This is a genomic window from Lentzea sp. NPDC058436, assembly GCF_042721515.1.
GTDB lineage: Bacteria > Actinomycetota > Actinomycetes > Mycobacteriales > Pseudonocardiaceae > Lentzea.
Map to the genome: position 1 here is coordinate 57,672 of NZ_JBHXLF010000002.1, position 115,343 is coordinate 173,014.

94 protein-coding genes, 2 tRNA genes and 3 pseudogenes (2 of these 99 cut by a window edge) are annotated in these 115,343 nt (G+C 70.1%); 43 read left to right on the forward strand and 56 right to left on the reverse strand.

The window, feature by feature from the left end; all coding sequences use genetic code 11:
- The 4 genes in view from ACFWN2_RS07755 to ACFWN2_RS07770 are tightly spaced (at most 27 nt apart) and all read right to left on the reverse strand, a layout consistent with a single transcriptional unit that may run on beyond the window.
- A protein-coding gene (locus ACFWN2_RS07755; RefSeq protein ID WP_382425686.1) for an FAD-dependent oxidoreductase crosses the window boundary here: on the reverse strand, positions 1-522 show its beginning. Its footprint begins 828 nt before the window's first position; the window shows 522 of its 1,350 coding nt (coding positions 1-522); the start codon lies at positions 520-522; its stop codon lies beyond the left edge, outside the window.
- Positions 519-701, reverse strand: a complete 183-nt coding sequence (locus ACFWN2_RS07760; RefSeq protein ID WP_382425687.1) for a 2Fe-2S iron-sulfur cluster-binding protein — start codon at positions 699-701, stop codon at positions 519-521. The genes ACFWN2_RS07755 and ACFWN2_RS07760 overlap by 4 nt, the downstream gene beginning before the upstream one ends.
- Positions 698-1,777: an NAD(P)/FAD-dependent oxidoreductase gene (locus ACFWN2_RS07765; RefSeq protein WP_382425688.1), complete on the reverse strand. Its 1,080-nt coding sequence runs from the start codon at positions 1,775-1,777 to the stop codon at positions 698-700. Before ACFWN2_RS07765 ends, ACFWN2_RS07760 begins: the two co-directional genes overlap by 4 nt.
- Positions 1,778-1,804: 27 nt before the next feature.
- Entirely contained in the window at positions 1,805-2,350 is a 546-nt protein-coding gene (locus tag ACFWN2_RS07770) for a helix-turn-helix domain-containing protein (RefSeq protein ID WP_382425689.1), read from the reverse strand.
- Positions 2,351-2,380: 30 nt separating this feature from the next.
- Between ACFWN2_RS07770 and ACFWN2_RS07775 the strand changes: the two genes are divergently transcribed.
- The 3 genes from ACFWN2_RS07775 to ACFWN2_RS07785 are packed head-to-tail and all read left to right on the forward strand — an operon-like array spanning position 2,381 to position 4,493.
- Entirely contained in the window at positions 2,381-2,767 is a 387-nt protein-coding gene (locus ACFWN2_RS07775; RefSeq protein WP_382425690.1) for a hypothetical protein, read from the forward strand.
- 19 nt (positions 2,768-2,786) lie between these two features.
- Complete coding sequence (locus ACFWN2_RS07780; protein WP_382425692.1) at positions 2,787-3,605, forward strand: hypothetical protein; 819 nt, start codon at positions 2,787-2,789, stop codon at positions 3,603-3,605.
- A 57-nt stretch (positions 3,606-3,662) separates the two neighbouring features.
- Entirely contained in the window at positions 3,663-4,493 is an 831-nt protein-coding gene (locus ACFWN2_RS07785; RefSeq protein WP_382425693.1) for an oxygenase MpaB family protein, read from the forward strand.
- On the opposite strand, the gene ACFWN2_RS07790 is transcribed toward ACFWN2_RS07785, so the two are convergent.
- A complete protein-coding gene (locus ACFWN2_RS07790; RefSeq protein ID WP_382425694.1) occupies positions 4,483-5,247 on the reverse strand; it encodes an alpha/beta fold hydrolase in 765 nt (254 codons plus the stop codon). The two genes, ACFWN2_RS07785 and ACFWN2_RS07790, sit on opposite strands and share 11 nt — an antisense overlap.
- Before the next feature lie 261 nt (positions 5,248-5,508).
- Between ACFWN2_RS07790 and ACFWN2_RS07795 the strand changes: the two genes are divergently transcribed.
- Positions 5,509-7,005: a chitinase gene (locus ACFWN2_RS07795; protein WP_382425695.1), complete on the forward strand. Its 1,497-nt coding sequence runs from the start codon at positions 5,509-5,511 to the stop codon at positions 7,003-7,005.
- Between the two features lie 40 nt (positions 7,006-7,045).
- Here the strand turns inward: ACFWN2_RS07795 and ACFWN2_RS07800 are convergent, their stop codons facing one another.
- Entirely contained in the window at positions 7,046-7,687 is a 642-nt protein-coding gene (locus tag ACFWN2_RS07800; RefSeq protein WP_382425696.1) for a transcriptional regulator, read from the reverse strand.
- Between the two features lie 69 nt (positions 7,688-7,756).
- On the opposite strand from ACFWN2_RS07800, the gene ACFWN2_RS07805 reads away from it, so the two are divergent.
- A complete protein-coding gene (locus tag ACFWN2_RS07805; RefSeq protein WP_382425698.1) occupies positions 7,757-8,083 on the forward strand; it encodes a DUF6204 family protein in 327 nt (108 codons plus the stop codon).
- 56 nt (positions 8,084-8,139) lie between these two features.
- On the opposite strand, the gene ACFWN2_RS07810 is transcribed toward ACFWN2_RS07805, so the two are convergent.
- Positions 8,140-10,269 (reverse strand): RICIN domain-containing protein, encoded by a 2,130-nt coding sequence (locus tag ACFWN2_RS07810; protein WP_382425699.1) that lies wholly within the window; start codon positions 10,267-10,269, stop codon positions 8,140-8,142.
- Positions 10,270-10,375: 106 nt separating this feature from the next.
- Here ACFWN2_RS07810 and ACFWN2_RS07815 point away from each other — a divergent pair, with 106 nt between their 5' ends.
- Together ACFWN2_RS07815 and ACFWN2_RS07820 are read left to right on the forward strand one after the other, a co-directional pair.
- Positions 10,376-10,873: a helix-turn-helix domain-containing protein gene (locus tag ACFWN2_RS07815; protein WP_382425700.1), complete on the forward strand. Its 498-nt coding sequence runs from the start codon at positions 10,376-10,378 to the stop codon at positions 10,871-10,873.
- Positions 10,866-11,438: an SRPBCC domain-containing protein gene (locus tag ACFWN2_RS07820; protein ID WP_382425701.1), complete on the forward strand. Its 573-nt coding sequence runs from the start codon at positions 10,866-10,868 to the stop codon at positions 11,436-11,438. The genes ACFWN2_RS07815 and ACFWN2_RS07820 overlap by 8 nt, the downstream gene beginning before the upstream one ends.
- Here the strand turns inward: ACFWN2_RS07820 and ACFWN2_RS07825 are convergent.
- From ACFWN2_RS07825 to ACFWN2_RS07845, 5 genes are read right to left on the reverse strand one after another with little or no spacing between them, the layout of a single operon-like run.
- Entirely contained in the window at positions 11,411-12,613 is a 1,203-nt protein-coding gene (locus ACFWN2_RS07825; RefSeq protein WP_382425702.1) for an FAD-binding protein, read from the reverse strand. The genes ACFWN2_RS07820 and ACFWN2_RS07825 overlap by 28 nt on opposite strands.
- Entirely contained in the window at positions 12,610-14,139 is a 1,530-nt protein-coding gene (locus ACFWN2_RS07830; RefSeq protein ID WP_382425703.1) for an ABC transporter ATP-binding protein, read from the reverse strand. The genes ACFWN2_RS07825 and ACFWN2_RS07830 overlap by 4 nt, the downstream gene beginning before the upstream one ends.
- Positions 14,136-15,806, reverse strand: a complete 1,671-nt coding sequence (locus ACFWN2_RS07835) for an ABC transporter substrate-binding protein (RefSeq protein WP_382425704.1) — start codon at positions 15,804-15,806, stop codon at positions 14,136-14,138. The genes ACFWN2_RS07830 and ACFWN2_RS07835 overlap by 4 nt, the downstream gene beginning before the upstream one ends.
- A 14-nt stretch (positions 15,807-15,820) precedes the next feature.
- Complete coding sequence (locus ACFWN2_RS07840; RefSeq protein WP_382425705.1) at positions 15,821-16,807, reverse strand: ABC transporter permease; 987 nt, start codon at positions 16,805-16,807, stop codon at positions 15,821-15,823.
- The gene (locus tag ACFWN2_RS07845) at positions 16,804-17,715 is read right to left on the reverse strand and encodes an ABC transporter permease (protein ID WP_382425706.1); all 912 of its coding nucleotides are present in this window, start codon (positions 17,713-17,715) and stop codon (positions 16,804-16,806) included. The genes ACFWN2_RS07840 and ACFWN2_RS07845 overlap by 4 nt, the downstream gene beginning before the upstream one ends.
- Positions 17,716-17,872: 157 nt before the next feature.
- Here ACFWN2_RS07845 and ACFWN2_RS07850 point away from each other — a divergent pair, with 157 nt between their 5' ends.
- Entirely contained in the window at positions 17,873-18,841 is a 969-nt protein-coding gene (locus ACFWN2_RS07850; protein WP_382425707.1) for a methyltransferase, read from the forward strand.
- Here ACFWN2_RS07850 and ACFWN2_RS07855 read toward each other — a convergent pair.
- Both ACFWN2_RS07855 and ACFWN2_RS07860 read right to left on the reverse strand, forming a co-directional pair.
- Positions 18,831-19,613, reverse strand: coding sequence for a siderophore-interacting protein (locus tag ACFWN2_RS07855; protein ID WP_382425708.1), 783 nt, complete (start codon positions 19,611-19,613; stop codon positions 18,831-18,833). The genes ACFWN2_RS07850 and ACFWN2_RS07855 overlap by 11 nt on opposite strands.
- On the reverse strand, positions 19,610-21,868 hold the full coding sequence (locus ACFWN2_RS07860) for an ATP-binding cassette domain-containing protein (protein ID WP_382425709.1): 2,259 nt from the start codon (positions 21,866-21,868) through the stop codon (positions 19,610-19,612). Before ACFWN2_RS07860 ends, ACFWN2_RS07855 begins: the two co-directional genes overlap by 4 nt.
- A 78-nt stretch (positions 21,869-21,946) precedes the next feature.
- On the opposite strand from ACFWN2_RS07860, the gene ACFWN2_RS07865 reads away from it, so the two are divergent.
- The 4 genes from ACFWN2_RS07865 (at position 21,947) to ACFWN2_RS07880 (ending at position 25,830) form a co-directional block, all read left to right on the forward strand.
- Positions 21,947-22,720, forward strand: a complete 774-nt coding sequence (locus ACFWN2_RS07865; protein ID WP_382425710.1) for a TetR/AcrR family transcriptional regulator — start codon at positions 21,947-21,949, stop codon at positions 22,718-22,720.
- Positions 22,721-22,766: 46 nt separating this feature from the next.
- The gene (locus ACFWN2_RS07870; protein ID WP_382425711.1) at positions 22,767-23,129 is read left to right on the forward strand and encodes a hypothetical protein; all 363 of its coding nucleotides are present in this window, start codon (positions 22,767-22,769) and stop codon (positions 23,127-23,129) included.
- A 45-nt stretch (positions 23,130-23,174) separates the two neighbouring features.
- Positions 23,175-24,209, forward strand: a complete 1,035-nt coding sequence (locus ACFWN2_RS07875; protein ID WP_382425712.1) for a hypothetical protein — start codon at positions 23,175-23,177, stop codon at positions 24,207-24,209.
- Between the two features lie 73 nt (positions 24,210-24,282).
- A complete protein-coding gene (locus tag ACFWN2_RS07880) occupies positions 24,283-25,830 on the forward strand; it encodes a PQQ-binding-like beta-propeller repeat protein (protein WP_382425713.1) in 1,548 nt (515 codons plus the stop codon).
- On the opposite strand, the gene ACFWN2_RS07885 is transcribed toward ACFWN2_RS07880, so the two are convergent.
- Positions 25,813-28,416 carry a BTAD domain-containing putative transcriptional regulator gene (locus ACFWN2_RS07885; RefSeq protein ID WP_382425714.1) on the reverse strand — a complete coding sequence of 868 codons (2,604 nt, stop codon included), beginning with the start codon at positions 28,414-28,416 and terminating at the stop codon, positions 25,813-25,815. The two genes, ACFWN2_RS07880 and ACFWN2_RS07885, sit on opposite strands and share 18 nt — an antisense overlap.
- 30 nt (positions 28,417-28,446) lie before the next feature.
- A complete protein-coding gene (locus ACFWN2_RS07890) occupies positions 28,447-29,523 on the reverse strand; it encodes an epoxide hydrolase family protein (RefSeq protein ID WP_382425715.1) in 1,077 nt (358 codons plus the stop codon).
- Between the two features lie 43 nt (positions 29,524-29,566).
- On the opposite strand from ACFWN2_RS07890, the gene ACFWN2_RS07895 reads away from it, so the two are divergent.
- Together ACFWN2_RS07895 and ACFWN2_RS07900 are read left to right on the forward strand one after the other, a co-directional pair.
- Positions 29,567-30,505: a helix-turn-helix transcriptional regulator gene (locus tag ACFWN2_RS07895; protein ID WP_382425716.1), complete on the forward strand. Its 939-nt coding sequence runs from the start codon at positions 29,567-29,569 to the stop codon at positions 30,503-30,505.
- 70 nt (positions 30,506-30,575) lie between these two features.
- Positions 30,576-31,220, forward strand: coding sequence for a PP2C family protein-serine/threonine phosphatase (locus ACFWN2_RS07900; protein WP_382425718.1), 645 nt, complete (start codon positions 30,576-30,578; stop codon positions 31,218-31,220).
- Positions 31,221-31,230: 10 nt separating this feature from the next.
- Here the strand turns inward: ACFWN2_RS07900 and ACFWN2_RS07905 are convergent.
- Positions 31,231-32,016: pseudogene (locus ACFWN2_RS07905) on the reverse strand (Ku protein); the annotation flags it as partial.
- A gap of 53 nt (positions 32,017-32,069) precedes the next feature.
- Here ACFWN2_RS07905 and ACFWN2_RS07910 point away from each other — a divergent pair.
- The gene (locus ACFWN2_RS07910) at positions 32,070-32,561 is read left to right on the forward strand and encodes a metallophosphoesterase family protein (protein WP_382425719.1); all 492 of its coding nucleotides are present in this window, start codon (positions 32,070-32,072) and stop codon (positions 32,559-32,561) included.
- Here ACFWN2_RS07910 and ACFWN2_RS07915 read toward each other — a convergent pair.
- The 4 genes from ACFWN2_RS07915 to ACFWN2_RS07930 all read right to left on the reverse strand — a co-directional run bounded on the left by ACFWN2_RS07915 (position 32,483) and on the right by ACFWN2_RS07930 (position 39,449).
- Positions 32,483-33,244, reverse strand: coding sequence for an esterase/lipase family protein (locus ACFWN2_RS07915; RefSeq protein ID WP_382425720.1), 762 nt, complete (start codon positions 33,242-33,244; stop codon positions 32,483-32,485). The two genes, ACFWN2_RS07910 and ACFWN2_RS07915, sit on opposite strands and share 79 nt — an antisense overlap.
- A gap of 77 nt (positions 33,245-33,321) precedes the next feature.
- Complete coding sequence (locus ACFWN2_RS07920) at positions 33,322-36,192, reverse strand: discoidin domain-containing protein (RefSeq protein WP_382425721.1); 2,871 nt, start codon at positions 36,190-36,192, stop codon at positions 33,322-33,324.
- On the reverse strand, positions 36,186-38,735 hold the full coding sequence (locus ACFWN2_RS07925) for a glycoside hydrolase family 97 catalytic domain-containing protein (protein WP_382425722.1): 2,550 nt from the start codon (positions 38,733-38,735) through the stop codon (positions 36,186-36,188). Before ACFWN2_RS07925 ends, ACFWN2_RS07920 begins: the two co-directional genes overlap by 7 nt.
- 99 nt (positions 38,736-38,834) lie before the next feature.
- The gene (locus ACFWN2_RS07930; RefSeq protein WP_382425724.1) at positions 38,835-39,449 is read right to left on the reverse strand and encodes a hypothetical protein; all 615 of its coding nucleotides are present in this window, start codon (positions 39,447-39,449) and stop codon (positions 38,835-38,837) included.
- Between the two features lie 19 nt (positions 39,450-39,468).
- Here ACFWN2_RS07930 and ACFWN2_RS07935 point away from each other — a divergent pair, with 19 nt between their 5' ends.
- Positions 39,469-39,627 carry a hypothetical protein gene (locus tag ACFWN2_RS07935; protein WP_177229625.1) on the forward strand — a complete coding sequence of 53 codons (159 nt, stop codon included), beginning with the start codon at positions 39,469-39,471 and terminating at the stop codon, positions 39,625-39,627.
- Here the strand turns inward: ACFWN2_RS07935 and ACFWN2_RS07940 are convergent.
- Positions 39,578-40,945 (reverse strand): MFS transporter, encoded by a 1,368-nt coding sequence (locus ACFWN2_RS07940; RefSeq protein WP_382425725.1) that lies wholly within the window; start codon positions 40,943-40,945, stop codon positions 39,578-39,580. The genes ACFWN2_RS07935 and ACFWN2_RS07940 overlap by 50 nt on opposite strands.
- An 83-nt stretch (positions 40,946-41,028) precedes the next feature.
- Between ACFWN2_RS07940 and ACFWN2_RS07945 the strand changes: the two genes are divergently transcribed.
- The 3 genes from ACFWN2_RS07945 (at position 41,029) to ACFWN2_RS07955 (ending at position 43,870) form a co-directional block, all read left to right on the forward strand.
- Positions 41,029-41,586, forward strand: a complete 558-nt coding sequence (locus tag ACFWN2_RS07945; RefSeq protein WP_382425726.1) for a TetR/AcrR family transcriptional regulator — start codon at positions 41,029-41,031, stop codon at positions 41,584-41,586.
- A gap of 156 nt (positions 41,587-41,742) precedes the next feature.
- Positions 41,743-42,603: an ArsR/SmtB family transcription factor gene (locus tag ACFWN2_RS07950; RefSeq protein ID WP_382425727.1), complete on the forward strand. Its 861-nt coding sequence runs from the start codon at positions 41,743-41,745 to the stop codon at positions 42,601-42,603.
- A gap of 10 nt (positions 42,604-42,613) precedes the next feature.
- A complete protein-coding gene (locus ACFWN2_RS07955) occupies positions 42,614-43,870 on the forward strand; it encodes a tetratricopeptide repeat protein (RefSeq protein ID WP_382425729.1) in 1,257 nt (418 codons plus the stop codon).
- A gap of 285 nt (positions 43,871-44,155) precedes the next feature.
- Here ACFWN2_RS07955 and ACFWN2_RS07960 read toward each other — a convergent pair whose 3' ends face one another.
- The 9 genes and pseudogenes from ACFWN2_RS07960 to ACFWN2_RS08000 form a co-directional block, all read right to left on the reverse strand.
- Complete coding sequence (locus ACFWN2_RS07960) at positions 44,156-45,961, reverse strand: SWIM zinc finger family protein (RefSeq protein WP_382425731.1); 1,806 nt, start codon at positions 45,959-45,961, stop codon at positions 44,156-44,158.
- Positions 45,958-47,061, reverse strand: coding sequence for a VWA domain-containing protein (locus tag ACFWN2_RS07965; protein WP_382425733.1), 1,104 nt, complete (start codon positions 47,059-47,061; stop codon positions 45,958-45,960). The genes ACFWN2_RS07960 and ACFWN2_RS07965 overlap by 4 nt, the downstream gene beginning before the upstream one ends.
- Positions 47,058-49,304 (reverse strand): DUF5682 family protein, encoded by a 2,247-nt coding sequence (locus ACFWN2_RS07970; RefSeq protein WP_382425734.1) that lies wholly within the window; start codon positions 49,302-49,304, stop codon positions 47,058-47,060. The genes ACFWN2_RS07965 and ACFWN2_RS07970 overlap by 4 nt, the downstream gene beginning before the upstream one ends.
- On the reverse strand, positions 49,262-50,332 hold the full coding sequence (locus tag ACFWN2_RS07975; protein WP_382425736.1) for an AAA family ATPase: 1,071 nt from the start codon (positions 50,330-50,332) through the stop codon (positions 49,262-49,264). Before ACFWN2_RS07975 ends, ACFWN2_RS07970 begins: the two co-directional genes overlap by 43 nt.
- On the reverse strand, positions 50,329-53,886 hold the full coding sequence (locus ACFWN2_RS07980) for a DUF4132 domain-containing protein (RefSeq protein ID WP_382425738.1): 3,558 nt from the start codon (positions 53,884-53,886) through the stop codon (positions 50,329-50,331). The genes ACFWN2_RS07975 and ACFWN2_RS07980 overlap by 4 nt, the downstream gene beginning before the upstream one ends.
- 80 nt (positions 53,887-53,966) lie before the next feature.
- Positions 53,967-57,632 (reverse strand): DUF4132 domain-containing protein, encoded by a 3,666-nt coding sequence (locus ACFWN2_RS07985; RefSeq protein WP_382425739.1) that lies wholly within the window; start codon positions 57,630-57,632, stop codon positions 53,967-53,969.
- A 76-nt stretch (positions 57,633-57,708) separates the two neighbouring features.
- The gene (locus ACFWN2_RS07990; protein ID WP_382427414.1) at positions 57,709-60,855 is read right to left on the reverse strand and encodes a DUF4132 domain-containing protein; all 3,147 of its coding nucleotides are present in this window, start codon (positions 60,853-60,855) and stop codon (positions 57,709-57,711) included.
- A gap of 330 nt (positions 60,856-61,185) precedes the next feature.
- Positions 61,186-61,374: pseudogene (locus tag ACFWN2_RS07995) on the reverse strand (WGR domain-containing protein); the annotation flags it as partial.
- Positions 61,375-61,463: 89 nt separating this feature from the next.
- On the reverse strand, positions 61,464-63,005 hold the full coding sequence (locus ACFWN2_RS08000; protein WP_382425741.1) for a glycoside hydrolase family 13 protein: 1,542 nt from the start codon (positions 63,003-63,005) through the stop codon (positions 61,464-61,466).
- A gap of 304 nt (positions 63,006-63,309) precedes the next feature.
- On the opposite strand from ACFWN2_RS08000, the gene ACFWN2_RS08005 reads away from it, so the two are divergent.
- Positions 63,310-63,382: transfer RNA gene (locus ACFWN2_RS08005), tRNA-Gln, on the forward strand.
- An 80-nt stretch (positions 63,383-63,462) separates the two neighbouring features.
- Positions 63,463-63,534, forward strand: a tRNA-Ile gene (locus tag ACFWN2_RS08010).
- On the opposite strand, the gene ACFWN2_RS08015 is transcribed toward ACFWN2_RS08010, so the two are convergent.
- Entirely contained in the window at positions 63,491-64,222 is a 732-nt protein-coding gene (locus tag ACFWN2_RS08015; protein WP_382427416.1) for an inositol monophosphatase family protein, read from the reverse strand. The genes ACFWN2_RS08010 and ACFWN2_RS08015 overlap by 44 nt on opposite strands.
- A gap of 57 nt (positions 64,223-64,279) precedes the next feature.
- On the opposite strand from ACFWN2_RS08015, the gene ACFWN2_RS08020 reads away from it, so the two are divergent.
- Positions 64,280-65,254, forward strand: coding sequence for a DUF5937 family protein (locus ACFWN2_RS08020; protein ID WP_382425742.1), 975 nt, complete (start codon positions 64,280-64,282; stop codon positions 65,252-65,254).
- On the forward strand, positions 65,251-65,991 hold the full coding sequence (locus ACFWN2_RS08025) for a DUF1684 domain-containing protein (RefSeq protein ID WP_382425743.1): 741 nt from the start codon (positions 65,251-65,253) through the stop codon (positions 65,989-65,991). The genes ACFWN2_RS08020 and ACFWN2_RS08025 overlap by 4 nt, the downstream gene beginning before the upstream one ends.
- Positions 65,992-66,040: 49 nt before the next feature.
- Here ACFWN2_RS08025 and ACFWN2_RS08030 read toward each other — a convergent pair whose 3' ends face one another.
- Both ACFWN2_RS08030 and ACFWN2_RS08035 read right to left on the reverse strand, forming a co-directional pair.
- Entirely contained in the window at positions 66,041-66,931 is an 891-nt protein-coding gene (locus ACFWN2_RS08030) for a hypothetical protein (RefSeq protein WP_382425744.1), read from the reverse strand.
- A gap of 147 nt (positions 66,932-67,078) precedes the next feature.
- Positions 67,079-68,095 carry a LacI family DNA-binding transcriptional regulator gene (locus tag ACFWN2_RS08035; RefSeq protein ID WP_382425746.1) on the reverse strand — a complete coding sequence of 339 codons (1,017 nt, stop codon included), beginning with the start codon at positions 68,093-68,095 and terminating at the stop codon, positions 67,079-67,081.
- Between the two features lie 200 nt (positions 68,096-68,295).
- Here ACFWN2_RS08035 and ACFWN2_RS08040 point away from each other — a divergent pair, with 200 nt between their 5' ends.
- Positions 68,296-70,968, forward strand: a complete 2,673-nt coding sequence (locus tag ACFWN2_RS08040) for a BTAD domain-containing putative transcriptional regulator (protein ID WP_382425747.1) — start codon at positions 68,296-68,298, stop codon at positions 70,966-70,968.
- Here ACFWN2_RS08040 and ACFWN2_RS08045 read toward each other — a convergent pair.
- Positions 70,954-71,427, reverse strand: a complete 474-nt coding sequence (locus ACFWN2_RS08045) for a hypothetical protein (protein WP_382425748.1) — start codon at positions 71,425-71,427, stop codon at positions 70,954-70,956. The genes ACFWN2_RS08040 and ACFWN2_RS08045 overlap by 15 nt on opposite strands.
- A gap of 47 nt (positions 71,428-71,474) precedes the next feature.
- Positions 71,475-72,950 (reverse strand): sigma-70 family RNA polymerase sigma factor, encoded by a 1,476-nt coding sequence (locus ACFWN2_RS08050; protein WP_382425749.1) that lies wholly within the window; start codon positions 72,948-72,950, stop codon positions 71,475-71,477.
- A 492-nt stretch (positions 72,951-73,442) separates the two neighbouring features.
- Here ACFWN2_RS08050 and ACFWN2_RS08055 point away from each other — a divergent pair, with 492 nt between their 5' ends.
- Positions 73,443-73,739 carry a YiaA/YiaB family inner membrane protein gene (locus ACFWN2_RS08055; RefSeq protein WP_382425751.1) on the forward strand — a complete coding sequence of 99 codons (297 nt, stop codon included), beginning with the start codon at positions 73,443-73,445 and terminating at the stop codon, positions 73,737-73,739.
- A gap of 3 nt (positions 73,740-73,742) precedes the next feature.
- Here ACFWN2_RS08055 and ACFWN2_RS08060 read toward each other — a convergent pair whose 3' ends face one another.
- A complete protein-coding gene (locus ACFWN2_RS08060) occupies positions 73,743-74,957 on the reverse strand; it encodes a sensor histidine kinase (protein ID WP_382425753.1) in 1,215 nt (404 codons plus the stop codon).
- On the reverse strand, positions 74,954-75,640 hold the full coding sequence (locus ACFWN2_RS08065; protein WP_382425755.1) for a response regulator transcription factor: 687 nt from the start codon (positions 75,638-75,640) through the stop codon (positions 74,954-74,956). Before ACFWN2_RS08065 ends, ACFWN2_RS08060 begins: the two co-directional genes overlap by 4 nt.
- Positions 75,641-75,773: 133 nt before the next feature.
- On the opposite strand from ACFWN2_RS08065, the gene ACFWN2_RS08070 reads away from it, so the two are divergent.
- The 4 genes from ACFWN2_RS08070 to ACFWN2_RS08085 are packed head-to-tail and all read left to right on the forward strand — an operon-like array spanning position 75,774 to position 80,455.
- Positions 75,774-76,970, forward strand: a complete 1,197-nt coding sequence (locus tag ACFWN2_RS08070; protein ID WP_382425757.1) for an ABC transporter ATP-binding protein — start codon at positions 75,774-75,776, stop codon at positions 76,968-76,970.
- A 10-nt stretch (positions 76,971-76,980) separates the two neighbouring features.
- Positions 76,981-78,261 carry an ABC transporter substrate-binding protein gene (locus ACFWN2_RS08075; protein ID WP_382425759.1) on the forward strand — a complete coding sequence of 427 codons (1,281 nt, stop codon included), beginning with the start codon at positions 76,981-76,983 and terminating at the stop codon, positions 78,259-78,261.
- Positions 78,258-79,553: an ABC transporter permease subunit gene (locus ACFWN2_RS08080; RefSeq protein ID WP_382425760.1), complete on the forward strand. Its 1,296-nt coding sequence runs from the start codon at positions 78,258-78,260 to the stop codon at positions 79,551-79,553. Before ACFWN2_RS08075 ends, ACFWN2_RS08080 begins: the two co-directional genes overlap by 4 nt.
- Entirely contained in the window at positions 79,550-80,455 is a 906-nt protein-coding gene (locus ACFWN2_RS08085; RefSeq protein ID WP_382425762.1) for a carbohydrate ABC transporter permease, read from the forward strand. The genes ACFWN2_RS08080 and ACFWN2_RS08085 overlap by 4 nt, the downstream gene beginning before the upstream one ends.
- Here ACFWN2_RS08085 and ACFWN2_RS08090 read toward each other — a convergent pair.
- The 7 genes from ACFWN2_RS08090 to ACFWN2_RS08120 form a co-directional block, all read right to left on the reverse strand.
- Positions 80,445-81,188 carry a DinB family protein gene (locus tag ACFWN2_RS08090; RefSeq protein WP_382425764.1) on the reverse strand — a complete coding sequence of 248 codons (744 nt, stop codon included), beginning with the start codon at positions 81,186-81,188 and terminating at the stop codon, positions 80,445-80,447. The two genes, ACFWN2_RS08085 and ACFWN2_RS08090, sit on opposite strands and share 11 nt — an antisense overlap.
- A 66-nt stretch (positions 81,189-81,254) precedes the next feature.
- Entirely contained in the window at positions 81,255-82,658 is a 1,404-nt protein-coding gene (gene mycP, locus ACFWN2_RS08095; protein WP_382425765.1) for a type VII secretion-associated serine protease mycosin, read from the reverse strand.
- A 90-nt stretch (positions 82,659-82,748) separates the two neighbouring features.
- Positions 82,749-83,708, reverse strand: coding sequence for a PfkB family carbohydrate kinase (locus ACFWN2_RS08100; protein ID WP_382425767.1), 960 nt, complete (start codon positions 83,706-83,708; stop codon positions 82,749-82,751).
- Positions 83,701-85,077, reverse strand: coding sequence for a purine-cytosine permease family protein (locus tag ACFWN2_RS08105; protein WP_382425769.1), 1,377 nt, complete (start codon positions 85,075-85,077; stop codon positions 83,701-83,703). Before ACFWN2_RS08105 ends, ACFWN2_RS08100 begins: the two co-directional genes overlap by 8 nt.
- A 37-nt stretch (positions 85,078-85,114) precedes the next feature.
- Entirely contained in the window at positions 85,115-86,110 is a 996-nt protein-coding gene (locus tag ACFWN2_RS08110) for an ADP-ribosylglycohydrolase family protein (protein WP_382425770.1), read from the reverse strand.
- 4 nt (positions 86,111-86,114) lie between these two features.
- Positions 86,115-86,849 carry a GntR family transcriptional regulator gene (locus ACFWN2_RS08115; protein ID WP_382425771.1) on the reverse strand — a complete coding sequence of 245 codons (735 nt, stop codon included), beginning with the start codon at positions 86,847-86,849 and terminating at the stop codon, positions 86,115-86,117.
- 51 nt (positions 86,850-86,900) lie between these two features.
- Positions 86,901-87,893 (reverse strand): ABC transporter substrate-binding protein, encoded by a 993-nt coding sequence (locus ACFWN2_RS08120; protein ID WP_382425773.1) that lies wholly within the window; start codon positions 87,891-87,893, stop codon positions 86,901-86,903.
- A 352-nt stretch (positions 87,894-88,245) separates the two neighbouring features.
- On the opposite strand from ACFWN2_RS08120, the gene ACFWN2_RS08125 reads away from it, so the two are divergent.
- Together ACFWN2_RS08125 and ACFWN2_RS08130 are read left to right on the forward strand one after the other, a co-directional pair.
- Positions 88,246-90,066, forward strand: coding sequence for a LamG-like jellyroll fold domain-containing protein (locus tag ACFWN2_RS08125; RefSeq protein WP_382425775.1), 1,821 nt, complete (start codon positions 88,246-88,248; stop codon positions 90,064-90,066).
- Between the two features lie 282 nt (positions 90,067-90,348).
- Positions 90,349-90,957, forward strand: a complete 609-nt coding sequence (locus tag ACFWN2_RS08130) for a hypothetical protein (RefSeq protein WP_382425776.1) — start codon at positions 90,349-90,351, stop codon at positions 90,955-90,957.
- Positions 90,958-91,020: 63 nt separating this feature from the next.
- On the opposite strand, the gene ACFWN2_RS08135 is transcribed toward ACFWN2_RS08130, so the two are convergent.
- Positions 91,021-93,294, reverse strand: coding sequence for a M4 family metallopeptidase (locus ACFWN2_RS08135; protein WP_382425778.1), 2,274 nt, complete (start codon positions 93,292-93,294; stop codon positions 91,021-91,023).
- Between the two features lie 321 nt (positions 93,295-93,615).
- Here ACFWN2_RS08135 and ACFWN2_RS08140 point away from each other — a divergent pair, with 321 nt between their 5' ends.
- Complete coding sequence (locus tag ACFWN2_RS08140; protein ID WP_382425779.1) at positions 93,616-96,012, forward strand: glycoside hydrolase family 32 protein; 2,397 nt, start codon at positions 93,616-93,618, stop codon at positions 96,010-96,012.
- 168 nt (positions 96,013-96,180) lie between these two features.
- Here ACFWN2_RS08140 and ACFWN2_RS08145 read toward each other — a convergent pair whose 3' ends face one another.
- Positions 96,181-98,502, reverse strand: coding sequence for an ATP-binding protein (locus ACFWN2_RS08145; RefSeq protein WP_382425780.1), 2,322 nt, complete (start codon positions 98,500-98,502; stop codon positions 96,181-96,183).
- A gap of 146 nt (positions 98,503-98,648) precedes the next feature.
- Between ACFWN2_RS08145 and ACFWN2_RS08150 the strand changes: the two genes are divergently transcribed.
- Positions 98,649-99,794 (forward strand): glycosyltransferase 87 family protein, encoded by a 1,146-nt coding sequence (locus tag ACFWN2_RS08150; protein ID WP_382425781.1) that lies wholly within the window; start codon positions 98,649-98,651, stop codon positions 99,792-99,794.
- On the opposite strand, the gene ACFWN2_RS08155 is transcribed toward ACFWN2_RS08150, so the two are convergent.
- Both ACFWN2_RS08155 and ACFWN2_RS08160 read right to left on the reverse strand, forming a co-directional pair.
- Complete coding sequence (locus tag ACFWN2_RS08155) at positions 99,727-100,251, reverse strand: DUF4232 domain-containing protein (protein WP_382425783.1); 525 nt, start codon at positions 100,249-100,251, stop codon at positions 99,727-99,729. The two genes, ACFWN2_RS08150 and ACFWN2_RS08155, sit on opposite strands and share 68 nt — an antisense overlap.
- A 22-nt stretch (positions 100,252-100,273) precedes the next feature.
- Positions 100,274-101,161: a trypsin-like serine peptidase gene (locus tag ACFWN2_RS08160; protein WP_382425784.1), complete on the reverse strand. Its 888-nt coding sequence runs from the start codon at positions 101,159-101,161 to the stop codon at positions 100,274-100,276.
- Positions 101,162-101,261: 100 nt separating this feature from the next.
- On the opposite strand from ACFWN2_RS08160, the gene ACFWN2_RS08165 reads away from it, so the two are divergent.
- Complete coding sequence (locus ACFWN2_RS08165) at positions 101,262-101,609, forward strand: hypothetical protein (RefSeq protein ID WP_382425785.1); 348 nt, start codon at positions 101,262-101,264, stop codon at positions 101,607-101,609.
- Positions 101,610-101,679: 70 nt separating this feature from the next.
- Positions 101,680-102,705: pseudogene (locus ACFWN2_RS08170) on the forward strand (glycosyltransferase 87 family protein); the annotation flags it as partial.
- Here ACFWN2_RS08170 and ACFWN2_RS08175 read toward each other — a convergent pair.
- Positions 102,705-103,799, reverse strand: a complete 1,095-nt coding sequence (locus tag ACFWN2_RS08175; protein ID WP_382425786.1) for a GTP-binding protein — start codon at positions 103,797-103,799, stop codon at positions 102,705-102,707. The pseudogene ACFWN2_RS08170 and the gene ACFWN2_RS08175 overlap by 1 nt on opposite strands.
- Positions 103,799-104,812 (reverse strand): GTP-binding protein, encoded by a 1,014-nt coding sequence (locus ACFWN2_RS08180; protein ID WP_382425788.1) that lies wholly within the window; start codon positions 104,810-104,812, stop codon positions 103,799-103,801. Before ACFWN2_RS08180 ends, ACFWN2_RS08175 begins: the two co-directional genes overlap by 1 nt.
- A gap of 72 nt (positions 104,813-104,884) precedes the next feature.
- Between ACFWN2_RS08180 and ACFWN2_RS08185 the strand changes: the two genes are divergently transcribed.
- The 5 genes from ACFWN2_RS08185 to ACFWN2_RS08205 all read left to right on the forward strand — a co-directional run bounded on the left by ACFWN2_RS08185 (position 104,885) and on the right by ACFWN2_RS08205 (position 108,806).
- Positions 104,885-105,502 (forward strand): DsbA family oxidoreductase, encoded by a 618-nt coding sequence (locus tag ACFWN2_RS08185; RefSeq protein WP_382425789.1) that lies wholly within the window; start codon positions 104,885-104,887, stop codon positions 105,500-105,502.
- Between the two features lie 27 nt (positions 105,503-105,529).
- Positions 105,530-106,441: an RNA polymerase sigma factor gene (locus ACFWN2_RS08190; RefSeq protein WP_382425791.1), complete on the forward strand. Its 912-nt coding sequence runs from the start codon at positions 105,530-105,532 to the stop codon at positions 106,439-106,441.
- Between the two features lie 88 nt (positions 106,442-106,529).
- Positions 106,530-107,690: an acyl-CoA dehydrogenase family protein gene (locus ACFWN2_RS08195; protein ID WP_382425793.1), complete on the forward strand. Its 1,161-nt coding sequence runs from the start codon at positions 106,530-106,532 to the stop codon at positions 107,688-107,690.
- A gap of 107 nt (positions 107,691-107,797) precedes the next feature.
- The gene (locus tag ACFWN2_RS08200; RefSeq protein WP_382425794.1) at positions 107,798-108,148 is read left to right on the forward strand and encodes an STAS domain-containing protein; all 351 of its coding nucleotides are present in this window, start codon (positions 107,798-107,800) and stop codon (positions 108,146-108,148) included.
- Complete coding sequence (locus ACFWN2_RS08205) at positions 108,141-108,806, forward strand: DUF1345 domain-containing protein (protein ID WP_382425795.1); 666 nt, start codon at positions 108,141-108,143, stop codon at positions 108,804-108,806. The genes ACFWN2_RS08200 and ACFWN2_RS08205 overlap by 8 nt, the downstream gene beginning before the upstream one ends.
- Here ACFWN2_RS08205 and ACFWN2_RS08210 read toward each other — a convergent pair.
- A complete protein-coding gene (locus ACFWN2_RS08210; RefSeq protein WP_382425796.1) occupies positions 108,800-109,240 on the reverse strand; it encodes a helix-turn-helix domain-containing protein in 441 nt (146 codons plus the stop codon). The two genes, ACFWN2_RS08205 and ACFWN2_RS08210, sit on opposite strands and share 7 nt — an antisense overlap.
- 66 nt (positions 109,241-109,306) lie before the next feature.
- Between ACFWN2_RS08210 and ACFWN2_RS08215 the strand changes: the two genes are divergently transcribed.
- Entirely contained in the window at positions 109,307-110,515 is a 1,209-nt protein-coding gene (locus tag ACFWN2_RS08215) for an MFS transporter (protein ID WP_382425797.1), read from the forward strand.
- A gap of 4 nt (positions 110,516-110,519) precedes the next feature.
- Positions 110,520-110,774, forward strand: a complete 255-nt coding sequence (locus ACFWN2_RS08220; protein WP_382425799.1) for a Smr/MutS family protein — start codon at positions 110,520-110,522, stop codon at positions 110,772-110,774.
- 1 nt (position 110,775) lies between these two features.
- Here ACFWN2_RS08220 and ACFWN2_RS08225 read toward each other — a convergent pair whose 3' ends face one another.
- The 4 genes from ACFWN2_RS08225 to ACFWN2_RS08240 all read right to left on the reverse strand — a co-directional run bounded on the left by ACFWN2_RS08225 (position 110,776) and on the right by ACFWN2_RS08240 (position 115,079).
- Entirely contained in the window at positions 110,776-111,546 is a 771-nt protein-coding gene (locus tag ACFWN2_RS08225) for an MHYT domain-containing protein (protein ID WP_382425800.1), read from the reverse strand.
- Positions 111,547-111,678: 132 nt separating this feature from the next.
- On the reverse strand, positions 111,679-112,710 hold the full coding sequence (locus ACFWN2_RS08230; RefSeq protein WP_382425801.1) for a B12-binding domain-containing protein: 1,032 nt from the start codon (positions 112,708-112,710) through the stop codon (positions 111,679-111,681).
- Entirely contained in the window at positions 112,707-114,092 is a 1,386-nt protein-coding gene (locus ACFWN2_RS08235; RefSeq protein ID WP_382425802.1) for a PP2C family protein-serine/threonine phosphatase, read from the reverse strand. Before ACFWN2_RS08235 ends, ACFWN2_RS08230 begins: the two co-directional genes overlap by 4 nt.
- A 156-nt stretch (positions 114,093-114,248) precedes the next feature.
- The gene (locus tag ACFWN2_RS08240; RefSeq protein WP_382425804.1) at positions 114,249-115,079 is read right to left on the reverse strand and encodes a PhzF family phenazine biosynthesis protein; all 831 of its coding nucleotides are present in this window, start codon (positions 115,077-115,079) and stop codon (positions 114,249-114,251) included.
- A 122-nt stretch (positions 115,080-115,201) separates the two neighbouring features.
- On the opposite strand from ACFWN2_RS08240, the gene ACFWN2_RS08245 reads away from it, so the two are divergent.
- Positions 115,202-115,343: the 5' portion of a PHB depolymerase family esterase gene (locus ACFWN2_RS08245; RefSeq protein ID WP_382425806.1), read on the forward strand. Its footprint extends 1,079 nt past the window's final position; only the first 142 of its 1,221 coding nucleotides appear in the window; it begins with the start codon at positions 115,202-115,204; its stop codon lies beyond the right edge, outside the window.

A 115,343-nucleotide genomic window follows, 5' to 3' on the forward strand; every position in this document is an offset into this window, starting at 1 on the left:
GACGCGTTCGGCCAGGGTGACGCCCTGTTTGGCGAGGGCCTGGGCGGCGCCGGCGGTGATGACGCCGGGGCCGTCCCAGCCGGGGAAGGGGAGGGGGCGGTCGTAGGCGCCGGTGGCGATGACCAGCGAGTCGAAGGCGAGGAGGCGTGACGAGACGAGACGGTCCGTCTCGTTTGCCGAGGGGGTTGCAGGAGCGGCGGGGGCAGGTGCGGCTGCAGCGGCGAAGGTAGGCGGGGCGGTAGGTGCGGGAACTGCGCAAGCGGCGGCGTTGGCTTCGCCCTCTCTCGCCTCGCCCTCTCCCACCGAGGGCCCCCTCAGGTGAAGCCGGTTGCCCTCCACCATCCACACCTCGGTGTCCCGCAGGTGCGTCACCCCGGGGTGCGCGAACCTCACCCGCCCCCGCAGGTACTGCCCACCCGCCTCCGGCTCCGAGTCCACCATCACCACCTCGGCCCCGGCGTCCGCCGCGGTCCGCGCGGCCGCCATCCCGGCGGGACCCGCGCCCACCACCACGACCCTCATGGCGCCGTCCTGATCACGTCGCCGTCGCGCAGCGGGTGGCGGCACGCGCGGACCTCGGGCACGCCGTTGATCTCCGCGACGCACCCGAAGCACACGCCGATGCCGCAGAAGTACCTGCCGGGCAACAACTCCGCCACGTGCGCGACCTCGCGTTGCGCGCCGTTGAACGTCACCTTCACACCATCACCTCCGGCCGGTCGACGCGGAACGGGTGCGGGTCCACCAGGGGTGTCGCGCCCGTGAGCAGGTCGGCCAGCAGGTGTCCCGTGGCCGGGGCGAGGCCCACGCCGGCGCCCTCGTGACCGGTGGCGTGCCACAGGCCCGGGGTGCGCGGGTCCTCGCCGATGATCGGCAGGTGGTCCGGGGCGTAGGGGCGGAAGCCGCCGTACGCGCGCATCACCGGCACGTTCGCCAGCATCGGGAACATCGCGATCGCCCGCTGTGCCAACGCTTTGAGCACGCGGCTCTCGATCGTCTCGTCGAAGCCCCTGCGCTGGCGGCTCGACCCGATCAGGACGGTGCCCGCCTGCGTGGACTCGACGACGCCGGACGTCTGCAGGTCGGCGTCGCCGCTCGCGACCGCGCCCACGTAGTCCGCGTCGTAGACCTTGTGGCGGATCGTGCCGGGGATCGGGGTGGTCACGAGCACCACGCCGCGGCGGGGGAGCACGTTGACGCCGAAGGTCCGGGACCACGGGCCGGTGGCGTTGACGACCGCGCCGCAGCTGATCACGCCGTCGGAGGTGGTGACGCTGCGGCCGTCCGTTGTGGACACCTCGGTGCGTCTGACTTCCGTGCCGCGCAACAGGGTTCGGGTGGCCTTGACCGGGTTGAGCTGGGCGTCCTGGAGGTAGTGGACGGCGGCGGTGATCTCCGGGTTGAGGTGCGGCTCGTGGGTCAGCGCGTCCGCGGTGCTGATCTCGCACGCGTCCACGCCCGCCGTGCGCTGGGCGGCGGCGAAGGCGTGCAAGGGGGTCACGGCGCCGGGAGTGGTGGCGACGACGAGGCCGCCCTTCTCCTCCCACTCGGCGTCCTCGGCCAGAGCGGGCCAGAGGGTGCGACTCGCCAGGGCGAGGTCGAGTTCCGGGCCGGGTTCCTTGTCGCTGACGAGGACGTTGCCCTCACCGGCCGCGCTGGTGCCCGACGCCGGTCCGTGGCGGTCGACGACGAGAACAGCGAGGCCGCGCGCCCTCAGGGCTTGGGCGCACGCGGCCCCGATGATGCCCGCGCCCATGACCACGACGTCCGGGTGCATCGCCACCTCCGTTCATTAGAATGAACGTTAGTGCTTCGGATACTCCAGCACCAGTACCGAGCTGACCTCTCCTCCGACCGTCTCGTAGAGGTGCGGCGTCGAGCCGGGGAAGCACACGTAGTCGCCCGGTCCTAGTTCGTACGGTTTGTCCACCGGCCCCACGCGCAGGGAGCCGCTCGTGACCAGCACGTGCTCCTTGCCGGGATGACCTTCGCTGGTCTGGACGCCTCCCGGCCGCACCCGCTGGTCGTAGATCTCCAGCACGGTGTCCCCGATGTCCATCCGCCGCATCAGTCGCAGGTCGACGGCCGCGCTGCTGAGCACCTCGACGTCGCGGGCCCGCACCAGCACGACGTCCGGCGGCGTCCGCTCGGTCACCAGCTCCGACACCGGCACGTCCAGAGCGTTCGACAAACTGAACACCGTCTCGATCGTCGGGTTGCCCGTGCCGCTCTCCAGCTGGGACAGCGTGCCCTTGGCGATGGACGACCGCCGCGCGAGCTCCGACAGCGACAGCCCGCGCTGCTCGCGGAACGCCCTGATGTTGGCGCCAAGCACCTGACCCGCACTCATAACCACTGATCGTTGCATAGGCTTGCGCCCATGACTGCGTACACGGAGGCTGAGGGACAGACCCTCCGCACGGCCGTTTTCGGTGCCATGGTGCTGGTGTCCACTGCGGACCCCGGCTCCGTCGACGAGGAGAGCCACGCCGGCATCAGGGCCATCACCCTGCTCTCGGACGACCTGCGCGCCATCATCTCCGCCGCCCCGCCCTCACTCCCGAAGGGCTCGGCGTCCGATGTGGAGTCCGGCGTCCTGGCCGCGCTGCACGACTCCGTGGCGATCATCAACGCCCACGAGCCGCGCGACGTCGCGATCTTCCGCGCCGCCGTGACGGAGATGTGCCGTTCGGTCGCCGGAGCGGACGGCGAGGTGGCCGCGGCGGAACGGGCGATGGTCACCAAGGTCGTCGAAGCCCTCGGCTGAGACCGCTAGCCTCCAGTACATGGGGGAACGATCGCTCGAACAGTTGCACTGGGCCGCGGAGTTCAAGTCGGCGGAGGAAGTCGCGGCGCTGATCGCCGAGGTCGACGACGTCGACGCGCTGGACGAGGACCGCTCGGCGTTGTGGCGCGCCGTGCACGCGAGCAGGCCCGACAACGTCCAGGTCCTGCTCGCCGCGGGCGCGGACCCGGCGCGCCAGATGATGTACGGCTGGTCACCGGCCAGGCTGAGCCTCGCCACCAGGCACCCGCTGCCGACGGACGAGGTCCTCACGCCCGAGGAACACCTCGCCGTCAGGGAACGCGGCCGGCTCGTCGCGGCGCTCGGCGGCGTTCCCGGCGACGACGGGTACAGCCTGGCCTGCGTCGCGGGGCTGGACGCGGCCACGGCCGTGCAAAAGCTGGAGGCCGAGCCCGTCGAGGTGACCGAGCAGGTCTGGACGTGGGACGCGGACCTGGCCGTGGTCGGCGTGACGACCGTGCCCGGCGGCTGCGTGGTGATGCAGCCCAAGGGCTACACGGCCGCGAATGTGCTCGACCGGCTGTCAGCGGGCACCTTCGGGTTCGGCATGTACGCCAACCCCAAGGGCGGCAACCACGGCGAGATCTCCCGCGACGGCGAGTGCGAGGCATCGGACCTGAGCACCGGCGGCGGCGTCGACCTGGAGGACACGGCGGAGGACGTGCTGCTGGCGCACCTCTACCAGGGCGAACCGGTGGCGTACTGCCTCGCGTTCGCGGGCCTGCGGCCGATCGACGCACGCGCCTTCACCGCGCCCGACCTGTGGGTGCGGCTGCCCGGCCACCTCGCTTCGGACTGAACACCTCCCTGCCTCGACGGGCTGCCGTTCTCAGCGACCGGCACGCATCATGGAGTGATGCTGGAGGCACTGAGGCGGCAGCTGAGCGACGGGCTCTTCGAGAAGGTCGCGGGTCCGGAACGGGCGAGACACGCCCGCCGGATCCACGACTCGCCCGGCCCGCGCCTGTTCGCCGACGACCGGCCGATCCGGCACGTCCACGCTGATCACGCCATGTTCATCGGCGGGCTGCGCGCGTTGCTGCTGCAGTCGTTGCACCCGCTGGCGATGGCGGCGGTGGCGCAGCACTCCGACTACCTGAGCGACCCGTGGGGCCGTTTGCAGCGCACGAGCCTGTTCGTCGGCGTCACCACTTACGGCACGGTCGAGGACGCGCACGAGGCGATCGCACGGCTCGCACGCATCCACACGCACATCCACGGCACCGCGCCGGACGGGCGGGAGTACCGGGCCGACGACCCGCACCTGCTGGCGTGGGTGCACGTGGCCGAGGTCGACAGCTTCCTGCGGTGCCACCAGCGCTACGGCGAGAAGCCGCTCGACGACTACGACGGGTACGTCGCCGACATGGCCGTCATCGCGGACGCCATGGGCGTTCCGGACCCGCCGCGCACGACCGCTGAGCTCGACGCGAGGCTCCAGTCCTACCGCGCCGAGCTGCGAGGTACCGCAGAGGCGCGGGAGGCGGCACGGTTCCTGCTGCTCAAGGCCCCTTTGCCGGTGCTGGCGCGCGGTCCGTACGCGGTGCTGAGCGCCACGGCGGTCGGCACGTTGCCCGTGTGGGCGCGGAGGCCGTTGCGGCTGCCCTACCTGCCGATCGCGGAGGCGACGGGGGTGCGGTTCGCGGGCCACGCGTTGATGCGCGGCCTTCGGTGGGTCACGAGCTGAGGAAGTCCACGACCAGAGACGACGCCTCGTAGCGGAACTCCTCGAAGTAGCCGTGCCGCGCGCCCTCGACGAGGTGCATCCGAGCGTCTGGGATGCGTGAGGTGATCAGCGGAGCGTTCGCCGTCGGGTTGAAGATGTCCTCGGTGCCGTGCACCACGAGCGTGGGCGCGGTGATGGACGGCAGCACGTCCCACGCGTCGTGCTCGCCGCTCGCGAAGAGGTGCCGCTTGCGCGCGTAAGGCGGCATCTGCGGGTCGCCGAGCGTGTTGTACGGGCCGCGGTAGGCCGGTGTGTACATGAGCGCTTCCAACGCCCTGCGCGCCTTCATCGCGTCGACCTGCGCGAGTGACTTGCGCACCTCGGCACTGCGTTCGATCGCGTGCTCCCCGCCGGGGGAGGTGCAGCCGAGCACCAGCCTGTCGACGTACGAGCTGTGCCCGGCGGCGATCCACTGCGCGATCCGGCCGCCCATCGACGTGCCGTAGACGTGTGCTTTCCCGATCCCCGCGTCGGCCAGGACCGCGACGCTGTCCGCGGCGAACATCCGGGTGCTGTACGGGACGTCCGGCTTGTCGCTGGAACCGGTCCCGCGGTGGTCGGTGACGATCGTCGTGAAGTGCGCGGAGAAGTCCTCGCGGACCTGTGACCACCAGCGGGACGAGTTCGCCTGGCCCGCGACGAGCAGCAGCGGGGGACCCGAGCCCTCGACCGAGTAGAAGAGCCTGGTTCCGTCTGCGGCACGAGCGTGGGGCACGGCGAAAAGTCTAGTGGCGTGGCTCAGAACGGTGCCGGTGTGTTCGTGGTCAGACGGGTGTGTCGTGGTGCCTCCCCCACGTCCTCGTACTGGTTGTACGGGGGCGTGGGGGGAGGTGCCGCGACGGATCCTGCTGAGCGCGGACACGGCGCCACCGTTCTGAGTCACGCCACTGGAACCTTGACTTTGCGATAGATGGTCTAGTCCAATTCGGGGTAGGACCCCCTGCCGGCCGCCAACGCGTGAGGGATGGAGCAGCCCATGCTGTTGTTCGCTCGAATATCCGCGGTGGCCGCACTGGTGCTCGGCACCGTGATCGTGAGCCTCGCCCCTGCCAGCGCCGCCGGAGTCACGGCGACGTTCTCCAAGAACGGCTGGAGCACCGGGTACACCGCGACGGTCACGATCAAGAACGAGACCAGCGCGGCGATCAGCTCCTGGAAGGTCGAGTTCGACTACCCGGCCTCGACGACCGTCGGTGCCTACTGGGACTCGCTGCTCACCAAGAGCGGCAACCACAACACCTTCGTGAACCGGGAGTACAACGGCTCGATCGCGCCCGGCGCCAGCGTGTCGTTCGGCTTCAACGCCGCCGGCACCGCCGACCCGGCGAACTGCACGATCAACGGCGCCGCGTGCACCGGTGGCACCGTGCCGACGACCAGTTCGACCACGAGCACGACGACCACCACCACCACCACCACCACGACGACCACCACCACGACCGGTCAGCCGCCCACGGGACAGCTGCCGCGCAAGGTGCTCGTCGGCTACCTGCACGCGAGCTTCGCCAACGGCTCCGGCTACATCCGCATGAAGGACGTGCCGGACGAGTGGGACGTCATCAACCTCTCGTTCGCCGAGCCGACCAGCGCGACCAGCGGTGACCTGCGGTTCGCCCAGTGCCCGGTGGCGGAGTGCCCGAACGTCGAGTCCGAGGCCGAGTTCATCGCCGGCATCCGCGCCCAGCAGGCGAAGGGCAAGAAGGTCAACATCTCCATCGGCGGCCAGAACGGCCAGGTCCGGCTGGAGACGACGGCGGCACGCGACGCGTTCGTGCGGTCTGTCGGCGCGATCATCGACAAGTACGGCCTGAACGGGCTCGACGTCGACTTCGAGGGCCACTCGCTGTCGCTCAACGCCGGTGACGTCGACTTCAAGAACCCGACCACGCCCGTGGTCGTGAACCTGATCTCGGCGCTGCGCTCGCTGAAGGCCCGCTACGGAGCCAACTTCGTGCTCACGATGGCGCCGGAGACGTTCTTCGTGCAGGTCGGCTACCAGTTCTACGGTGGCGCGGGCGGCGGCGACTCGCGGACCGGCGCATACCTGCCGGTGATCGAGGCCATGCGCAACGACCTGACGTTGCTGCACGTGCAGGACTACAACTCCGGACCCGTGATGGGCCTGGACAACCAGTACCACAACATGGGTGGCGCGGACTTCCACGTGGCCATGACCGACATGCTGCTCGCCGGGTTCCCGGTGCGCGGCGACGCGTCGAAGTTCTTCGCGCCGTTGAAGCAGGAGCAGGTCGCGTTCGGCCTGCCCGCCGCGATGTACGCGGGCAACGGGTTCACGTCGGTCGCGGACGTCCAGATCGCGTTGGACTGCCTCACCAAGGGCACGCGGTGCGGCAGCTACAAGCCTCGCGGGGTGTACCCGAACCTGCGCGGGCTCATGACGTGGTCGATCAACTGGGACAAGTTCAACAACTACGAGTTCTCCAAGGCCCACCGGGCCTATCTGCCTCGCTAGCTCTGGGGGTGGGGCGGCACTTCGGTGCCGCCCCTTTTCTTTAGGCCAGCGTGGACCAGAACTGCAGTTCGTACGCCTGAAGCAGGCGGCCGTAGCGCCACGCGTGCTTCGGCCGCCAGCCCGCGTCGAGCGCCGCCTGCACGGCCGCGAGCGCCTGTTCCTCCAGCTGCGGGGCGGGCGTCGCGAAGAAGTCGACGAACCCGCAGGCCTCGTCGCCGAACCCGTAGTGCTCGCGCAGGCCCTTGGCCATCCGTGCGCAGTAGCCGCCCCACGCGGTGAAGTTCGCCAGGATCGCGAGGATCACGTCGGTGGGCTCGCCGTTGAGCGCCATCCACGCCTGGTACGCGGGGTAGGCCTGGGCACCGGGGAACGGTTCGTAGGTCTCGAACGCCTTGGCGGACATGCCCGCCGCCTCCGCCAGCGGCTGGAGCATGGGGTGGACGAGCTCCTCGCCGCCGGCCAGCAGGGTGAAGAAGGCCCTGGCGTTCGGCTCCTCCGCCTTCGCCGCGAGTGTCAGGAATGTTCGCCAGTCGGAGGACACGATGTGGTTCTCCTCGGCGGCGAACGTGGCGATCACGGCGCGCGGGGCCTGTCCGGTTTCGATCAGCTTGACCACGAGGTTGTCGTGGTCACCGGGGTGCAGCTCCGTCCGGATGCGCGTGACCAGCTCTTTTGCGTTCATGGTCGAGATTGTTTCGCATCCGGGAAATCGTTCGCCAGAGCTGAGGGGGATCGGGGACCATCTTCGCTCGTGGCTGAACACACCTACCGAGTCCTCGTCCGCGGGCGCTTCGCCGACCTGACCTCCGAACAACGCGCCTCGCTGCAGGACCGCCTGAAGGGCTTCGACTTCCTGCGCGACGGCGGCTTCAGCGAGGAGGGCGCGCTGATGTTCGACGAGAAGCTCGACTTCTTCAGCTACCGCGTGATCCTGACCGCCGCCGAGAAGCCGGACGAGGCGGGGCTGCGGCGCGCGGCCACGGCCCTCGACTCGCTCGGTGTCGACTTCCACGGGTTGAAGGCCAAGGTCACCGACATGGACGAGATGAAGGTCAACCGGCCGAAGCGGCTGGGCTGAGCGAGACGGCCCCTGTGCTCCGCCGCGGAGCACAGGGGCCGTCGATCAGCGCGTCATCACGGGTAGTTCGCCAGGTACGCCTCGGTCGAACCGGCCGTGGCCGTGCCGCCCGAGTTGTTGATGATCCGCTGGATGGTTCCCTTGCCTCCCAACGAGACCGTCACCATGCTGTGGAACTTCACACCGGGGGTGTTCGGCACTTCGAACGCCCTGTCGGCCACCACGGACGGGTTCGCGTTCATGAAGGCGTAGCTGCCCAGGCCCCACGCCTCGTGGGTCGTCACGTTGTTCGAGACCTTGTAGGCCGCGTAGCCGCGGGTCGAGCCGTTCATCCAGGCCGCCTGGTTGGGCACCTCGTACGGCATTTCGTTCTGGTAGAAGTACGTCCGGCCGCCCTGGCCGTTCCAGATGGTCTGGTACTTCTGGTAGTGCTCCACGAACAGGCCGTACATCGTCACGTTGTTGCCGTTGACGATCAGGCCCGTGTCGGCCGTGTTGAGGTCCCAGCCGACGCCGTAGGAGTGGTCGCCTCGCCACAGCCAGAGGTGGTCACCGATCACGTTGTGGCTGTTGACCACCAACGAGGTCGTGGCCCTGCCCACCGCCGAGCCGCCGATGCGCGCGTACACGTCGTGCAGCGAGGTCGGGTTGGCGGAGTGGTTGGCGTTGCTGCCCGGCGCACCCACCTGCATGAGGAGCTGCGAGTTGGTCGGGGCCGCGTCGATCAGCAGACCCGCGACCTTCACACCGTCCACATCGGCCACGTCGAGTGCCATGTTCCCGTTGGTGGGCATGACGGTCGCGAGGCCGAGGCCCATCACGACGGTGTCGGGCCGGGTGACTCGGATCGGTTCCGAGACCTGGTGGATGCCCGGGGTGAGGAGCAGGTGCTTGCCGGCGGCGAGCTGGGAGTTGATCGTGGCCGCCGAGGTGCCCGGCTTCGCGATGTAGAACTGCGAGAGCGGGATGTTCGTGCCCTGCTGGTTGCCCGCGGCCCAGGTGGTGCCACTCGTGTTGGAGCGCAGTGCCGGGACGAAGACGTTGTAGTTGCCGCTCGCGTCCACGTTCAGGAACGGCTTCTCGCGGATGACCGGGGTCTGCGCGACGTTCGTGTAGGGCGGTTCGGGGAACGAGGTCTGCGGGGCGTTGCGGGCGCCCACGAACACCATGTTCCAGTTCTCGCCCGTCCAGGAGCCCCACTCGGTGTTGCGCGACAGCCACTGCTGCTGCGAACCGGAGCGGACCTGGCCCGTCACCACGGAGTCGGCGAGGAAGCCGCCGCTGGACCAGCCGTTGTCGTCGAGCTGCATGTTGCCGTAGGTCTTGGTGCGGCGCATCGCGGAGGCCTGGGAGACGGCCCACGTGTTGGTGCCCGACGGGGGACGGATCGCGAGGTTCTCGGCGCCGCGCCAGAAGTTGTGCGTCGCGTTGCCCTGGAACCAGTCGGCCTCGACGTGCACCTGGCCGTTGATCGTCACGCCGTCCGGCAGCAGGCCGAGGCCCAGGACCTGCGTGAAGAAGCCGATGTTGACGTCGACGTTGTAGTTGCCGGGCTTGAACATGATCGCGTACCGGCGCGCGTCGTACTGGCCCGTCTCCTGCTGGCGGAAGACGTCGTTGAGCCGCGCCTGGATGGTGGCGGCGGGCATCGACGGGTCGAAGACGAGGACGTTCGGGCCGAAGTCGGGCTGGCCCGGCTGCTGCGTGCCGCCGGTGAGGCGGAAGAGCTGTGCGTTGGTCCCGTTGCAGGTGTACTGGACCAGCTGCACGTCGCCCGTGGACGCGCCGGGCACGTCGAGGCACTTGCCGCTGTGGCGGCTCACGAACCGGTAGGTGTCGGTCCCGACCTGTTCGGGGCGCCACTGCTGGTTGTTCGCGGAGAAGTTCTGCCACAGGTGGATCGCGGCGTTGTCCGCGGCGGACACGTTCGAGACGTCCCAGACCTGGCCCTCGCCGACGGTGAAGTAGCCGTCGCTCGTGGGCGTGAACTTCCAGGTCTGTCCCGAGCATCCTTGTTGGCGGAGCTGTGCGCCGTTGGCCGTTCCCAGCGACTCCACGCACTTTCCGCTGCCGACGTTCGTCACTTGATAAGCGGTTCCGGGCACCACGTCGGCCTGGGCCGCGACCGTCCACACAGGAACGATCGCCGCTGCTGCCAACGCTGCCACCAGCAGGGGGGTTCTCACGGGTCACAGGGTGGGGGTGGTTTGTTGCAACCGTCAACGAACCTAACTGTTTCCGGTCCCGTTCCGGTATTGACAAATGATTTTGTCAAATGGGACCGTGCTATGCGTGGAGCTGTCGCCGTTGCGCCTGTCGCTGCTGGAGCTGCTGAAGTCGCCCGCCTCGGCGACCCAGCTCGCGGCGACTCTCGACCTGCCCCGCCAACGCGTCAACTACCACGTGCGAGCCCTTGAACAGGCAGGACTCGTCGAGCTGGTCGAGGAACGGCAGCGGCGTGGCTGCGTCGAACGCGTGCTGCGGGCGAAGCCCGGCAGGGAGATCGCGGCCGATGTGCAGGACCAGTTCGCCGCCACGCACCTCGTGTCGGTCGCGGAGGACACGGCGCGCGAGGTCGAGCGCATGTCCGGTGCCGCGGCCGACGCGGGAAAGCGTTTGCTCACGTTCACGGTGGAGACGACGGTCCGCTTCGGCGCGCCCGGTGCCGTCCACGAGTTCACCAGCGACCTGGCCGAAGCGGTGCGGCAGATCGCGTTGAAGTACGACACCGAGACAGGCCGCCCGTACCGGGTGGTCGCGATGGGACACCCCGGAGTGGCAGATGAGTGACGAAGGCGTCCGGATCGAGATCACCGTGGCCGCGCCGGTCGACGAGGTGTGGCAGTCGTTCCGGGACAAGGAGAAGCTGCGCCACTGGCACGGCTGGGACATCCCGGAGCTCGACGCCGAGATCGACCACATTTACTTCCAGAACGCCGAGGAGGACGGCACCACGCTGATCGTCCACGGCCACGACACGTTCGCGCTCACGCCCGTTCCCGAGGGCACCCGTGTCGTCTGCACGCGCGCGCCCAAGGGCACCTCACCCGAGTGGGACGACTACTACGAGGACATCACCGAGGGCTGGATCACCTTCCTGCACCAGCTCAAGTTCGCCCACGAGTACCACCCCGGCGAGAAGCGCCGCACGCTGTTCTGGCCGTCCGAGGTCGACCTGGGCGTGGACGGCGAGCTGTTCTTCGAGTCGGCGAACCAGCGCGGCGTCGTGGTGAAGGACTGGGGGCCGGGGTTGCTGGTCGTCAGCAAGGCGAAGATGACCGTCGTGACGACCTACGGGTTCTCCGACGACGAGCTGGAGGCGTTGCGTCAGAAGGGGCCCGCCGACCCGAAGTAGCGGGTCAGGAACTCGTTGCGGAAGACGCCTTTCGGGTCGTGCTCGCGGAGCAGGGCCCCGAAGGCGTCCCACTGCGGGTAGCGGGCCGCGAGCAACGCCGGCGGCACGGTGAAGAGCTTGCCCCAGTGCGGCCGCGGCGCGATCGCCTCCTCCAGACGAGGCAGCAGCTCCAGCACGGCCGGGGTGTTCGGCACCCAGGTGAAGTGGATCGCGAGGCTGTCGCGGTCGTAGGCGGGGCTGAGCCACTGCGGTTCGCCGTTGATCGTGCGGATCTCGCAGGCCTGCACCAGCGGTGAGATCACCGTCGACATCTCGGCCAGCGCCCGCAACGCCGTCACCGCGCGGCTGCGGGGCACGAAGTACTCGGTCTGCAGCTCCTCGCCCACGGACGGGGTGAACTCGGCGCGGAAGTGCGGCAGGCGCTCGTGCCACGGTCCGGGCACACCGCCCTGCAACGTGCAGCGGGAGGCGGGCTGACCGGGCACGGGGTGCGCGGGTTCGGACGCCGGGCGGCCGGGGAAGGCGAACTCCTCGTCGCCCACGCGGTGCTTCGCCCAGATCGTCGCGCCGCCCTGCCAGTCCACGAACGCGCTCACGCTGTACGCGCCGTCGAAGATCTGCTCCAGCTTCACGAGCAACGTTGTCCAGGCGACGTCCTCGTAGACGGTCTGCGCGACCTGGAACGACGGCACCACGTCCAGCGTGAGGGTCGTGACGACGCCCAGCCCGCCCATCGACACGACCGCGCCGGGCGAGGTCAGCTCGACGACCGAACCGTCCCCGCGCAGCACCTCCACGGACCGCACGGCACCCGCCAGCGAGCGCTTCCCGGAGCCGTGGGTGGCCGTGGTGACCGCGCCGGCCACCGTGATGTGCGGCAGCGACGGCAGCGTGTGCAGGGCGAGACCGGCCGCTTCGAGGCGCACGGACAGGTCGGCGAGCGTCATCCCGGCGCTCACCCGGACCGTGTGGCCCGACACCTCGAACACCTCGGGCATCGCCGACAGTGACACCAGTGTGCCGGTCGTGTCGGCGATCGGGCTGAACGAGTGCCCCGACCCGACGACGTGCACGGCCGACGAGCCGCGCACGACCGCCCGCAGGTCGTCGGCGGAGGCCGGGGTGACGGCCTGGGCCGCGGTGAACGTGACGTTGCCCGCCCAGTTGGTGCTCATACGGACACGGTAAGCGCCGACGCCAGCAATCGTTGTGTGTACGGGTCCTGTGGCGCGGCGAACACCGACGTGCCCTCCTCCACGACGACGCCCCTGTGCAGCACCGCGACCCGGTCGGCGAGGTGCTGGACGACGGCCAGGTCGTGGCTGATGAACAGGCACGCGAACCGCAGGTCGCGCTGCAGCGAGCGGAAGAGGTCCAGCACGCGCGCCTGCACCGTCACGTCCAGCGCGGACGTCGGTTCGTCGGCGATCAGCAGGTCGGGGTCCAGCGCGATGGCGCGGGCGATGCCGACCCGCTGGCGCTGCCCGCCGGACAGCTCGTGCGGGTAGCGGTCGCGCAGTGAGGCCGACAGCTGCACGGCGTCCAGCAGCTCGTCCACCTTCGCGGCCAGCTTCCCGCCGCGCAACGAGGTGTGCAGCAGCAACGGCTGGGCGATCGAGCGAGCGATCGTGGCGCGCGGGTTCAGTGACGACAGCGGGTCCTGGAACACCAGCCCGATGCGGCCGCGGTCGGCCTTGCGCAGCGCCGCGACCTCCTTGCCCGCCACGGTGACCGACCCGGTGTAGCGGGTGAGGCCGGTGATGGCGCCCGCGAGGGACGACTTGCCCGACCCGGACTCGCCGACGAGGCCGAGGGTCTGGCCGCGCCCGATGGCGAGGGAGACGTCGGAGACCGCGCGGAACTTGCCGTAGGTGACGGACACACCGGAGAGCTTGAGCACCGGCTCCTCGGACTCCCGCGCGTCCAGCTCGCGGGAGTCGAGGCGCAGCACCGAGTCCAGCAACGTCCGCGTGTACTCCTCGGCGGGCTGCTGGAAGACCTGTTTCACCGGACCGGTCTCGACGACCCGTCCGGCGTTCATCACGACGACCCGGTCCGCCAGGTCCGCGACCACGCCCATGTCGTGCGTGATCAGCAGGATCGCGACCCCGAGCCGGTCGCGCAGGTCCCGCAGCAGTCCGAGGATCTCGGCCTGCACGGTCACGTCCAGCGCGGTCGTCGGTTCGTCGGCGATCAGCAACGACGGCTCGTTCGCCACCGCCATCGCGATCACCACGCGTTGCAGCTGACCGCCGGACATCTCGTGCGGGTAGGCCTTGAACCGCTCGGCGGGCAGCCCCACGAGTTGGAGCAGCTCCAACGCCCTGGAGCGGGCCTCGGCACGCGAGACCGCGCGGTGCACCCGCACGGCCTCGACGATCTGGCTGCCGATGGTGAAGACCGGGTTGAGGGCGCTCATGGGTTCCTGGAACACCACGCCGACCGCGTTGCCGCGCACCTCCCGCAGTTCGGGAGCGCTCAACGAGTACAGGTCGCGCCCGTCCAGCAGCGCCCGCCCCGACACGGAGGCAGTCGGGGGCAGCAGGCCGAGCAACGACATCGCGGTCACGGTCTTGCCGGAACCGGACTCGCCGACCACGGCGAGCACCTCCCCGGCGGTCAGCGAGAACGAGACCTCGCTGACCGCCGGGGAGGAACCGAAGTCCACCGAGAGGTTCTCGACGGACAGCAGGGCACTCACTTGCTGATACCCACCTGGAGGTAGTTCGGGTAGGCGGGGAAGTCGGCGATGAAGAAGTTGCCGACCTTCGAGCCGTGGATGAACGAGTTGCGGGTGTAGATGAGCGGCACGACCGGCGAGTCCTCCAGGATCCGCCTGTCGATCGCGGCCCACTTCTTGCCGGCCTCGGTCGCGTCCACAGTGGACTGCGCTTCCTCGATCAGCTTGTCCACCTCGGGGTTGGAGTACCGCGAGATGTTGTAGCCGCCCTTGCCGATCTCCGAGGTCGCGAAGAGCGGCTGGATGTTGGCGTTGGCGCTGGGGAAGTCCGGCTGCCACGACGACAGGGTGAGGTCGTAGGTCGGGTTCTCCGACAGGTTGGTCTCGGTCTCGAACGCGTCGGCCTCCAGCGAGCGGATGTCGACCTTGATGTTCGCCCGTGCCAGCGCGGCCTGGATGGCCTCGGCCTTCTCGGTCTGGTTGTTGGACTTGTTCAGCACCAGCGAGAGCCCCTCGACGCCGTTCGGGAAACCGGCCTCGGCGAGCAGCGCCTTGGCCTTCTCCGGGTCGCCCTCGGGCTTGGACTGGTAGAGGTCGAACTGCTCGCGGCCCTCGATGCCCTGCGTGATCAGCGTGGTGGCGGCGTCACCGGCCAGCGCGGCGGTGCCGGCGGACGCGATCTGGTACGCCGACTTGTTGACCGCGTACTGGAACGCCTGGCGCACCTTGACGTTGTTCAGCGGAGCCTTCTGCGTGTTCAGCGCGAGGTAGGCGACCGCGCCCGACTTCGACGTCACGACGCGGGACTTGGCGGAGGCGTTGGCCTGCAGCTGCGCGAGCTGGGCGGGGGAGGCGAAGGACGCGCCGAACGCGAACTTGTCGTCACCGGAGTCCGCCGCGAGGCGCTGCGAGACGACCGAGGCGTCCTGGCCGAGCTGGAACACGACCTCGTCGGGCAGGCCCGCGCGGACCTGGTCCTTGGAGCCGTCCCAGTTCGGGTTGCGCGAGAGCTTGACCTCGACGCCCTTGCTGTAGGTCGCGATCTGGTACGGACCGGACGCGATGGCGTGCTCCTGGTAGTCCGCCTCGGCGCCCTTGCCCTTCGGCACCGGCGCGAACGCGGGCGTGGAGGCGATCCACGGCCAGTCGCCGTACGGACGGGTCAGCTTGAACGTGATCGTCCTGGCGTCGGGCGTCTCGATCGAGTCGAGCTCCTTGCCCTCGAACGGGCCCTTGTAGTCGGCGCCGCCCAGCAGGTCCTTGTGGTAGCCGAGGCCACCGCCGAACGCCGGTGCGAACGAGCGCTCGACACCCCACTTCACGTCCGCGGACGTGATCGGCGTGCCGTCGCTGAACTTCAGGCCGTCCTGCAGCACGAACGTCCAGGTCTTGCCGCCATCGGTGGTCTTGCCGGTGTCGCCGAGGTCGGGCACGACCTTCGCGGGCTGGCCGACGGCGTTCTGCCAGCCGGTCAGTCTGCGGTGCACCAGGCCGAGCGTGGTGATCGCGAGGCTCTGCGACTTGGCCGGGTCGAAGTTGAGCGTGCGCGACTCGGACAGCACGCGCAGGGTGCCGCCCTTGTCGGGCTTGGCCGCCGCGTCACCGGAGGGCTTCTGGTCGTTCGCGCCGCAGGCGGCGACCCCCAGGGCACCGACCAGGACGACCGCAAGAAGTTTCTTGCTGGACAACGGACTTTCCTCCCTCAGGTGAGCCGTGCTCGCGGATCGAGCAGGCCGTACGACAGGTCGACGACGGCGTTGGCGACGACAACGAGAAAACCGGCGAACAGGGTGCAGCCGAGCAGCGTCGGCAGGTCGCGCGAGTGCACGGCCTCGATCAGCAGGCCGCCGAGGCCAGGCAGGCTGAACACCCGTTCGGTGATGACCGCGCCGCCCAGCAGTGAGCCGAACTCGATGCCGGTCAGCGTCACGACGGGCAGCAACACGTTGCGCAGCGCGTGTTTGCCGACGACGGTCCGTTCCGGCACGCCCTTCGCGCGGGCGGTGCGGATGAAGTCCTCGCTCAGTGTCTCCAGCATCTGCGAGCGCGTGAGCTTCACGTAGTGGGCGCCGTGCGCGAACGCGAGCACGCACCACGGCAGCGCCAGCCCCCACGCCCACCGCACGGGATCTTCGGCGAACGGCGTGTAGTTGCCGACCGGCACGACGTTGAGCTGGAAACCCAGCACGAGGATCCCGAGCAGCCCCACCAGGTACACGGGCGCGGACACCCCGATCACGGACCCGGCCAGCGCGATCCGGTCGAACCAGGAGTCCTTGCGCAGCGCGGCGACCACACCGATCGCCACCCCGGCGCCGACCCACAGGACCGCGGCGCCGATCGCGAGCGAGAACGTCACCGGCAGCCGTCCGGCGATCAGCTCCAGCACGTCGGTGTTCTGCCGGAACGAGTACCCGAAGCACGGCGCAGAGCAGTGGATCGCGGTCGCGCCCGTGCCGAACGTGCGGCCGGTGAAGATCCCGCCGAGGAACGTGAGGAACTGCTGCCACCACGGTTCGTCGAAGCCCATGAACTCCCGCGCCAGCGCGAGGTTCTCCGGCGTGCACGGCTTGCCGCACGCCAGCAGCGCCGGGTCCGACGGCACGAGGTAGAACACGACGTACGTGCAGAAAGCGACGATCAGCAGCACGAGCACCATGCCGCCGAGCCGGGTGAGCGCGTGCTTCATCGCTTGCGCCCCTTGGGGTCGAGCGCGTCCCGCAGTCCGTCGCCCAGCGCGTTGAAGCCCCACGTGACCGCGAACAGCGCCAGACCGGGGAAGAACAGGTACGCGGGGTCGACCTGAACCCAGTCGATGGCGGCGCTGATGGACCGCCCCCAACTCGGCGTCGGGGGCAGCACGCCGACCCCGAGGAACGACAGCGCCGCTTCCAGCCCGATCTTGCCGGGCACTGACAACGTTGCCATGACCAGCACCGGACCCCACAGGTTCGGCAGCAGCTCCGTGCGGAACACCTGCCACGGCGAGGCCCCGAGCACGCGCGCGGCCTTCACGAAGTTGCGTTCCTTGAGCGTGAGCACCTGCGCCCGCACGATCCGCGCGGTAGACGGCCACCCGAAGAACCCGATCACCACGATCAGCAGCAGCGCCCGCGGGAACTCGGCCGGCACCACCGCCCCCAGCGCGATCATGAACACCAGGTACGGAAAGCCCAGGAACACGTCCGCGCTCCAGGTGATGACCCGGTCGACCCAGCCCCCGAGATAACCGGCGGCCGCGCCGATCAGCACGCCCAGGCCGATCGACACCAGCGTGGCCAGAAGCCCGATCAGGAACGACGTTCGCGCGCCGTGCACGACGATCGCGAACAGGTCGCGCCCTGTCAGCGGCTCGACGCCGAACCAGTGCTCGGCGCTCACCCCGCCGAACGAGCCCGCCGGCAACCCCGTGTCCGGGTCGAGCGCGGAGGCGTCGTAGGTGTACGGGTCGTGGCCCTCGATGGCGGTGAGGACGTCCGCGAAGATCGCGACCAGGGCGATCACCACGACGGTGATCGTTCCGGTGAGCGCCCAGCGGTCGCGGGCGAGCACGGATCTGATCGCGGCGGGCACCGACCGCGCGACGGGAGTGGACAACGGCGTGACCTGCTTCTCGGGCGTGTTGATCTGTCGGGCCGCACAGTAAGCCGATCGAGTGACCGAGTCGTCCACGTCCACTGGTTGAGAAGCTGTTAACGCTATCGCTTCAGTGTTGACCGAAATGTGGTTGCCCGGGGTGGCAGGGTTGGTTCACGTGGACATTGACGTACGACGGCTTCGAGAGATGTCCGGGCTGGTCACGCCGATGGCGCTGCGGGTCGCCGTGACCCTCGGGTTGCCGGACCGCCTGCGCGACGAGCCCGCTACCGCCGACGAACTCGCGCCCGAACTGGCGGTCGATCCGCTCGGCCTCGACCTGCTCCTGGCCCACCTGACGATGCTCGGCGTGACAGAGGGAACAGACGCCGGCTACCGCACGACCGCGTTCGGCGCGCTCCTCTGCGTGAACGCGGACAACAACCTGAACAACGCGCTGAACCAGAACTCCGCCGCCGGACGTGCCGACCTCGCGTTCGTCGACCTGCTGCACAGCGTCCGCACCGGGGAACCGGCCTACCCGGTGCGCTACGGCCAGGGCTTCTGGGCGGACCTGACCGAGCAGCCGCACCTGCGTGCCGCGTTCGACGAGCAGATGACCGACCGCCAGCGGGACTGGGTGCCGCAGGTCGTCAGGAACTACGACTGGTCGCGGTTCGGCACGCTCGTCGACGTCGGCGGCGGGCACGGCAGCCTGCTCGCCGCGATCCTGACGGCGAACCCGGAGATGCGCGGGCACCTCGTGGACCTGGAGGAGACCGCGGCGGGTGCGCGGGTGGTGCTGGACCTCTACGGGCTCGGCGGCCGCACCGAGGTGACCGGGGGCAGCTTCTTCGACCCGCTGCCCACCGGAGGGGACGCCTACCTGCTGTTTGACGTCCTGCACGACTGGGATGACGAGGACGCGCACCGGATCCTGGCGCGCTGCGCCGAGGCAGGAAGCCGGGTCCTGGTCGTGGAGTCCCTCGGCGAGAGCACGGAGTTCGACCTCGTCATGCTCGTGCACTTCGGCGGGCGGGACCGGAGGCTCCACGACCTCGAACGGCTGGCGGCGGTGCACGGCCTCCGGCTGGAGTCCGTGCACCGGCTGACCGAAGGGCGCAGCCTGCTGGAGTTCACTCGCTGAGCGCGGCGATCCGTTCCTGAGCCTCGGCCAGGTCGTCGGAGGTGGGAGCGTCGTCCTGCGTGAGCGAGCGCCGCCAGTACCCGGCGAACTCGATGTCCTTCTTGGACACTCCGAGCCCGACGAAGTGCCTGCGCAGCGCTCGAACCGCAGAGGCCTCCCCGCCGAGCCACACCCACGTCGACGGCCCGATCGAGGCCGCAGTCACCACCGACACCAGGTCCTCCCCAGCGCTGCGGTGCACCCACCGCACGCCGGGCACGTCCTGCTTCTCCGCCGGATCCGCGACCTCGACGAACACCAGCCGCCGCTGTTCCGCAGAAATCAGTTCCAGCAGCGAGGCGATCGCGGGCAACGCCGTCTCGTCACCCGCGAACACCAGCAGGTCCGCGGCACCGAGCGGCCGGGCGTAGTCGGGGGAGGGCCCGAACCGGCCGAGGACGTCACCGACCCGAGCCGAGGCCGCCCACGCGGAAGCCGGTCCGTCGTCGCCGTGCAGCACGAAGTCGACGGTCAGCACACCGGCAGCGAGCGACCGGACCGTGAAGCTGCGCATCCACGGCCGTTCGTCGTCCGGCATCGCGAGGTAGGCCTGGTACCAGGTGCCGACGTCCGGGGCGTCCGACACGTGCGCGGTCCCGCCCGGCTTGGGGAACAGCAGCTTGAGCTGCTGGTCCGGCCAGGTGCCGATCTCGCCGAGTCCGGGGCCGGTGAACGTCATGCGGGTCATCCGAGGGGTCAGCGGCCGGACCGAGGTCACCGTCAGCAGGTTCACGACAGGTACTCCTTCAGGTGCCGGGCGGTCAGGGTGTCCGAAGTGGACACGAGGTCGCCGGGTGTGCCGGAGAAGACGACCTGACCGCCGTCGTGGCCGGCGCCGGGGCCCATGTCGACGATCCAGTCGGCGTGCGCCATCACGGCGAGGTGGTGCTCGATCACGATCACCGTGTTGCCGGCGTCGATCAGCTGGTCCAGCAGGCCGAGCAGCTGGTCGACGTCGGCGAGGTGCAGGCCGGACGTCGGTTCGTCCAGCACGTACGTCGAGGCCTTCTCCGCCATGTGGATCGCGAGCTTGAGCCGCTGGCGTTCGCCGCCGGACAGCGTGGTGAGCGGCTGGCCGAGCGACAGGTACGAGAGGCCGACGTCGTGGAGGCGGCTGAGCACCGCGTGGGCCTGGCCGGACGGGAAGAAGTCGCGGGCGTCGGCGACGGACATGCCGAGCACCTCGCTGATGTTCTTGCCCCGCAACGTGTAGCGCAGCACCTCGGGGGTGAAGCGCTTGCCCTCGCACTTCTCGCAGACCGTGGCGACGCCGGCCATCATGGCGAGGTCGGTGTAGACGAGCCCGATGCCCTTGCAGTTCTCGCACGCGCCTTCGGAGTTCGCGCTGAACAACGCCGCCTTCACGCCGTTGGCCTTGGCGAACGCGGTGCGGACCGAGTCGAGCAGGCCGGTGTAGGTGGCCGGGTTGGACCGGCGCGAGCCGCGGATCGGCGACTGGTCGACCGTCACGACGTCCTTCAGGCCGCGCAACGACCCGTGGATCAGCGACGACTTGCCGGAGCCCGCGACGCCTGTGACGACGGTCAGCACGCCGAGCGGGAGGTCGACCGAGACGTCCTTGAGGTTGTTGGTGCTGGCGCCGCTGATCGGCAGGAAGCCCTTGGGGGAGCGGAACTCCGAGCGCAGCTTGGCGCGGTGGTCGAGGTGGCGCCCGGTCAGCGTGCCGGACGCGCGCAGGCCCGCCACGTCACCGGAGTAGCAGAGGTGGCCGCCGTTGACGCCCGCGCCGGGGCCGAGGTCGACGACGTGGTCGGCGATCTCGATGGTTTCCGGCTTGTGCTCCACGACGAGGACGGTGTTGCCCTTGTCCCGCAACCGCAACAGCAGGTCGTTCATCCGCTGGATGTCGTGCGGGTGCAGGCCGACGGTCGGTTCGTCGAACACGTAGGTGATGTCGGTGAGCGACGAACCCAGGTGCCGCACCATCTTCACGCGCTGCGACTCGCCGCCGGACAGCGTGCCGGACTCGCGGTCGAGCGACAGGTAGCCGAGACCGATCTCCACCAACGAGTCGAGCGTGCCGCGCAGCGTCGCCAGCAGAGGCGCGACGGACGGGTCGTCGATCGAGTGCACGAACTGCGCGAGGTCGCTGATCTGCATGGCGCAGCAGTCGGCGATGTTGACCCCGCGGATCTTCGAGTTCAACGCGGCCTGGTTGATGCGCGCGCCCTTGCAGTCCTGGCAGGTGGCGAACGTGACGGCCTTGTCCACGAACGCGCGGATGTGCGGCTGCATCGACTCGCGGTCCTTGGACAGGATCGTGCGCTGGAGCTTCGCGATCAGGCCGTCGTAGGTGATGTTGCTGCCGCCGATCGCGAGCTTCGTCGTCGGCTTGTAGAGGAAGTCGTCGAGCTGCTGCTCGGTGAACGTGTTGATCGGCTGGTCGGCGGGGTAGAGGCCGGAGTTGGCGAGCACCTGCCAGTACCAGCTGCCGACGCCGTAGTTCGGTGCGTCGATCGCGCCGTCGTTCAACGACTTCGACCGGTCGACGATGGCGTCCACGTCGATGGTCGTGACCTTGCCCAGGCCCTCGCACGCCGGGCACATGCCCTCGGGCAGGTTGAAGCTGAACGCGCCGGACGTGCCGACGTGCGGCTCGCCGAGGCGGCTGAAGACGATGCGCAGCATGGTGTGCGCGTCGGTGGCGGTGCCGACGGTGGAACGGGAGTTCGCCCCCATGCGCTCCTGGTCGACGATGATCGCCGCGCTCAGGTTGTGCAGCGCGTCCACGTCCGGGCGGCCGATCGACGGCATGAACGACTGCAGGAACGCGGTGTAAGTCTCGTTGATCATGCGCTGCGACTCGGCCGCGATCGTGCCGAAGACCAGCGAGGACTTGCCGGAGCCGGACACGCCGGTGAAGACGGTCAGGCGGCGCTTGGGGACGTCGAGCGACACGTCCGCGAGGTTGTTCTCCCTCGCCCCGCGGACCTGGATCAAGTCATGGCTGTCGGCGACAGCGTTCACGCTGCATTCCCCCATGATTCTTTATGGCGTAAAGTGAGCGGCTGTCGAGGTTACTTTACGTTGTAAGGAGTCGCAACTGTGGTCGTCTACGCAGGTCAGGGCGACCCGCGCCGCTCCATTGAACTGCTCTGGCGTGCGTCGGTCGTCGAGAAACGCCCCGGTCCGAAGCCGGGGCTGAGCGTGGACGCGATCGTCGACGCGGCCATCGAGGTCGCCGACGAGCAGGGCATGGCGTTCTCGATGCGCGCGGTGGGGGAGCGGCTCGGGCGCACCGCCATGGCGCTCTACACGTACGTGCCGGGCAAGAACGAGCTCGTCGACCTGATGTACGACCGCGCGATGGCCGAGGTGCCGACGTCCTACGACCTGGACGAGGGGTGGCGGCCCGCCGTCACGCGCTGGGCGCAGGACATGTGGGAGTTCTACAGCCGTCACCCGTGGGTGCTGCAGGTGTCGCAGGCACGCCCGGTGCTCGGACCGCACGAGTTCGCGGTGATCGAGGCGCTGGCGGCGATCCTCGTGTCGACCGGACTGCCCGGCCGCGAACTGCGCGGCATCGTCGGTGCCGTCAACTACTTCGTGCGCGGGGCGGCCCAGACCGTCGCCGAGGCCCGTGCGGCGGGCGGCGCGACCGGGGAGGCCGACGAGGAGTGGTGGTACGCGCGGTCCGCCGTGCTGATGGAGATCGAGCCGGACCTGGAGAAGAAGTTCCCGATGCTGCACGTCCTGGAGAACGATCGAGAGCCGATCGATCCGGATCTGCCGTACCTGGAGAACGACGCCGTGGAGAACTTCCGCGGCGGGTTGAAAGTTCTGCTCGACGGTGTCGAGGGCGCTGTAGCGAAACCGTGACACAGTCCGGACGTTCACCGCACATGGGCTCGGTGGGATCGGTCCCATGGTTTTCGGCAGAGTCCTTGTTGCCGTGGCGTGCGCCCTGGTGCTGACGGCGCCGAGCACGGCGGCCGCTCCCTCGCAGGACGACTACCGCCCCGCGACCATGAAGATGACGTACGAGGTCGGGGACCTCGTCGCGGTGGTGCACGCACCGCGCACCCTCGTCGGTGTGCGGCCGCTGGTGTTCGGCCACGAGTTCACCGCACCGCAGCTGGCACAACAGGGTGCCGTCGTGGTGGTCGTGAGTGACCGCTGGTCGATGGACCGGCACCGTGCGCTGTGGCGTGCGCTGAACGAGCGCGGCGGGCCGCTGGCGGAGCGGTTCGCCGGGTTCGCGGGCCACTTCTCCGTGGCAGAACCGTGACAGGTCCCTCACGAGACGCCCACAACTTCCCGATGGGATCAGCACATGCCAATCGGAAAAGCCGCGGCCGCCGTCGCCCTCGCGATGGTGCTGGCCGCGCCGACCAGTTCCGCAGCCCCCGCCGACCACGGCTCCGGTGTCAGAAAGGTCGAGTACTCGCTCGGTGACCGGGCATTTCAGGTGCCCGGCTTTCACACCGAACCGGATGGCCCCGTCGCCGATCTCGAACTCACCGCGGTCGTGCACGCGCCGCGCACGCTCGTCGGCAAGCGCCCGCTGGTGCTGCTCGCGCACGGTTACTGGAAGCCGTGCGCCGACGACCAGTGGAAGTGGCCGTGTCCGTCCGGGGACGCGTTCCCGAGCTACCGCGGGTACGACTACCTCGCAGAGGAGCTGGCGCGGCAGGGTTTCGTGGTCGTGTCGGTGAGCGTGAACGGCGTCAACGCAGGCGAGATGGGGGAGATCGCGGACGTCGCCAGGGCGGCCGTGATGAGCAAGCACCTGGAGTTGTGGCGTGATCTCAACGAAGGCAGGGGTCCGTTGAAGCTGGCCGGCTTCCGCGGGCACGTCGACCTCACCAACGTCGGCACCCTGGGCCATTCGCGCGGTGGTCGTGGGGCGGTCTACCAGGCGTCCGACAAGCACGTCGGCGAGCTGCCCGTCGGGGTGCGGATCAAGGCCGTGCTCCCGCTCGCGCCCGCCGACTACTACGCGCCGGACCCGGAGGCGCCGGAGAACCTCGACTACCGGATCACGAAGATCCCGTTCGCGGCCATGACCGGCAGCTGCGACGGCGCGGTCGGCGGCGGCTCGTACGTCGAGAACGCCAAGGGCCGCAACGTCGTCCCGATCCACGCCGTCAAGCCGTTGAACGCCAACCACAACTACTTCAACACCGTGTGGTCCTACGACAACGACAGCAGCTGCCCGGACAGGGCGCTGACCCCCGAACGACAGCGCAGGATCGCCACGACCTACATCCCCGCGTTCTTCCAGCAGTACCTCAACGGCAGGAGCACCCCGATCGTCAGCCGGGGCTTTCCGGGCGTCGACGTCGTGACGCATCAACCGATCGGTTAAGGCTGGAAGAGACTTTGGGGGGACGCGTCCCCCTTCCGCCACTGCCAGGCTGGTGGCGGAAGGGGGAAATTCCATGCTCAAGACCACCGCGCTGCTCACCGCGGCGCTAGTAGTGCTGACCGCAGGACCCGCCACCGCGCACTCGAACGGTGACTGGCCCGGCTGGACGAAGGACCTCGACGGGTCGCGGCACCAGGCCGCGGAATGGCGCATCAACGCGGGCAACGCCGGCAAGCTCAAGCTGAAGTGGGCGTTCGCCTACCCCAAGGGCGACTACAACGGCGTCCGCAGCCAGCCCGCCGTCGTGGGGGACACCATCTACTTCGGTGGCCCCGACAAGAAGTTCTACGCCCGTGACGCGCGCACCGGCCGGGCGAAGTGGGAGTTCGCGCTCCCGCAGGGCGACCGGTTCGCGTTCAACTCCGACGGCCCGGTCGTGGCCGAGGGCAAGGTGTTCTTCGGGGACAGCGCGAGCAGGTTCTTCGCGCTCGACCAGCGCACCGGCCGCCAGAAGTGGCAGGTGCAGCTCGACACCGGCATCGCGTCGATGACCACCAGCTCCCCGATCGTCCACAACGGACTGGTGTACGTCGGCACCTCCAGCGCCGAGAACACGCTGCCGAACACGCACGACTGCTGCACGTTCCGGGGGCACATCGACGCGTTCGACGTCGACACCGGAGCACTGGTCTGGCGCCACTACACGGTGCCGGAACCGGTCCAGGTCGGCACGTGGCCCAACGGCGCCAAGCGGTTCGAACCGTCCGGCGTCGGCGTGTGGAGCTCGCCGGTGATCGACCGCAGGACCGGCACGCTCTACGTCGGCACCGGCCAGAACTACACGGGCAAGGGCGGCGAGTTCGACTCGCTGCTCGCGCTGAACGCCCGCACCGGCGCGGTGAGGTGGACCAACCAGGTCACCGACGCCGACACGTGGCGCGACGCGTGCAACCAGCCCGACGCCGAGGGCTACTGCCCCGGTCTCAAGGACGGCACCAACCTCGACTACGACATCGGTGCCACACCGAACCTGTTCAGCGTGAACGGCAGGCAGCTCGTCGGCGTGGGCCAGAAGTCCGGTGTGTACCACGTGTTCGACGCTTCGACGGGGCAGGTCGTGTGGCGTCGTCAGCTCGGCGTGCCGCTGCCCAGCGGTGGCATCTCGGGCATCCAGTGGGGGTCGAGCTACGACGGCAAGCGGCTCTACATCGCGACCTACTACGCCGATCCCGGCAAGTTGTTCGCGGTGGATCCGGGCACCGGCACCGTCCTGTGGGAGACGCCGGCACCCGCCGACGGCTGCACCACGGGCGGCGCGGCGGGCCAGCCCGGTTGCTACCAGGCGCACGGCCTGCCCGTGACCAGCTCACCCGGTGTGGTGTGGCTGGGAGCGCTGGACGGCAAGTTCCGGGCGTACAACTCCAGGACCGGCAAGATCATCTGGTCCTACGACACCATCCAGGACGTGCGCGGTGTCAACGGGCTGACCGGTCGTGGCGGTGTGCTGGCCGGGCCCGGTGCGGGAGCGGTGGTGTCGGACGGCATGGTCTACGTGCAGTCGGGCTACAACTCCGCGTTCGAGAACCCGCACGGCCACGTGCTCCTAGCGTTCGGCCTCTAGTTTCGCGCGCACGCGGTCGGTCGGAAGTCCCGCCCGCGTGCGCAGTTCCACGGCCTTCTGCCAGGCCTGACGAGCCGACTCGGTGGCACCCGCGGCAGCGTGGGTGTCACCGAGTTGTTCGTACGCACCGGATTCGAGCGGGAGGTCGCCCGCCCGCCGGAACATCTCCGAGGAGCGGGTGAACGCCTCGGCGGCCCTCGCGTGGTCACCCAGCCCGAGGTGGCCGGTGCCCAGGTTGTCCCACGCCTCCGCCTGGCCGATCAGGTGGTCCATCGCCTGCCACATCCGCATCGCGCGCTCCGCGTACTCCACGGTCTGCGCGTACTCGCCCAGCTTGCCGTGGCCCCACGCCAGCCCGGTCAGCGCGTTGGCCTGCCCGTACTCGTCGCCGCACTCCTCGAACAACGCGAGCCCGCGCCGCGTGTGCTCCAGCGCCTCGCCGATCCTGTCGTCCGGGCACAGCATCGCGATGTTCAGCAGCACCTCGGCCTGGCCCGCGGGATTGCCGTCGTACAGCTCGAACGCCCGGCGCAGCGCGGCGCTCGACTCGTCCGGCCTGCCCATGCGGCTCAGGCTGCGGCCCAGGTTGATCAGCGTGCGGCCGAACGCGTCGACGTCGCCGAGCCGTTCGACCGCGGCGGCCGCGAGTTGTTGTGACGTCAGGAGATCGCGGTAGCGGGCCTGGCGGTCGAGCGCGTCGGCGAGGCACCAGCCCATGAGCCACGTCTGCACCGGGGAGCCGTGCGGCAGGGCGGCCATCAGGGTCGGGTGCTCGGTCAGGAGCCACGCCAGCGCTTCCGCCTGCGTGCCGAACCGCCCGACCACCACGCCCGGCGCCGGTTCCGGCGTGGCAGGGCGGTGGCGGCTCGGCGTGTAGACGACACCGGCCTCCACGCCCGTCAGCGCGAGGTGGTCGAGCAACCGGTGCAGCGCCTCGTCCCGTTCGCTGTCCAGCGCCAGTTCGGCGGCGTAGTCGCGCAGCAGGTCGTGGCAGGTGAACCGGCCGGGCTCTGGTTCGTCGATCAGGTTGGCCCTGGCCAGTTCGGCGAGCAGCGCCGCAGTCTCCGCAATGCCCAGTCCGGCCAGCGACGCGGCCCCGGCGAGGCCGATGTCGGAGCCCGGCATCAGGCCGAGCAACCGGAACAGGCGCAGCGCCGCCGGGCTCAACGCCTTGCAGGAGTGGGAGAACACCGAGCGCAGGTCCGCGGTGACGTCATCGTCGTCGGCGAACGCGTCGAGGTCGGCCAGTTCGTCCGCCAGCGCCGCCAGCGGGAACTCCGGTTGCGTCGCGGCCCGCGCCCCGGCCACCGCGAGGGCCAGCGGGAGGCGGGCGCAGCGGCGGACCACGGTGTCGACCGCGTCCGGTTCGGCCCTGGCGCGGTCATGGCCGATGCGGGCGGCCAGGAGCTCGCGGGCGTCGTCGGGTGGCAGCAGCCCCAACGGCAACGCGTGGGCGTCCGCGGGTGCCAGCTCGGTGCGGCTCGTGATCACCACGTGCGCGTTCGGCGTGCGCGGCAGCAACGGCTCGATCTGGTCGGTGTCCGTCGCGTTGTCCAGCAGCATGAGCACCCGCTTGTCCGCCAACGCGTCCCGCAGCAACGCCGACTGACCGGCGAGGTCGTGCGGCACCTGGGCGCGCGGCACGTCGAGTGCCGCGAGGAACCTCAGCACCGCGTCGCCGGGGCTCACCGCCGCGCCGCTCGGGCCGAAGCCGTGCAGGTTCACGTAGAGCTGGCCGTCGGGGAACCGTTCCGCCGCCTGGTGCGCCCAGTGCACGGCCAGCGAGGTCTTGCCGACCCCGCCGGTACCGGTGATCACCACGACGCCGTTCGGTGCCTGGTCCAGTTCCGCGAGCTCCAGTGCCCTGCCGGTGAACGGCTTGGGGGCGGCCGGGAGCTGGCGCGGTGCCGCGGCGGCCTGGATGCGCCGGTGCAGGGTCGTGAGGTGCCGGGACGGTTCGGCGCCCAGCTCCTCGGCCAGCCGGGTGCGCACGACCTTGAAGTGCCGCAACGCTTCCGAGGCGCGTCCGCTGCCGTGCAACGCCTCGATCAGCTGGGCGGCGATCCGCTCGTCCAACGGCCGTTCGGCGGCCAGCGCGCGCAGTTCGGGCACCAGCGCCGCGTGCCCGCCCCCTGCCAGCCGTTCGTCGACGTGGCCGAGCCGGGCGGCGAGCAGCTCGTCCGCGAAGTCCGCGCGCAGCTGCCGCGCCCACGGACTGTCCAGTGTGGACAGCAACTCGCCCTGGGCGAGTGCGAGCGCCTCCACGGTCTTCCCGGTGCGCACCAGGTGCCGGAACAGGTGCAGGTCGATCTCCAGCGGGTCGACCCGCACCGCGTACCCGCCGCCGTCGCGTTCGATCAGGCCCGGCAACGTCTGCCGCAACCGCGTCAGCCACGTCTGGATCATCGCCCGCGCCCGTGGCGGGGGAGCGCCGCCCAGCACCCGTTCGACGAGTTCCTCCGCGCTCACCACCTGGCCCGCGTCGGCGAGCAGCACGCCGAGCAGGGCTCCCGGCCGCGTCGGACCGAAGTCGGTCGTGCGATCGCCAGTCCGTGCCGAGACCCCGCCGAAGACCGTGAAGCGCACGTGATCACCGTAGCCGCTTGCGAGGGAACCTCACAAAAGGAAGGTGTCTCGCAGTTCCCGGACCATCAGCTCCGGCACCTCCATCGCCGCGAAGTGGCCGCCCCTCGGCATTTCCGTCCACCGCGCGATGGTGTGGTTGCGTTCGGCCATTCGCCGGATCGGCACGCCCACGTCGTGCGGGAACACCGCCACCGACGTCGGTGTGGTGGAGTGCGGTTCCAGTTCGCCCCACGTCTCGTCGCCCTCCTGGTAGTAGCGCGCCGACGAGCCCGCGGTCCGGGTGAACCAGTAGATCGAGGCGGTGGTCAGCAGCGCGTCGAGGGGTACCCCGATCTCCGGGTCGCTCCACGTGTGGAACGCCCACTCGATCCACTCCAGCTGCGCGACCGGCGAGTCGGTGAGCGCGTGGGCGACCGACTGCGGCCGAGTGCTCTGCATCGCCACGTAACCGAACTGCTCGAACTCGTACCGGTAAGCCTTTTCCACGGACCTCCGCTCGGCTTCGACGGTCATGTCGGCCGTCTCCTCCGTGACGCCCGCCGAGAAGATCTGGTTGAGGTGGACCGCCCTGACCTCGTCGCGCAGGCCCAGCCGGCGGGTGAGCATGGCGCCGTAGTCGAAGCCGTGCGCGACGTACCGGTCGTAGCCGAGGCGCTTCATCAGTTCGGCGACCACGTCCGCCACACGCGGGATGGTCCAGCCGAGCTCGGTGGTGGGTCCGGGGAAACCGAAGCCCGGCACGGACGGGATCACCAGGTGGAAGTCGCGGCTGAGCGGCTCGATCATCTCCTCGAACGCGAAGCACGTCGTCGGCCAGCCGTGGGTGAGCAGCAGCGGTTCTGCGTTCCTGTTCGGACTGGTGACGTGCAGGAAGTGCAGCTGCCGGCCGTTGATCTCGGTGACGAACTGCGGGATCTTGTTGAGCCGCCGCTCCTGCTCGCGCCAGTCGAGGTCCCGCCAGCGCTGTGCGAGTTCCCTGAGACGTGCCTGCGGTGTGCCCTGGGCCCAGCCGGCGCCTTCCGGGTCGCTCGGCCAGCGGGTGTTGTCGAGGCGGCGGTGCAGGTCGTCGATGTCGGCTTGGGGAATGTTGATCTCGAACGGCTTCATGACCGGAACGCTATTTCGGCTGTAGGACAGTTATGGTCCTACAGTGTCCTCGGCTCGTTTGCTCAAGTTGCTCGGTCTGCTGCAGTCGCGCCGTGAGTGGTCCGGTGCGGAGCTCGCGGACCGGTTGGGCGTCACCACGCGCACGGTCCGGCGTGACGTCGATCGGCTCCGCACGCTCGACTACCCCGTGCACGCGTCGATGGGCACGTCCGGCGGCGGCTACCGGCTGGGGTCGGGCGCGCAGCTACCGCCGTTGCTGCTGGACGACGACGAGGCGGTGGCCGTGGCCGTGGGGCTGCGCACCGCCAGTGGCATCGAGAACATCGGTGAGACGGCCGTGCGCGCGTTGCTGAAGGTCGAGCAGGTGCTGCCTTCCGCTCTACGGCACCGGGTCGCCGCTGTGGAGTTCGCGACGGTGCCGCACACGTCCACCGGCCCCGTGCTGGACGCGGGAGTGCTGACAGCGGTCGGAACGGCCTGCCGCGACCGGCAACGCCTGCGGTTCGGTTACGTCGGGCACTCGGGGGAGCAGACCCTGCGCGAGGTCGAGCCGCACCGGCTCGTGACGTGGGGCCGGCGCTGGTACCTGGTCGCGTGGGATCTCCAGCGAGGGGACTGGCGGACTTTTCGACTCGATCGGATGAGCCTGCGGACGCCGTTCGGCGCGCGGTTCACGCCCCGTGAGATTCCGGGAGGCGACGCGGGGGCGTTCGTGGCGGCCCGTGTGGCCGACCGGTGGCCCGTGCAGGGCGTCGTGCGACTGAGCGTGCCCGCCTCGCGGGCGCTGGAGTGGCAGAGCTACGGCGAGGTTTCGGCTGTGGACGAAAACTCGTGCACCGTGCGGGTCGGAGGCGAGACGATGGACGACGTGGTGTTCATGCTCGCGAGCATCACGGCCGAGTTCGAGGTCGTCTCCCCGCCGGAACTGTCCGCCGCACTGCTCCGGGCAGCGGACCGGTTTCGCCGGGCGGCGAAGTTCTAGAGAATTTCTCAGGGTCCTGACAGCAGACTCCTAGCCTCACAGGGCTTAGTGGAGGTCAGGGAGGTCCGCCATGCTGATCGATCGCACCATGCCACTGGGCACCGCACTCACCGTGACCCACTCGTCGGACCGTGGACCGCGCAAGCACAACGCCGACGCGTACGCCGTGGGCCGCCGTACGTTCGTGGTCGCCGACGGCGTGGGCGACACCGCGGCCGCCGGTGAGGCCGCCTGGGCCGCCGCTCGTGCCGCCGCTCTGCTGATCGACCCGGTCTCCGCGATCCTCGCTGCCCGCGACACCCTCCAGGTGCACTCCGGTGACGCCGTGATCGTGGTGGCGGTGGCTCGTCCCGAGGGCGGCTTCGACGTGGCGTGGGCGGGCGACGCACGCGCGTACGCGTCCAACGGTGAGGACCTGGTGCAGCTCACCACGGACCACACGGTCGCCGAGTACTTCCGCTCGCGTGGCACTCCCGTCGTGCCGCGCATGGAGCACGTCGTCACGAACACCGTGCGCCACGCGACGTTGCAGAACATCGGCCGTGCGTCAACGCGGGCTGGTTGCGTCGCTCTCGTGTCCGACGGCGTCTACGGACCGTTGGGGTACAACGGCATCGAGGCGATCATGTCGGGCCACGCCACGGCAGAGCGTTTGGTGCGGGCGGCTCTCTACGCGCAGGGCACCGACAATGCGACGGCTCTGGTCGTCAGCTGACCTTCTTGCCGCGCTTCTTCTTGCTCGCCTCGACGCTGCGCTGCAACGCCTCCATGAGGTCCACGACCCCGGTCGCCTCGGCGGGCTCGTCCTCCACCTTGACCTTGCGGCCCTTCTGCTTGGCCTTGATCAGCTTGTTGACGCGCTCGGTGTAGGTGTCGCGGTAGTCCTTGGGCCGCCAGTCGTCGGCCATGGACTCGACCAGCGACATCGCCATGTCGAGCTCCTTGCCGCGCGGCGCCCGGCCCTCCGGCGTCACGCCCAGCACGTCCTTCGGCCTGCGGATCTCGTCGGCGAAGAACAGCGTGTGCACGGCAAGAACGCCCTTGTCCTCCTTGAGCGCCGTCAGGTACTGCTTGCCGCGCATGACGAACAGGGCGATGCCGGCCCGGTTGGTCTTCTTCATCGCCTGGGCGAGCAGGAGGTACGGGCGGGAGAACTCGGGCTTCTTCGGCCCCAGCCAGTACGTCTTCTGGAAGTGCACCGGGTCGATCTCGTCGATGTCGACGAACGCCTCGATGTCGAGGGTACGGCTGCGGCCCGGCGCGATCTCGTCCAGTTCCTCGGGCTCCAGCACCACGTACTCGCCGTCGTCGACCTCGTGGCCCTTCACGATCTTGTCGAAGGGGACCTCACGGCCCGTGCGCTCGTTCACGCGCTTGTAGCGGATGCGGTCGGACGTGCCGCGCTGGAACTGGTTGAAGTGCACGGTGTGGTCCTCGGTGGCGCTGTACAGCTCCACCGGGATCGTCACGAGTCCAAAACTGATCGAACCGCTCCAGATCGCCCTCGCCATGCAGGCCATGTACCCCGTTCGGCGCAATCGCAAACGGCGAGTACGGTCGCGCTGTGAGAGTCGTCGTGCTGTCGGACACCCACGCGCCGAGGTTCTGGAAGCGGTGCCCACCGGCCGTGGCCGAACACCTGCGGTCCGCGGACCTGATCCTGCACGGCGGGGACGTCTGCGTGGCTCCCGTGCTGGACGAGCTGGCGCAGTACGCGCCCGTCATCGCCGTGTGCGGCAACAACGACGGACCTGACGTGGTCGCGTGGGGCGCGCCGGAGGTGGTCGAGTCCGAGATCGACGGACTGCCGTTCGCGATGATCCACGACAGCGGCCAGAAGACCGGCCGGATGACGAGGATGCGCCGCCGGTTCCCGGACGCGCGGCTGGTCGTGTTCGGACACTCGCACATCCCGTGGGACGAGCAGGAGGACGGCGTGCGGGTGTTCAACCCCGGCTCGCCCACCGAGAAGCGCCGTCAGCCGCAGGGCACGCTCGGGCTGCTCGACATCGCCGACGGCGTGCTGCTCGACGCGCGCATCGTGCCCGTCACCTGAGCCCACTCCGCCAGCCTCGGGCCGAGCAGTTCGTAGACGGCCGGGTCGAAGCCCATGCCGGTGTGACTGCTGTGCACCTCGACGCACTCCGCGCACGGGTCCTGGCACAGCTGCCACGGCACGACCCCGTCCGACCGCGAGAAGATCGAGATCGCGGGCATCCGCAGTGGCTCGGTCATGTCCTTCACGTGCTCGTCGTAGCAGGGCCCGCGCAGGCAGTCGTCGTCGAGCAGGCCCGGTACGCCCGCGGCGGCGAGACGGGTGAGGAACCGGGCTATGCGCATGACGCTCGGATGCGCGCCCATCGGGTCGAGCACCGGGCTGCCCATCATCACCAGACCGCACACCAGGTCGGGGCGCCGGGCGGCGGCGAGACGGGCTACGCCGCCGCCACGGCTCTGGCCGAGCAGCACCACCGGACGACCGGTGCGCTCGGCGAGTTCTTCCGTGTTGCGCAGGAGCTTGGCCAGCAGGTCCCCGGTGCAGCCCAACGTGAATCCGACGCCTGCGCTCGCCGTCACGAACCCGCGTGCGCGCAGCCACGACGCGGCCGGCAGCAGGCTGATGTCACCCGCGCCGAAGCCGGGTACGAGCACGACGCCCAGACCCCTGCCCATGCCGGGATCGGCGTCGCGCCACACCGGGTGCCGCCGCAACCGCGGCACGCACCACAGCGCGCTCACGCTGCTTTCCCGTGCGGCAGAACGCACTCCCTCGAACATGCCTTCGGGTTGCCGGGCGTTTCGCCGTCAAACCCGTGTCAGGTCACCGTCACGCTCTGGAGTGATGCGTTGCCCGGCCGCCATTGCGTGGACACCGCCACGTACCGGGCGGACGGGGTGGAGCCGTAGGTCCTGCCGTCCAGGCTGTAGGTGACGGTGTGCGGCGGCGGCCGGCCGTGCGTCCACTTCAGACTCACGTCGGCGATGTCGTGCGCGGCGCCGAGATCAACGACCATGCGACCGTCCCGTCCCGGTGTCCACGCGGTGCGCGCAGAGCCGTCGACCGCGGCCGCCGGGTCGCTCATGCCCGGTGGCAGCACGGAGTTCGGGAACGTGACGCGGCCCAGCGCCAGGTCGTTGATCGGGAACGGCGTGGCCAGGGGCATGGTCACCGTGCGCTCGGCCCTGCCCAGCACGACCGGGAGGGAACGGCCGTCGCGGTGAGTCAGCACGAACGCGGCCGGGCCGCCGCGGAAGGTGACGCGTTGGCCGTCGTGCACGACGGCGGTGATGCCCGGCGGGATGCCCTTCGCGGTGAACCACGGCGCCTCGACCCGTGCGGTGGCGGCGGGCAGGGTGAGCGCGTACTCGGTGCCGTCGCGGGTGGTGACCTGCGTGCCCCGGTAGAGGCGCGTGCCACGCAGCCTGATGGTTCCGGTGACGTTCTCGGCGGACAGGTTGAAGAGGCTGAGGAACCCGTCCGCGGTGCTCGCCCGGACGCCCTGAGGGCACTCCGGTGCCGGTTCGGCCGCGATCTTGCGCAGGTCGGCGCGCACGTACCCCTCGACGAGCCCGGCGGGCACGGTGATCGTGTCGCCCTGCACGGTGAACGGCTCGGCGGACCGCGCGACGAACCCCGCCCGGCCGTCGACGTCGAGCCAGCCCGGCGTGCTGAGGTCCGGGCGCGGGCACTCGGCCGCCGTCGTCCACGTGGTGCCGTCCGCCGACGTCTCGATCCGATAGGCGCCCGCAGCCGCTGTCTCCCAACGCAAACGTGTGCGGGTCACGGTCGTGGCGGTGCCGAGGTCGACGGCGATCCAGCTGTCCGCGCGGCCGCGTTCGGCACGGGCGACCGCCCAGCGCGTGGCCGGATCACCGTCCGTCGCCCTGCCGGGCTCGTAGCCGGGGTCGAACGACGACGCCGTGGTCGCGACGGGTTTCGTGCCGACCTCGAACTCGAACAGCGAGTAGCCGTACGTCGGGTGGGGCGTGACGCCGACCATGCGGACGTGCCGTGCCGTCGTCGCCGGGAACGTGACCTCGTCCACCCGGAAGCCTTCGCGCGCCTGGACCGTGACGCGGCCCGCCGAACCCGTGTACGTGCGGGACCCGGTGAGGCCCGGCATTCCGGCCATCGCGAGGTTGTGCACGTCGACCCGGCCGGGGCGGGGGAGCGCGCACACGATCGTGCCGGTCGGCAGGGTGGCGGTGCCGGCGAACCCGTCCGCGAACCGCAGCAGGCTCGCCGTGGCGTCGAAACCGTCCCGGATCTGTTGGTAGGCAACGGTGTTGCGGCCGGTCACCTGGGTGGGCGGCAGTAGCATCGGGGTCGAGCCGCTGATCTTGAACAGCCAGTCGTCGTGCGCGGGCTGCCACGCGAGCTTCGTGAAGCCCGGCTTGGTCACGGTGCCCGCCCACGCGGCCGCCGACTGGTGGGTCAGCAGGCCGGGGTCCGCTCCGTGGTCGATCGTGATCGCGGCACGGCTGAAGAACTCCTGCTCCGACACCGGTGTTGCGGGCGGGCGCAGTTCGTGCAGCAGGTAGCTGATCGCGAGCTCCGCGCGTGCTTCCGGTTCGTACTTGGCCTCGCCGGAGAACTTCGCGAGACGGTGGACCGGCGGATGCGCCTGGTAAGCGAGAAGTCTTGATGCGAGCGCGGCCTCGGCACGGGCGGCCATCGGGTCGCGCAGGACCGTGGAGCGGAAGGCGAGCGGGATGACGTCACGGCCGTAGAGGTGCTCGCGGTCGTTGACCATCGGCATCAGCGGCTCACCGGCGTCGCTCATCGTGGCGAGAATGGTGCGCCACAACAGCTCTCCGTTGGGTTGCTTGGTCAGCACCTCGGGCAGCGGTCGTCCGGCGAGCAGGAAGTGCACCGCGTTGCGACCCGACGTGCGCCAGAGCTCCTCCTGGTAGTGCGGGCCGAACGAGCCGTGGTTCTCGACGATGAACGTGTCGTGCAGGTTCGTGGCGGTGTTGGCACTCACCTGCACGCCGTCCACTGTGGAGGGATTGGCGAGGTCGGCGGCGGGCAGACCCGCCTCGTTGCGGCTCCAGCGGCCGAACGCCTCGCGCCAGCCCGGTCCGTCGCCGTGCCAGGCCAGTCCGGGAGCCAGCGCCTGGGCGTAGACGCCCATCTCCTCCAGCTTGGTGTCGCCGCGGTGGCCGCCGGTCAGTCCGTTCGGCGTCCAGCTGCCCGAACGCGGGTCGTTGGCCGTGCCGAGCGACGTCGTGTAGTCGGCCTGACCGCGCGCGATCGCCTCGACGTTCGCGCGGGTCGTGGCGTCCAGGTCGGGCCAGAGCAGGCGGGCGGCCAGCACGAAGTAGGTCTGGAACGTGGTGTCCCAGAACAACGTCTTGCCCCACTCGGTGCCGCCCGCCAGCACGTTGCTCGCCGCGAAGTGCTTGATCGTGGCGAGGGTGTGCGCCTTGAGCGCGTCCTTCTCGATGCCCGCCAGGGACGCGTCGTAGCTGCCCCTGGTGAGCAGGACGGCGTTGCCGAGCACGACCGCGAACCCGAAGTCCGTGCGCCGGTACCGCCCGGTGGTGGCGTCGTACTGCGTCTCGGCCCACCTCGTGTGCCTGAGCAGCACCTCGTAGTAGGTGTCCTTCAGTTGTGCCACCGAGATTTTCGGGGCGAGTGCGAGGATGCCGGTCGCGGCGAGGAACGTCCTGCGGTTGATCAGCATGTCAGCGCGGCCTCCGCCCAGTCGGCGTGGTCGAAGTTGCGGCCGTCGCCGCCGTCGGTGACGCGGAGGCTGAGCATCCGGACGTTCGCGATGTCGACGTCGATCGGCACCGCCGCGCCCTTGGCCCGGATGACTCCGCTGTCGTACAACGGTTTGTCGTCACCGAATACCTGGAACGCGACCGAGCCCGTCTCGGTGGTCTCGTCGTCGAGGCCGATCTTCGCGGTGAACCGCTCGCAGCCCTTGCCGAGGTAGACCGAGACCTCGGACGGCGCGTGCGTGCCGAGTCCCTTGGCGTAGGTGGTGCCGCCGACGGACAGCGCGTTGCCGTCACCGCCGGTGTTCTCGCCGTTGGACCTGTCGCGTTCGACCGGGCCCCAGCCGTTGGTCTCGCTCATGAACGGCAGATCGCTGACCTGCGCCCCGTTGGCCGGCGTCGGCGGCGGCACGAACGCCTTGACCGCCTGCTCGACGTGCACGTCGCCGAAGGTGGCGACGACCGGCAGGTCCACCGGGCCCACTCGGGTACCCGCCCTGAGCTGCCAGCGACCGTTGACCGACTCACTCGGCGCGAGCCTGGCGCGGGTGACGGCAGGACCCGTGACGGACCAGCCCTCGGGTGCGGTCGCGGTCAGCCTGACGTCGCGGATCTCCTTGTCGCCGTTGGTGAACGTGCCGGTGACCTCGATGGTCGAGCCCGCAGGGGTGTCGGTCGTCCCGGACGGCGTGACGGTCAGCGTGGTCTTCGGGACCTGGCGGATCGGCTGGTCGCACGTCTGCAGGCCCGGCCGGTAGCGGCAGACGACCGCCGCGAACCCGCCGTTGCGCTGAGCGGCGACCTTGAGGACGTCGGTGTTGCGCAGCACCTGCCGGTCGCGGACGACGTCGGCCCTGGTGGCGGGGTCGCGGACGGTCTCGACCAGCCACTGCCCGCCGCCGAGGAAGCTCAGCGGCGCCTGCAGAGTGCGTTCCTGGGTCGCGATGCCGCCGACGAACCACCTGTCACCGTTGCGGCGTGCGACGACCGCGTGCGAGTCGGGATCGCCGTCGAGCAGCCGGGTCTCGTCCCACACCGTCGGGAGCTGGTCGAGGTAGCGCAACGCCTGCGGATGCCGCTCGTACGCCTCGGGTTTGTCCGCGAAGTGCGTCCAGCCCGACTCGTACACCACCGGCAGCGCGACCTCGTGCGCGATCGACGCCTCCTTCGTGCCGACTTCGAGCGACACGGGCGTGTAGTCCATCGAGCCGGCGACGTTGCGGGTGAAGAACTGCACGGGGTTGTTGGCGGCGGGCGGGTAGTTCTCGGCGCCGCGCACCGCCTCCATCGTGAGCACGTGCGGCCACGTGCGCGCGAGGCCGTGCGGGATCGTGGAACCGTGGAAGTTGACCATCAGCTTGAGGTCGGCCGTCTTCTGCAGCACCGCGTCGTACCAGCGATAGCGGTCCTGCGAGTCGGACTCCATGAAGTCGAGCTTCACGCCCTTGGCGCCCCACTGCTTGACCCTGGGCAGCACGGTGTCGCGTTCCTGCTGCGTGTCGAGGTCGGTCCAGTGCATCCACAGCAGGATCTCCACGCCCTGCGCGCGGGCGTACCGGATGAGCTCCGGCACCCACGCGGCGCTCCAGCCCTCGTCGACCAGCGAGTACTGCCAGCCGTTGCGGGCGGCGAAGTCCACGTACTGCTTCTGCCGCGCGAAGTCGCTCGGGCTGGAGTGCTCGCTCAGCCACGACCACGCGACCTTGCCGGGCTTGATCCAGCTCGTGTCGGTGAACTTCGCGGGGCTCGCCAGGTCGTCCACGAGCGTGGAGGTGCTGACCGTGGCGAGGTCGCCGACGATCGCGGTGCGCCACGGCGTCGTTCCGGTCGAGGGCACCTGCGCGTCGGCCAGCACGACCTGGAAACCGTCGCCGCTCTTGCGCAACCGGCTGCCCGCGTACCGGCCGTCCACATCGGACTCGGTGAGCAGTGCGAAGTCCTGGCCCGTCTGGAACAGCGACGGGTAGCCGAAGTCTCCGGTGGCCTCACCGGCGGTCGTGCGCACGCGATTGGCCTCGTACCAGGCGTTGTAGGGCAGCAGCCACGCCTTCGAGTCGGCGGGGACGCTGAAGCTGGACGCCTCGCCCGTGACCGTCGCCGGCTGGGGCAGCACGTACCGGTAGGCGACGCCGTCCGCCGAGACCCTCACGACCAGGTCGAAGCCGCCGGACGCGTTGCGCAAGCTGAACTTCGCCTCGGTCATGCGGGCCGAGCGCTGCAGCCGTTTGCCCGTCGTCATCGTGTAGCGCTCGTTGACAACGCGGTCAGCGCGTCCGGTGAGCTCCAGGTCCTCGGTGAGATCCGCGGTGCTCGTCGTGAGGCCGACTGCCGCCGGATGGAGGACCGCTCTGCCCTGCCGGTGCACGGCGAGGGTGAGGTTTCCGCTGGTGAGCGCCAGTTCCGCGGTGACCTGGCCAGGACCTCGAACGGTCCAGCCGGCAGGCGCGGCGACGGCGGGCGCGGCGGGCAACAGCAGGGCGAGCACGAACACGAGCAGTCGTGACATCGTTGTCAGCTCCCGGTGTGAGACCGCTTCCATCGTGTGGAGGTGGCCCGTACCCGGTCAAGTGGCTGATAGTTATCAGTCCTCTTGCGGACAGGCATTTCACATGACGACGATCTCGATCTCCTTGCCGAGCTTCGCGCCGTCCAGCAGGTCCAGGTCGTCGCCGCTCCAGAAGCGGCCCGGGTCGTACCAGTTGGGCCTGCGCTTGGGCAGCAGCCCCATCTCCTCGTACGTGACGGCCACGATCTCCGCGCAGAACGCGCTCTCGATCGTCGCGTCGGTGCTGCCGCCCACCGGAATCCGCCCGCGGACCCACCGCGAGGCGAGCTTGGCGGTCGACGGGAACGGCGTGCCGTCCAGCCGCGCCACCGTGCGCAGCGCCGCGTCCTCCATCTCGCGCGTCACCTCGTGGTCGAGCTGCCGCAGCCACGCCCGCTGCCCGTACTTGTCGTGCCACGTCACCACGGCGTCGCGCAGGTCGTGCAGCTGCGCGCCGCGCTGGTGCGTGCCCGACCACATGTCCTTGAGGGACTTGCCGAGCTCGGCGTGCCACATCAACGGCGGCAGGTCGTCCACCACGATCGCCATGCCGACGTGGTTGACCGGGCTGTTCGTCATGGCCTGGATAGCCCTGTCGGCGGGGCTGCGCCCGCGGAACACCCACACGTCACCGGTGCGGGTCATCTCGACGGCTTGGTCCAGGGAGGTCGGCATAGCCCGATACCCTATGCACATGAAGCTCTGGAAGCTGCTCGGCATCGCCGCTTTCGCGGGTGTCGCGGCGAGCGGCGTGGTCGCCGCCCGCAACCAGCGCCGCCGCGCCGCCTACACGCCGGACGAGATCAGGGAGCGTCTGCACGCACGGCTGGCCGAGGCGTCCCGTCCGGAATGAGCCGGTAGGCCACGAAGGACGCGAGCGCCAGCAGCGCGGCCGCCACGAACGCCGTCCCCTGCACGGCCTCGGTGAACGTGCCCGTCGCGGCCCACGCCGAGAGCACGGTGCCGAGCACCGCGATGCCCAGCGCCGCGCCGAACTCGTAGGCCGTCTCCGACACCGCTGACGCCGCGCCGGCCTTGTCCACGGGCACTGCGGAGACCACCGCGTCCGTCGTGAGTGTGAGTGCCAGCCCGACACCGGCGCCGACGATCACCAACGCCACCGCGATCGCCCCGTACTGGGCGTTGAAGCCGACGATGCTCAGCCCGCCCGCGCTGGCGAGCAGGCCCAGCGCGATGGCGCGACCCCGGCCGAGCAGGCGCACGACCGGTCCGATCGCCACGACGACGAGCATCCCGGCGAGGCCGAGCGGCAGCTCGCGCAGGCCCGCCTCCAGCGGCGAGTAGCCCAGCACGTTCTGGAAGTACTGCGACAGGAAGAACACCAGGCCGGTCAGCGCGAAGATCGCGATCATCGTGGCGCCCACGGCACCGCTGAACGCGGGCGTGCGGAACAGCGCCACGTCGATCATCGGGTGCTTCGACGCCTGCTGCCGCCGCACGAACAGCCACAGGCCCGCCACGCCCGCCAGTCCGGCCAGCAGGGCGGTCCAGGTGGGACCGACCAGGGCGAGTTCCTTGATCGCGTAGACCAGCGGGACGACACCGACCGCCGACAGCAGGGCCGACACGAGGTCGAACGGGCCGGGGTTCGGGTCGCGCGACTCGGGCAGCCACCACGCGCCGAACACGAGCAGCGCGGCCATCACCGGCAGGTTGATGACGAACACCGAGCCCCACCAGAAGTGTTCCAGCAGCGCCCCGCCGATCAGGGGGCCGAGTGCGGCGCCGGCCGTCGCCGTGGCCGCCCAGACCGCGACCGCCCGCGTGCGCTCGGCCGGGTCGGTGAACAGGTTGCGGATGATCGACAGCGTCGACGGCATGATCGTCGCGCCCGCCACGCCGAGCAGTGCCCTGGCGACGATCAGCCAGCCCGCCGACGGCGCGAACGCCGCCAGCAGTGAGGCGACACCGAAGCCGAACGCGCCCGTGAGCAGCAGTTTCTTGCGGCCGATGCGGTCGCCCAGGGTGCCCATCGTGATCAGGAGGCCACCCAGCACGAACGAGTAGATGTCGCCGATCCACAGCACCTCGGCGGTCGACGGCACCAGGTCCTGCTGCAGCGCCGGGATCGCGAGAGCCAGCACCGTCCCGTCCACGGCGATCAACAACAACGCGAGCGAGAGCACGCCCAGTGCTGCCCACTTCCGCATGACCAACCCCCTTAGCCGACCATCTGGTCTGCAAATTAACATACCGTCTGGACGGTCGGTTAAGCAAACGCTAGGTTGATCACATGCCCGGAGAGCAGCGCAACGCGCCCCGCACCCGCAGTGAGGTGCTCGCGGCCGCCGCGCGCGCGTTGATCGAGCAGGGCCCGAACGTGAGCCTCGACGCCGTGGCCAAGGAGGCGGGCGTCTCCAAGGGCGGCCTGCTGCACCACTTCCGCACGAAGCAGGCGTTGATCGTCGGCCTGATCGAGGAGTGGTTCGACCACTACGACGTGACGGTTGAGCGCCTGCTCGAACCCGAGGACACGCCCGGCCGCTGGACCCGCGCGCACATCAGGGCGACCTTCGAGACGGACGACGACCTCTGGTCCCACCCGTCCGTCGTCACGGCGCTGCTCGGCGTCCCGGAACTGCAGCAGCGCATGGACGTCGCGGCGACCCGCTGGCGGCAGCAGACCGATTCCGACGGCCTGCACCCGCAACGCGCGGACCTCATTTCCCGTGCACTCGACGGAGTGACGCTCGCGGACCTGCTGTGGCGCGGCCAGGAGTCGGCCGAGGAGCGCGAGCACACCCGTGACCTGCTGCTGAAGCTCACCGAGCAGACCGGACCGCTCGTCTGAGGTTGTCCACCGATCGTTGTCAACCGATCCGGCCCTGACACCGGACAACGAATTCTGCGTACCTTCGGAAGTGATAGGCACTCCGGGGGGAAGCACATGCCGATCGTGATGTCCGAATCCGTGCCCAAAGGCCGCGGGTTGACGATTCTGTTCGAGTTGGAAGATCTCGCACGCACGCGTTTCGCGTCGGCGCCGCTGCCGATGTATGAACTGGTGTTCACCGTCCACGGCGGCAAGTGGGACCGCCTGCTGCTGCCGAACATCCGCCCGCTCGCCGAACTGGTCAGGCCCGGCCGGTTCATCCCCGACTTCTTCAACTCCGCCCGGCCCGACTTCGACGACGCCGTGCGCCAGGTGCTCGACGTGCCGCCCGCACGGGTGCGCGACCAGATCGCGAGCATGCTCGGCACGACGTCGCCGTGGCTTCGTTCGTACGCGGCCGGCACCCCGTCCTCGCGCCAGGACCTGCGCACGGCGTTCCAGGCGGGCTTCCGCGACCTGCTCGGCCCGAACTGGTCGCAGACCCGCCAGGCGTTCGACGCCGAGGTGCGGCTGCGGTCGTCGCAGGCGGTGACACGAGGCCTGGGCGACCTGCTCGGCAAGCTGCACCCGTCGATCTCGTGGACCTCGCCCGCCCTGCACGTGGAACTGGGCTGGGACACCGAGATCTCGTTGCGCGGCACAGGAATGCTCCTCGTCCCGGTGCTCAACGGCCTCACCCGCCCGGCCGTGTCGATGTTCGCCGAACCGCAGCCCCTGCTCTTCTACCCGGTCACCGCACCCCAGCCGAGCGGCGCCAGCCTCGAACTAGCCCTCGGACGCACCAGAACGCTGGTGCTGCGCGCACTCACGTCCGAACGCACCACCACCGAACTCGCCCAGCACGTGGGCATCAGCCTGCCCACGGCGTCACAACACGCGACCGCCCTGCGCACAGCGGGCTTCGTCTCGACCCACCGCAACGGCAGGTCGGTCCGCCACCGCCTGACCCGGCGCGGCTGGGAACTGCTCAACTAGGGAGGCCAGCATGACCGCAATGCCGCGGTACCGCACCGACCCGAGCCCCTCAGCGCTGGCCACCCGCCTGCGCGCCCTGCGCACCGCCGACGTCCCCGTCGCCTGCCGCGTCTACGCCGGACTCTTCGCGCCTTCGTCGTCATCAGCGTTGCACGCCCGCATCACCCACGCGATGGCCTCCTCGTTCGTCGCGGGTGCCGACGTACCGCGCTTCGAGCCACCACCCTCGGCCCACCTGCGACTGCTGACGGCCGCGAGCTGGGGCCGCCTCGACGGCAGCGGCCCCGACATGACCACGTTCCCCGTCGACCTCGCCTCCGAACTCTGGTGGCGAGTCCACGAACGCGCCACCGGCCCGTTGGGCATGACGGACCGCCGCGTGGCCTGCGACCTGTTGCTGCGCCTGGGATATCCCCACCGCGCGGCCGCCGTGATCGGCCTGGCGGTGATCGACCCGCGCAAGCACGTGCTCTCACCAGACCTCGCCCTGGAACAGCTCGCCGTCCTGCGCTGCCACCTCCCGTCCTCCGCCGTGGAGACGATGGCGTTGCGCGGCGCCAGGTCCGGCCTCCCGGCCGCCACCCGCCGCGATCTGGCTTTGTTCGTGGTGTTCCGCGCCGCTGCGCGTGGCGCCGACTCCACCTCCCTGCAGGCCGCCGCCGCACTGGCCGTCAAGGCTTCGTCCGAGTTGCCGCAGAACGGTTTTGCCGGTCTGTTGCACCGGGCACGTCTGCACCGGGCGATCGCCGCGGTCCCGTTCGTGCGCCGTGACATCACGGAGGCTCATCGGCTCTTGGGGCGTGCGCTGGCATCGCTGACGTCGATCACGCCGGCGGCTGAGATGGAGCGGCTGGCGTGGGCGGACGAGGCCTACGCCCTGCACTCGTTCCTCGTGCGGACCCACCTGTCCGTCGGGCTCGGGCAGCGCGCTCTGGGGTATGCGGCGGAGTTGGTCGAGCTGAGTCCTGGCGATGACCGGACGTGGGCGTTGCAGGGTGATGTGCTGGCGGCGTGCGGGTTGTTGGATGCTGCTTTGGACGCCTACGGGCGGGGGATCGCGCTTGGTGGGTGGGGTGCGGCTCGGGCGGCTTACCTGCGGGGGTTCGTGTTGGAGCGGTTGGGGCGGGTGGCTGAGGCCGCTGAGGATTACGTGCTGTCGCAGCGGATCGACCCGACTTCGTCGGTGGTGGCGGGGCCGGTTGAGCCGGCTCCGGTGGTGACGACTCCGGTGGGGCGGGGCCGCGCGCCGCAGCCTCTGGCGCGCTGACGGCCCTGCCACGCACCGCGCCGCGCGCTGGCGATCCTGCTCAGCGGCCCCTGGCAGGTCGGCGGTCCTGCCCAGCGCCCGTGCGGTGCGCTGGCGTTCTGGCCCCAGCACCCGTGCGGCGCGCTGATGGTCGCTTGCTTCGCACCCCGGCGGAGTGCCGGTTGTCCCTGCTCCGCCGGCGGGGTGATGGTTGCCGCCAGCCGCCAGCCGCCAGCCGCCAGCCGCCAGCCGCCAGCCGCCAGCCGCCAGCCGGCCGTGCTGTCCTTACCCCGCTGCGGCGCTCCCTCAGCGCGCGTCGGCCGTCACCAGAAGCCTCAGGTGCGCGGCCAGCCACGTCCCCGACGCCGGGCCGTCGGCGAACGCCGTCACCTGCGCCGCCGCCGTTCGCAAGCCCGCGGTGTGCAGGTGCGTGCCGACCTCCCTGGCGCGGGCCAGCAGGCTGTCCGTCAGGTGGTCCAGCCCCCGGTGGGCGGCCTCGGCCAGCACTGTCAGGGCGCTGTCGATCGTCGCGCTCAACGGGTCGGGCTGCGTCGTGCCCGGCGTCAGGGGTTGGGGTGTCGTGTCCGTCGCCATGTCCGGCACGACGACTCCCGCCGCGGTGTGGACGGCCAGGGGGTCGACCACCAGCGTGCCCCGGTGGCGGCGGACGCTGCCGGTGATCGTGGTCGGGTCGGCCCGCAGGGCTGCGGTCAGGGCGTCCAGGGACTGCGGGGCGGCGGCTCGGTGGGTGGCTTCCAGGAGGCACGTCGTGCCGGTGGGGGAGTGGAGGGTGGCGGTGAGGCGTTGGGCTGCCGGGTCGTAGGCCAGGTCGGTCACCTCGGTCACGCGGAGCACTCGGACCAGTTCCGCCTCCACCCTGGCGCGGACCTGGCGCGGTGGCAGGTCGGCGAGGTGGGTGGCGGCCGCGTCGTAGTCGGTGATCACGAGTGCTTGTGGGAGGTGGTCCCAGGCGGTGCCGACCGGGGTCAGCGACGTCTTGGCCACCCTGCTCGTCTTCAGCGTCACGGCTCGGCTCGCGCTGCGGGTCGCCGACTCGGAGACCACGTTCGAGGCCGCCAGGCGTTGGCCGGTGCGCAGGGGAGTGTCGCGTTGCACCAGCACCACGTCGCCTGAGGCGAAGTAGACGTCCACCGCGTTCTCCGCGCGCAGGCGGGCGCCCAGGGCGGTGAGCCTGACCCGCTTCAACGGGGTTTCCGCCGGTTCGTCGGGGCCGAGGATCTCTGCTCTCGGGCCGGTGGCGGTGGTGCGGGCGTGCAGTTCGGTGAGCAGGGCGGCGAAGTGTTCGGCCTCGTAGTCAGCGCTGCGCTTGCGGTACGCGGACAGTTGCGCGAGCAGGTCGGTGATCACGGCGGCGGGCCAGTGCAGGCGTTGCGCGGTCAGGTCGCGGTGCAGGCGCTGCCACGCCACGTCGAGCACCTCGCTCGCGTTCGTGGTGCCGTCGAGCAGGAGTTGGTCGAGCAGGTCGGTGACGGCGGTCAGATCCGTTGCGGTGGTGGGAGATCCGCCTACGTCGACCGTGTCGGTGCCCTGGGTGTCCGCCTCGCGGAACGCCCACACGGCCAGCGCTGTCGCCTCGTCCTTGTTGACCGCGTCCGTGTGGACGTAGGACAGGTCGCCGGGCACGAGGAACGTGACCGTGCAGGTCGGGAGTTCCGCCTGCGCCGTCTGGTCTTCCGCGGTCGGGCGGCGGAGCTTGGCGCGGTAGCCGGCCTGGAACGCCCTGCGGGCGCGGCGGAGTGTGCGGTCGCCCATCAACGCCACGAGGTCGTCGTCCGTGACGGTGCCCGGCGACCACAGCTCGGCCGGGGCACTCGCCTCCTGGGTGCGTTGGTAGGCCAGCACCACGGCGATGCGGTGCCGGCAGACGCCTGCCGCGCCGCAGCTGCACTGCGCCGCCTCCAGCGCGATGCCGGGAGGCAGCGTCGTCGTGGTGCCGTCCGGGAACTTGCCCTGGACGGCTCCGGACGGATCGGTGTCGAGCGCCGGGACGACGCCCGCGTCGAGTTCCTTGACGGCGCGTTTCACCAGGCCGCGGTTGGCCAGTGCGGCGAGCGCGTCCGGGGTGAGGGCCAGCAGGTCGGATCTGGTCACCTGAGCTTCTCCGCAACGAATTCCGCGAGCTGGCCCGGGGTCATCGCGCCGACGTGGGCGCCGACGTTCGCGAGCCGCTGGCCCAATGCCCTGTCGTAATCCGGGTTCGCCTCGTCGTCGAGCGCCGCGAGGCACAGCACGTGGGTGCCCTGCTCGCACAGGCCCTTCACGGTGCGGACGAGGCGCTCCTCGCTGCCGCCCTCGTAGAAGTCGCTGATGATCGCCACGATCGACCGGCGCGGGCTGTCGACGAGCTCGGCCCCGTACGCCACGGCCTTGGCGATGTCCGTGCCGCCGCCGAGCTGCACCTTCATCAGCAGCTCGACCGGGTCCGTCACGTCCGAGGTCAGGTCGACCACGTTGGTGTCGAACGCGACCAGGTGCGTGCGCAGTCCCGGCAGGCCCCACAGGCAGGCCGCCGTGACGGCCGAGTGGATCACCGAGCTGGTCATCGATCCCGACTGGTCCACGAGCAGGACCACCTGCCACTGCTCCAGGTGCCGCTTGGAGCGGGAGACGAACTTCGGGTGCTCGATCGCGAGCTTGCGCTCCTCCGGCTGGTAGCGCTGGAGGTTCGCCCTGATCGTGGAGCGGAAGTCGAAGTTGCGGGAGTTCTTGTGGATGCTCGGCCGCCGCGACTTCGTGCCGCTGAACGCCGTGCGCACCTCGGTCTTCAGCTTCTCCATCAACTGCTTCACGACTGCCTCGACGATCTTGCGCGCCATCGCTAGCACGGCCGGGTTCATCAGGTGCTTGGTCCGCAGCACCGCGCGCAGCAGGGCCGGGTTCGGCTCGATCCGTTGCAGCACCTCGGGATCGGTGACGATGTCGGTGATCTCGTAGCGCTCGACGGCGTCGCGCTCCAGCCGTTCGATCGTCTCTCTCGGGAACAGGGTGTGGACCTCGTCGAGCCAGTCGACGGTCTGCAGCACCGAGTCCTCGCTGCCGCCCTTGCGCACACCGCGTTCGGCCAGCTCGGGATCACGACCGTAGAGCCACTCCAGCGTCGCGTCCCGGCGGGCCGCGTCACCCTGCAGGCCTCCCGTGCAGCGTGACGCCGGCTCGCCGAGGATGAGCCGCCAGCGTTCCAGGTCCGTCATGCCAGCCCGCCCTTCACCAGCAGCGCGTCCACGCGCTTCTCGATCGCCATCGCCTCCGCCACCGCCATCGGGTCGACGGTGAGCCGGCTGATGTTCTTCGCGCCGCCGCCCTCGACACCGCGATGGGCGAGCACAGTGGCTGCGATCGTTTCCCTCTCCCTGGGCGGGAAGTAGCTGAACGCGAGCCGCAACGCGGGCAGCGCCACGAGGAACTCCTCCTCGTCCATCGCGCTGACCAGCTCGTCCAGCACACCCACGAGGTCGGGGCTCGCGAGCACCTCCTCACGCGCCACCGCGAACAACCCGGCGAGCCAGTCGCCGAGCGCCTCGATGGTGCGGACCTTGCGCACGTCCGGCTGGGAACCCAGCGCCCAGGCGAGCCCGAGCGCCGCGCCGCGCAGATCCGGTGGTGCCTGCACGTCGTTGCTCACCCGCGTCGCCACACCTGTGACGTCCACGACGTCCAGCGACAGCGCGGACTTTGCGTGCAGCACGGCGTCCCTGGTCGCCGCCATCGCCTTGAGCCGGTTCGGATCGGCCGGTGCCGGACCGCCGTGCAGGCCCTCGATCAGCCACAGCACCCGCGCCGTGCCCACGTCGATCACCGAGCCGAGCAGCGGGTCCTTCCTCGTGCCGAACAACCTGTCGTGCCGCCACAGCCCGAGCACCCCGCTCAGGACGTTGCCCAGCGCCGCGAGGTCGCCCGTCTCCCGGACGCCCTCGTTGAGCGACTGCTTGACCCTGCCGGACAGCGCCGAGATCCCGCACAGCACCGCGTCGAACAGGATCCCGCCCAGTTCGTCGAGCGGGGCGTGCCGGGACCGGCGTTCCAGCGCCACCCCGGCCGCTTCCTCCAGCGTGGCACCGTTCTCGGCGGCCTCGATCAACGCCGCGAGCCGTTCCTCGACCGGCCGGAGCGTCCACTGCTCGTCCAGGCGTGGCTGTGCGCCCTCGGCCGGGCCGCTCGTGCGCTCGAAGCCGGGGATCCGCAGCACGCGCAGGCGGTGCAGGATCCTGCTGCGCTCCAACGCGTCCGGCTCGGTGAGGTCGAGCGAGACCCTGCCCTCCTGGTCGAGCCCGTGCGCCCGCAACAGCTCCTGCACGGCGTTGACCAGCGGTGGTGCCGGCGTGCTCGGGTGCAGCCTGCCGACCTTGCTGCCCTGCAACGCCCCGAGCATCTCGACCAGCGCCGGGTGCGCGCCGGGCTGCAGCGTGCCGCGCCGCGTCCACGGGGGCGGCTGCGTCAGGTCCTCGGAGATCAACGCGCTGGTCAGCCCGTCGAGCACGTCCGTGCGCGCCAGGTTCTCGTGACCGCGCAACCGGGCCAGCGCCCCGGCCTGGGTGTGCGCGGCGATGAGGTCGGCCGTCGACACCGGCTGCTGCCGCCTGCGCAGCCGCGTGGCGACCGACTCGACCAGCCAGTCCGCCGCGCGCTGCGCGCCGTTCTCCCAGACCTGCTGGTAGTAACCGGGTGACGGCATGCCCGACTGGTAGCCGGTGAAGGCGTCCAGCCGTGCGTGCGAGTACGGCACGAGATAGCTCGCGCCCCGTTCGCGTTCCGGCACCTCCGGCCACTCGGTGCCGCCGTCGAGCTGCGCCTTGAGCGCGGCCGTGTGGAAGCCACCGGTGATCACGACCACGGGCCTGTCACCTGCGTCGGCCACAGCCGCCCGCACCCAGCGCGCCATGTACTCCTCGCGTGCCGAGTCGCCCTCGTCCGCAGTAGCCGTGCCGCGCAGCAGGTCGAAGTACTCGGCCATGCCCACCGGGTCGGTCTCGCACTCGAAGAGGTGGTCCCAGAGCACGTCGACGTTGTCGACCGAGAACTCCTTGCACAGCCGGTCGACGACGTCGGTGTAGCGCAGCTCCGCGTCCGCGTACCTGTTGCTGACGTCGCGGAACGCCTCGTGCCACGCGGGCAGGTCGATGAACCTGACCTCGGCGCCGGCGCGACGGGCCTCGGTGATCGCCACCCACTCCGGCGAGTAGTCGCAGAACGGCGACCACGACGCGTGCTGGTCCGAGTAGCTGAACAACGCGACGGGCAGCTCGTGGCCCAGCAGCAGCTCGTCGATGCGCTCGTTGAAGTCGGCGGGACCCTCGATGAGCACGTACGCGGGCTGTTGCTGCTCGATCGTGGCGGCGACCAGCCGGGCACAGGCGGGACTGTGGTGCCGGACGCCGACGAACACGGCCCCCATCAGCCGGGCAGCAGGTGACGGGCGCGGTGCAGCTCCTGCCACTGCTTGCCCTTGCGCCGCGCCGCGTGCTGCTCCAGGTACCGCCGCAGCCGCGCCAGGTCCTCCGCGTTGTCCTTCGCCGCGGTGCCCGCCAGGCACTCCACGACGTCCGCCGCAGAACCGACCTCACCGCGCAGGAACCAGCCGCGCAGCCCGACGGCGTGCGCCACCGACACCGCCTCGGCCGTGCTCATCACCGTGGTGAGCCTGTCGCTGCCCTCGCGCAGGTCGCGGAACGTGCGCACGAGCACCTCCAGCACGTCCCGCCTCGGCGCGAGCTCCACACCGGAGCGCTCCAGCAGCTTCGCCGCCTCCTGCTCGACCAGCGCGAGCTCGGTGTCGAAGTCCGCGATGGGGAAGACCGTCTCGAAGTTGAACCGCCGCTTGAGCGCGGCGCTCATCTCGTTGACGCCCCTGTCCCGCGTGTTCGCCGTGGCGATCACGTTGAACCCGTCCTGCGCGAACACCATGCCGTCCGGGCCGTTCAGCTCACCGATCGCCATCACGCGGTCGGACAGCATCGACAGCATGCAGTCCTGCACCTCCAGCGGGCAGCGGGTGATCTCCTCGAACCGCACGATCTTGCCCTCGGCCATGCCACGCAGCATCGGTGCCGGCACCAGCGAGCGCGGCGACGGGCCCTCCGCGACGAGCAGCGCGTAGTTCCACGAGTACTTGATCTGGTCCTCGGTCGTCGCCGCACCGCCCTGGATGGTCAGCGTCGACTCGCCGCACACGGCCGCCGCGATCAGCTCGGACAGCAGCGACTTCGCCGTGCCGGGCTCGCCGACGAGCATCAGGCCGCGGCTCGTCGCCAGCGTCACCAGCGCCCTGTCCACCAGGGACGGATCGCCCACGAACTTCTTGGTGATGCCCGACTTCTCGTCGCCCACCACGAACTTGCGGGCGGCGGCGAGGCTCAACGCCCAGCCCGGTGGCCTGGGCGCGCTGTCGCTGTCCCGCAGGCGTGCGAGCTCGTCGGCGAAGCGGACCTCGGCGGGAGGGCGCTGCATCGTCTGGGTGCTGGTCATGACCGCAGGGACTCCAGTTCGGAGAGGAGCTCGGAGAGCGTGATCGGGTCGACGGGCAGGCTCGCCGGCGCGTCCTTCGGGGCGGACCACGTGCCGTGACCGTTGGGGGAGAACCACATGTCGCTGAAGCCGACCTCGGGGAAGACGTCCATCGCGCCCACCGCGATGCCCGGTTCGAGCGAGGCCACGAGAGCGCCGCCACCGGGGAACGGCCGGGTGATCCAGCACTCGACGCCCGCGTCCTGCGGTGCGCCGCGCACCCAGCCCCTCTTGGTCAGGCCGAGGATCTTGCCGATCGGGTACGGCGTGGCGCAGAACTTCTTGAGCAGCGGCAGGAGTTCCTCGTCGGACTCCAGCAGGTGGTACGGGCGGCCGGTCTGCGGGAACGGCTGGAGGATCTCGTAGTCGGCGAAGATCTCGCCCCACGCCGACGCCGTGTCCTTCAGATCGACCGCGTGCGCCACCCGGACCGCGGCGGTCTCGGGCAGCGTGAACTCGTCGTCGTCCACGTTCGCCAGCGTCCGGTCCTCCGCCAGGCGGAAGGACGTGCCCTCGTCGGTGATCCACACGAGGCGGCGGACCAGGTGCCACAGCAGCGGATGGGCCACGAGCACCGTCAGGAACTCCTCGGCGCTCCACGTGCGCTGGTCGACCATGGCGCGTTCGAGCCGCTGGATCTGGTCGGCCGCGATGGTGCGGACGTCCTTCTTCAGCGCCGTGAAACGCTTGTGCTCCAACGGCGCCTTGTCCTGGTCGTCCTTCAGACCGGGCTTCGGCAGGTCCTTGCGGCGCTTGCCGTCCGGGTCGAGCACGAACGGCTTGAGCTGCTCGTCGAAGCCCACGGTGAACTGCCGCTGGCCGTAGTCGATCACCAGCGTGGCCGCGTCGTCCAGGCCGAGGCGCGGCACCAGCCGGTCCGACAGCTGGTCGCGGGACAGGCCGAGCTCCGCCGCGATCTGGGCGACCTTCTCCTGGGCCTTGGTCTTGAGGCCCTTGAACGGCACCTTCTCGGCGATGCTGTTCAGGTGCGACAGCGCGACCTCGCTGCCGATCTCGGCGAGGACGTCGAGTCCGGAGACCGCCCGCGCGTGCTGGCTCTCACCCGGCCACCTGCGCACCAGCGGGGACAGCGCGCGGACCGTCGAGTCGTCGCCGAACCAGCCGAGCGCGCTCAGCGCCCAGCTCTCCTTCGACGGCGAGCCCGCCTGCTCCCACGCCTGGAAGACGGCCCACGCGAACGCCGCCAGCGAGTCCCGGTCGAGCGCCTCGCGCGCGATCGGCAGACCCGCGTAGAGCTCACCGGGCTTGGACAGCGCCGCAGTCATGAGCAGGTTGCTCGCGGCCTCGGCCGGCAGCGCGTGCCTGCGGTCGGCCAGCAGCACCTGCGGCAACAGCCGGGTGTCCGCCCACTCGCCGATCACCGGCAGCTTCGGGGGCAGCACGTCGACCGGGTCGACCGACAGCACCACGTCGATCGCGGCCTCGGCACCGCACTCCCTGGCGACGGCCGCCACGTCGACACCGACGTTGTTGTGCAGGTGCCGCAGCGCCGTCTCGGCGTTGCGGCGGGGGATGCCCGCCTTGCCGGACGCGGCGGGGACGAGCAACCGCGCGGCCTGCTCGCGGTGCCGGCCAAGCCAGTCCAGTGCCCAGCGCCGCGCCTGCTTGGTGCGGGAGAACCAGTCGGCCATCTGCGTGGCCACCTCGGGGGTGGCGAACGGCAGCAGCACCATCCCCGTCCCCGCCGGGGACGACTGGACGTGCCTCAGGAGCGCCGGCGCGGCGTCGAGCCCGAACCGCGCTGCCAGGTTCTTGCCCCACTCCTCGACGCCGTAGCTGTAGTTCGGCTTCCAGTCGGCGAGCAGGTGCCGCACCTCGTCGTCGGGCGCGAGCAGGAACAGGTCGTTGTCGTAGTAGCCGATCGTGCCGTCCAGGTACTCCTTGAGCAGCTTGCGCCAGTCGTGGTGGTCCTGCAGCCACTCGGCCCCGCACGCGAGCCACTCGTCCTGCTCGCCCGGATGCCACGTGATCGTCGGCTCCGGCGACGGCAGGTCCGCCAGCACCACCGGCTTCACCGGCTTCTTGCGCTGCAACCACGGCGGCGAGACCAGCAGTGCGGGCAGCTCTTCGGCGCTCGCCTCCGGCAGGACCGCGGGGCCGGACTCGGCGACCAACTCGGCCACGTCGTCGGGCACCGTCAGATCGGGGTTCGACAGCAGGTGCGCCTGGAGCAGCTTGAGCGCCTCGGCGTTGGAGACCGCTCGTTGTGCCAGCAGCCGCGCCGCCCGCTTCGGGAACGCCGCCATGGCCGACAGCACGGCAGGCCGCACGTACTTCGCGTCCAGCCGGTCCAGCATGATCGTGAACGCCTCGTCGGTCGGCAACGCGGCGAGCACCTTCAACGCCCGCTTGCGACCGTCCGCGCTCTGGTAGTAGACGTCGCCGTCGAGCTCCACCGCGAGCAACGGCGCGACGCCCGGCCCCAGCACGTACACGGCCGTGTACATCAGGAACGCGTAGTTCGTCAGCGACAGCTCGGCCTTCTCGAAGTCCTCCTGGGTGCGGGCGCTGCTCGGCAGCATCCACCACCGGCTCGACGTGTACTGCTGCTTGAGGAGCCAGGCGAACCAGTCGGCCCGCTCCGGCATCAGGTAGGCCCGCAGCTCCTTCTCGACCTTCGACTTCTTCAGCGTCTCCAGCACGGCCTCGGCCTCGGCGCGCTCTTCCGGCGTGGCCGTAGCGATCGCGTACCGGAGGGCCGTGAGCATCTGGCCTTCCGGCTCGGTGAGCGCCGTCTGGAAGCCGCCGCGGTCGTACTGCAGGCAGATCTTGGTCCACTTGCCGCGCTTGTCGTTCCACTGCTCGGAGAACGTCAGGCCCATGAGCTCGACGGTGGCCGTCGTGGCGAACGCGAGGCTGTGGTCGGCGATCCAGGCGTGCACGGCAGGTACGCCCGGCTTGGTGATGGCCGCGATCGCCGCCGCGCCGAGGGTGTTCGGCTTTCCGGTGAGGTGGTCGCGGGCCGCTTCCACCAGGTCCTTGTGGGAGCCCTTGACCTCCAGGGCGCGGTCGATCGCCTCGGCCTGGTCGGTGACGAGTTGGCGCGCTTGGGCGGCCTTGGTGGGGTCGAGGGTGAACTCGGGGGCCGGGTCGAAGCCTCGTTGGCGGACCACGTCGCGCAGCCAGGCCTTGGGCATGACCCAGGTGTCCTCGTCGAGGACGGGGGTTGTGATCGCTGGGGTGATGGTCGAGGGGGCTGCGGCCGAAGGCTCGCCGGTGGCCGGTGGCGTGAGGTGCTGCGTGGCCGTAGACGGCTCGCCGGTGGCCGGTGCCGCTAAGGGCTGCGCCGCGCCTTCTGGTCTGTAGCCCTTCTTCTCCTTCTCCGCCACCAGCTTCGCGATGTGCGCGTCGGCTGCCTCGGCGGAGGCCAGCTCCTTGGTCTGGGTCTGGCCGGCGGCGCCCAGCCGTCCGAACCGGACGGTCACCGTCGCGCCGTCCTGCCCGATCTCCCAGAACTTCGCGGAGCCGTCCGCGACGAGTTCCCACCTGCGCACTGCTTTTACCTCCGGGGCCACACGAGGGAGTTGATGTCCTTGGACGTTACTCAGGGGGTCTGACAATTCTGGTCGTGGTGCTACTGGTGCAGCGATTCCAGTTCGGACAGCACTTCCGAGGCCGTGATGGAGTCGGTGGTGAGGGTGTCCGTGGCGTTGCGCTGGGAGGACCAGTAGCCGTGTCCGTTGGACGAGAACCAGAGTTCGGTGAACTTGAGCTCCGGGAACACGTCGATCGCGCCGACCGCGATGCCGGGGTCCAGCGAGGCGACCAGGGCGCCGCCGGACGGGAGCGGGCGGGTGATCCAGCACTCCACGCCGCCGTCCTGGGGTTCGCCGCGGATCCAGCCCTTCTTGGTGAGGCTGAGGATCTTGCCGATCGGGTGGTCGACGTCGCAGTACTTCTGCAGGTGGGGAAGGAGGTTCTCGTTGTGCGGGACCAGGTGGAGCGGGCGGCCCAGCTGCGGGAAGGGCTGGAGGATCTCGTAGTCGGCGAAGACCTCGCCCCAGGCTTCGAGCGCGTCCTGGAGGTCGACCGGGTGCGCCACGCGGACGGTGGCGGCTTCGGGGAGCGTGAACTCGTCGTCGCCGGAGTCGGCGAGCGTGCGGTCTTCCGCGAGGCGGAAGGAGTGGCCTTCGTTCGTGATCCAGACGAGGCGGCGGACGATGTGCCAGAGCAGCGGGTGGCCTGCCAGGACCGTGTGGAACTCCTCGGCGGTCCAGGTGCGCTGGTCGACCATGGCGCGTTCGAGGCGGTGGATCTGGTCCGACGCGACGGCGCGCACGTCCTTCTTCAGGGCCGCGAAGCGCTTGTGCTCCAGCGGAGCCTGGTCCTGGTCGTCCTTCGCGCCCGGCTTGGGGAGGTCCTTGCGGCGCTTGCCGTCCGGGTCGATGACGAAGGGCTTGAGCTGCTCGTCGAAGCCGACGGTGAACTGGCGCGGGCCGTAGTCGATCACGAGACTGGCGGCGTCGTCGAGGCCCAGGCGCGGCACCAGGCGGTCCGCGAGCTGGTCGCGGGACAGGCCCAGTTCCTCGGCGATCTGGGAGACCTTCTCCTGTGCCTTGGTCTTGAGGCCCTTGAACTTCACCTTCTCGGCGATGCTGTTGAGGTGCGACAGGGCGACCTCGGTGCCGATGTCGGCGAGCACGTCGAGACCCGTCACGGCCCTCGTGTGCTGGCTCTCGCCCGGCCAGACCCTGATCAACGGCGACAGCGCGCGGACCGTCGAGTCGTCGCCGAGCCAGCCGAGCGCGTTCAGCGCCCAGCTCTCCTTCGACGGCGCCCCGACCTCCTGCCAGCGCTGGAAGACGGCCCACACGAACTCGGCCAGCGAGTCCCCGTCGAGCGCGTCGCGGGCGATCGGCAGTCCGGCGTAGACGTCGCCCGGCTTGGACAGCGCGGCCGTCATCAGCAGGTGGCGCGCGGCCTCGGGGGACAGGGCCTGCCTGCGGTCGCTCAACAGGACCTGGGGCAGCAGGCGGGTGTCCGCCCACTCGCCGATCACCGGCAGCTTGGCGGGAAGCACGTCGACCGGGTCGACGGCCAGGAACTCCTTCAGAGCTTCCGCCGCGGCCTCGCCGGGGGCGACCGCCACCACGTCCACCCCGAGGGCGTGCAGGTGGCGGAGCGCGGTCTCGGCGTTGCGGCGCTCGGCACCCGGCTTGCCCAGGGCGGCCGGGACGAGCAGGCGTGCGGCGGTCTCGCGGTGCCGGGCCAGCCACGCCATCGCGATCTTGCGGACCTGCTTGAGCCGCACGAGCCAGTCGGCCATCAGCGTGGCCACCTCGGGCGTGGCGAACGGCAGCACGATCACCGCGGTCGCTGAGGTCCGCTCGACGATGCGCAGCAGCGGCGGCAACGCGTCGAAGCCGAACTTCGCGGCCAACCGCTTGCCCGCCGTCTCCGCGCTCCAGCCCAGGTTCGGCTCCCAGTCGGCCAGCAGGTGCCGCACCTCGTCCTCGGGCGCGCCGATGAGCAGGTCCGCCATCCGGTAGCCGATCCGGCCGACCTTGAACTCCGCCAGCCAGTGCTGCCAGGTCTTGTGGGGGTGGGTGTCCCAGTGGCCGTCCTTCAGCCACTCCTCGCGCTCACCCGGCTGCCACAGGATCGACGGGCCTGGCACCGGGAGGTCCGGCACCACCACGGGCTTCACCGGCTTCTTGCGGTTGGTCCACGGCGGCGAGGCCAGCACCGGCGGCAACGCCTCCGCCGGCGCCTCCGGCAGCGCGACCGACGCGACGTCCACGAAACCGGCGGGCGCCTCGATGTGCGGGTAGGTCTTCAGGTGCACGCTGAGCAGCTGGCGCAGCTCGGCGTTGCGGCCCGTGCGTTCGCCGAGGAGCCGAGCCGCCCGCAACGGGAACGCCGCCATCATCGACAGCACGGTCGGACGCACGTACTTCTCGTCGATCCGGTCGAGCGCGATCGTGAAGGCCTCGTCGGTGGGCAGCGCCGCGAGCACCTTCAGCACCATCTTGCGGCGGTCCGCTCGCTGGTACTTGTGGTCGAGCGCCGCCACGAGCAGCGGCGCGATCGCCGGGCCGAGCACGTAGAGCGTCGTGTGCAGGATGACGCTGCTGTTGGACACCGTGACCTGCGCCTGCTCGAACTCGTCGAGGTTGCTGGCACTGCACGGAACGACCCACCAGCGCGCGTTCGAGTGCGGCGCGGCGCAGGCCTCCTGGAACCAGTCGGTCCGTTCGGGCATCAGGAAGGTCCGCAGCATCTGCGCGTTGGGCTCGTCGAGCTCGCCCAGCTTGTCGAGGAACGCTTCGGCCGTGGTTCGTGGGCCGTCGTCCGCTGTCGCCAGCGCGTACCGGACGGCCTTGAGCATCCGGCCTTCGACGCTTTCGGGGGCGAGGCGGAAGTGGCCGCCTCGGCTCGCCAGGCGTTCGTTGCCGTACTCGCGCTGCTGCGGGAGCCACTCGGGTGCGGAGGCCAGGCGGGCGAACTCGACCGTGGCCTCCGTCGCGAAGGCGACGCCGTGGTCGGCGACCCAGGCGTGCACGGACTGCTCGCCGCTGGCGATGATGGCCGCGATCGCCGCCGCGCCGACCGGGTTGGGGCGGCCTGCGAGGTGGTCGCGTGCTGCCTGGACCAGGTCGGGGTCGGAGGCAGGTTCGGACAGGATCCGTTCGACGGTGGTGGGGGTTTGGGTGTCTGCTCGGCGCCTTGCCTCTTCGGCTTGGTCGGGGTCGACGGTGAACTCCGGGGCGGGGTGGAAGCCGCGTTGGCGGACCACGTCGCGCATCCACGCCCTGGGCATGGCCCAGGTGTCTTCGTCGGTGGGGGTGTGGTGTTCGACGGGGAGGGTGGCAGGCGGGGTGGGGCTGGAGGTCTGGTCGGTGGGCAGGGCAGCCGGTGTGGCGGTGTCGGTGGGCGGGGCAGGCTGCCCGGCCGGGGTGGCGGGCTCCTGAAGGGCAGGGCCGGGGGCGGTGAGGCCCGAGGCGGCTGCTGGGGTGGCGTTGTGCGCGGCTGGTGAAGCGAGCGTTTGCGCCGTGGACGCGGCGGGCTGCGGGGAGGTGGCCGGCGCTGCTGTCGTGGTGACGGCGCGGTAGCCCTTCTTCTCCTTCTCCGCCACCAGCTTCGCGACGTGGGCCGTCGCCGCCTCGGCGGAGGCCAGGGCCTTGGTCTGGGTTTGGCCGTGCGTGTCCAGCCGTCCGAAGCGGACGGTGACGGCGGTGCCGTCCTGGTCGATCTCCCAGAACTTCGCCGCGCTGCCCGAGACGAGCTCCCACCTGCGCACTTGCTGCTCCCTGCTGCTGATCCGTTGGTGTCGCCGAGCCGGTCTGACGTTGGTCGTGGACCAACCGTTCCCGCGATTACGCGTGCAGTGACTCGAGTTCCGAGAGGAGTTCGGAGGCGGTGATGGCGTCCACTTCGAACGTGCTGGGGGTGCCGCCCCTGGGCGGGTTCCAGGCGCCTTGGCCGTTCGGGTCGAACCACAGTGCGCTGAACTGCATCTCGGGTTCCATGTCGATCATTCCCACGACGATGCCGGGGTCGAGCGAGGCGACCAGGGCGCCGCCGGCGGGCAACGGGCGGGTCATCCACGGCTCGACGCCGTTGTCCTGGGGCTGGCACCTGGCCCAGCCGTGTTTGGTGAGGCCCAGGACCTTGCCGACCGGCGCGTCCTTGTTGAGGTACTTGGCCAGCTGGGGGATCGTGTCGCCCGGTGTGAAGGAGTAGGTGGGGCGGCCGAGCTGCGGGAACGGCTGGAGGATCTCGTAGTCGGCGAACACCTCGCCCCAGGCGGGCAGGGTGTCGGCCAGGTCGATCGGGTGGGCCACGCGGATGACGGCGTCCGCGGGCAGGGCCACCTCGTCGTCGGAGGCGTCGGCGAGGGTGCGGTCCTCGGCCAGGCGGAAGGTCAGGCCGCTGCCGGTGATCCACACCAGGCGGCGGACCAGGTGCCACAGCAGGGGATGGGCGGCCAGGACCGTGTGGAACTCCTCCGTCGTCCAGGTGCGCTGGTCGACCATCGAGCGTTCTAGACGGTGGATCTGGTCCGACGCCACGGCGCGGACGTCCTTCTTCAGCGTCGCGAACCGCTTGTGCTCCGCCGGGGCGAGCTCCTGGTCGTCCTTCGCGCCGGGCTTGGGGAGATCTTTGCGGCGCTTGCCGTCCGGGTCGAGGACGTACGGTTTGAGGTGCTCGTCGAAGCCGACCGTGAACTGGCGCGGGCCGTAGTCGATGACGAGGCTGGCGGCCTCGTCGAGGCCCAGGCGGGGCACGAGGCGGTCGGACAGCTGGTCGCGGCTCAGGCCCAGCGCGGCGGCGATGTCCGTCACCTTCTCCTGCGCCTTCGTCTTGAGGCCCTTGAACTTCACCCTCTCGGCGATGCTGTTCAGGTTCATCAGCGCGACCTCGGTGCCGATCTGGGCGAGCACGTCGAGGCCCGTCACGGCGCGGGCGTGCTGGCTCTCGCCCGGCCAGGAGCGGATCAGCGGGGCGAGGCGGCGCACCGTCTCGTCGTCGCCGAACCAGCCGAGCGCGGTGAGGACCCAGCCGTCCTTGGACGGCGCGCCCGCGTCCTGCCAGAGGCCGAAGACGGCCCAGCCGAACTCCGCCAGCGACGTGCGCTCGCACGCCTCGACGGCGAGCGGCAGTCCGGGGTAGACGGCGTCCTGTTTGGACAGTGCTGCTGTCATCAGGAGGTTCTTGGTGGCTTCGGCGGACAACGCGCCGGAGCCGTTGGCCAGCTGCACCTGAGGCAGCAGCGCGAGATCCACCCACGAGCCGATCGGCGGCAGCTTCGCGGGCAGGACGTCGAGCGGGTCGACCTCGATCAGCGTGCGGATCGCCGTTGCCGCCTCGGGGCTGTGCGTGAGGGCGATGACGTCGACACCGGTCTCCAGGTGGAGGTGGCGCAGCGCGAACTCGGCGTTGCGGCGCCTGGGACCCGCCGCGCCGAGCGCTGCCGGCAGGAGGAGGCGAGCGGCGGCCTCGCGGTGGCGGGACAGCCACGAGATCGCGAACCCACGCGCGGTCTTGAGGCGTACGAACCAGTCCGCCATCAGCTCGGCGACCTCGGTGGTGGCGTAGGGGAGCAGTACGACGCCGGACACGTGCGGGTTGCTCGCCGCCAGCCGCAGCGCGGCGGGCAGTGCGTCGATGCCGAACCTCGCCACGATCCGCTTGCCCCACCTCTCGCTGTTCCAGGTGTCGTGGGGCGTCCACACGGCGAGGAGCGGGCGGACCAGTTCTTCCGGGCCGTTCTCGAACAGCCGGTGGTCGTAGCTGGAGCTCTTGCCGGCGCGGATCGCCTGCGCCATCGACTCCCAGTTGCCGGTCTGTCGCGACCACCAGCCCGTGAGCTCGGTCCACTCCTCGCGCTCGCCGGGCAGCCACGTGAGGTGGGGTTCGGGGACCGGGAGACCTTGCAGCACAACGGGTTTCGCCTGCGGACGGCGGTGTGTCCACGGCGGTTCGGCCAGGATCGGCGGGAGCGCGCCGGCCGGTGCGTCGGGGCGCGTCTCGACCAGCGCGGCGACCTCGTCGGGAACGGTGAGGCCGGGGTGCTTGACGAGGTGCGTGCGCAGCAGGTCGCGGACGTCCGCGTCGTTCGCCGCGCGGGGTGTCATGAGCCGCAGGGCTCGCGCCGGAAACGCCTGCATCGCGGCCGCCAGCGCGGGCCGGACGTAACGCTCCTGCAGGCGGTTCAACAGCATCAGGAACGCCTCGTCGGTCGGCAGGGCCGCCAGCACCGCGAGGGCCAGCCTGCGGTGCTCCCCGCCCCACTCGGCCTTCGCGCGCAGTTCGGCGTCGAGCACGGGTGCGATCGCCGGACCGAGCAGGTGCAGCGCCGTGTACACGCCGGTCTCCGACCAGATCAGGTGGCCGTACTTCAGCCGGCGCAGGTGGTCGGCGGTGCTCGCCGAGCTGTGCACCATCCAGTACGAGCTGGACGACTCGTTCGCCTCCTCGAACCAGTCGTGCCGCGTCGGGGCGAGGAACGCCCGCGTGACCTGGCCGAACCAGCTCGTGCCGAGCTTCTCCAGTTCGGCGAGCGCCGCGTCGTAGGTCGCCTCGTCCGCCACCGCCAGCGCGGTGCGGATGTCGATCAGCGCGAGGCCTTCGGCGCTCTGCTCGGTGCTGTGGCGCGGCAGGCTGATCATCAGCTTGCCGTAGCTGTCGTACACGGTCGCGTGGTGCACGGCTGCCGCGGCGGCGAACGGCAGGCCGAAGTCCTCGATCCACCAGTGCGCCGGTGAGGTGCCGGGTTGGGGGCCGAGCAGCTTCACGAGGGTGGCGGCGCCTAGCGGGTCGGGCCGGCCTTCGAGGTGGTCGCGCAGTGCGCGGACCAGGGCTGACTCGTGGTCCGGGGAGGTGAGCGCGTCGTTGATCTTTTCGGCTTGGGCGGTGATCTGGTCGCGGAACTTCTGCGCCATCGACGAGTCGACTGCGAACTTGGGCAGCGGGGTCACGTCACGCCTGGGCATCGCCTGGGCGAGCCACTCGGCGGGCATCACCCAGGTGTCCTCGTGGAGAGGGTGGGGTGTGGTTGCGGGGGTGGGGGCAGCAGGAGTGGGAGCGGGAGGAGCGGGGCTGGGAGGAGTGGGGCTGGCAGGGGTGGGATTGGCAGGGGTGGGATTGGCAGGGGTGGGATTGGGAGGAGTGGCGGCGGAAGCAGTGGGGCTGGGAGGGGTGAGGGCGGAAGGGGTGGGGTTGGAAGGGGTAGCTGGGGACGCCTTGGGGGATGCTGCGGCCGAGTGTGTTGAGGCTGAGGGTGTTGCGGGCTGGAGGGCCGCGGTGGACGGTGTGGCGGCAGAAGGGTCGGCGACGACGCGGAGGTAGCCCTTCTTTTCCTTCTCCGCCACGAGCTTCGCGACGTGCGCCTGCGCGGCGGCCTCGGTCGGCAGCTCCTTGGTCTGGGTCTGCCCGGCCGCGCCCAGCCGTCCGAAGCGGACGGTCACCGCGGCGCTGCTCCGGGTGATCTCCCAGAACTTCGCCGAACCACCGGAGACGAGTTCCCACCTGCCTGACACGAGACCCCCTGGATCCGACCTTGGAGCTGATGTCCACGGACGGTACCCAGGGGGTCTGACAGTTTTAGTGGATCACGTGAAATCGCTGGTCACAGTTTCCACCACAGCGCGGTGTCCGGCGGGAGGAGCAGCAGTCCGTCGCGCACCCCGTAGTACGACGACGCCAGCAGGACGGAGCCGGGGTCGGGCAGTTCCACGACCGCTTCGGACAGGTTGACCGCGCAGGCGATGCCGTCGCGTTCGAACCACAGGACGTCGGCCGGTCCGTCGATCCACGTGAGGGTCGTGCCGTGCGCCGGGTTCTCGCGGCGTGCGCGCAAAGCGTTGCGGTAGAACGACAGCATCGAGTCCTGGTCGGCTGCCTGGGTTTCCACGCTGAGCTTCGCCCAGTCCGCGGGTTGCGGCAGCCACGAGCCGCCGGTGCCGAAGCCCAGTGACGGGCCGGAAGCGGCCCACGGCAACGGAACGCGGCAGCCGTCGCGGCCTCGTTCGGTGTGGCCCGAACGCTCCCACATCGGGTCCTGCAGCACCTCGTCCGGCAGGTCGAGCACCTCGGGGAGGCCGAGTTCCTCGCCCTGGTACAGGTAGACCGAGCCCGGCAGCGCGAGCATCAACGCCAGTGCGGCTCGTGCGCGGCGCACGCCGGTTTCGCCGCCGCCGTATCGCGTCACGTGCCGTTGCACGTCGTGGTTCGAGAGGACCCAGGTCGTAGGCGCGCCAACGGGTTCGACCGCGGCGAGCGACGAGTTGATGACCGAGCGCAACGCCTCGAAGTTCCACTCCGCTGTGAGGTAGTGGAAGTTGAACGCCTGGTGCATCTCGTCGGGACGCAGGTACATGGCCGTTCGTTCGGCTGAAGGCGTCCATGCCTCTGCCACGAGCACACGGTCGCCCTCGTACGAGTTGGTGACCTCACGCCACTCGCGGTGGATCTCGTGCACACCGTCCTGGTCGAAGAACGGCAGCGGTTCCGTGCCCAGCAGCTTGAGCTGGTCGGCGTGCCCGATGTCGGGCAGGCCCGGCGCCTTGACCATGCCGTGCGCCACGTCCACGCGGAACCCGTCGACGCCGAGGTCCAGCCAGAACCGCAGCACCTCGCGGAACTCCGCGCGCACCTCGGGCAGCTCCCAGTTCAGGTCCGGCTGCTCCGGCGCGAACAGGTGCAGGTACCAGGACCCGTCGGCCACCCGCGTCCAGGCGGGCCCGCCGAAGACCGACTCCCAGTCGTTCGGCGGCTGGTCGCCGACGCCCTCGCGGAACATGTACCGCTCGCGGTTGCGGCCGGCCAGCGCCTCCTGGAACCACGCGTGCTGGTCGGAGCTGTGGTTCGGCACGATGTCGACGATCACCCTGATGCCGAGCGTGTGTGCGTCGTCCACCAACGCGCGCACGTCGTCCAACCCGCCGAACTGCGGGTCGACGGCGCGATAGTCCGCCACGTCGTAGCCGCCGTCGGCCATCGGTGACGCGTAGAACGGCGTGATCCAGACCGCGTCCACGCCCAGGTCGCGCAGGTAGGGCAGGCGTGAGCGGATGCCGGGCAGGTCGCCGACGCCGTCGCCGTTCGAGTCGGCGAAGCTGCGCACGTAGACCTGGTAGATGACGGCGTGGCGCCACCAGTCCTGGGACATGTCCATGCCTTCCGGGGGTGGGGTGTGTCAGCGGTCCAGGAAAGACGTTGCAAAAGTTTTCCGCAAGTCGGCTTGAGGATTCCTGGAGGAATCGAATCAAGCCTGCAAACTTTTGCAACGCCGAATAATGCGTTGCAAGGCCGCCACGCCGTCCGTCAGAGTGGTTCTCGACGAACCGGAGGAAGGGAGCCAGCCGTGATGCAACACATGCGCCATCAGCACGTCTGGTGCTCCTCGGCATGACTTGACCTCATGTCTCCGGGGAGCCGTCCCGTCGCACACAGCGACGAGGCGGCTTTTTTGATGCCCGTTGGTCCAATTGGCACGGACACCGCGCTCTGAACGCGGAGATCGAGGTTCGAACCCTCGACGGGCAGCCGTGACCGAAGCCGAAGCAGTCGAGGCACCAGGTTGTGGTCCTGGTCAAAGCCGGTGCGAGTCCGGTCGGTCACTCCAGCGCGCGGGATCCGGCGATCACCCGGGCCTCATGAGCCCGGGGTGCCTGGTTCGACACCAGGACGCGCGACCAGCAACGCGAGGAGGGCGTCGTGCAGGACACCGTTGGTGGCCAGCACGACGTCCTCCTCGACCACCGTCACGCGGCCGCCCGCCTCCTCCACGAGCACTGGCAGGCACGCCAGGTCGAACTCGTCGAGGCCCGCGCCCGCGGCGATCACCGCGTCCACCCGTCCGGTGACCAGGTCCAGCACCGACGTCGAGCCGTCCACGACGATGCACTGCTCCAGAGCTGGTTTTCTCTTGCCGTGCAAGCACAGGCGCGCACCTTCGAGCACGCCCGTCGCGGACACACGGGCGACTTCTTCTTGCCCGTCCCGGAAAATTCGGCAGCCGATGCCACGCCCGGCCGCCATCGTGATGCCCAGCGACGGCATGACGGAGACGGCCAGTGCGTTCTCCAGCGCCAGGTCCACCGAGTACGTCGGCCTTCCCGCCACGAAGTCGGCGGTGCCGCTGATCGGGTCGACCAACCACCTCCGGCCGGAGGTTCCCGTGCGCTCGGGGCGCTCCTCGCCCACGACCCCGTCGTCGGGCACCGCGTCCGCGAGCAGCCGGCGCACGAGGTCCTCGACCGCCAGATCGGTCGACGTGACCGGGCTGCCGTCGTCCTTCACCCACACGTCGGGGGCGCCCGCGGAGAGCACCAGTTCCGCTGCCCGGCGAGCGATCCGCAACGCCAGCCCCATGTCGGTCCACATGGACGTGAAGCCTCGCGCGGGTGTCGTCGGCCCGTAACTGATGTAGCGTTGTGCTACATGATCCAGTTCGTGCTCGGCGAGTCCGACCTGGTGGACGTGCGGTTCGCCGTCTCGCCGCTCAGCGAACTGACGCTCAGCCTGCGCGTGCTGAAGAACCCCGCCAAATACCCGCTGCACGTGCCGTGGGCGCGCCAGATCCGTGGCGTGGACACGGAGGTCCTGCTGGCGCTCTCGACCGACCGCGGCTGGACACCGGACTTCCTGAGCCCCCGCCCGCTGACGCCGTTCACCCATGTTGAGGACGAGTTCGCGGAGCTGCGCGAGGTCTCGACACGCACCATGCGGCGCCACTTCCGCGCACTGTTCGGCGACGTGCCCGACGCACTGCGCGACCGTCACCGGGTTCTCGACGCGGTGGAGTCCTACTGGCACGAAGCGCTGGCCGGTCGGTGGGATCGGATGCGCGCGGTGCTGGAAGCCGACATCGCCCACCGAGGCCGTGTCATGGCCCAGCAGGGCCTGGCGGCGATGTTCTCGGGAATCTCCGAACGGATCACCTTCATGAGCCCTGTCGTCCAGGTGCGCATCGCGGGAGCCCTGCCGCGGCGGGTGGAGGCCGGCGGGCGGGGACTCACCCTCGTGCCCAGCGTGTTCGCCCGGCGCACCGCTGTTCCGGTCGACCCCGGCGCACCTCCGTTGCTGATCTACTCCGCCCGTGGTGCCGGCACGGTGTGGGAGACCGGGTGCTGCCGCGGGCCCGAGGCGCTCGCCGGAGTTCTCGGCCAGGTGCGTGCGGACCTGCTGGCCGAACTGGCACAACCGTGGTCGTCGACTGACCTTGCGCGGCGCACGGGCGTCACGACATCGGCGGTGAACCAGCACCTGCGTGCGTTGCGTGACGCTGGACTGTTGGCCTCACAACGTCACGGCCGAAGCGTCGTCTACGCGCGCACGGAACTCGGCGACGCTCTCGTTTCCCACTCCGTGGAACGGGGAAGCGATGCCGGCGATTCGTCGTTCGCAAGGACATGAGCTTCGCTGAGGACTGGCAGACCTGGAAGACGGAGCGCGAGACCACCCTGGCCGACCCGTACGGGTGGCTGGCGCTGGTGTCGCTCGATTGGCTTGAGACGTCGCCACGCACCTATGACGGCCTACCGGGCGAGTGGTGGCAAGACGACGACACGGCCTACTGGCGCAACGACGGGGAGACCAAGCGGTTCGACCTCGTCCAGAGCGGTGGCGGCGAGCGTGTTGTGGTGGGTGATGTCGAGATCGAGGTCGCCCGGCGCGGCGGCTACCTGATCCGCGTGCACGACCCGAAGGCGCCTGTCCTGCGGGACTTCAAGGGCGTACCGGCGTACGACCCGCAGGAGAAGTGGGTGCTGGAAGGCACCTACGAGCCGTTCGACGCGCCTGTGCCCACGACGGTCGGTGCGGTGGTCGAGGGCCTTAGTCACGTGTACGAGGCACCGGGCCGTGTGCGGTTCACGTTCAACGGCAGCGAACACACGCTGACGGCGTTCAACGGACGCAACGGCGGGCTGAGCATCCTGTTCACCGACGACACCAGCGGCGTCACGACCTACGCGGCCAACCGGCAGATCGCCACCACACCGCACGACGGCAAGGTCGTGCTCGACTTCAACCGCGCGACGAACCTGCCGTGCGCGTTCACCGACTTCGCCACCTGCCCGCTGCCACCGGCGGGCAACCACCTGGCGTTCGGCGTCGAGGCGGGGGAGAAGACGCCGTACGAACGCGGCTAGCGGGGGGTGAGGCCGTAGGCGCGGGTGATCGCGCCTACGGCTTCCCCGCTCACTCGCAGGCGATGCCGTCCTTGTCGCTGTCCAGCCCGTAGATGTCCGTGCCGATGACGCGGACAGGGCCCGCCACGTACGCGGGTCCGTTCCCGCTGCCGCCCGCGCAGTCGACGTCGGACGCGATGGGCACGCACCCGCTGTAGTTCGGGTCGCACGCGGGCTTCGGCTGAGGTTGCGGCTGCGGGTTGGGCTGAGGCTGAGGCTGGGGTTGCGGCTGGGGCTGAGGCTTCGGCTGTGCCACCGCCGCGGGCGCAGTGGTCGTCGTCGTTGTCGTGGTGGTGGTCGACGTGGTCGTCGTCGTGGTGCTGGTCGGCGGCGCCACGGTCGTGGTCGTCGTCGTAGTAGTAGGTGCGGCGGTGGTGGTGGAGAGCGCTGCCGCCTTGTTCACGTCGGCCGGGCGATCGACGGCCGCGCCGATCATGCCGATCACGACGAAGAACGCGAACAGGGCGGCCGCGCTGATCGCCACGGGAGCCGCCCAAGACTTGCGCGCGGGCACGACGGGCACGATCGCGCCACGGGGGATCTCGCGCGGCATCCGGAGGAAGATCTGCAGCAGCCCGTTGCCGCCGCGTTCGACGAACGCCGTGCAGCCGGCCGCCCCGCCGCCGGACTCCACGTGCATCAGCACGGGCGCATACCGTTGCGACATCAGGAAGGTCAGCTCGCCGACGCGGTACCCGTCGAGCCGCACCTCGATCCCGCGGTGGCCGCGGTACTTGCCGGCGGCGATCGCGCACCACGTCAGGCTCACGGCGACGTGCCGCGTCACGCCGTCCGGAACCGCGTAGCGCGACAGCACGTCCTGGTGGTGCTGCTCGCCGGTGACGGTCACCGTCACCTCGCCGGGAACCATCACCAGACCGGCGGCCGAGTTCTCGATCACTGTCGCAACTCCCTCGGGTGAGTACGTACGCGCTCACCATCGAGAAGTCGCACCAGGTGTTACCGACAGTGCCTCAAGATTGTGCCGAACGAGTGAAAATCAGGCCCGATCCGTCACGGATGGTCGATGCCCACCGATGAAGGTCCTTCAGGCGCTCGACCGGACGACCAGCGAGGTCGGCAGCAGCAGCGACGGCGGCAGCCCGGCCTCGCCCGCCAGCTCCGCGAGCAGCCGCCACGTCATCGTGCGCCCGAGCTCCTCGACGTCCTGGCGGATCGTCGTCAGCGGCGGCGTGGCCGTCGAGGCGAACACCGAGTCGTCGAACCCGACCACGGCGACGTCCTCTGGCACCCGGCGACCCTGCGCGTGCAGCACCTGCAACGCGCCGAGCGCCATGATGTCCGCGGCGACGAACACCGCGTCGAGGTCGGGAGCCTTGCGCAGCAACGACTCCATGGCCCGTGCGCCGCTCTCCGGCGTGAAGTCGCCGTGCGCCACCAGGTTCGCGGGGAGCTTGGCCTCGCTCAGGCCGCGCTTGAACCCGCTGAGCCTGTCCGCGCCCACGGCCATGTCCTTCGGGCCGGCCACGGTCGCGATGCGCTTGCGGCCCAGCGACGCCAGGTGCCGCGCGGCCTCCAGGGCGCCGGTGAAGTTGTCGGCGTCCACGAACGGGACGGTGGTGCCGAGCGGCCGTCCACCGGAGACCACCGGCAGGCCGATCCCCGCGAGCATCGGCACCAGCGGGTCCTCGCCGTGCAGGCTCACCAGCAACGCGCCGTCGACGTGGCCGCTGCTCAGGTACGCCACCAGGTCGTCCACGTCGGACGGCTGGCTCATCATCAGCAGCAGCTGCATGTGGCGGCCGGCCAGCTCGGAGTGGACACCGCGCAGCACGCCCGCGAAGAACGGGTCGGACAGCACGCGGCCGGTCGGTTCGGACACCACCAGGGCGATGGCGTTGGCCCGGTTGCCGGCGAGTGCGCGCGCGGCCTGGTTGGGGGAGTAGCCCAACTGCGCGATCGCGGCGTGCACGGCCTCCCGGGCCTTCGCACTGACGTACTGCTCGTCGTTGATGACGCGCGAGACGGTCGACTTCGACACCCCGGCGACCCGCGCGACCTCTTCGATCCGGGGGCCGGGACGTCGCTTCGCCGTCTCGGTCATGCGGTCATCTTAGGCTGCCTGGCCGGACCATGATCTGTTCAGGCCCATCTTCGTTCCCCCTCTTCACAGCGGCGGCAGCCAAGTTTCCAAGATCGTCCGCACAAATTCCGCACAGCACCCCCGAGTTCTGGCAGCATGCGCATCGAGGAGGGCTAGTGCGGTATCGGCTTCTTGGGCCGCTGCAGATCTGGCGTGGGGGCGTGGAACTGCGGCTGGGCGGGCCCCGGCAAAGGGCACTGCTGGCAGCGTTGGCACTGCACGCCAACGAGACGGTCAGTTTTGAACATCTGAGCGAGGCGGTGTGGGAATCTCCACCCGCTGCTCCCGAATCGAACATCCGAACCTATGTCGCCGCCCTGCGCAAGCTCGTGCTGGACGACCTCGTCACCGTTCCCGGTGGGTACCGGCTGAAGGTGCCGGACCGCGACGTCGACGTCGCGGTCTTCGAGGAGCTGTGCGCGGCGGGCGACGAAGCTCTGAAACAGGGTGATCACCGGGCATCGGTGGAGAAGTACGGGGAGGCGCTGCGGCTGTGGCGCGGCCCGGCGCTCGACGGGCTCACCGTGGGGCCGCGGCTCGAAGCCGAGCTCACGCTGCTGCAGGAACGGCGGCTCACCGTCGCCGAGCAGCACGCGCGGCTGTCGATCGAGCTGGGCCAGGGCGAGCGGCTGATCGCCGAACTGCGGCGGCTCACCAAGCAGTTCCCCCTGCGGGAACAGCTGTGGCTGCAGCTCATGCACGCGTTGCAACGGGCGAACCGGCCCGCCGAGGCGTTGCAGGCGTTCGAGGACGTGCGGGTGCTGCTCGCCGACGAGCTGGGCACCGATCCCGGCAGCGACCTGAGGGACCTGCACGCGCGGTTGCTGCGCGGGGACGAACCGCGTCCGGCGCTGAACACGCTGCCGCGCGACGTCGCCGACTTCACCGGCCGCACGTCCGAGATCGAACGGCTGACCAGGGCCGTCACCGGCAAGTCGGCGGTCGTGATCTCCGCGATCGACGGCATGCCGGGCGTCGGCAAGACGACGCTGGCCGTGCACCTGGCACACCGTCTGGAGTATCCGGACGGACAGCTGTTCATCGACCTGCACGCGCACACCGCGGGCCGTGCGCCCGTGGAACCGACAGACGCGCTCGACGTGCTGTTGCGCGCGCTCGGCCTGGAAGAGATCCCGGTCAGCCTGGACGAACGGGCCGCCCTGTGGCGTGCCGAGCTGTCCCGGCGCAGGTTGCTGGTCGTGCTCGACAACGCCGTGAGCGCCGACCAGGTCCGTCCGCTGCTGCCGGGCGTGCCGGGCTCGTTGGTGCTGGTCACGTCACGTGCACGGCTGGTCGAGCTGGAGGGCACGTCGACGCTCACGCTGGACGTGCTGTCCGAGGCGGAGGCGCTGCAGCTGTTCGCCACGATCGTCGGCGACGAACGCGGCACCGACGCCGCGGCCCGTCAGGTCGTCGAGCTGTGCGGACGGCTGCCGCTGGCCGTGCGCCTGGCCGCCGGACGGCTCCGCAGCCGTCCGACGTGGACCACCGCCCACCTCGCGACGCGGCTGCGCGAGGGACGATTATCCGAGCTGGACGCGGTCTTCGCGTTGTCGTTCGGCCAGCTCCCCACCGGTCACCAGCGGCTCTTCGGCCTGCTGGGGCTGCACCACGGCACGGACTTCGACGTCGACCAGGCCGCGGCGCTGGGCGAGCTCGACCTGCTGGAGTCCGACGGGATGCTCGAAGACCTCGTCGACGTGCACCTGCTGGAGGCCACGACGCTCGGCCGGTACCGGATGCACGACCTGCTCCGCCAGTACGCGCAGTCCAAGGTGGACGGTACCCGCGAGCCGCTGACCAGGCTGCTCGACCACTTCCTGGACACGGCGAACCAGGCGACGAGGCTGATGTCGCCCGCCGCGCGCCGGTACGAGGTCGACATCACCTACCGGCCGGCCTCGCGGCTGGTGCTGCGCGACTACGACCACGCGGTCGAGTGGCTGGAGACCGAACGCCAGACGCTCGTGGCCGCCGTGGCGTTGTCGCTTGACGGTGACTGGCGCACACACACGTGGCAGCTCGCACGCGCGTTGACGTTCTTCTGCATGGTGCGCGGTCACACGCGTGACTGGGCCACGATCAACGAACTGGCGCTGGAGGCCGCGAAGGACGAGCCGGTCGCGCTCGCGATCACCACGAAGAACTACGCGATGGTGTTCTGGCAGACCGCGCAGTACCCGAGGGCGATCCACTACAACGAGCGCGCCATCGAGATGCTCCGCGAGCTGGGCGACCTGCAGGGCGTGGCGGGCACGCTGAACAACCTCTCGCTGGTCTACCGGACGCTCGAACGCCACTCCGAGGCCGCTGAGCTGCTGGAACAGGCCATCACGGTGGCGCGGCAGCTCGGCGACCGGCATCTTGAGTCGCAGGCCATGAGCAACGTCAGCAACATCTACAGCGCGCTCGGCCGTTACGACGAGGCGCTGCAGGCGTGCACGGCGGCGCTCGCGTTGATGCGCGAGATGGGCAGCCGCCGCGACGAGGCGGACACCCAGAGCGCGCTCGGCATGATCCTGCACGCCATGGGCAGGCACGCCGAGGCGTTGGAAGCGCTGGAATCGGCTCTCGCCGCGGTGCGCGCCATCGGTGACGTCACGACGGAGACCGTGGTGCTCAACTACCTCGGTGAGGTGCTGACCGCGGCCGGACGCCCGGACGAGGCCATCGCGCCGTTGCGCGAGGCGCTCGAACTCGCTGAACGGATCGACGACAGGCGTGAGGCGGCGAACGCGCACAAGCACCTCGCGCGCGCCGTCGGCGATCCGGCCGAGGCGGCACGCCACCAGGAGGAGGCGGACGAGCGGTTCGCGGCGCTAGGCACCGACTGACCGCGGCCCCGGTCGTCCGCCGGGCAGCACGGCGCCGCGCGGCAGCCCGTCCCGCAGCAACGGCAACAGCCGCGGGTGCTTGCTCATGAGCACCGCGGCCGTTCCGTTGCGCTGCTGGATCCTGCGGCAGAAGTGCGGCGACAACGGCACCCCGAGGTACGCCTCCGCGCGCGGCCCGTAGACGACCGCGTCACCGAGCCCGCACCACGCCGCCGCGACGGCCTGCCCGTCCGCCCAGACGTACCCCTCGACGTACACCCCGCCGGTGTGACGGGCCGCCTCGCTGAAGGCGTCGCTGAACGTCACCTGCGGCTGCAGACGGGTCTCTTCGCCGGCCGACCACCACGTGCCGGCGTCGAGCACCAGCCCCTCCACGCTCGCGTGCGCCCACTCCGAGTCGTCGACGAGCGTGCGGAACGGCCGTTCCAGCCCGGTCAGCGCCGCGGTGAGCTCGTCCACCCGCCCATGGTGCGGTGTTCAGGCGGATCCCGCTGTCCGAAGTGGACTCAGCCCTGCGCTTCGACGATCGTGATCGGGATGCTGACCTCGACCGGTCCCGCCACCCCGGTGATGACGCCGTCGCCCGCCTTGTTGCCCGCCTGCAACCGGGCGCGGAACGTGATCGTCTGACCGGGCTCCAGCGTCTGACCGCCCTCGCACGTGACGACGCCCTTGCCGGCCGGGCAGCCGATGAAGCCCACCGACGTCTTGCCCGGTCCGACCGTCTTGATCTTGTCGGGCATGGTCAGCGTCAACGTTGGCACCGTCGTGGGAGCGTCACCGTTGTTGGTGATGCTGATGTTCATCTCGTTGGCCGGACCGTCGGTGGTCATGTCGATGCCGCCGGGCGCCGCTCCCGACAACTCGGCCTCGCTCGCCGGGACGATCGTGTTGTTCGTGGTCGTCGCCGGCCGGTTGGCGCCGCTCGTGCCCGGTGCGGCAGTTCCCGCCGTGGTGCCCTTCGTCGGCGTCGCACCCGAGCTCTGAGCCGCACCGGACTCGCTCGGCACGGCTTCCGCTGTGACGACGGTGCTGGTCGGGGCGGCGCCGATGATCGTCGTGACCGGAGCGCTGTCCGAGCTGACGACGACGCCGGAGGCCACCACGACGACCGCCGCGGCCGAAGCGGCGACGCCCAGCCACGAGGCAGCGCTGAGGGTGACCACGGCGCCCTTGGTCGCCGTCGCGGCGGCGGCCAGGTATCCGGCGGTGCCCGTGCCGAGCACGATGGGGGCGACCAGACCGCGCAGCGCGCCGTTGACGTCGGAGAGTTCGCTGGCGAGCTTGCGGCACTCGGCGCAGGTGTCCATGTGCTCGTCGATGTGGACGGCGTCGCGGCCCTTGAGACCGCCGCGCGTCCAGGCGCCGAGCTTCGTCACGGTGGGGCGGCAGGTGTCCGCCGGTTCCTGGTTGACGTGCGCTTGCAAGAACGCCTTGCGCAGGCCTTCGCGCGCACGGAACGCCATCGCGGAGACGCCGTTCGGGGTCAGGCCGAGCAACGGGGCGATCTCGCCCGGTGACTGGCCCTCGATCGCCGTGTGCCACAGGACGGTCTGCCACCGCTCGGGCAGCGTCGCGAACGCCGTCGCCGCCAGCGTCTGGTCCAGGTCCTCGACCGCCTTGTCGCGGAACGGCACGCTGGTCGCCTTGGTGGCGCCGGGAACCTCCTCGACGTCACCGGCCAGCTCGACCCGCTTCTCCTTGCGGGTGCGGTCGTACGCCGCGTGCCGCACCGCCGTCAGCAGGTACGGCCGGAACGAGGCGCCGGGACCGCCACCGGCGCGCAGTGCCGCGAGAACCTTCGCGAACGCCTCGGAGACCAGGTCGTCGGCGTCGGAGGACGACGAGGACAGCTGCAACGCCAGCATGTTCGCCGAGCGCACGTGTCGTTCGTAGAGCTTGCCGTACTCCTCGACCCTGCCGTCTCTGACGGCATCGATGAGGTCGGCATCCGACGGCGGTCGTCCACGCTGCCCGATCAAAGAAAGCCGCCTTAACGTGATGCCCTGTACTGATACGCGGACCCTATCGAGATGACTCAAGGTGAACAATCCACGCATACGAACTTGATGTAATAAAAGAGGATCAGGGCCGGTGCGAGTGCCGGTCAACTCGGGCCGGAAGGCCCTAGCGAGCGACTTGCCTTACCTGGGTGGGATTTCAGGCCCGGCTGGTTCCGATGTGCTCGGTGAGGCGCCTTTTCCCTGGTCAAACACGTTCGACCAGGTGTGTGCCCTGCCCATTTCGTTCGCGAGAACCTGTCAGCGGCTTCGGCCGTTTGTCGGTGTGGCCCCAAAAGAACCAACTTCTGCTGGGCCGAGTGCGCGTCCGGTCCGGTGGTGACCAGAAAGTTGTCCAGTCGAAACCTGCCGCCGCGCATTTCCATCCACAAAGGACTGAAATGGGGCGGGCCGCCGGCAGATCTGAGTAGCCGTACTCATGACAGCCAGGATGCGACCCAGGACTCTCGAACCATGACGTCCTCCGCGCCCTCGCACACCCCGACGACCGCGGCCTTCTACGTGCAGGCGGTCCTCTCGTTCGGGCTCTCGCTGACCGCCGTCGGTCTCGGAGTCGTGTTCCTGCCCGTCGACGGGTGGGTGCGCGCGTTCCTGGGGATCGCGATGCTCTACGCGATCACCTCGGCGTTCACGCTGGCCAAGGTGATCAGGGACCGGCAGGAGGACACCTCCATCTCCAGCCGGGTGGACAGAGCCCGGCTCGACAAGCTGCTCACCGACCACGACCCGTTCAAGGTCGACGCGGTCTGATCCTCACGGGTGGCCGTGCCACAGCCGCCACGCCCGCGGGCTCGCCGGTTCGTGGTGGCTGTTGGCCTCCCCGAACCGCAACCGCACGCGGGCGCCGCCGAGCCGTCCGCGCTCCAGGTGGATCGTGCCGCCGGTCGCCTCCGCGGCGGCACGGGCGATGTCGAGGCCCAGCCCGGTCGACCCGCCTCCGCTGCTGCCGCGGTGCAGCGCCGAGGACGGGTCGGCGACACCCGTGCCGCCGTCCTCGACCACGAGCGTCACCCACCCGGCGTGCCGCACCACCGACACACCGACCGGTGCGGCGGGAGGCGTGTGCCGGAAGACGTTCTCCAGCAACGTGTCCACCACCGCGCCCAGGGCGTCCGGTGAGAGCGGCACCCAGCACGGTTCGCCCACGTCGATCTCGCACAGCCGGCCCTGGTCGGCGGCGTGCGCGGACCAGAACGCCATCCGCGACTCCACCACCGACGCCACGTCGCACTTGCCCGCAGCCTCGCCCTCGGTGGGCTGCAACTCCTGGATGATCCGGTCGACGTCGTGGCCCAGCGTGCTGACGGCACTGCGGATCCGGTCAGCGACGGGCCCGGACCCCACCGCGTCGGCGTCCAGCCGCAGGGCCGCCAGCGGGGTCCGCAGCCGGTGCGACACGTCCGCGATCATCTCCCGTTCCTTCGCGAGCAGCTGCGACGTCCGCGACGACGCCTCGTCGATCGACTCGGCCAGCGCCTCCAGCTCGCGAGGACCGCGCAACCGCACCCGTCGCCCGACCGACGACGTCAGGTCCCGCAACGCGGCCAGCACCGGCGTGAAAGGCCTGTGCCCCAGCCACACCGCCACTCCCAGCGCGGCCAGCGCGACCCCGGTCACCAGCACCAGCGCGAGAAACGGGAACGGAACGGCCTCGGGCGCCACGAAAACCGCGGCGCCGCCGACGGACGTCACGCGCGGGCCGCCACCGGATCCGAGCCGCGTGCCGTCCTCCAGCACCACGGACAACCGCCCCTCGGCACCTGCGGAGGTGCGGGCGATCGTTCCCCTGACCGCGTCCGGATCCGACGACACCGCCAGCACACCGGCGACCACGGCCGCGTCCCGCTGATCGGCTTGGGCAGCCGTGTGCGCGGCGTGCGAGTGGAGCAGAAACCCGGCCGTGACAACGAAGACGAGGGCGACCAGCCCGGCGGAGAGCAGCAGAGCGCGGGTGATCACCGCCCTCATTCGGGCGCCGCCAGCTTGAACCCGACGCCCCGGACCGTGTGCAGGTAACGGGGATGGGCCGCCGTCTCACCGAGCTTGCGCCGCAACCACGACGCGTGGACGTCGATCGTCTTGTCGTCGCCGACGTACGGGTTGCCCCACACGGCCTGGATCAGCTCGCGCCGCGAGATCACCCGCCCCGGCCGTTGCGCGAGATAGGCCAGCATGTCGAACTCGCGCCTGCTCAGCGCGAGAGCGGCTTCGCTGAGCGTCGCGAGGCGCTGGGCGAGGTCGATGCGGAGATCGCCCAGCGAGACGAGGTCGGCGGCGGCCGTGGTGGTCGTGCCCGTGCGGCGCAGCAGGGCGTTGATCCGCGCGGCCAGGTGCTCGGCCGAGAAGGGCTTCACGATGTAGTCGTCCGCGCCCGCGTTCAACGTGCTGACGACCGAGCTCTCGGCACCCCGCGCCGTCGCCACGATGACCGGCACGTTGCTGACCCCGCGCAGCATCCGCAGGGCAGCGACGCCGTCCAGGTCCGGCAGCCCCAGGTCGAGGATCACCAGGTCCAGCTCGGACGTGCCCGCCTCGCGCAACGCGGCCACGGCGGTGCCGACGGCCTGCACGACGTGCCCGAGGTCGGTCAGCGCGTGCACGAGCGCCGCCTGGACCACCGGGTCGTCCTCGACCACCAGCACCTTCGACATACACGCAGGGTAAGCAGCGAACCCGCCGATGGGGAGAGGGGCCGGGAGCTTATCTCGATCGTGCTACGTCCTTAAATCTCCCTTAGGACTGCCGCCTCTACGGTCTGCAGTCACACCGAACCGGGGAGTGGGCGTGGCAGAAGTCGTTCTGACGGGGCTGGGCAAGGCCTACGGTGACGGCACCCGTGCCGTCACCGACCTCAACCTGGAGATCCGCGACGGCGAGTTCCTGGTGCTCGTGGGTCCGTCGGGCTGCGGCAAGACGACGGCGCTGCGCATGATCGCCGGGCTCGAGCAGATCACCGAGGGCACGATCCACATCGGTGAGCAGGTCGTCAACGACGTGCCGTCGCGCGACCGCGATGTTGCGATGGTGTTCCAGTCGTACGCGCTCTACCCGCACCTGAACGTGTACGACAACATCGCGTTCGGACTCACGTTGCGCAAGCTCCCCAAGAAGGAGATCGACCACCGCGTGCGCGAGGTCGCCGAGGTCCTCGAACTGACCGAGCACCTCGACCGCAAGCCCCGCAACCTGTCCGGCGGGCAACGCCAGCGCGTCGCGATGGGCCGGGCCATCGTGCGCGCCCCGCAGGCGTTCCTGATGGACGAGCCGCTGTCCAACCTGGACGCCAAGCTCCGCGTGCAGATGCGGGCGCAGATCGCGCGGATCCAGCGCGAGATCGGCGTGACGACCGTGTACGTCACGCACGACCAGACCGAGGCCATGACGCTCGGGGACCGCGTCGCCGTCATGCGCCGCGGTGTGTTGCAGCAGGTCGGGCCACCCCAGGAGCTCTACGACCGTCCGGTCAACCTGTTCGTCGCCGGGTTCATCGGCTCGCCGGGCATGAACCTCGTGTCCGCGAAGCTCGACAAGGACGCCGACGGCCGGTTCTGGGTCTCGCTGGGCTCCGACGCGTTGCTGCTGCCGGAGTCCGTGCCGAGGCAGCGCCCGAAGCTCGAACAGTACGTCGGCGGCGACGTCGTGGTCGGCATCCGCCCGGAGGACATGGAGGACACCGCGCTCGCCGACGCCCGCGAAGGCGAGATCCTGCACTCCGTCGCCGACCTGGTCGAGGCCATGGGGTCAGACGTGCTCGTGCACTTCCCGGTCGACGTCCCGCCCGTCGTCACCGACGACACCCGCGAACTGGCGAAGGACGCCGGCACCGACGACCTGCCCGGCGCCCACGGCAAGGGGACCGTCCTGGTCGGACGGTTCAGCCCGCGCACCCGCATCTACGAAGGACAACCCGTCGCCGCCTGGGTGGACACCTCCCGGCTGCACTTCTTCGACCCGGCCACCGGGTCCTCGATCTGGAAGTAGGAGAGCTTCAATGGGGAAGCAATGGATCGCGCTGCTCGCACTGACCGCCGCCGCGTGCTCCGGAGGCGCGGCGGGAACCGGGACTTCCGAGGACCTCAAGGGCCAGACCGTCGAGGTCGTCGGGCCGTGGACCGGCGACGAGCAGAAGGCCTTCGAGCAGGTGCTCAAGGTGTTCACGGACAAGACGGGCGCCGAGGTCAAGTACACACCCGCCGGTGACGAGCTGCCGACGGTCGTGCAGACGAGAATCTCGGGTGGCACACCACCGAACGTGGCTCTGATCGCGCAACCGGGTCTCGTCGCGCAGTTCGCCAAGGCCGGTGCCCTGAAGCCGGTCGACGCCGATGTCGAGAAGGCCGTCACCGACCACAACGCGGCGGTGTGGAAGCAGCTCGGCAGCGTCGACGGCAAGCTCTACGGCTTCACCTTCAAGACCGCCAACAAGTCCGCGTTCTGGTACAGCGAGAAGGCCTTCCAGCAGGTCGGCGCCACGCCGCCCGCGACGTGGGACGACCTGATCAAGGTCAGCAAGACGATCTCCGAGACCGGACTCGCACCCGTGTCGGTCGGCGGAGCGGACGGCTGGACGCTCACCGACTGGTTCGAGAACGTCTACCTGCGCACCGCGGGCCCCGACAACTACGACAAGCTCGCGAAGCACGAGATCCCGTGGACCGATCCGACCGTGCGCAAGGCGCTGGAGGAGCTGGCGAAGCTCTGGGGCGACCCGACGCTGATCGCGGGCGGCGCGTTGCAGACCGAGTTCCCGAAGTCCGTGATCAACGTCTTCGGCGAGCCCTCCAGCGCCGCGATGGTGTTCGAGGCGGACTTCGTCGCGAGCATCATCACGACCAACACCAAGGCGAAGGTCGGCCAGGACGCGAAGTTCTTCCCGTTCCCGTCGGTCGCGGGCAGCAAGGACGCCGTCGTCGCCGGCGGTGACATGGCCGTGCAGTTCAAGGACGACAAGGCGACCACCGAGCTGATGAAGTACCTGGCCTCGCCGGAGTCCGGCAAGGTGTGGGCCGAGCTCGGCGGGTTCCTCTCGCCCAACAAGGACATCCCGGAGACCGCCTACCCCGACGCCGTGACGCAGGACCTCGCGCAGCGGATCGTCGACGCCGGTGACAACGTCCGGTTCGACATGTCCGACCTCGCGCCGGCCGCGTTCGGCGGCACGAAGGGCGCGGGGGAGTGGAAGGACCTGCAGGACTTCCTGGCCGACCCGAAGAACGTCGACGGGATCATGGCGCGCCTGGAGGCCAACGCGGCGAAGGCCTACGGCAAATGAGGCTTCGGTCGAACGTGGACGCCGCGCCGGGGCGCTCGCCCCGGCAGGCGATCCCGTTCCTGCTCCCCGCACTGGTGGTCCTCGCGGCACTGGTGCTGTACCCGCTGGTGTTCTCGCTGATCCGCAGCTTCTTCGACGCCTCGGGTGAGAAGTTCGTCGGCCTGAGCAACTACGTCGAGACGTTCACCGACCCGCGCACGCTCATCGCCTTCCGCAACAACGTGATCTGGGTGGTGGTCGCCCCGGCGGCCGTCACCGGCATCGGCCTGATCCTCGCCGTGCTGACCGAACGCATCCGGTGGGCCACGGCGTTCCGGCTCGTGCTGTTCATGCCCATGGCGATCTCGTTGTTCGCCTCCGGCATCATCTTCCGGCTCGTGTACGAGGAGGCGCCGAACCAGGGCGTCGTGAACGCGGCACTGGTCGGCGTGCACGACATGTTCAGCCCGGCCTCGCAGTACCCCGGCGCGCGACCCCGTGACGGTTACGCCGCAACGGAAGCGGGCTTCACCGCGATCAGGCCGTCGAAGGCGGGCGACACGATCTCGTTGCCGCTCATCGGATATCCACCGCAGGACGTGCCGCCGCAGGCGCTTCCGGCCTCGCCGCCGACCGCCGGCACGGGCGAGCTGCGGGGCGTGCTGTGGCTCGACGTGTCGATCGGGGGCAGGGCCGGCACGGTCGACCCGACCGAACGCGGCCTGCCGGGCGTCGCGGTGGAAGCCGTGCGGGACGGGCAGGTCGTCGCGCGCACCACGACCGGCGACGACGGCAGGTTCACCTTCCCCGACCTCGGCGCCGCCGACGTCACCGTGCGGCTGCCTCCCGAGAACTTCGCGCTGCCGTTCCGCGGCCTGACGTGGCTCGGGCCGTCGTTCATCACCCCGGTGATCATCTCGTCGTGGATCTGGATCATGACCGGCTTCGCGATCACGTTCATCGCCGCGGGTCTGTCGGCGATCCCGCGTGACGCGCTGGAGGCCGCGCGGGTCGACGGCGCGACGGAGTGGCAGGTGTTCAAGCGCGTCACCGTCCCGTTGCTCTCGCCGGTGCTGCTGGTGGTGTTCGTGACACTCGTGATCAACGTGCTGAAGATCTTCGAGCTGGTGTTCGTCATCGCGCCGGGCTCGGTGCAGTCCGAGGCCAACGTGCTGGCCCTGCAGATGTGGCAGGTGTCCTTCGGCACCGGTGGCGACCAGGGGGCCGGCAGCGCGCTGGCCGTGATCCTGTTCCTGCTGGTGGCGCCCGCGATGCTGTTCAACATCCGCCGATTCCGACGGGAGCGGTCGTGACTGCTGTAGCCGACGAGGTTCGCATCGACGTGCCGGTCTCCGGCACGCCCAGGCGTGGCTTCCTGACGCGGCTGGTGTCGAGGCTCGGCAACGGGTTCGTGCAGGTCGTGCTCGCCCTGGTGGCGGTGTTCTGGCTCGTTCCGGTGTTCGGCCTGCTGATCGCGTCGTTGCGCGACGAGTCGGCGAACACCGCGAGCGGCTGGTGGACGGTGTTCACCAAACCCGCCGAGCTGACGCTGACCAACTACGCCGAGCTCGTGGCGAACAAGGCGGTGTGGCAGTCGTTCCTCAACACCTTCTACATCGCCGTGCCCGCAACGGTTCTGGTCGTGGTGATGGCGTCGCTGGCGTCGTACGCGTTGGCGTGGATCGAGTTCCCGGGCCGCGAGGCGCTGACGGTAGTCGTGGTCGGGCTGCTCGTCATGCCGATCCAGGTGGCGTTGATCCCGGTGGCGAAGCTGTTCGGCGCGCTGGGGCTGTTCGGCACGATCACCGGCGTGGTGCTGTTCCACGTCGCGTTCGGCCTGCCGTTCGCCATCTTCCTGCTGCGCAACTTCTTCACCGGCATCCCGCGCGACCTGATCGAGGCCGCGCGGATGGACGGCGCCACGGAGTGGGTGATCTTCAAGCGGGTGATCCTGCCGGTGGCCAAACCGGCGATCGCCTCCCTGACGATCTTCCAGTTCCTGTGGGTGTGGAACGACCTGCTGGTGGCGCTGGTGTTCGCGGACCAGGACTCGGCGCCGATCACGGTGGCGCTGCGGGCGCAGCTGCGGCAGTTCGGCACCAACATCGACATGCTGTCGACCGGCGCGTTCCTGTCGATGGTCGTGCCGCTCGGGGTGTTCCTGGTGTTCCAGAAGTACTTCGTGCAGGGGGTGCTGGCCGGGTCTACGAAATAGCGTCGAGGTCGCGGGTGGCGTAGCGCAGGTGCTCCCACCCCTCCTCGAGGATCGTGTGCAGGCACGACAGAGTGGACTCCTGGTGCTGCGGGGCCCAGGGGTTGGTCCGGGGGACGGCCAGGTCGGCGTCGGTCACCGTCGCGAGGAACTCGCCGACCATCGCCACCCGGCTCTCCCACGCCTGGAGCACGTCGGCGTAGGGCTGGGTGCCCATGACGAAGACGGACATGTCGTGGCCGTCGCCGCCGTACTGGGAGTGGGGGATCCCGAGCCGGTGGTACGGCTGCTCCAGCCCCAGGACCGCCCGGCCGAGCCAGGTGTCCGTGGCCATGACCAGGTGCCGGACCGTCTGGGCGAACGTCCACTCGCCGCCCACCGAGACGTCCGGTGTGCCCGGCGGCATCGCCGCCACCCGGTCCAGCGCCGCGGCCCAGGCCGCCTCCAGCTTCGCCCACGCCCCGCGCAGCCCGTCCGCGTCCTGCGCGCGGCTGTCGGCGCGACCGGGGAAGCGCCTGTTGAGCTCGGCCTCGACGAACGGCACGACGTCGACCCCGTTGACGAGCAGCGTGCTCCTGCCGTCGAGCAGCCACGGCGCGTCGATGTCCGTGCCGGCGACGTCGACCGCTCGCATCACCACGTCGGAGAGGTCGGCGCCCCGGAACCGGGCGCCGAGCAGGCTCACGTTCGTGAACGTGGCACCGCGCAGGTCGTCGGTGCGGGTGAAGTCAGGCATGGGGACCAGCCTGCCAGTTGCGGCCTGTACCGGTCCCGGGAACGGGGAACACCGAGCCGGCCTCGCTCACCGGCGGCGGCGGTTGATCGCGTTCCGGACGACCAGCGTCAGCACCAGCAGCCCGAAACCGATGCCGATGCCGCTCAACGCCACGACGATCGGCGGCCGGTCGAGGCCCGGCGGCGGGGTGACGGTCGTGCGGATGTCCCTGGGGCGTGGGCTCGGGAAGCCGGCGGACTCGGCGGGCAGCACCGCGGTCAGTGCGGCCCCCGGGTTCACCATGCCGAAGCCGATCCGGTGGTCCCTTCCGGAGACGTTGCCGGGGTGCAGAGCGGTGGCCTTGAGCCGGTCCATCACCTGGCGCGCCGTGAGGTCCGGGAACCGCTCGCGCACCAGTGCGGTGATGCCCGCGACGTACGGGGCCGCGAAGCTCGTCCCCTGGATCTTGCTCACGCCGTCGGCCTTCACGTTCGCGTTGGTCAGGCCGGTGCCCTTGGGGTCGACGGAGATGATCTCCTCACCCGGCGCCGCGATGCTGACCCACGGGCCCCAGACGCTGAAGCCCGACACCTCGCCGGACTGTGCGATCGACGCCACGGACAGCACGTCGTCGGCGAACCACGCGGGCGACGAGACCGAGTTGACGGTCGCCGGGTCGAGGTTGTTGTTCTGCAACGGACAGCCGGCCTTGGCGTCGAGGTTGCCCGCCGCGGTCACGACGACGGCGTCCTTGACGTCGACCGCGTACCGGATCGCGGCCTGCAGCGCCCGGTCGTCCGCGCTGAAGTCCTTGGGGGTGCCGCAGTTCGTCAGGGAGATGTTGACGACCCCGGCGCCCTGGTCCGCGGCGCGCACGACGGCCTGCGCGAGCGTCGAGACCTTGCCCGCGGACGTCCGCTTCGGCCTGGTGGCGTCGCCCTTGAACTCGAAGCGGTCGCTGGTCTGGCGGATCGCGAGGATCGTCGCTCCCGGTGCGGCGCCGACGAAGTCGCCCTCGGTCCTGGCCGCCGCCGCGACGCCCGCCACCTCGGTGCCGTGGCCGTCGCAGTCGTCCGCGCCGTTCTTGTTGCCGTGGACGTACTCACCGCTGGGCACGACCCGGTCGCCGAAGCGCGGGTTGCGCGGGTCGACGCCCGTGTCGATGATCGCGATCTTGACGCCCTTGCCGGTCGCGAACCGGTGCGCCTGCTCCAGGTTCAGGTGGACCTGGCCCCAGGGCATGTGCTCGATCAGCTCGCTCTTGGTGTCGGACTCGACGCAGCCCTTGCCGGTGGGCTCGTACGGCACGTCCGGCGCGCCCGTGTCCCGCGGCGGCTGGGTGCCGGGCGGCAACGGCGGCGGCACCGAGTTCGGCTGGACCGCGGACGACGACGGCTGTGCGGAGGCCGGTGGAAGCGCTCCTGTCAGCAGCAGCAAGGCGGTAGTCGCCGTTGCCGCGGCACGGCGGAACCCCGTGGTATCGATCTTCACCTGTGACCCCCCGGTTCACCACCGACCCCCCGATCGGTGCTGACCGGAGTCCACCACAGGAGGGCCCGGGACCGCAAAAATTGTTGTGCCTCAACCTGAAGCGGACTTCAGGTGGTCGGTGTCGCGGAGGAACGCGTCCAGTTCGGAGGTCGTCGGTCCGGTGGCAGGACCGGACCTGGTGACGGCGATGGCCGCGGCGGCGTTGGCCCGTCGCGCGGCCTCGACCGGCGTCAGACCGGCCGCGAGTGCCGAGGCCAGCACCCCGGCGTGCGCGTCGCCGGCGCCGTTGGTGTCGACGGCGTACACCGGGAAACCCGGTACCCGCACCGGTTCCGGTCCGATCGGCGTGCCGGCGAGCCAGCAGCCCACCGCGCCGTCGCGGACCACGACGAACCCGTTGGAGCGGAGGCCCCGCACGAGAGCGGCGGCGGCGTCGGCCGGATCCTCGGCGCCGGTCATGATCGTTGCTTCCCGCGCGTTGGCGGTGAGGACGTCGGTGCGGGCCAGCACCGCGTCGAGCAGCGCCGGGTCGAGGTCACCGACCAGGGGCGACGGGTCGGTGATCACCCTGGTGCCGGCGGGCAGGCCGGGCAGCCAGCCGGACAGCGCCGCCGCGTTGACCGGGTGGGCCAGGCTGTAGCCGGAGACGTGGACCAGGTCGTGCTCGGTGACCGGCACGCGGTCCAGGTTCTCCTGCGTCAGCCTGCCCTCCGCGCCGACGGTCGTGACGAACGTGCGCTCGGCGGTCTTGTCGACGAGGGCGACGCAGTAGCCGCTGTCGACGTCTTCGAGTCCTGTTTGGACTATCTCCGCGCCGCTCCCGGCCAGTGCGGCGCGCACGATGTCGCCCATCGGCCCGGTGCCGTACTGCCCGGCGAACACGACCGGCAGGCCGGTTCGCCGGGCGGCGGCGAGGGTGTTGAGGCCGCCGCCCGCGATCATCCGCGAGCTCGTCGCGATGATGTCGCCACCCGGCTCCGGGATGCGGTCGACGGTCATCACGATGTCGACGATCACGTTGCCGGTCGAGATCAGCCGCGCGTCAGTCACGGGCACCGCCCAGGGCGAAGTAGCCCGCCGCCGCGACGACGAACGTGACGATCCAGCCGATCGAGCTGAACCCGTTGGCGAGCAACACGTAGCCGACGACGAGGGCGACGGCCCAGGCCGAGGTCGCGCGCCACTCCACACCGCCGCGGTACCAGTAGGCGCCGTTGCGGGTCATGTCGAGCAGGCCCGCCGGGTCGTAGTGGCGGCGCTTGACCATGTCGACCAGGAAGACGCCGAGCCACGCCGTGATCGGGATCGCCAGCAGCGCGATGAACGAGATGAACGGGCCGTAGAAGTTCTCGGCCACCAGCATGAAGTAGATCGCGCCGAGGAACGTGACGGTCACGTCCAGCGCGACCGCGTACACCCGCGGTACCCGCACGCCCAGGGTGAGCGTCGTCAGCCCGGCCGAGTAGACCGACAGGTGGTTCGACAGCAGCAGGCCGCCGAACGCCGCGATCAGGTACGGCACGGCCATCCACGACGGCAGCAGCTCGCGGATCGCGGCGACGGGGTCCGACGCGGAGGCCAGCGAGTCGTCTCCCGCCGTGAGCAGCGCGCCGAGACCGATCAGCAGCACCAGTGGGATGCCGGCACCGGCCGCGCTCGCACTGATCAGGCGGCCCGCCCGGACACTGGTCTTCTGGTAGCGGGCCATGTCCGCGCCCGCGTTGGCCCAGCCGATGCCCGTGCCGCCCGCGATCACGCCGATTCCGGCCAGCACGGCGGTGAACGGGCCCGCGGGCATCGCCGCGACGGCATTCCAGTCCACAGTGGCCACGAGCACGACGCCCACGACGACGTTCAGAGCGCCGAAGATCCACGTCGCCCACTTCTGGATGACCAGGATCGCCGCGTGGCCGAGTCCGGACACCAGAAGCGTGCACAGCTCGAACACGAGGATCGCGACGATCGTGAGCACCGGCACCGTCTTCGCGTCCGTCGCCGTGCCGAACGCGATGGTGAACAGCGACAGCAGCACGAACGCGCCGGTGGTGGTGTTGACCGTCTCCCAGCCGAGCCGTGACGCCAGGGCGACCAGCGTCGGGCCCGCGTTGCCACGGGTGCCGAAGACCGCGCGGGACAACGTCATGCTCGGTGCCCCGCCGCGCCGTCCGGCCACCGACACGACACCGACCACCGCGAACGAGCCCGCCGCGCCGACCGCGGCCACGACGAGCGCCTGCCAGATGTTGAGGAACTGGAACGCGACGAGCGTGGCGCCCAGCGGCAGGCCGAGGATGGAGATGTTGGCCGCGAACCACACCCAGAACAGCTGCAGGGGGTTGCCGTTGCGGTCGGCGGTGGGCACGGGTTCGATGCCGCGCTGTTCGACGGCGCTGAGCGCGCCGCGGGTGGTGGTGGACATGGCTGTCTCCAGACGACGGTGGTGGAAACGCTCGGCTCTACGGCCTTTCTCGGAGGACGAGCAACTTGCTGACGAGCGGGGCGAGGTCGAGGTCGTTGACCTTCTCGACGGTGGTGATCGCGGCGGCGGGCCAGGCCGAGCCGCCGTGCGTCGCGCCGAGGACCGCACCCGCCATGGCGGCGATGGTGTCGGTGTCTCCACCGAGGCTCGCGGCCTGGCAGAGCGCGTCCCACGGGTCCTCGGCCAGCGCCGCCAGTGCGAGTGCGGCGACCACGGACTCCTGCGCGGCCACGGACGTGCCGACGACGTCGATCAACGCGTTCTCACGCGCGGCGGAGTCGAGGGACGCCAGGTAGGGGAGCGCCCAGCGCAGGCGGGCGGCGATCGAGCCACCTGCCACCCAGTGCCCGCGTCGTCCGCCCTCGTCGGCCGCGGCGATGGCGACCTCGACGGCCTCCGACAGGCTCGCCCCACCTACACCCGCGCTCACCGCGGCGCCCACGGCAGCCGCTGCGGCGATGCCGATGCCCGTGTTGTGCGTGGGCGCGCTGGTGCGCGCGACGACGTCCACAAAGGACTTCAAGTCTGTTGCGCCGACGGCTATTCCGACCGGGGTGATGCGCATGGCGGCACCGTTCGTGGCACCGGTCTTGCCCGCCTCGCCGGCCGGCACGCCGTCCTCCAGCCGGGCCAGCGCCGCCTTCGTGGACGGGCCGAGCAGGTCGAGCGACCCGCGTTCGCGCATCCGGTCTTCCCACTCCAGCAATCGCTTCGCCAGCACCACGGGATCAACGACACCGTCGCCCTCGACCAGCAGTTCGGCGAGCAGCACGGCCTGCTCGGTGTCGTCGGTGATCGCCCCGGCGGACATCCCGGCGGCGATGCGCTGCCGCGGTCCGGCGTCGACGAGCCCGGTGATGGGCCCGTGGTCGGCGAGGATCTCGGCGCGGGACATCGACTGGGTCGGCATGCCCAGCGCGTCCCCCAGTGCCAGCCCGCGGAAGGCGGCCAGCGCGCGGTCGGAGGTGCTCATCGGCTCAGCCCCCGAAGCTCACGTGCAGGCGGAACCGCGCGGGGTCGAGCCAGCTCACGACCTTCTCGACGAAGTTCCCGTCCGCGTCGCGCGCGATGCGGGTCGTGTGCAGGAACATCTCGCCCGGCTCCCGGCCGAGCAGCCGCGCGTCCTCCTCGCCGAGCGCGGCGACCGCGATCCACTGGTCTCCGCGAGCGGGCACCAGCCCGGCGGCCGTCATCGTCTCGGACAGCGAGTCGTCGGTGAGCCCGTCCTCGGGAACCCGCGCGACCGCGCCGACGGCGGGCACCCGGCTGCGTTCCAGCGACACGGCGGTGCCGTCGCCGATGAGCCTGCGGATCCGGTCCAGCGCCAGGAACTCCATGGCGCCCGCGCCTACCGTGGCCGCCAGGTCGGGATCGACCACGCGTTCCATCCGGACGACCTCGGCGCGGGTGTGGATGCCGGTCATCGCGAGCGCGAGCCCCCAGCTGGGCGACTCGTCGAGCTGCCGTCCGTCGAAGGTGACGAACGACCCGACGCCGGTCTGCGTCTCGATCAGGTTGTCCCGCGCGAGGCCCTCCAGCGCGCCGCGGATGGTGCTGCGGCTGACGGAGAACCGCCGGGCCAGCTCGTTCTCGCCCGGCAGCAGCGACCCGGCCGGGTGCTCGCCCGATCTGATCGCCTCGCGCAGCCGTTCAGCGACCTCCTGCCGCTTGAGCGACGATCGAACGCGAGCGGCACCGGCCTCGTTGTCCATACAGCGAACGTACCTGTCTGGTACCTGTACGGTCAACGGTTCCTGTTGGTTCTAGCCCCTGACCAGCATCGGCTCGACGTCGAGGTCGGTCTGCAGGAGCCCGTACGTCTTCATCAACGTGGCGACCCGCTGGAGTCGGGTGGCGTCGAGCGAGGTCGGGAACAGGCCGAGGTTCACGAGCTTGGAGGTGTCCCGGTCCACGCCGGCGTACTCCGGCAGAAGCCCCTGGACGGTGGCGCGGTCCGAGGCGTCGCGCTGTCCCTTGGCCATCGCGCGCTGGAACGCCGCGACCGTCTTCGGGTTCTCCTGCGCGAACTTGCCGGTCGTGCCGTAGCCCGCGATGGGAATGCCGCTGGTGGGTCCCGAAGCCGCGTCGAGGATCGCGATCTGCCCCGAGTTGCGCTGCGCCCTGGTGATGAACGGCTCGCTCATGAACCCGGCGTCGACGATGTTCCGCTCGATCGCCGCCTCCATGTCGGGCATCGGCATTTCCTTGAGCGTGATCTTCTTCGGATCGATTCCGTTGGCTTCGAGCACGGCTTTCGTGGTGAGTTCGGAGATGTTGTTGAACGTGTTGATGGCGACGGTCTTGCCGACCAGATCCGTGAGCGTCCTGATTGTTCCGTTCCCCTTGACGAGGATCAGGAACATTCCCGGCTTCGCCTGGTAGCCGTCGGAGATCAGCTTGATGCCGCCCACGTTCTTCGCGGTCTCCTTGGACTGCGCGGCGATGAACGAGACCCAGTTGCCGAAGGTGATGTCCAGGCTGCCCTGGATCAGTCCGGGGATCGCGGCGGCGCCGCCCTGCACCACGACGGTCTCGACTTCGAGGCCCTCCTGCCTGAAGTACCCGTTCTTCGTCGCGATGTGCAGGGGCGCCACGTCCACGACCGGCAGCACGCCCACTCTGATCGTGATCTTCTCGACCTGGGGCGACGAGGACGTCGCGAGCGGTTGTTCGCCGCTGACGAGTCCGCAACCGGACGCCGCCGCGAGCACGGCGACAGCGGACAGGAAACCTGCGATCCGGCGCCTACCAGACATGTGACTTTCTCCCGTGAAATGGAATAGGTGCTCTGTTCGGGTATTCGGGCAGGTCGAAATGGCGCAATGACCTTCGTCAATCGACGTGATGGTCATTGCTGTGTTGAAGATTTATTTCGTGTTTTGCTGGCCATCTTTGCACGAGAGTCAATGCGGCTGATCGGTGCGAATTGAGTGCCAGTTCTTCCGTTCAGTGGAACCAGTCTTGTCGCGCGGTCGGCCGCTCTGGTAACCGCGAAGTGAGAGAGCGCTCCCAAGACTTCAGACGGCGTGCAGCGGTTGTTCAACGTCCAGCCCGGCTGGAATTGGCAGGCTGTTCGCGCACCGCCAGCCGTCAGGGGAGCAGGACGAGATGACAGAGAACTCCACGGGGCCCGCGCTCGGCCGCCGCACGCTGCTGCAGGCCGCCTTCGCGGCACCGGTCGTGGGCGCGCTGGCCGGCACGCCCGCTGCGGAGGCCGCACCGGCGAGCAAGGACGACGCTCGGTTCACGATCGCCGTGCTGCCCGACACGCAGTACCTGCTGGACGAGGGCGGCTCGGACCCCGAGCCCGTGCGGGAAGCGTTGCGGTCCCTCGCGAAACGGCGCCGCGAAGCCAACATCGTCTTCATGGCCCACCTCGGCGACGTGACGGAGCACGGCACCGAGCGCGAGATGAAGCTCGCCGACTCGGTCTTCGGCGCCATCGGCGACCAGGTGCCCTACAGCGTGCTGGCCGGCAACCACGACGTGTCGGGCGACGACCAGCGCGGCCCCACGCCGTACTCGCGCACGTTCGGCCCTGACCGGTTCGCGCGCATGAAGACGTTCGGCGGCTTCGCACCCGACGGCTACAACAGCTACCACGTCATCACCGCGGGCGGCCGCCGCTGGCTGCTGCTGGCGCTGGACTGGCGCGTGTCGGACAAGGGAGTCCAGTGGGCGCAGAAGGTCCTCGACGAGAACCGCACGCTCCCCACGATCCTCACCACCCACGACCTCGTCGGGAACTCGCCGGAAGCCGCGTTGTCCGCGCACGGCGAGCACCTGTGGAACAACCTGATCCGCCGCAACGACCAGATCTTCCTCGCGCTCAACGGCCACTACTGGCCGTCCGGCCGCGTCACGCTCACCAACGACCTCGGCAACCCGGTGCACCTGCACATCACCAACTACCAGGAGCGCTACTACGGCGGCGCGGGCATGGTCCGCTTCTACTCGTTCGACCTGAACCGGAACGTGATCGACGTCGAGACCTTCTCGCCGTGGCTGCTGACCCGCCGGGACACCCTCCCGGAGGCCGAGACGGCCGAGCTCAGCGGTGAGCTCGACAGGTTCTCGGTCGAGATCGACTTCCGCAAGCGCTTCGCCGGCTTCTCGCCGCCCGCGCTGCCCGCCTCCCGCCCCGCCCGCGCCGTTCTGGTCCGCGGCACCGCCGCGTACTGGCGTTTCGACAAGGAGGGCCTTCCTGCCGCGGCGGCCGGTTCCGTGGCGCCAGGCGCCGTCGCGCGCGACCTGACCGGCAACGGCAACGACCTCACCGTCCAGCACCTGCACGCGAGCGCGCCCGACGTCCTGACGTGGTCGGCCGACCACCACGACGCCCAGCCCGCCCACGCCAGCCTCGCCTTCGCCGGCGGCAAGGGCCCCGACCGCGGCGCCATTCTGCGCACCTCCGCGAACGCCCCGCTCAACAGCATGAAGTTCGAGTCCGGCTACACCATCGAGACGTTCCTCAAGCTCCCCAGCCCGTTCACCGGCGACCACGCCTTCATGGGCGTGCTGAGCTGGGAGGGCCGCGCGGGCGACGCCGGCAAGCACAGCGGCTGGTCCGACGACGAACCGATGTGCAGCCTCAACGTCTCCGGCGAACGCTTCCTCCAGTTCGTCGTCTACCCGGTCCCGGTGGACGCCGACCCCACGTCCTGGAGCCACGCGATCCCGATCGGCCGATGGACCCACGTCGCCGTCGTCAACGATGGCCGCCGCACCACCATGTACGTCGACGGCGCGAAGATCGCCCGCAACGCCGCCGAGGAGTCGCGCGGCATCACCACGCAGGGCCGGCCGTTCGTCCTCGGTGCCACGCAGTTCGCGACGCGCTACGGCCAGGGCTTCTACGGCTCTCTCGGCGACACCCGGATCGTGGCCAGGGCACTGCGGCCCAGCGAGTTCCTCACCGGCCGCGCCTGACGACGGCTTCCCGCCGGGAGCGGCTCTCCGCGGCCGTTCTCGGCGGGGTGTGCACGTTTCGTAGTCGAATCCACCTGACGGGTGTTGCCCGGCCCGCGACGAACGCGCCTGGGCCGCGTGCCGGCGCCCACCACAAGCGACTGTCCACAGTAGACGTCGCCGTAGTTGGGGTGAACGTGCCTCCCCGGTCGAGGGGAGAAGGTTTCTTTGATTCCGAACATCGTCGATTCTGGAGGTGCAGGCGACACCACGACATCAGTGTGAAAACGAGGAGGATTCGCAGTGCGCACCACCGGCCGGATCTCGATCATCACCTGTCTCGCGGCACTTCTCAGTCTCACCGCACCACCCGCTCAGGCGGCGCCACAGGCGCCCGCCGCGGTCGCGCTACCCGCTGTGGGTGCCGTGGTCACGTTGAAGCTCTCGGCTCCCGGAACCGAGATCAAGATCGGCGCGAAGAGCGTCAAGGTCGACCTGAGCGGAGACGTCGTGCTCCGCGTCGTCGCCGGCGACGCGGACCCGCTCAAGGCCGTGCGGCTGCGCGTCCTCGACCTGAACCTCGCGGGCAAGCTGCCCAAGGGTGACGTGACCATCCGGCCGATCGGGTACGACGTCGCGGCGGCGGGGGAGCTGCGCCTCAACGTCGGTGTTCCGCCGACGCTGAACCACTCGCTCGTGCTGGGCTTCAGGATCGTCGTGAACCAGCCGGAGATCAGCCCCAAGCCGATCGAACTGTCCTCGAAGGACGTGGCCAGGCTGGCCGGCAAGCTGAAGACCTTCCCGCCGCTGGGTGATCTGCACCAGCTGCAGGACCCGGTCGACCTGATCGACGACGCGAAGCCGAGCGTCACGGCCGGCGTGATCGCGAAGCTCGGCCTCAAGGTCGGCTGACTGAGAACCCGAACGGCCAGGGCCCGGCGTGCGCGTCGGGCCCTGGCCGCGTTGGGAGGTACGTCAGCTCAAGGTCACCGCCGTGTCGTCGATGACGAAGGACGTCTGCAGCGAGGCGTCCTCCACGCCGGTGAACTTGACGGTCACCGTCTGCCCCGCGAACGAGGACACGTCGAACGTCCTGAGCACGTAGCCCGATGCCGCGTTCACGTTCGAGAGCGTGGTGAGGGTGGTGCTGCCCGCGGTGACGGTCAGCTTGTCGTAGACGGTGCTGCCGGTCTCACGGGTGTCGATGTGGACGTAGAACGTCAGGGACGCCTTGCAGCCGGCGGGGATCGCGACCGACTGGGACAGCGAGTCGGTGCGCGAGGAGCCGTAGCCGTTCAGCCACGACGACCAGGTGCCGGTGCGGGCCGGTTCGCCGTCGGAGCCGTGCTGGCCGATGACGCCCGAGGTGGCGGTCCACGAGGTGGCGCCGGACTCGAAGCCGGGGTTCGCGAGCTTCTGGCCAGAGCAGTTGCCGCCGCTGGTGCCGATGGTCCAGCTGAACGACGCGGTGCCGCTCTTGTTCGCGCTGTCGGTGGCGGTCACCGTGACGTTCGAGGTGGCCGCGGTGGTCGGAGTGCCGGAGATGGTGCCGTTGCCGGAGTTGATGGACAGGCCGGCGGGCAGGCCGGTGGCGGACCAGGTGTAGGGGGCGGTGCCGCCGCTCGCGGACAGCGGCAGTGACACGGCGGTGCCGATCGTGCCGGACTGGTTGCCGGGGTTGCTGATCGTCACGGTGCCGGTGGCGCTGCACGTCGGGTCGGCGGACTGGGCGGGCACGCTGATCGCGTCCCAGGCGGCCTTGACGGTGTTGAACTCCGCGCAGCTGCCGGGGTAGAGGTTCTTCGCGGCCGTCAGCGTCCAGGTCCGGTACTTGAGGTAGGAGCTGCTGGAGGTCTTGAGCAGCATGGCGTTGTAGAAGATCTTGATGGCCTTCTCGACGCCGAGGCCGGTGATCGTGGTGTTGTTGCAGGTGGTGCTGGTGGGCTGGCCGTTGGACGGGTTCGTGCCCTGCGAGAGCAGGTAGAACCAGTGGTTGCCGGGGCCGGCGGCCGCGTGGACCTCCGTGTTCGGGATGGAGCTCGAGTAGCAGTTCGCGTGGTTGAGCGCGGACGGGTTGTACATGTTGCGGATCGGGCCGCGGCCCACGAGGTTGATCGTCTCGCCGACGAGGAAGTCGGGGGTGTCGTAGGGCGACGGCTCGTTCGCGAACCACTCGGTGGTGGCGCCGAAGACGTCCGCGACGAACTCCTGGGTTCCGGCGCCGGAGATGCCGCCCGGCGTGTGGTCGTCGATGCCGTGGCCGAGCTCGTGCGCGACGACGTCGATCGAGCCGATCCACTGGCCCGCGGAGTTCTTGCCGATCTGGACCTGGCTGCCGTCGTAGTAGGCGTTCTGGTCGTTCAGGCCGACGCGCATCGGCCAGCCGCCGCCGTTGCCGTCGAAACCGTTGCGGCCGAGCCACTGCGAGAGCATCTTCGACTCGGTCTGCGCGGCGAAGAGCACGTCGACGCAGCCGGTCTCGCGGTTGGTCTGGGTGCCGTTGCCCCACGTGTCGGTGGACTTGGTGAACGTGGTGTTGTTCGCCGCGTCCTGGCAGCTGACGTTGGTGAGGTTCGGGTCCTTCAGCGAGAACGTCGAACCGGACTGCGTGGTGGCGATGGTGACGGGGTTCGGGCCGTTCCAGCCGCTGGTGCCGGTGCCGTGCATCACGCGTTCCTGCTTGCGCAGCACCTTGCCGGTGGCGGCGTCGACGACCACGTCGAGCTTGCTCGGGCCCTCGGCGTCGCGGCCGGTGACCGTGACCTTCCACGCGAGCGCGGGAGCGGAGTCGAGCGCGTACACGACCTGCTCTGCCGCGCCCACGCCGTCCACAGTGGACATCGTGGTGCGCGCGGTGCTCTCGGCCTGCGCCTTGGTGACGGAAGGCGTGGTGCTCACCAGGTCGATCGTCCTGTCCTGGCTGACGGAGGTCTGCAGGACCTGGCCGGTCGAGTTCGTGACGACGACGAAGTCGCCACCCACGACCGGGATTCCCTTGTAGGTGCGGTCGTACGGGACGTACTTCAGGCCGTTCGTCGACGAGATGACGGCGTGTCGCACGAACGCGTCGTTCGATCCGGCGTGCAGCTGGGCCGGACGGCTCGCGACGAGGCTCGCGGCCGCGTCCACGGCCAGTGCCTCTGCGGTCTGGGACGGTTGGGCGGCGGCGGTCTGCGCGCCGGTCTGGGTGAGGACGGCTGCGACCAGTGAACCTGCCGCGGCCAGCACGAGTGTGCGTCTCGCTTGCATTTTTCTCCTCGTTGCAGGGCGAACAGACCGGCCCTCGGTTGCAGGGGGAGCCGGGTTGTCCGTCGAGGTGAATGTGGTGGCGGAGCAGGGAAAGGATGAGTTCCCGGGCAGTGGTTAACAAGAACTAACTTATTCACACCAACAATTCATGCGCATTTGTAGGACTTGCTGTCGCGCATTCCTTTGTAAGGCGTGATGTTCGATTTGCCCCGAGAAGTCTGAGGCGGTGGCATGGGAACGCTCTCACCCGGAGAGCGGTTGTGAGCCGCCCGCGCTCTGCGCCAAGGTGGCGGCTGACAACGTTGTCCGGGAGGTCGCGCCATGCGTCGAGTCCGTGCCCTGTTGGTCCTGCTGTCGATCACCGCAGCCGTGCTCGTGCCTTCCACACCGGCCGTCGCCGGGGACGCTCCCAGCTATCCGGAGTTCCCGTATCCGGCGACGACCTACCAGGAACCGTTCCGGGGGCAGTTCCACTTCAGCTCGCAGTCCGGGTGGATGAACGACCCCAACGGGCTGGTGTTCGCCAACGGCCTCTACCACTTCTTCTACCAGCACAACCCGCACGGGCTCGAATGGGACACCATGCACTGGGGTCACGCCACGAGCCCTGATCTCGTGCACTGGACGCAGAAGCCGATCGCGCTGGAACCGGGCGTGCACCCCGGCACGCTGTTCTCCGGTGGTGGTGTCGTCGACAAGGCCAACACCTCGGGCCTCAAGACCGGTGCGCTGGACCCGATCGTCGTCTTCTCGAACACCAACGGTGTCAGCGTCTTCTGCAGCAACGACAACGGACGCAGCTTCCAGGCGTACGACGGCGGGCGCAAGCAGATCGAGATCGCGGAGGAGAGCCGCGATCCCAACGTGGTGTGGGACGCCGACCGGCGGCAGTGGGTCATGGTCGTCTGGTCCAACCGGGGCGGCAACGGTGCTGACATCTACACCTCGCCCGACCTGCTGCGGTGGACGTTCGCCAGCCGGTACGCCGCGGACTGGCTCTTCGAGTGCCCTGACCTGTTCGTGCTGCCGCTGGACGGCAGGCCGCAGTGGGTGCTCACGTCGGCGACCGGCGAGTACGTGGTCGGCACGTTCGACGGCAGGACGTTCCGCACCGACCGGCCGCAGCCGAAGAAGATGAACCTCGGCACCACCTACGCGGGCGGCACCTTCTACGCCGCCGAGACGTTCGACAACGCGCCCGACGGCAGCGTGGTGCAGATGGCTTGGCAGGGCGGAAATCGCGGGAACTCCTGGACGGGCAACGCCACGTTCCCCGTGGCGCTGGGACTGGTCGGTTCGCCGGACGGACCGAAGGTGACCAGGACACCCGTGAGCGGCCTCGACTCGTTGCGCGCGGACACCCGCACCTGGCGCAACGCCACGGTGACCGGCACGAACAACCTGTTCTCCGGAATCCTCGCCGACACCTACGAGATCACCGCGCGGTTCGACCTGCGCGGCGCCACCGCACGGGAGTTCGGCTTCGCGTTGCACAGCCGTTCCGACGGCACCGCGGACAGGACGGTCACCTACGACCGGGCAGCGGGCACGTTGTACGGCAAACCGTTCCAGGCCAGCGGTGACGAGGTCAGCGTGCGGTTGCTGGTCGACCGCGGCCAGCTGGAGATCTTCAGCGGTGACGGGCTGTTCTCGTTGGCGGACAACGTGAACTTCGACTCCGCCGCCGTCAGCCAGGGCATCAGGCTGTTCGCCACCGGCGGGCAGGTGCGGCTGAAGGACGCGAAGTTCACGCGGCTCAGCACCAGCTGGGGCACGGCGCAGTCCACACTGGACAGCACGCTCGCCGGACCCTTGCACTCCACGGCGGGGTCGTGGACCGACGTCGCCGGCGGCAAGCAGGGACAGGCGAACGGCGACTCGTTCTACCTGAGCGCGAGCACCGCCGGCGACGCGATCTACCAGGGTGATCTGCGGCTGGACACGGCGCAGGCGGCGGGGCTGACGTTCCGGGCCGGTGCCGACGGTGCCGGCTACACCGCCAACATCGACGCCGGCGGGGTGGTGAAGCTGTGGCGGCCGGGTCATGACATCGCCTCGTTCGCCACGCCGATCACCCGAGGGCAGACCTATCACCTCAAGGTGCAGACGACCGGGTCCCGCATCCAGGTATGGCTCAACCACGGCACTTCGCCGATCATCGACGCCACCGACACCGCGTACCCGTCCGGGCGGTTCGGCGCGAACGTCTATCGCGGTGCGGCCACCGTGCAGAACCTGAACACCGGTCCTGGTGGGTTCGTCGGGTTCACGTCCGGTCCGTGGACGGCCACCGGTGGCACGTGGACCACGACGCCGGACTCGTTGCGGGCCAACGCTTCCGGAGACGCGTTCTACCTCAGCGATCGCGTCGCCGGGGACCTCGTTTACGAAGGGGATCTGTCGGTCGTCAACGGGGTGGCGGCGGGGCTGACGTTCCGGGCCGGTGCCGATGGTGCCGGTTATACGGCGAACATCGATGCCGGTGGGGTGGTGAAGCTGTGGCGGCCGGGGCGTGACATCGCTGTGCATTCCACGCCTATCGTGCAGGGGCGCACGTACCACCTGAAGGTGCAGGCGACCGGGGCGCGGATCCAGGTGTGGCTCGATCGTGGCGCTTCGCCGGTCATCGACGCGGTCGACACGGCCTATGGTCAGGGGAGGGTGGGGCTCAACGTGTACGGCGGGACCGCGGCTGTGCAACGCCTCAGTCTCAGTTGAACACGTTGCGTGGAGTGCGCCCGGACCGCCCGACGAGAGAACGGGGTTTCATCAAGGTGATGCCCGACCTGGAGCCGGTTCCCGACCGTTCGTGGACCGGGGGAGCGTTCGCAGAGGCCTTCCGCGCGCAGGGCGGGGAGATCGCGCCGCCTCCCTGGAAGTGGTGACCTACCGCAGGGCGGCCGTCAGCTTCGCCGCCGTGACGCGGATCGCGGGGGTGTCGTAGCGGTCGCATTCGGCCAGTGCCCGCACGCGCAGTTCGCGGGCCTGCGCCGGGTCGTCGGCGATGTCGGCCAGCCGGGCCATGATCTCGACCCGGTGGTCGGACAGGCGTGCCTCGTCGAGCGCTGCCCGGAGTTGTTCGCGTGCCTCGGTGACACGGCCCGCGTCCATCAGGACGAGGCCGCGGTTGTGTTGCACTCGGGCTGTGCCGGCGGTGTTGGAGTGCCTGCGGAACGACGTTTCCGCCTCGTCGAGCAGGTCCAGTGCGTCGGTCACCCGGCCCGCGGTGGCCAGGGTCGTCGCCAGGCGGATGAGGAGCATCGAGAGCAGTTCGTCGTCGCCGCCCGACCCGCGGTGCTGGTCGACGCTGCGTTGCTGCACCTCGACGGCTTCGGTGAGGTTGCCGGTGGTGTGCAGCATGAAGCCGAGGAGGGAGAGGGCCAGGTTCTCGCCGATCCGGTAGCCCGCCTGTTCGAAGAGCTCGACGGAGCGGCGGCCCAGTTCCACGGCCTTGTCCGGTTCTCCTACTCGGCGGCGGATCGCCGAGCCGTAGTAGTAGGTCCAGGCTTCGGTGAGGGTGTCGTTGATCGGTGTCGCGGCGGCTTCTTCGTGCACCGCAAGCGCTTCGTGCGGCCGGCCGCACAACGCGTAGAGCGCCCAGGAGAGGTAGTTGAGCTGTTCGGCGGTGGCCTTCGTGTCGCCCAGCCGACGGGCGGCGTGCGCACCGGCTGAGAAGACCTCGTGCCACAGTTCGCCCACGCCGTGCATGTCCGAGTACCAGTGCATGGCTTGTGCCAGCAGCAGAACGCGGTCGTGCTCGCCCGCTTCCAGCGCTTCCTGCAGGGCCTCGCGCCAGTTCTCCAGTTCCAGTTGCAGCCAGCGGTCCGCCGACTCCTTGTCGTGCACCGGGCCCAGGCGTTCGGCGGGCTTGTCGTGGTCGAAGAAGAGGGCTGCCCTCGTGGCGATGTCCAGGAGCCAGTGCCGCAGACGTGTGCGTGCTTCCTCGACGGTGGCGGGGTCGTCGTCCAGTTCCAGGCGTTCGGCGGCGAAGACGTGCAGCAGGTCGTGGCGGGTGTAGCGGCCTGGGGTCTCGCTGATGCCGAGCAACGAGGCGTCGGCGAGCTCGTCCAGCGCCTCGTGGGCGTCCGGCGTGAGGACGGCGGCCAGGGACGTGCTCACGTCCGGGCTCGGCACCAGGGCCAGCCTGCGGAACAGGGTGGCCGCGGCCGGGCTGAGCTGGTGGTAGGAGATCTCGAACGCCGCCCTCACCTGCAGGTCGCCTGCCCTCAGCACGGAGAGGCGGCGGCGTTCGTCCTCCAGTTGCTCGGCCAGATGACCGATCGTCCACTGTGGCCTGCTCGTCAGGCGGTTGCCCGCTATCAGCAGCGCGAGCGGCATGCCTCCGCACAGCTCGGCGACTCGTGTCGCCGCTTGCGGTTCGGCGTCCAGCCTGTCCTGGCCGGTGACGGCGCGCAGCAGATCGACGGAGCGGTTGAGCGGCAACAACTCCAGGGCCAGCCGGTGGCGGGCGTCCAGGCCGGTCAGCGTGCGGCGGCTGGTCAGCAGCACCAGGGTGCCGGGGCTGGAGGCCAGCAGCGGGCGCACCTGGGCCTCGTTCGCCGCGTTGTCCAGCACCAGCAGGACCGTGCGGTCGCGCAGCTGCGAGCGGTAGAGGGAAAGCCTGTCGTCCGGGTCGGACGGGATCTGGCGTTCGTCCACGCCGAACGAGCGCAGCAGGCGGTGGGCCGCCCTGTCCGGGGTCAGCGGTTCGGGGTCGGTGCCGCGCAGGTCGAGGAAGACGCAGCCGTCGGCGAAGCGCGCGCCCAGGCGGTGGCCCGCGTCCACGGCCAGCGCGGTCTTGCCCGAGCCTGGAGCGCCGTGGACCACCGCCATCTGCAGGCGGGACGACGACGCGGCGTCTTCGGCGAACCCGTTGAGGAGTTCCTTCTCGCTGTCCCGTCCGGTCAGCTCGACGAGCACCGGAGGCAGCGAGGACGCCACGACGAACGGTGCCTCAGGGCGTTCCTGGACCGCGACCACGCGGCTGGCGCGGGCCAGCGCGGTGAACTCGGCCGCCTCCTCGTCGTGCAGGTCGAGGCCGGTGATGAGCAGCTGCACCGTGCGGAACTGCGGGCTCAGCGTGCGGCCGCGTTCCATGTCGCTGATCGCGCGAGTGCTCAGACCTGTGCGTTCGGCCAGTTCTTCCTGCGTGAGCGGAATCCGCGATCGGTAAAAGCGCAGAAAGTCCCCGAACGCCGTCGTGCTCACTGCGCTCCCCCTCTTCGTTCTAGCGCATTATGCGTCTACAAGGACGCGCACGCTCGTCCGTCGTTGCTGGCGGGAGCAGTTCTTCCGGTGGTTCTGCCGGTTGTTCAGCAAGGTGAACGGCCTGGGGCGTGGATAATTTCGAATGGGTGTCCATCGCTTCGCCGACGCGGAAATCCGATGCCGTTCCGCGCAGATTCACGATTCAACTGGCCGTTGTGCTGTGGGCGGCCGCGCTGGGGTGGCTGCTGGTCACCTGGTCCGGTCACTACCCGATCGACCTCGACGTCTACCGGCTCGGCGGCCTCGCCTGGCTCGGAGGTGACCCGCTCTACGCCGGGTTCACCGGGCCGCCGCTCGACCCCCAGCTGCCCTTCACCTACCCGCCGATCGCGGCGGTGCTGTTCAGCGGGCTGAGCTTCCTGCCGGGCGCCCTGCTGAACCCGCTGGTGGTCGCGGCCGGGTTCGGCGCGCTGACGGTGGTGTGCGTGGCGGTGGCGGGCGAGGTCCGGCCGGGTCTCAAGTGGACGGCCGGTCTCGTGGCCGCGATCGGCGCGCTGGCACTGGATCCGGTGTGGACGACCTACGGCTACGGACAGATCAACCTGTTCCTGATGGCGCTGGTCGTGACCGATGTCCTGCTGGTGAAGGACAAGCGTTGGCGAGGAGTGCTGATCGGTGTCGCGGCGGCGATCAAGCTGACGCCCGCGATCTTCGTGCTGTACTTCCTCGCCCGGCGCGAGTGGCGGGCGGCGATCACGTCGGCGGCGACGTTCGCCGGGCTGGCGATCGTCGGATTCCTCGTGGCACCAAGGGATTCGCTGCAGTACTGGCTGCACTCGCTGCTGAACCCCGACCGCATCGGCGACATGTCGCTGGCGACCAACCAGTCGATCCGCGGTGTGCTGCGCGGGTTCGGTCTGGCACAGGGCCTGGAAACGGTGCTGTGGGTCGTGCTCGCGGCGGTCGTGGTGGCCGCCGCGGTGTTCGTCGCCCGGCGCACCCGCGACGACCTCGTCGCGCTGTTCGTCATCGCGGGTGCCGGGCTGCTGGCCTCACCGGTCTCGTGGCTGCACCACTGGGTGTGGTGCGTTCCGGTGCTGGTGTTCCTTGTCCTGCGCGGCAACGCCTGGCCCGCCGTGGCCGTGTCGCTGGTGTTCGTGACTCGACTGCACGAGTTCGACACCTACGTGTGGCTGGCGGTCATCGCGTTGGGAGCACTGGCTTTCAGGACTGCGACACGTCCGTCACTTCCACCTCGGAGCCCCGCAACGGCTCGTCGTCCGGCCACGTGACGGTGGTCGTGTGGCCGTTCTCGGCCGGGATGTTCAGGTTGACGACGTCCGGCTGGAAGCTCACCGGCTCCTGCGAGGACATCAGAATGCGCGACTCGGCGTCCTTGCCCGGCTGGACGTTCACCGGTGCGGGGTCGCTGTTCGGGTTGTCCGGCACGACGGTGATCCCGCTGCCGTCACCCTCGCCGTGGCCGCTGCCCTTGGTGAACGTGACGCCCGTCGGCACGCCCTGCAGCTTGCAGTTCGTGTCCGGACCGGCCGCGTTGTAGTGCAGGACGAACGCTTCCTGGCCCGCGGACGAGTACGGGTCCTTCGTCACCGAGACGACGAGGTCCGAGACGTCGCAGGGCTGATCGGACGGGTTGGCCGACGCGGCTCCGGTCGCCAGGGGCAGAACGGCCACCGCGAACAGCGCGGCGACGCCCAGGCCCGCGACCGACTTGTGCTTGGTGTTCATCGTCAATCCTTCCCTCTTGTGATCAGAGGTCGTCGGCGCTGACGTACAACGCCTTCACGGCCTCGGAGAACGCGGCTCCGCTGAGGTCGGTCGTGACCAGGTCGCCGTTCATCGTGCCGCGACTGGTGACCGAGAAGATCGTTCCCCTGCCCGTGGCGGGGTCGAACCCGCGCAGCCACGGCCCGCCGCTGGAGCCACCGGCGAGATCGCAGTCCGTCTCCCACGTGGACAGCACCGAGTTGACCTTCAACGTCGCCGGGCGCACGCACGACAGCAACGCTTCCCCTCGCGCGAACTCCGACACCGGATACCCCAGAGTGGTGGCGTCAACCGGTGATCCGACGGTGTCGAACGACACGTCCTGCGAGCCGGCCACGTCCTGGACGTGCTTGCCGCCCAACGGGTCCAGCGCGATCACCGCGTCGTCGTCCAGGCCGCTCGACGGCCCGCTGTAGGTGTCCGACCAGGCGAACGCGCGCGCCGTGAACACGCCGTGCGGCTGCGCGCCGCGGTCGTAGCCGGGCACGAAGACGACGTTCAGGATCTTGATCGGCCTGTCCCACCGGTCGAGTCCGCCGTTGACGCAGTGCCCGGCCGTCAGCACGACGTCCTTCGTCTCGCTCGGCACCACCGTCGCGGTGCAGGAGTGGTCCTCGCCGTTCGAGTTGGACATGAACAGCCTGCCGACACCCGGCGCTTGGCCCTCGTACGGTTTCGAGATCTGCTCGGCGGGCGGGAGATCGCCGTCTCCGACCGATTTCATCCGTTCCGGAGTCCAGTGGGCCAAAGCGGCGGCTCGGTCCGGTTCGGACACCTTCGTCACCACCTGGCCGGTTTCCGCCTGCGCCGGGGCCGCCACCAGGGCCGCGGCGAGGACCAGTCCGGTCGTGCTCAGTGCTTTCCAGGTCATGTTCGGTTGACGTTCCACGACGTGTGAAAGTTGCGCGAAAACCAGCAACCAAGATCTAAACCAGCTTTTGGAATGAGATTCCAATTGAGACAATGCGACTGTGGAAGGACCTTGGTCGAGGGCGACCCTCAGGGTGTGGCCGGGCGAGATGACCGTGGCGGAGATCGACGCCGTTCTCGGGATCGAGGGCGGGGTGGCGGACGACCGGCTCTGGTACGTCGAGCCAGGGGTGGGGGACCTGCACCTCGATGACAGGTTGAAGGTCGTCGCGGCGCTGCTGGTCGAGAACGGGAAGGCGCTCGCCCAGGTCGCGGCGAAGTGCGAGATCGACCTGTTCGTGTCCTGGACGCCGAAGGACGGGCAGGACTCCGTCTGCCTCGGCCCGGACCTGATCAGGGTGCTCGGTGAACTGGGCGCCCACGTCGTGATGGACACTCACACCGGCTAGAGCCGCCGTTGTGGGAGGAAACCCGGTGAACGAACAGCGCGTCCTGAGGTTCGCGCCGCTGGTGCTGTGCGTGTCGCTGGCGATCTACGCCGCGACGGCGAACTGGCAGATGATCGACCTCCAGGTGTACTGGAGCCTCGCGCCCAACGTGCTGCGCGACCAGCTCTACTCGATCGACATGCCGTTCACGCCCGACTTCCCGCTGCCGTTCACCTACCCGCCGTTCGCGGCCGCGGTGTTCCTTCCGTTGTCGGCACTGCCGTGGGTCGCCGCGCGGGTCGTCTGGCAGGTCGTGTCGCTGATCTGCCTGTGGTGGCTGGTGCGCACGGCCCTGAAGTCGTTGGCAGGTCATGAGCACGACGAGCGCCGCGCTCTGCTGTGGACGGCAGTCGCGCTGTGGTTCGAGCCCGTCCGCAAGACCCTCGACTTCGGACAGATCAACCTCGTGCTGGTCGCGGGTGTGTTCGCGGCGATGCTCGCGGTGCGCCAGGTGGTCGCGGGCCTGGGCGTCGGCGTCGCCGCCGGGATGAAGCTGACGCCGGCGATCTCCGGGCTGTACTTCCTCGTCACACTCCGGTGGAAGGCCGCGCTGTGGTCGATCGGAGGCTTCGCGATCACCGTGGCGCTCGGCTTCCTCGTGTCGGCACCGGACTCGTGGCGCTACTGGTTCGAGCTGCTCGGCGCGGCGGACCGGGTCGGGCCGGTCGGGTCGGTGATCAACCAGTCGTTGCGCGGCGCGTTGTCGCGTTCCCTCGGGTACGACGTCGAGACGTCCTGGCCGTGGCTGCTCGCGGTCGCCGTGGCGGCCGCGCTGACGTGGGTCGCGCTGCGGGCGGTGGTGCGGGCGGGGGACGCGCTGGCCGCCGTGGTCGTCGTGCAGCTGTTCGGGCTGCTGGTCTCGCCGATCTCGTGGAGCCACCACTGGTTGTGGGTGATCCCGCTGGTGCTGTGGCTGATCTACGCGCGGCGGAACCTCGTGCTCGCGGGGGTGTGGGTGGTCGCGGTCTGCTCGGACGTCATCACGATCCTGATCAACCTGCAGCCGTCGATCTGGGAGATCCCCAGGCCCTGGCCGCTCGCGGCGCTGGGGTGGGTCTACCCGGCGCTGGCGCTGGTCACGCTCGGGGTGATCGCGTGGTCGTGCAGGTCGCTGAAGTCCCACTCCGGCAACGGGTCCTCGAACGTCCGCCACACGTCAGGCCCCGCCGCCAGCTCGTGATCGGTGAGCAACGCGGGGTCCAGGCGCCGCGCGGGCTCCGTCACGTCGAGGCCCACGCCGATGAACACCAAGTCCTGGCGTGCGACCGGTGATGAGAGCACCTGACCGGGTTCGATGACCAGGTTCGGGCCTGCCTGCGACCACACGGCCAGCACGTCCGGCCGGGACGCGATGTGGCAGAAACCCTTGCTGCGCAACACACCCTCCCAGTCGCTCAGAGCCTCGACCAGGCGGGTGGGGTGGAACGGGCGTGAGGCGCGGTAGGTGACGGACCGGATGCCGTACTCCTCGGTCTCCGGGGTGTGCCCTCCGGCCAGTTCCTGGGCCCAGCCCGGTGCCTGCGCGGCCGTGACCGGGTCGTAGAGGCCGGTGTCGAGCACGTCCGCGAGATCGACGACCCCTCGACGCGTGTGCAGCAGGCGGGCGGACGGGTTCAGTCGGCGCAGCAGGGCGTCGAGCCTGGAGAGCTGGTCCGGGGCGATGAGGTCGGTCTTGTTGACCACCAGGACGTTCGCGAACTCGACCTGGTCGACGAGCAGGTCCGCGACGTCACCCGCGGCCAGTTCGCGCAGGAAGCCCTGCGCGTCCACCACGGTCACCATCGTGTCGAGCCGCGCCAGGTCGGACAGGCTAGTGCCGTCCTCGAACGTCCAGTCGAACGTGGCGGCCACCGGCATCGGCTCGGAGACGCCCGTCGACTCGACCAGGATCGTGTCGAACCGGCCCGAGCGGGCGAGTTCGCCGACGCTGTCGAGCAGGTCCTCCCGCAACGTGCAGCAGATGCAGCCGTTGGTGAGCTCGACGAGCCGTTCGGTGGTGCGGTCGACGAGGGCCGCGTCGATGTTGACCTCGCTCATGTCGTTCACGATCACCGCGACGCGACGGCCGGAGCGGTTGGTGAGCACGTGGTTGAGCAGCGTCGTCTTGCCGGCGCCCAGGAAGCCCGACAGCACGGTCACGGGAGTGCGCATCAGAGTTCCATCTCCTCGTGCCAGTCGGCGAACGGGTCGGCGAAGTCGAGCTCGGTGATCAGGCCCAGTTCCTCGTCGGTGACCAGGGCCGACCGCAGCGCCGCGGTGATCTTCGTGGCGTCGGCGGAGGTGGTGATCACGACGACCTCCTGGTCGCGGTCGCGCTCCCACGGACCGAGGTTGCCCACGCGCAGCCCGCCGCCCGCGGACTCGAGCCACAGCGCCGCGTCGGGCTGGCTCGCCACCCACACCCGGCCGCGCACCCGCACCACGCCGTCGAGCAGCACGTCGATGCAGTCGTGCAGGCGCATCGGGTGGAACGGGCGCCGGTCGGTGAAGTGGACGACGGACACGCCGTGCGCCGGTTCCAGCGACGGCCGCCCGAACAGCAACGACCCGAAGCCGTCGTCGATCTCACCGCGTCGCGAGGTCCTGGGGATCGCGCTCAGCAACGAGACGACGTCCAGCGCGTCCAGGAGCTGACGTGGCGCGTCCGGGTTCAGGCGGTCCAGAACGGTGGTGAGCACCGCGTCGGCCGGGCCGGTCAGCACCAGCGCGTCCGCGAACTCCGCCTGCCCCACGACGACCTGCGCGACGGTCCGCTCGTCACCCTCGGCCGCGCGCATGCCCCGGTCGGCGAGCGAGTCGGTGCCCGTCGCGTCGCCGAGCCACGTGGCGCTGTCGACGACCGTCACGACGGCCTCGACCTCGACGGAGGTCTCGCTGAGCGCGAAGCAGACCGCCTCCGGTTCGAGCATCGGGTCGAGCTGCACGATCACCCGCCCGTCGATGCTCTCCAGCAACGGGATCAGGTCCAGCCGCAACGTGCACGACACGCACCCGTGCGCGAGCTCCAGCACCGTGAGCCTGCCGTCCGCCCAGCGCCGCACCACCCCGTCGGCCAGGCTGCTCAGATCGTGCCTGACCAGCGACGACTCCGGTGACGCCCGCCAGAGCTCGTCGGCCACGTCGTGGTGGGTGAACCCGGCTACCAATACGACCCGTGCTGCCATGGATCGCAGCCTACATGACAACGATTATCGTTTCGGAACGAGCCGGCCGCGAGGCGTGACATCATCGAAGCCATGCAGGTCGAGTTCTGGGCTGACGTCATCTGCCCGTGGTGCTACATCGGCAAGGCGCGCTTCGACAAGGCGCTCGCGGCGTTCGAGCACCGCGACGAGATCACCGTGGTCCACCGCGCGTTCGAGCTGGACCCCACGAGGACCGGCGTCGAGTCCGTGCAGGACATGCTGGCCGCCAAGTTCGGGCCGCGCGCCGCCGAGATGGAGGGTTCCGTCGCCCAGCTCGCGCGCGACGAGGGCCTTGAGTACCGGCTGGACCGCGAGGTCGGCAACACGTTCGACGTGCACCGGCTGCTGCACCTGGCGGGGGAGAAGGGGATCCAGCACCAGGTCCTCGACGCCGTGCTGCTCGCCAACTTCGGGCACGCGCGCTCGCTGTTCACGCCCGAGTCGCTGAGCGAGATCGTCACCGAGGCAGGGCTCGACGCCGCCGACGTGAAGTCCGTGCTCGGGGACCCTGCCGCGTACGCCGGCGAGGTGCGTGCCGACGAGCAGCGCGCCAGGGACATCGGTGTGTCCGGCGTGCCGTTCGTGGTTCTCGACGAACGCCTGGCCGTGTCAGGCGCGCAGCCCACCGAACTGTTCGAGCGCGCGCTGGCACAGGCCCGGCAGGGCTGAGCGATCCCGCCGTCCGACGCCGAGCTGGTGCACGCCGCACGGGCCGGTGACGTCGGCGCTCTCGGCGGCCTGCTGACCCGCCATCGCGCGAGTCTCCTCGCCGTGGCGATCAGCGTCGTCGGGTACGGGCCGGACGCCGAGGACGCCGTGCAGGAGACGAGCCTGATCGCGCTGAGCCGCATCGGCGACCTGCGCGACCCGGCCGCGGCCGGTCCCTGGTTGCGCACGGTGGTCCGCAACGTCTGCCGCGCGCGACTCCGGTGCCGGACCGACCTGACCCTCGGCGACGGTCTCGCGGCGGTGCTGCGCTCATCCGAACCGGATCCGACCGAACTGCTCGACCGGCACGCCACCCGCGACTGGGTGTGGCACGCGCTGGAGCAGTTGTCGTCCCCGCTGCGCCTCGTGCTGATGCTCCGGTACTTCAGCGGGGTGACGGCCTACCAGGACATCGCCGTCGCGTGCGGCGTGCCGGTCGGCACCGTGCGCAGCCGCCTGCACGAGGCCCGCGGCAAGCTGTCGCAGGCACTGCTGTCCACGGCCGATGCCGCCCACGGCGACGTGCGGGCTGTCACGGCGGCCCACCGCCGCCACCTCACCGACATCCTCGAAGCCCTTCCTCGTGGCCAGGCCGGATCCGTGCTGGCGGACTCGTGGTCGCCGACCGTCGCGGTCTCCGGGCCCGGCGGGTTCCAGGGCGAGGGGTACGTCCACCTCGTCCGCGGGCTGGAGCAGGACCTCGCGGACGGCGTGGGCCACGGCGTCACGAACGTCGTCGCCGGCCGGGACCTCGCCGTCTGCGAGTTCGAGCTGCGGAGCCCGCCGGAGGACCCGGCGCACTGCCCGCCCGGCGCGGCCTGGGTGCTGCGGACGGGGGCGGGCAGGGTGCTGCAGGCCCGGCTGGTCCACCTGCGGCGACCACCGGCGCTCACGGCGTGAGCCACACCACACCGCGGTGTTCGAACTTTCCGGGTCGGACGATCCATCTGGTCGGGGTCATCGTCCAACCCCGATTCGGAGTCCCGAAGTGCTTTCCTACCCCCGACTGCCCTGGTCCGCCGACGAACTGCCGGAGCGTCTTCGCCCGGTGATCGAGAAGTACCGCGACGAGGCCGACGAGCTTCGCCGGCTGCCACACGAACTGGTCGGCGAACTGCGTGCCGCCGGCGCGTTCCGGTTCAGCACCCCGGCCGAGCTGGGCGGGTTCGAACTGCCGCTGGCCGCGGGCGCGGACCTGGTCGAACGGCTGGCCAGGCTCGACGGTCCGATCGCGTGGATCGTGTGGAACCTCAACGTCGGCTTCAGCGCGGCGGTCCTGGCCGAGTCCCGGGTGGCCGAGGTCTGGGCCGGCGGCCCCGACCCGTTGATCGCGCACTCCAGCCAGCCCGGCTTCCTGGTGCCGGACGGTGACGGGTTCCGGCTCTCCGGCCAGTGGAAGCTCGTCAGCGGCGTCGAAGCGGCCGAGTGGGTCGCGTTGCTGGGCGTCGTCGTGGACGGCGGGCAGCCGCGCATGACCGAGACCGGGCCGGACCTCCGGTTCTGCCTCGTGCCGCGCTCGTCGGTGACGGTGCACGACACGTGGCACCCGTCCGGCATGCGAGGTACCAACAGCAACTCGGTGACAGCACAGGACGTGCTCGTCGCCGCGGACCTGACGGTCACGTTCGCCGCGCCCGCCCGCATCGACCGGCCGCTGTACCGCGTGCCCGTGCCGAACCAGATCTCCGCGGGCGGCGCGGCGGTCGTGCTCGGCATCGCCCGCGCGGCGATCGACGAGGTGGTTCGGCTGTCCCACGCGAAGACCGGGCCCGACGGCGTGGCGATGGCACTCCAGCCGCGACTCCAGGCCGTCGTCGGGCAGGCGTCCGCCCAGCTCGACGCCGCGCGGGCGTTGCTGCTGAGCACGGTCGGCGCGCTGGACGCTGCGGCGGTCGCGGACCGCCCTGCGACGGAGGCGGAGCGTGGAGCGGTCCGCGGCGCGTTGGCCCACGCGGCCGAGACGGCGCGCACGGTGCTGACCGCGATGTACCAGGCGGGAAGCTCGTCCGCGCTGCCCGAGGCGAGCAGGCTGGCCAGGCTCTTCCGCGACGGCCACACGGCGGCGCAGCACGCGATGATGGCCCCTGCCCAGTACGAGGTGGCCGGCCGCACGGTGCTCGGCGTCCCCGCGGGAGACCCGTCGCTCTGACCCCGGCGGCCGGCCTCGGGGTGCGAGGCCGGCCGCCTTTCGTCACAAGTGCGGGCAGCGGATCGGTTAGCGTGGAGCCGACGATCAGATCGGGGAGGCTTCACACCGTGAACGAGGGCAACGCTGCTCTGTTGAAGGTCGAGTCCGAGGAGCGCGACGCCGCCGTCGTGCTGCGCGCCGAGGGCGAGGTCGACTCCTACACAGTGGAACTGTTGCGGGAGAAGCTGTCCGAGGCGTTCGGCGCGGGACGTCCCGTGGTGCTCGACCTCAGCGGCGTCGAGTTCTTCGCGTCCGTCGGCCTGTCCGCGCTCGTGGAGTACCACCTGCGCGGCGAGGAGCGCGGCACACCGTTCCGTCTCGTGTCACCCAGGGGCAGCGTCCTGCGGGCGCTCAAGGCCACCACGCTGACCGAGACGCTGGAGCTGTACCTGGACGTGGACTCGGCGCTGAATGCCTGACCTGCCGTCCCGGCCGGTGCCGGACGGGTTCGTGCTGGACCGCACCAAGGTGGCCGTCGCGGTCGCGGCGGGGCTGGTCAGCGGCCTCGTCGTGACGCTGACCGGCCACGGCGAGTTCGGCCTGCTGGTCGGCTGGGACGTCGCCACGCTCGTGTACCTGGTGCGGGCGTGGCTGGTCATCTGGCCGATGGACGCCGAGGAGACAGCCCAGCACGCCGTCCGCAACGACCCGACCCGCCGCGTCGCCGAGGTCGTGCTGATCGTGGCCGCCGTGGCGAGCCTCGTGTCCGTGGGCTTCGTACTGGCCCGTGCGGCACACACGACCGGCGGGTCCGAACTGCTGCGCGTCGGCCTGGGCGTGCTGTCCGTGGTGCTGTCGTGGACGGTCGTGCACACGATCTTCACGCTGCGCTATGCCCGCCTCTACTACTACGGCGCGGACGGCGGCATCGACTTCAACCAGCCCGAACCGCCCGACTACGGCGACTTCGCGTACGTGGCGTTCAGCATCGGCATGACGTTCCAGGTGTCCGACACGAGCCTGTCCGGGCGGGAGATGCGGCGCACGGCGTTGAAGCACTCGCTGTTGTCGTACCTGTTCGGGACCGGGGTGCTGGCGACGACGATCAACCTGGTGGCGAGCATCAGCAGTCAGTGAGCCGGGTGCTCCGCGATGAGCACCAGCGCGTCGAGCACCCGCCACCAGTCGTGCTCGCTCGCCTCGCGTCCCAGCGCCCCGCTGAGCAGCACACACGCGCTGATCAACCGCGCGGCCACCTCCTGGGAGTCTTCTCCCGACCTGGCCAGAGTGGCCACGGTCTCCTGGAAACGGCGGCTGCGGCTCAGCTTGACGACGCTCTGGGGGACCGGCCCGGTCGCCACCGGTGCTCCTGACCCGAACTCGATCGAGAGCTCGGTGCCGAGCGCGGCCGCGAGCCTGCTCAGCGCGTTCGTCGTCGGGTTCCCCCTGCCGTTCTCCAGGTTCGCGATGTAGGGCACGGACAGGCCCGCGTCGGCGGCGACCGAGGCGACGGTGCGGCCCGAGGCCTGCCGCAGGGCGCGCAGCCTTGGGCCGATGGGCTCGTTCGGCACGTCCGCTCCTATCTTGACAGAACACTTCGGATGGCGCTCTTATTCTGACGAGAATACTACCTGGGGGTGGTCGTGCTCGAAGCGCTCAAGATCCGTGACTTCCGCCTGTTGTGGACCGGCCGGACCGTGAGCCTGCTGGGCTCGTGGCTGCTGGTGATCGCCATCCCGGCCCACGTCTACGCGCTCACCGGCTCGCTGCTCGCCACCGGCCTCACGCTCGTCGCCGAACACCTGCCGCCACTGCTGCCCGGCCCGATCGCGGGCGTGCTCACCGACCGGTGGGACCGCAGGCGCGTGATGATCGCCGCGGACCTGTTCCGCGCCGCCGCGGTCGTGCTGATGCTGTTCGCGACGGCCGGGCACTCGCTCTGGCTGGTCTACGCCGCGCTGATCGCGGAGAGCGCGGGAGCGGTGCTGTTCCGGCCCGCCGCACAAGCCCACCTCCCGGTCGTCGTCGGCAAGGGGAGTGCTCTGACCAGCGCGAACTCGCTGAACGCCGTCGTCGACGGCACGGTCCGGCTGGTGGCGCCACCGCTCGGCGCGGCGGTCCTGACGTTCGCGGGATTCGCCACGCTCATCTGGATCGACGTCGGGAGCTACCTCGTCTCGGCGGCCGCGATCGCGCTGACCACGCGCCGCTCCGGGCCTCCCAGGGGTGAACGGGTCGATCTCGCCGGTGGGTGGAGGGTGCTGCGGGGGTTGCCGGTCGCCGTGGTGCTGCTGCCGTTGACGGCGGTGTTCCTGGCGGCCAACGCCTCCCTCAGCGCGGTGCTCGTGCCGTTCGGGATCCAGCGGCTCGGTGGCAGCGAGCAGATCGGGTTCGTGGTGTCCGCGCTCGGGGTCGGGTTCCTGCTCGGCGCGGTCCTGGTCCGTCGGCTGATCGACCGCGTGCCGCCACGTCACCTGCTCGCGGCGAGTCAGCTCGCGGTCGCCGTGGCGTTCTTCGCGCTCTTCGGTTCGACCTCGTTGGTCGTCGCGCTGCCTGCCGGTGTCGCGATCGGAGTGTTCGGGTCGATGACGCTCGTCACGCCGCAAACGGTGCTGCAGCGGGAGGTGCCGAACGAGGCGCTCGGGCGGATCAGCGCGGTGTTCCTGTCGGCGGAGGCGTTGGCGACGCTGGCCGGCGCTCTGGCCGGACCGCTGCTCGCGCAGACGTTGTCGTTGGACGCCGCTGTGGTGGTCGCGTGTGTCGTCACGGCCGGTGGTGCCGTGGTGGGCTTCGTGCTGTGGGACCGCGTTGTCGTTGGTGGGCAGCGATTCCAGCTGTCAGAATGAGCGCGTGCCCGACAAGCTGACCATCGACCTGCACCCGGTCTTCCGCAGCGACCAGGACATCGCCCAGGCGATCCGCGGCGCGCTGTTCCGCGCCGCGGGCCAGAAGGTGCCGCTGGTCGAGATCATCACGGGCAAGGGGTCGGGCAAGCTCAGGAGCCGCGTGCTCGCGATGCTCAAGCAGCCGCACGTGAAGAAGCTCTACCGGCGCGTCGAGACGGCTCCCGGCAACGACGGGAAGCTGCTGGTGCACCTCACCTGACTCAGCCCTGGCTGGTCCGCCGCATCACGCGGTCGAGCAGCTCGGCCTCCTCGCTCGCCTCCTCGTCGGACGAGGTGAGCGCGAGCAGGAAGATGATGATGACGCTGACGCCCGCGCCGCCGATGATCAGCGACGTGATCAGCTCCTGCGAGTTGCCGACGACGATCGCCGCGGTGTGGTCGTGCGCCATGTTCATCGCGTACATGCCGGTGTAGTGCATGCCGGTGACGGCGACGCCCATCACCAGCGCGGCGCCGCCGACGGCGAGCGGGCCGGTGACCTTGCGCGTGAACCACAGCGCGACGGTCGAGGCGACGACGGCGATCACGACGGACAGCGCCACGATCCAGAGGTTGTAGGACACGTCGGCGTTGATGATGATCGCGGACATGCCGGTGTAGTGCATCGCGGCGACGCCGAGGCCGGTGACGAGACCGCCTGCGGCGAGCAGGGCGAAGCGGGTGTCGCCGTCGACGCCGTAGCGGCGCACGATGAACAGTCCGATCGCGACGACCACGATCGCCACGACCATGCTGAGCAATGTGATCGGGATGTCGTAGGAGACGTTCGACCCCATCCACGTGCCGAGCATCGCGGTGAAGTGCATGCCCCAGATGCCGAGTCCGCCGATCGACACCGCCGCGACGGCGATCCACCAGTTGCGCGTCGTCCTGTTCGCGTTGCGTGCGCGTTCCGCGGCCAGGAGTCCCAGCACCGAGCCGAGTACCGCGACGACGTAGGCAGCGATCGGTGTGGCCGTCCCCATCTCCATGGTCGAGATGAAAACATTTCAAAACTATCGTCGGCAAGACCGTTGGGAATAAAGGGTTTCAGTAACACGAACCGCGATCGGGCGTGCACACCCCGTACGTGGAAGGCATACTCTGCGTCCGTCCACTTGAGATTAGTTCACGGATTGGACACTCAACCGGGGCAGGGCGAGCATGCGTTGCGCGCGCGGGAAGTCGCGCAGCTGCGCGGCGAGCAGGTCCAGGGTGGGCTCCAGAACCTGGGCCGGCACCCCGCGCGCGTTGAGCACTGCACCGGTCCAGGAGACGAACTCCACGAACAGAGAGTCGTCGTCCACGTACAGAGCGGTCGCCAGGTAGTCGACGATGTGCGCCAGGTCTTCGGCCGTGCGCTGCCGTTGTTCGTCGCTGTAGGACGCCATGGCGGGCACCCGGTCTTCGAGACCCCGGTACACCGAGCGCACGAGATCGCGGGCGGTCCGCGTCACGAGCGTGTACTCCTGGTCCGCGAGGTGCGGCAGGTCGTCGACCGGCTGGTGCGGAGGGTTCGGCACCGGCAACGTCTGCGACAGCAGCATGTCCGCGGCCGACCGGGCGTCGGCGGCCCACGCATTCGCGCCGAACCGCCGCGCGTACACGCCGTCCGCGCCGAAGGCCGCCCCGCCGACCATCACCGGCACGCCCGTCGCCTGGCACGCCGTCATCGTGGAGTGCGCCACGGGAAGCCGGGTGGCGATCGAGCTCGACAACGCCACCACGTCCGGGCCGGTGCGGTGCAGGTACGTGATGAGGTGCGGCGTGGGCACCTGCGCGCCCAGATAGTCGACGGCGAACCCGCGCAGCGCCAGCACCTCCGCCAGCAGGCGTGCGGGCAGCGCGTGCCACTCGCCGTCCACGCACGCCACCGTGACGCGTCCGTGCTCGGGCTTGCGGCGCGGCCTGGTGATCGACAACGCGGTGACCGCCCGGTCGTTGATCGCGGTGATCGCGTGCTCCTGCGCGACGCTGATCCGGTTCGCGGCCCACTCCTGGCCGACCCGCTTCTGCACCGCGCCGATCACGTCGAGCAGCACGACCTCGTGGCCGTGCTCACCGGCGGCGTCGAGCACCGCGTCGGTGGCGCCGTACTCGTCGCCGCGGAGCGCGGCCTCCCAGAGGGCGTCGACCGCGTCCGCGACCGGGTTCACGAGTGCCTCCTCCGCGGCGCCGTGATGGCCAGAACCGCCATGTCGTCGTGCTCGCCGCCGCCGACCCACTGCGAGGCGAGCATGTGCACGTGTTCGACGAGCGCCTCTGCCGGCATGCCGCCGCACGCCGTCAGCGCGCGGTGCAGGCGTTCCTCGCCGAACTCCTCGTCGCCCAGCGGGCCGCCGTGGGCCTCGGTGATGCCGTCGGTGTAGAGCAGCAGCGAGTCGCCGGGGGCCAGCACGACCTCGTCGGTCGCCGTCACGATCTGCGGCAGGATGCCGACGAGCGTGCCCTTGTTCTTCGCCACCTCGACCTGACCGTTCGCCCGCACGACCAACGGCGGCAGGTGCCCACCCGACGTCAGCCGCACGTGCAGACCGGCGTCCACGGGACGCACGGTGCCCACGACGGTGGTGATGAAGCGCGACTCGTCGGTCGTGAGCAGCGCCTGGTTGAGGGCGTGCAGCATCGTGTCGTGGTCGGTCACGACCTGCAGCAGCGCGTGCACGGCCGTGCGGACCCTGCCGGTCTGCACCGCCGCGTCGAGGCCCTTGCCGCAGACGTCGCCGAGCACGACGAACAGCTCGTCGTCCGGCAGTTCGTGCACGTCGTAGAAGTCGCCGCCGACGCGTTCGGTGTCGGCCGCGGCCCGGTAACGCCCGGCCAGGTCGACGTGCTCGTAGCGGCGCAACGTGGGCGGCAGCAGGTCGCGGGTCAACCGTTCGGTGATCACGGCCTGCTGGGTGAACAGGCTCGCGGCCGAGATGGCGACACCCGCCCGCGAGGCGAAGAGCCGCGCGAACGCCTCCTCGTCCTCGGTGAACTGCTTGTCGCGCCGGATGAGGATCAACGCCCCGGCCGGCACGCCGTGGCCGGGCAGCGGGGTGACGACGATCGAGACCACGTCCCGCGCGAGCCAGTCCGGCGCCGCGGCCGGGTCGATCCACCGCGACGGCACCGGCGGGAAGCCGCGCAGCGCCTCGCTGAGGCCCATCACCTGGTCGACGTCCACGTGCTGCAACTCGTAGGTCGGCGCCTCACCCCGGCGGCACCGCGTGATCGGGTGCCCGTCGCTCGACGGCGGCGCGATCACCAGCGCCTCGTCCGCGAGGTGCGCGGCGGCCAGTTCGGCCACGACGTTCATGCAGCGCTCGGGGTTGAGCGAGGTCATCAGGTCGCTGGACATCCGCGCCAGCAGCGCGGCCCGGTCCCGTTCGAGCAGCAGGTCGGTCTCGTCGAGCAGCCACCAGGTGACCGAGCCGTCCTCGTTGTCGATCCGGTGGGCGGCGTAGCAGCGTTCCGCGACGTGCACCGACTCGCCGTGCTGCCAGTCCGGCGGCAAGACCTCGTCGGGGAAGAGCGTCCTGGCTGCGTCGTTCATGCCGTGCACCGCACCGACGGCGTCTACGACCAGCGCGGGGCACGGGGAGCGCAACCAGCTGGAAACCGTGACCACGGTCCGATCATCTCATCCGATCCCGATCAAGAACAACGTTTGAACCCTGCTCGGAGCGGGTACGCGGTCCTCTGAGGACGATCACAGCATCACCCGTCCGGTGATGCCTGCCACTGTGTTCCCGCCGACCCAGATCTGTCCATCGGCCCGGGTGAGGTGAATTCGTCCGCGCCGGCCGAGCGCGGTGCCCTGGGTCGCGACGTACCGCTCCTGAGCGATTCCGGCGGGGATCAGCCACTGGGCGATCGCGGCGTTGAGACTGCCGGTCACCGGGTCCTCCTCGTACCGGCTGCCCTCGTAGATGAACGCCCGCACCTCGAACGCGGCGTCGTGGCCCTCGGGATGCGGGCCGACCACCCCGATGCCGGTGAACTCGCCGAACCGCCGGTAGTCGGGCCGCACGGCGAGCACGGCCTCAGCGGAGCGCAGCAGCACCGCCGCCCAGCCAGGACCGTTGTCGGCCCACTGCGCCCCAACGATCTCGTCCGGCGCGATCGCCAGCGCCGCCGCCAGGTCCCGCGGGTTCTCGACCGGGCCGCCGCGCAGCAGCGGGGGAGCGGCGAACGCCAGCCGCGCACCGTCCCGACGCACCTCCACCAGGCCGGCACCGCACTCCTGCACCAGCCGGTCCCGGTCGCGCGGGGTGCCGCCGGCGGTCAGCCACGCGTGGGCCGAGCCGAGCGTCGGATGGCCGGCGAACGGCAGCTCGCGGCTCACCGTGAAGATGCGCACCCGGTAGTCGGCACCGGGGTCGGTGGATGGCAGGAGGAACGTCGTCTCGGCGAGGTTCGTCCAGTTCGCGAACGCCGCCATCTGCTCCGTGGTGAGGCCCTCCGCGTCGTGCACGACCGCGAGCGCGTTGCCCTTCATGAACTCGTCGGTGAAAACGTCGACCTGGCTGAACGTCCGCATGGTGTCAATGGTGCCGTCCGACGTCCGGTGACCGCACGAGGTGGCTGCGTCACACGTGGTGCAGGCCAGTTATCGGCTCTTAACCTCACAAACACGTCCTGCCTGCAACGACGGAGGCGAACATGCGATTGAGGAACGTGCTCGTGGCACTCGCGGCGGCGACCGGCCTGGCCGCGACATCCCTGTCGATCTCGCTCGCGGCGGTCCCGCCACCGCAGCAAGGCACGCTGACCAAGCTGAACATCACCGGCACGTACGTCAGCG

Excerpts from the sequence above, each read along its gene's own strand:
- ACFWN2_RS07935 (WP_177229625.1), top strand. The coding sequence starts at position 39,469 with ATGAAGCTCTGGAAGCTGCTCGGCATCGCCGCTTTCGCGGGTGTCGCG.
- ACFWN2_RS08105 (WP_382425769.1), bottom strand. The coding sequence starts at position 85,077 with ATGTCCACCACCACCCGCGGCGCGCTCAGCGCCGTCGAACAGCGCGGC.
- ACFWN2_RS08225 (WP_382425800.1), bottom strand. The coding sequence starts at position 111,546 with ATGGAGATGGGGACGGCCACACCGATCGCTGCCTACGTCGTCGCGGTA.
- ACFWN2_RS07795 (WP_382425695.1), top strand. The coding sequence starts at position 5,509 with ATGCTGTTGTTCGCTCGAATATCCGCGGTGGCCGCACTGGTGCTCGGC.
- ACFWN2_RS08140 (WP_382425779.1), top strand. The coding sequence starts at position 93,616 with ATGCGTCGAGTCCGTGCCCTGTTGGTCCTGCTGTCGATCACCGCAGCC.
- ACFWN2_RS07820 (WP_382425701.1), top strand. The coding sequence starts at position 10,866 with ATGAGTGACGAAGGCGTCCGGATCGAGATCACCGTGGCCGCGCCGGTC.
- ACFWN2_RS08125 (WP_382425775.1), top strand. The coding sequence starts at position 88,246 with ATGACAGAGAACTCCACGGGGCCCGCGCTCGGCCGCCGCACGCTGCTG.
- ACFWN2_RS07765 (WP_382425688.1), bottom strand. The coding sequence starts at position 1,777 with ATGCACCCGGACGTCGTGGTCATGGGCGCGGGCATCATCGGGGCCGCG.
- ACFWN2_RS07945 (WP_382425726.1), top strand. The coding sequence starts at position 41,029 with ATGCCCGGAGAGCAGCGCAACGCGCCCCGCACCCGCAGTGAGGTGCTC.
- ACFWN2_RS08000 (WP_382425741.1), bottom strand. The coding sequence starts at position 63,005 with ATGTCCCAGGACTGGTGGCGCCACGCCGTCATCTACCAGGTCTACGTG.
- ACFWN2_RS07800 (WP_382425696.1), bottom strand. The coding sequence starts at position 7,687 with ATGAACGCAAAAGAGCTGGTCACGCGCATCCGGACGGAGCTGCACCCC.
- ACFWN2_RS07955 (WP_382425729.1), top strand. The coding sequence starts at position 42,614 with ATGACCGCAATGCCGCGGTACCGCACCGACCCGAGCCCCTCAGCGCTG.
- ACFWN2_RS07880 (WP_382425713.1), top strand. The coding sequence starts at position 24,283 with ATGCTCAAGACCACCGCGCTGCTCACCGCGGCGCTAGTAGTGCTGACC.
- ACFWN2_RS07785 (WP_382425693.1), top strand. The coding sequence starts at position 3,663 with ATGCTGGAGGCACTGAGGCGGCAGCTGAGCGACGGGCTCTTCGAGAAG.
- ACFWN2_RS07875 (WP_382425712.1), top strand. The coding sequence starts at position 23,175 with ATGCCAATCGGAAAAGCCGCGGCCGCCGTCGCCCTCGCGATGGTGCTG.
- ACFWN2_RS08035 (WP_382425746.1), bottom strand. The coding sequence starts at position 68,095 with ATGACCGAGACGGCGAAGCGACGTCCCGGCCCCCGGATCGAAGAGGTC.
- ACFWN2_RS07975 (WP_382425736.1), bottom strand. The coding sequence starts at position 50,332 with ATGACCAGCACCCAGACGATGCAGCGCCCTCCCGCCGAGGTCCGCTTC.
- ACFWN2_RS08025 (WP_382425743.1), top strand. The coding sequence starts at position 65,251 with ATGAGCTTCGCTGAGGACTGGCAGACCTGGAAGACGGAGCGCGAGACC.
- ACFWN2_RS07940 (WP_382425725.1), bottom strand. The coding sequence starts at position 40,945 with ATGCGGAAGTGGGCAGCACTGGGCGTGCTCTCGCTCGCGTTGTTGTTG.
- ACFWN2_RS08180 (WP_382425788.1), bottom strand. The coding sequence starts at position 104,812 with ATGGCAGCACGGGTCGTATTGGTAGCCGGGTTCACCCACCACGACGTG.
- ACFWN2_RS07930 (WP_382425724.1), bottom strand. The coding sequence starts at position 39,449 with ATGCCGACCTCCCTGGACCAAGCCGTCGAGATGACCCGCACCGGTGAC.
- ACFWN2_RS08235 (WP_382425802.1), bottom strand. The coding sequence starts at position 114,092 with ATGAACGACGCAGCCAGGACGCTCTTCCCCGACGAGGTCTTGCCGCCG.
- ACFWN2_RS08075 (WP_382425759.1), top strand. The coding sequence starts at position 76,981 with ATGGGGAAGCAATGGATCGCGCTGCTCGCACTGACCGCCGCCGCGTGC.
- ACFWN2_RS08185 (WP_382425789.1), top strand. The coding sequence starts at position 104,885 with ATGCAGGTCGAGTTCTGGGCTGACGTCATCTGCCCGTGGTGCTACATC.
- ACFWN2_RS07890 (WP_382425715.1), bottom strand. The coding sequence starts at position 29,523 with ATGAAGCCGTTCGAGATCAACATTCCCCAAGCCGACATCGACGACCTG.
- ACFWN2_RS08055 (WP_382425751.1), top strand. The coding sequence starts at position 73,443 with ATGACGTCCTCCGCGCCCTCGCACACCCCGACGACCGCGGCCTTCTAC.
- ACFWN2_RS08135 (WP_382425778.1), bottom strand. The coding sequence starts at position 93,294 with ATGCAAGCGAGACGCACACTCGTGCTGGCCGCGGCAGGTTCACTGGTC.
- ACFWN2_RS08080 (WP_382425760.1), top strand. The coding sequence starts at position 78,258 with ATGAGGCTTCGGTCGAACGTGGACGCCGCGCCGGGGCGCTCGCCCCGG.
- ACFWN2_RS07770 (WP_382425689.1), bottom strand. The coding sequence starts at position 2,350 with ATGAGTGCGGGTCAGGTGCTTGGCGCCAACATCAGGGCGTTCCGCGAG.
- ACFWN2_RS08115 (WP_382425771.1), bottom strand. The coding sequence starts at position 86,849 with ATGGACAACGAGGCCGGTGCCGCTCGCGTTCGATCGTCGCTCAAGCGG.
- ACFWN2_RS08060 (WP_382425753.1), bottom strand. The coding sequence starts at position 74,957 with ATGAGGGCGGTGATCACCCGCGCTCTGCTGCTCTCCGCCGGGCTGGTC.
- ACFWN2_RS08065 (WP_382425755.1), bottom strand. The coding sequence starts at position 75,640 with ATGTCGAAGGTGCTGGTGGTCGAGGACGACCCGGTGGTCCAGGCGGCG.
- ACFWN2_RS07780 (WP_382425692.1), top strand. The coding sequence starts at position 2,787 with ATGGGGGAACGATCGCTCGAACAGTTGCACTGGGCCGCGGAGTTCAAG.
- ACFWN2_RS08240 (WP_382425804.1), bottom strand. The coding sequence starts at position 115,079 with ATGCGGACGTTCAGCCAGGTCGACGTTTTCACCGACGAGTTCATGAAG.
- ACFWN2_RS07870 (WP_382425711.1), top strand. The coding sequence starts at position 22,767 with ATGGTTTTCGGCAGAGTCCTTGTTGCCGTGGCGTGCGCCCTGGTGCTG.
- ACFWN2_RS08160 (WP_382425784.1), bottom strand. The coding sequence starts at position 101,161 with ATGACCTGGAAAGCACTGAGCACGACCGGACTGGTCCTCGCCGCGGCC.
- ACFWN2_RS07840 (WP_382425705.1), bottom strand. The coding sequence starts at position 16,807 with ATGAAGCACGCGCTCACCCGGCTCGGCGGCATGGTGCTCGTGCTGCTG.
- ACFWN2_RS08015 (WP_382427416.1), bottom strand. The coding sequence starts at position 64,222 with ATGTGGACCGACATGGGGCTGGCGTTGCGGATCGCTCGCCGGGCAGCG.
- ACFWN2_RS08090 (WP_382425764.1), bottom strand. The coding sequence starts at position 81,188 with ATGCCTGACTTCACCCGCACCGACGACCTGCGCGGTGCCACGTTCACG.
- ACFWN2_RS08120 (WP_382425773.1), bottom strand. The coding sequence starts at position 87,893 with ATGTCTGGTAGGCGCCGGATCGCAGGTTTCCTGTCCGCTGTCGCCGTG.
- ACFWN2_RS08205 (WP_382425795.1), top strand. The coding sequence starts at position 108,141 with ATGCCTGACCTGCCGTCCCGGCCGGTGCCGGACGGGTTCGTGCTGGAC.
- ACFWN2_RS08110 (WP_382425770.1), bottom strand. The coding sequence starts at position 86,110 with ATGAGCACCTCCGACCGCGCGCTGGCCGCCTTCCGCGGGCTGGCACTG.
- ACFWN2_RS07990 (WP_382427414.1), bottom strand. The coding sequence starts at position 60,855 with ATGCCCGCCGAGTGGCTCGCCCAGGCGATGCCCAGGCGTGACGTGACC.
- ACFWN2_RS07965 (WP_382425733.1), bottom strand. The coding sequence starts at position 47,061 with ATGACGGACCTGGAACGCTGGCGGCTCATCCTCGGCGAGCCGGCGTCA.
- ACFWN2_RS07775 (WP_382425690.1), top strand. The coding sequence starts at position 2,381 with ATGACTGCGTACACGGAGGCTGAGGGACAGACCCTCCGCACGGCCGTT.
- ACFWN2_RS08020 (WP_382425742.1), top strand. The coding sequence starts at position 64,280 with ATGATCCAGTTCGTGCTCGGCGAGTCCGACCTGGTGGACGTGCGGTTC.
- ACFWN2_RS07920 (WP_382425721.1), bottom strand. The coding sequence starts at position 36,192 with ATGCTGATCAACCGCAGGACGTTCCTCGCCGCGACCGGCATCCTCGCA.
- ACFWN2_RS07825 (WP_382425702.1), bottom strand. The coding sequence starts at position 12,613 with ATGAGCACCAACTGGGCGGGCAACGTCACGTTCACCGCGGCCCAGGCC.
- ACFWN2_RS08155 (WP_382425783.1), bottom strand. The coding sequence starts at position 100,251 with ATGAACACCAAGCACAAGTCGGTCGCGGGCCTGGGCGTCGCCGCGCTG.
- ACFWN2_RS07925 (WP_382425722.1), bottom strand. The coding sequence starts at position 38,735 with ATGTCACGACTGCTCGTGTTCGTGCTCGCCCTGCTGTTGCCCGCCGCG.
- ACFWN2_RS07900 (WP_382425718.1), top strand. The coding sequence starts at position 30,576 with ATGCTGATCGATCGCACCATGCCACTGGGCACCGCACTCACCGTGACC.
- ACFWN2_RS08175 (WP_382425786.1), bottom strand. The coding sequence starts at position 103,799 with ATGCGCACTCCCGTGACCGTGCTGTCGGGCTTCCTGGGCGCCGGCAAG.